Here is a 101,408-nt window from a genome sequence, read left to right on the forward strand (position 1 = left end):
AGAATCACGCCGATGGCTCCCTCACGTCCGGAGCCACTCCGCTACCTCGAAACCCCACCACTCCCAGGGACTCTCACCTCTGGCCGGGGTGGGGAGCCGACCCCCAGGGCATCAAGCCCGCGTCTATGTCAGTTCAGGTTTTGTGTGGGTATGTCCGCACTCCCAGAATCCACAGTCAGGGCGCCCGCCGACGAAGAAACACGCCGAGTAACTCGCGGTCGAAGTTACCCACATAAAGCCGATGAGCGGATTCGCTTGATGGGCACCCTGGTGCGTCTCATCTCTCGGTCCGGGGACATGGCGCCGAGGCGGGATGCGCCAGCGCTCGGACAGTGACTCCTCTCGCTACGGAATGCGGGTGTCACCTGAACGAGTCACAACGTTCTGATGTGGCCCACATCACACCGTGACAGCATGTGCCCGAGGGGGCATCACGGGGGGTCGTGGTGGACGGGGGGCGGCGCCTCCCAGGTGGGAGTGGAGGCGCCGCCAGCATCGACTCTCGTCGACGCGCGCCCGTGCCCTGGGGGAGGGGGTGGACACGGCAGCCATCACGTCCACGCTGGGGGCCGTGGACTTCACACACCCAATCGAACAACGGCGACCTGTCTAAGCGGTTTCAGGAATCTTAGCGGGCGCACGACGCGGAGCCCCGCCAGGCCGGTCGGTGCACGCGGGCGCGTCTATGTCGCGAGTCGAGCAGTCCGGTGTGTACTGGCCGCGCGACGGCGTCGTCTCTCGGTCCCAAGCCCATCCGGGCAACCGCCGAGTCGGCGCCGTCGTCGCGCCTCCGGGTCGCCGCGGCCTCGGCGTCGCGTGCGAGAGAGTCGAGCGGGCCACCCCACGCTCGATACCGTGATTGTGCCGGCGTCGCCTCTCAACCCCGCCCGGGCGGCGACGCCGTCGTCGACGGGTGTCTGGAGTCACGACAGGTCAGTTAGGAGTGCCCAGGCCGCGTGGGCATCCTGGTGTCTCCTCCGCTTGGGCGTCCCGTTGGCGCGAGCGGGGTGGGTCCTCAGGTCGCCGGGTGCGGTATCCGCCTAGACCTGAACGGGTATGTCCTCGGCTAGCGGTGCTCACCGACCACCCCGGGACTCCCTCGGAAAGGCGCGCCGGCCCACGCCTTCGGGAGTTCTGCTGTGCGACAGCAACTGATTGGGAGCCGAACCATGTCATCCCCACCCCGAGTCAGCGTCGGCCCGCCCGCGCCTGGCCGCGGTCCGGCGCGAAGCGGTCCAGGCACCAGCTCGTTCACCGCCCTCATCCAAGAGGTCCACGACCTGGGCCTGATGCGGCGACGGTATGGCTACTACTGGGCTAAGCTCGTGGGGTCTGTCGTCGCCCTCGGTGCCTGGGCGGTCCTCTTCGTCCGGCTCGGGGACAGCTGGTGGCAGCTGGCCATGGCGGCAACGCTGGCGGTGGTCATGACCCAGATCGCGTTCCTGGGCCATGACGCGGCGCACCGTCAGATGTTCGCCTCAGCGGCGTGGAACGACTGGGTCAGCCTGGTCGCGGCCAACCTCCTCGTCGGGATCAGCTACGGCTGGTGGCGCAGCAAGCACAACCGTCACCACGCCAACCCGAACAAGGACGGCACTGACCCGGACATCGCCCCCGGCGCTCTGGCCTTGACCCCCGCAGCCGCTGAGCGGGTCCGATCGCCGCTTGGGCGGTGGTTCGTCAGGCACCAAGGCTGGTTCTTCTTCCCACTGACCGCGTTCGAGGGCCTGTCGCTGCACTGGGACGGCGTCCGCCGGGTCGCCTCCCGAGGCGCCTTGAATCGCCGCTGGGTGGAGGCGGCCTTCCTCACCATGCGTCACGGCGGCCTGTGCACGTTGGTCCTTCTGGTCCTACCGCCGGGCAAGGCGCTCGCGTTCCTCGCCGTACAGGTGGGCCTCTTCGGCATCTACCTCGGGTGCGCATTCGCCCCGAACCACATCGGGATGCCCGTCGTCCCCGCCACCCTCAAGCTCGACTTCCTGCGCCGCCAGGTCCTGGTCAGCCGAAACATCACCGGCGGTCCGGCCGTCTCGGTGCTGATGGGCGGACTCAACTACCAGATCGAGCACCACCTCTTCCCCTCCCTGGCCCGACCACACCTGCGCAAGGTCCAACCCCTGGTCGCCGCCTACTGCGCCGCCGAAGGCATCCCCTACACCCAGACCAGCCTCGTGTCGGCCTACCGGCAGGTCATTGAACACCTCAACCGCGTCGGCCTCCGCGGCAACGACCCCTTCCTGTGCCCTCTGGTCGCTCAACGCCGAGCCATCGAACCAGCCACCTGACCCCGGCCGTGCCAGGGCCACCCCTGGTGTGATGCCGGGTCGATGGGCGCCGTGTCAGCGCGGGGCCGTCGCTCCTCCGCAGCGGTGGGTACGAGGGGTACGAGCGTTACCGTCTCGCTTCAACAGAGAGGCCCGACGGTGGCGTGCCGGTCCTGCCTCCCCGGCGGTCGCTCGCATCCCGGCCGGATCCGTTGCCCGTGCCCGCGCCTAATGCGTGCCGCGGGCGGCTACACCGAGGGGGTCTTTCACTGCTTCAAGTGCCCTGTCTGGGCGAGTTCCTCGGCGACGTCGAAGAGCTTGCGGTTGCTGTCCTGGCTGATCCGCACCAAGATACTGAACGCCTGAGCACCGGTGATCTTGAAGCGTTCCATCAGGATCCCCTTGGCCTGCCCGATCAGGTCGCGCCGGGCGAGAGCGATGTTCAGGTGGTGGACCTTGTCCGCCCCGGCGAACGCGACCGCGGCGTGACTAGCGAAGAGCAGGCCCACGTGCTCGGACTCGTCGGTGAAGCTGTCGGCGGTGTAGCTGTAGAGGTTCAGAGCCCCGAGGTTGTCATTCTCGACCCACAGCTGGATCGAGAGCATGCTCGCTGCCCCCAGCGCGGCCGCGCGAGCGGCGAACTTAGGCCAGCGCTCCTCGCTGGCCATGTCGGGCACACGCACCGTCTCGTGCTCGTACGCGGCGTCGATGCACGGTCCCTGCCCGGTCTCGGTCTGCACGGCGTCGACCTTCGCGGGCAGTTCCCCGGACGGGTGCTCGGAGGTGACGTCGCGCCGACCGATGGTGACGCTGATCGAGGCCTCGTCGACACCGGGAATCAGCTGCAATGCGGCCCTGACGACCTCATCGAGCATCAAGCCGCGATCGTCCTCGGACTGCGCGCGCCGGGCGAAGTCGCTCAGCTGTTTGGCGAGCTGGTCGTCGTCCACCGCGGTGCCGGTGTCAGCGGTCGACGGTTGGCCTCGCCCGGTCTCGAAGTCTTCAGGCACCATGATCGGACACCATAAGGCACTCGCAGTGACGACGAAAGCGCCGCGACGCTCAAGCGAGACCAGCGTCTGCTGGTGCATGGACCGGCCGCCCGCTCTAGTTTCGTGAAGCGGGACACGCGCCGGACGCCTCTGCTGTCCGGGCTGATGTTCTGCGCGTCGTGGGTAGGTGGTGCGCGGCGTCCCGGTCGCCGGGCTGACCTGGAGGGGCCTTCATGGCGGGCGCCGCCAGCAGCCACCACGCGGTCAGACCTCGACCGCGTGACCGCTTGAACTGCGTGCGGCAAGCCTCGCAGGCCTACGACGCTGTGTAGATCCGCGAACGCGCGCTCCCAGTTGCGGCAGTCGGCCGACGAAATGGGCCCGGGCCACAAGTGCAGGCTGAGGACCCGGGCGCCCCGCGGTCGGTTGAAGGTCGGTACGACTGCCACGGTGAGTGCCGCGTCGGCGACGTTGCGTGGCGCTGGTGGTGTCTCAGGGGCGAGGGCTGGGATCGTCGAGTTGGGCCTGGAGTCCTGTCAGGACGGCTTTGAGGCCATGGTCCAGCTCGGCGGCGCCGTCGAAGCGCGCGAGCTCGCTTGCAAGGCCGCGCAGGTGCGGAAAGTCCTGGGCGGGCAGGCGGTGAAGCGCGAGCCGGAGCATCGCCTCGGACTCCTCCGGGTCCATGCCGACCTCCTGGAGCTCGTTCAGGATGCTGCCGAAGAGGAAGCCAAAGTAGGTGCGGTAGACGTGCAGCGCGTCGGCCGGCGGGAACCCGGCATTGGTGAGCAGCTTCAGAATGCGCTCCAGGGGGCGCAGGGTCCCGAGCGGACGCAGCCCGAGCGGGGTCATCGGTGGCCGGGTGACCAGCAGAGGGACGACGTGCGGGTGGTTCATCGCCAGAGTGCGGAAGTCGTGCGCGATGCGGCGCAGCTCGAGCTGCCACTCTGTCCCGTCGGTGGGGATCTCGAGCTCGTCCAGCACGTGCTCGGCGACGCCGTCGAGCAGGGCTTCGCGGTTGGGGACGTAGCGGTAGAGAGCCATCGGGTCGCGGCCGAGCTCCTGGCCCAGGCGCCGCATCGTCAAACCATCCAGGCCCTCGACGTCGACGAGTCGTACCGCCGCAGCGAGGACCTGCTCGCGACTCAGGCTGCCGCGACGCGATCTCTTCGACCGGCCCGCTGATGAGGCAGCGGACTGATCGGCTGACGACGCCGACGCAGGGTCGGTGGACTTGGGTGTCATCGCTCAATCCTCCAACACGTGTCTGGGTCTCAGTTTGCTTATCTCGTAGTCTACCCGTACAGTCTACATCGTAGACAAGCGGATGTGGCAGTGACGCCCCCGCACCGCGACTGGGCCAGCCCCCCAGCGCCCCAACGCCAAAGCGACAACCGAAGGACACCTCATGAGCAACGCCACGAGCACCCACACCCACTCCGACCACACCGACAACAACCTCGACCGGACCCGCCGCCTGACCACCGAGACCAAGGCCTCGACCAAGACGACCGAGCTCTTCGTCTACCTCGCGGCCGTTCTCGCCGTGGCCATCACTGCCTTCATGGTCAACGACGACGGCGGCGTCCAGGGCGGCAACGGCATCGACCCGTTCAGCGCCTCCGACGCCATGCACCTGATCACCTACCTGACGATCGGCTACATGATCGCCCGTGGCCTCGCCAAGGCCGGCAGCCGCGACAGCTACGACGCCTGAGCAACGCTCCCGACCTCCGCTGGGACACACGTCCCAGCGGAGGCATGAGGGCCGTGCCCGTCCGCGAGGAACCACCTCTCGCGAACGGGCACGGCCCTTCGTCATGCCGTCACCGGCCTCAGAACCAACAGCGACGCCGTAGCGGCACAACCCGCACTCAAGCAACGACGGCGGCCCATCTCGAAGCCCCGGTGCGGACGGAACTGGTTCGAGTGCGATGCGCGCCCTTGCCGCGACCAGGGATTCGCGGGTAGGGGAGACGTCCCGGCTGAGCCCTGGGTGCGACGCCGCGTGGCGTGGGGCATGCTGCGCCCATGGGGCTTCTGACGCATCTCACCTGGGGCGACTCGTGGCGCCGCCAGAAGGAAGGGCTAGGCCGTGTTGTGGATGCGATCCAAGCAAAGTCCATCAACATGCCGAAGCCAATCGGCCCGGACGACCCCTCTGTTGACGTCTACATCTACGTCTCGGGCGCCGTATGGCAGCACGAGGATGAGGGGTTCAAGCTCGGCACGCTGAGCGCCCGTGGCCGCAACTGGCTGCGGGTGATGATCTACGTCCCCGACCACCTGACGGGTCAGTTGGAATCGGAGACCTACTTCTCGGCGACTCTCGAGGACGCGGCTGTCGCTGTCGAAGGACGACTACGAATGAAGCGGCCAGACTGGCCGATCGAGACCTTGGTAGAGCATGTCCGCCTGTTGAAGCCGGCAGCCTGACGTCCGGATCTCATGGGTTCTGCCGCGCGCAGGACGACCTCCCGACGCGCACGTTCGCGTTACTCCTGTGATCCGAGAGGATGGCGCGGTGCACGTTGTCGACATTGATCATCTGCCCGCTCGGAACATTTCCAGCTTCGGCAGCGTGGGCTTCGGGGTTGTCCCTTTCGGGGCCGATGCTCACGTCGTGGTCGCCAAGCTGGTTCCCGGTGGCATCATCGCGCGCCACCTGGCGGTCGTGGATCAAGTACTGGTCATGCTGAGTGGAAAAGCCCAGGTATCCGGCGAAGACGCGGTCAAGCACGTGCTTCGCCCTGGTTCGGCGGCCCTCCGTTGCCTGGAACCGATCATTGGTTGGGCGTGGAGAGCACCGCTACTTCGAGCAGAGCAATCCCTTCTTGAGCCTCTCCTGCCCGGCGGTGCCCGGGCGGCGCAACCCATGTGAGAGCCACACGACAAGGCATGGGCAGCCGCGTTTGCGAGCGACCAGCCCAGGCACCTAGACCAGAGCCTGCGCAGGCACCGGTCCTACCGTCAATGAAACAAGTAGCCGCCGGTGGATGGGAGGGTCAGGCGTGGCGTGAGGACTTTCTGTACTGGCTTAAACGCGCCTGCGGCGCGAAGGAGCGCGGGACCCCGCGATGGGGACCCCGCGCTCCGGCGCTGGCGCGCCTACGCGCACCCCACCGCACCCCGCGCTTCAACCTGGGGAGGTGCGCGCCCGGTCGAAGCCTTCTCGATGGCCGGCTCGACGATCAGTGGGCCTGGCTCAAGCGCCTGGACGAGGGCGGCCCCAGCCGTCGCCGCGCGGGCGCAGTCCCACGGAGGACCACTGCCCACCTCGAGCGACCGGCGCAGTCGACTACCCGCGTCGCTGGGTCCCCGAAGCGCTTTCTGCGCGGCACCACCCAGCCCCGTCCGTTCCGGTCCATGCGCAACCCCGCGGAGCTGAGTCGTGTCCCCCCGGCGTCCCCCGCGCCCCAAAACGCCCACCCGTCAAGGGCGCCGAGGAAACGCATGCACCGCACCAGGACGAGCACGGCAACGGCCCCGCACCTGTTCGCAATGAGAAGGTCAGGGGTTCGAATCCCCTCAGCTCCACAACATGAAGAAGGACCCGGCACGCTTTTCGCCGGGTCCTTCTTCATGTTCAGAGACGTGTACGGGGGGATTCGGGAGGAGGCGGAGCGAAGCGGAGCCGACGGCTCCCCTCAGCTCCACGACATGGAGAAGGACCCGGCACGCTATTCGCCGGGTCCTTCTCCATGTTCTACCCGCGGGACACGCCTCACCGGCGGGCCCGGGCGACTCAGGCAGCCGTGTCTTCTGCCGGTTGCCGCCCGCGTCGGCGCAGCTCGACGACGATGGCCTCCTCCAGCCGGCGCGTCCGGTCGCCGTCCACCTCGGAGAGCCACCGCTCCTCCTCGAGGCGAGCCAGCTCCCGGATGAGCTCTCGGATGCTGAGGCCGGTGAGGACGCCGTCGTCGAGCCCTGGCGCAGCCACGGACACGGTCAGTACCTCCTTCAGGGTGGGCCGGCGGCCCCGCGCGGACCTGCGGGGCCGCCCTGTCACGAGAACACGAGATCAACCACTCGGAGGGCTGCGCTGCCGGTTGCGGCGTCGGGCCGCGGTGAGCCTGGCAGCGGAGCGGGAACGGGGAGTGAGCGCGTCGCGGGGTCCCGGTCGCGGCCGCTCGTCTCCCGGGTCGTCGTGCGGGACGGCGCCCGACTCGGGCGGTTCGCCGAACTCGGCACTGACGAGGGCCTCGAACTCGAGGTCGACGAGGTCGACGTCGGCGAGCACGATGTCGGCGAAGACCGCGTCGACGTCCACGTCATCGAGCGTCTCGGGCCCGAGCGAGGGCTCCATCGGCATCGTCGTCACCTCCATCACGTCGTGAGCCGCCATGGATCCACCACCAGATCTGTGGTGGGTGCGATAGATTTGTTGTAGCACCAGCGACATGCCGATGCAAGACCCTGATTCGAGGATCGATGACCTCCGAAGCCACTGGCGAGAACGACCCCGAGCACGGCCTCTACGGCATCACCGTCGCTGCCGACCTCGTCGGCATGGGCGTGCAGAACCTGCGGCTCTACGAGGCCCGCGGCCTGCTGCGGCCGTCACGCACCGCCGGCGGCACGCGCCGCTACAGCGACAACGACCTGGTGCGGTTGCGCCGCATCGGCCAGCTCCTCGACGAGGGCCTCAACCTCGCGGGCATAGAGAAGGTGCTCGGGCTCGAGACCAAGGTCCGCAAGCTCGAGTCGGCGGCCCGGCGCCGGCCGCGCTGAGCGGTGCGCCCACCGGTGTGGAACGTCCACACCTGACCTGCGCTGCGGGGCTACACTCCCCGAGGCGACGGCACACGGGTGCGTCGCAGTGACAGCAGGAGGTGGGTCCCCATGTGTGGCGAGCCTCCCAGTCATACGACCGACGAGGGCTGACGGGTCGAGACCGCACGACGTGCGGCAGGGCTCGCGGCGGCTCTCGTGATGCTGTCCGCTGCCCCTTCGTCCCGTCACGGGAGGTCGTCATGTCCGAGCGCACCCGCAACCCGATCCGCACCCTCGCCGGCCGCGTCCGCCGGCCCGCCCCCGCAAGCCACACCTCGCACTCGTCGCACCCCGAAGCCCCGTCGAGCCCCCACCGCAACCGGCGGCAGGGGGCGAGCGTCGTCGACAGCGCGATCTACCTCGACGGCCGTCGGACGCTGTCGCCCGACAGCCTCGCCGACACGTTCCGCGCCCTGCGCGAGCTCGACGGGTCGGTGGGCTGGATCGGGCTCTACCGACCGACTCAGGACGAGCTCGCTGCTCTCGCAAGCGAGTTCGACCTCCACGAGCTCGCGGTCGAGGACGCGATCGTCGCCCACCAGCGGCCCAAGATCGAGCGCTACGGCGACACCCTCTTCGTCGTGCTGCGGGCCGCGCGCTACGTCGACGCCTCCGAGCAGGTCGAGTTCGGAGAGGTCCACCTCTTCGTCGGTCCCGACTTCGTCATCACCGTGCGCCACAGCGAGGCGCCGGACCTCTCCGCCGTGCGTCGGCGCCTCGAGAGCGACCCCGAGCTGCTCGCACGCGGGCCAGAAGCCGTCCTCTACGCCATCCTCGACCGGGTCGTCGACGGCTACCTTCCGGTCGTCCGCGGGCTGCACAACGACATCGACGAGATCGAGACCGAGGTCTTCCGCGGCGACCCCGCCGTGTCGCGACGCATCTACGAGCTGAGCCGCGAGGTCATCGAGTTCGAGCGCGCCGTGCGTCCGCTCGCGACCGTCATCCAGTCGCTGTCGGCCGGCTTCGAGAAGTACGGCACCCACGAGGAGCTGCGTCGCTACCTGCGCGACGTCGAGGACCACCTCACCGCGGTGCGGGAGCAGGTCGACGGCTTCCGTCACCTGCTGCGCGACATCCTCACGGTCAACGCCACCCTCGTCGCCCAGAAGCAGAACGAGGAGATGAAGACCCTCACCGAGGCGAGCATGGACCAGAACGAGGAGGTCAAGAAGATCTCGGCCTGGGCCGCCATCCTCTTCGCCCCGACCCTGATCGGCACGGTCTACGGGATGAACTTCGACGCCATGCCCGAGCTGCACTGGCGCCTGGGCTACCCGTTCGCGCTCGGCATGATGGGAGTCGTGAGCGCCGCGCTCTGGGGCGTCTTCAAAGGCCGCCGATGGATCTAGCCCCTCCCGTCGCCGGCCGGGTATGGGTGGTGCATGCCCCGTGCACTCGTCGGCGTCTCCGGGTGGCGCTACCCCTCCTGGAGGGGTGACTTCTACCCGAGAGGGCTGCCCCAGCGCCTCGAGCTGACGTACGCCGCAGAGCGCATGACGTCGATCGAGGTCAACGGCTCCTTCTACTCGCTCCAACGCCCGAGCTCGTATGCCGCCTGGCGGGCAGCCGCGCCCGCCGACGTCGTCTTCGCGGTCAAGGGAGGGCGCTACATCACGCACCTCAAGGCCCTGCGTGACGTCGAGACCCCGCTCGCCAACTTTTTCGCGAGCGGGGTCCTCGCGCTCGGTCGACAGGTCGGACCACTCCTGTGGCAGCTGCCCGAGCGGCTGCACTTCGACCACGAGCGGTTGGCGGCCTTCTTCGACCTCCTGCCACGCACCACCGGCGCGGCCGCCGCCCTCGCGGCGCAGCACGACGACAAGGTCAAGGAGGACCGCAGTCTGACGGAGACGGAGGTCGACGTGCCGTTGCGGCACGCCCTCGAGCCGCGCCACGAGAGCTTCGACTCGGACGAGGCGCGCGCCCTCTGCGCCGAGCACGGTGTCGCGGTGGTCGTCGCCGACAGTGCCGGCAAGTGGCCGGTGATGCACGACGCGACGAGCGACTTCCGCTACGTGCGCCTCCACGGAGAGACCGAGCTCTACGCCAGCGGCTACACCGACGAGTCGCTCGACCGATGGGCGCAGACGTGCAGCGGATGGCTCGACGAGGGCCACGACGTCCACGTCTACTTCGACAACGACGCGAAGGGTCACGCACCCCACGACGCCGTCCGCCTGCTGGCCCGGCTCGGCATCGAACGCGACCCGGCCGGCCCCTAGGGTCCTCCCGCGACGCGCGCGGTCCGCACTCCGGGCGCGGCGGCGGCCGACGGCATACGTTGGCAGGGCCCGCGTGCGTCGACCCCGGAGGCCCCCATGAACGACCACCCCCAGCACGCGCCACGCCCGAGGGCGCACCGGTGAACCGCGACGAGCTGCGCGCCGCGCAGACGCCTCTCAAGGAGCGCTACCGCCAGCACCCCGACAGCGCGCTGACCCCCGTCTCCGCGAGGGCGACGTTCGACGTGCCACCGGCCGTCGAGGTCGCCACGTGGGCAGGGCCGGTGCGCGCCGGGCTGCACCGCGCCACCGGTGGTGACGGCGCCGACGCCTGCTCGGGCGACATGCTCATGGAGGCGCTCGTCGCCTGCGCCGGGGTCACGCTCCACTCGGTCGCCGTCGCCTTCGGCGTCGACCTGCGCGACGTGACCGTGCGCGCCGAGTCGAGCTTCGACGCACGCGGAACGCTCGGGATCGACCGCGGCGTGCCGGTGGGCGTCGCCGAACCACGCGTCGTCGCAGAGGTGACGAGCGACGCCGACGACGCCACCCTCGAACGGCTGGCGACCGCGACCGAGAGGTACTGCGTCGTGGGTCAGTCGCTGCGCCAACCGCCCACCTTCACGGTGTCGCGGCGCGCTCCCGGTCCCGACCCGACCTCGACGACCGTTCGCTAGGTTCGTGTCGTGAGCCGAAGCGTCTACGTCACCTCCCCCGAGGGGCTGACGGGCAAGTCCGCCGTGGCCCTGGGCCTGCTCGACGCCCTCATCCGCGAAGTCGGCTCGGTCGGCGTCTTCAGGCCACTGACCACCCTCGGCGCCGGCGCCCCGGACGACGGCGTCGACCACATCGTCGAGATGCTCGTCAGCCAGCCCGGCATGGACCAGACCTACGAGGAGGCCATCGGCGTCACCTACGCCCAGGCCCACGACGACCCGGACGAGGCGCTGCACGTCATCGTCGAGAAGTTCGGGGCGCTGAGCGCCCGTTTCGCGGTCGTCGTGGTCGTCGGGTCCGACTACACCGACGTCTCGACCGGCACCGAGCTGTCGTTCAACGCCCGCGTCGCCGCGAACCTCGGCTCGGCCGTCGTCCTCGTGGTGCACGGCCGCGGCCGCACGCCCGACCAGATCCGGGTGGCCGCCGACGGCGCCGTCGCCGAGCTGCGCGCCCACCACGCCCAGACCGTGGCGGTCGTCGCCAACCGAGTCGAGCCCGACGACCTCGACGAGGTGCGGAACGCCTTGTCGTCGTTGCCCTTTCCCGTCACGGGCGCGATCCCCGAGAACGCGCTGCTGTCGGCACCGAGCTTCCGGGCCCTCGCCGAGGCCGTCGACGCCAGACTGGTCCTCGGCAGCGAGTCGTGGCTGGACCGCGACAGCCTCGGTCTCGTCGTCGCCGCGATGAGCCTGCCGAACGTGCTCGCGCGCCTCGGCCCCGACGTCACCGTGATCGCCCCGAGCGACCGCAGCGACCTCATCCCCGGCCTGGTCCTCGCGCACCAGTCGGGCACGTTCCCGACCCTGGCCGGCATCATCCTGACCGGCGGCTACCCCATTCCCGAGACCATCGCGCGACTCTCCGCCGGCGTGCAGCAGGACCTGCCCATCGCCCTCACCGACGACGGCACGTTCCGCACGGCGGAGCGCCTCATGCAGGTGCGGGGCCCGATGACCAAGACCTCGCGCAACAAGCTCGAGGCCGCGAGGCGCCTCTTCTCCGAGAGCATCGACGCGACGGCCGTGCTCGCGGCCATCGACGTGTCGGCCTCCGAGGTGCGCACCCCGCTGATGTTCGAGTTCCAGCTCATGGAGCGAGCCCGCTCCGACCGGCGGCACATCGTCCTGCCCGAGAGCCAGGACGACCGCATCCTCGAGGCGGCCGACATCCTGCTGCGGCGCGGCGTCGCCGACCTGACCCTGCTCGGCGACGAGACGAAGGTGCGGGCTCGCGGGTCGAGCCTCGGCCTCGACCTCGACGCAGCGGCCGTGGTCTCGCCCACCGACCCCGAGCTCGTCGAGCGCTTCGCCACCGAGTATGCCGCCGCGCGGGCGCACAAGGGCATGACCGTCGAGCGCGCCCGGGAGGTCGTCACGGACATCTCCTACTTCGGCACGATGATGGTCCACCTCGGGCTCGCCGACGGAATGGTGTCGGGCGCGGTCAACACAACAGCCCACACGATCCGGCCGGCTCTCGAGTTCGTGAAGACGGCCGACGGGGTCAAGACGGTGTCGAGCGTCTTCCTCATGTGCCTTGCCGACCGCGTGCTCGTCTACGGCGACTGCGCCGTCATCCCCGACCCGACCGCCGAGCAGCTGGCCGACATCGCGGTGTCCTCGGCGCAGACGGCTGAGCAGTTCGGCATCGAGCCGCGCGTCGCGATGCTGTCGTACTCCACGGGCGCCAGCGGGTCGGGTGCAGACGTCGAAAAGGTCAGGGCTGCAACGGAGCTCGTGACCCAGCGTGCACCAGGACTGGCGCTCGCCGGGCCCATCCAGTACGACGCCGCCATCGACCCCGCCGTGGGCCGGGCCAAGATGCCCGACTCCCCCGTCGCCGGCCACGCCACGGTGTTCGTCTTCCCCGACCTCAACACGGGCAACAACACCTACAAGGCGGTGCAGCGCAGCGCTCACGCCGTGGCCGTCGGCCCCGTGCTGCAGGGGTTGCGCAAGCCGGTCAACGACCTCTCGCGTGGCGCGCTCGTCGACGACATCGTCAACACCGTCGCCATCACGGCGGTCCAGGCCCAGCAGGGAGCAACCCGTTGACCCACAGGAACGCCCAGTCCTCGGACAGCGCCGACCGGGCGCAGCCGGTGCTCGTCCTCAACGCGGGGTCATCCTCGCTGAAGTACCAGGTCGTGGTGCCCGAGACCGGTGAGAGGCAGGCCGGCGGCACGATCGAGCGCATCGGCGAGCAGGGCAGCGATGTCGCCGACCACTCCGCCGCGCTGGAGCAGATGACCGACGACCTCCGCAGCGACGGCGTCGACCTCCACAGCGCCTCACTCCGCGCGGTCGGCCACCGTGTGGTCCACGGCGGCCCCGACTTCTCCGAGCCCGTGGTCATCGACGATGCTGTGCTGGACCGAGTGCGTGAGCTGAGCGCCCTTGCGCCCCTGCACAACCCGGCAGCCGTCATCGGCATCGAGGCGGCACGCGAGCGCTTCGACGTGCCGCACGTGGCCGTCTTCGACACGGCGTTCTTCTCCTCCCTGCCGCCCGAGGCGTCGACGTATGCCGTGCCCCGCGACCTCGCCCGACGTCACTCGATCCGCCGGTACGGGTTCCACGGCACCTCGCACCAGTGGGTCTCCCACGCAGCCGCCGAGCTCGTCGGGCGGCCGATCGGTGAGCTGCGGCAGGTCATTCTGCACCTCGGCAACGGGTGCTCGGCGTCGGCCGTGCGCGGTGGTGTCGCCGTCGACACCTCCATGGGCCTGACACCGTTGCAGGGGCTCGTCATGGGCACCCGATCCGGTGACGTCGACCCCGGGCTGCACGCGTACCTCGGCCGTGAAGCCGGCCTGTCGCTCGACGAGGTCGACACCCTCCTCAACAAGAAGTCGGGCGTGCTGGGACTCAGCGGTGTCAACGACTTCCGCGAGCTCGAGCAGCGGCTGTCCGGCGGCGACGTCGAGGCGCGGCTGGCCTTCGACGTCGCGGTGCACCGCCTCAAGCACTACGTCGGCGCGTATCTCGCGATCCTCGGCGGCATCGACGTGCTCGTCTTCACGGCCGGCATCGGCGAGAACAGCATCGCCTTGCGCGCGGCCGTGACGGAGGGGCTCGAGGACCTCGGCATCGTGATCGACCGGGCCCGCAACGGTGCCCGCTCGAAGCAGGCCCGCGTCATCTCGCCCGACGGCTCTCGCGTGGTCGTCGCCGTCGTGCCGACCAACGAGGAGCTCGCGATCGCCCGTCAGACGGCCGAGCTGGTCGGCTAACGCTGCGACTCGAGGTAGGCCCGCAACGACAGCGGCGGCCGGCCGGTGAGACGCTCGACGTCGTCGGTGACCCCGTCGAGCTCGCCCTTCGCCACGGCCGTGTAGGTCGAGACCCAGGCGTCGACCTGCCAGTCGGGTGCCCCGTAGACCGCGCGCGACGCGTACGCCTCCTCGACCGTCTCGTCGTGGAAGGTGACCTCTCGCCCCGTGACCTCACTGACGACCGCTGCCATCTCGGCGAAGGTGAGCGACTCGGGACCGGTGAGGCTGTAGGTCTCGCCGGCGTGCGCCGACGGGTCGAGCAGCACGGTCGACGCGACCCGCGCGATGTCCTCGTGGGCGACGACTGCTGCGCGGCCCTCGCCCGCCGGCCCCCGGATCACGCCGTCCTCGCCCATCATCTTGTCGACGAACTCGAGGTAGAGGTTGTCGCGCAGGAACGTCCACGCCATCCCGGAGTCCCGCAGGTGCTGCTCGGTCGCGGCGTGGTCGCGCGCCAAGGTGAAGGTCGCGTCAGGCGCTGCGCCGAAGAACGAGACGTAGACGACGTGCCGCACGCCCGCGGCCGCCGCCGCGTCGACGAAGGCCCGGTGCTCGGCGAGGCGGTGCTCGTTCTCGGCGGCGGACACCATGAACAGCGTCTCGACGCCGGCCAGCGCTGACTCGGCGGCGGGCCTGTCGGCGTACGCGGCTTGCACCGGCTCGGCTCCCGGGAGGTTCGGCGCGCGACCGACGTCACGCACCAGCAGCCGCTGGGGCACACCGAGGTCGGCGAGCGCGCGGGCCACGAGGCCGCCCAGCCAGCCGGTCGAGCCGGTGACGGCGAGAGTCGGTCGGTCGGCAGCCGCGGTGTCACTCATTCCCCGAGCGTACGCAGTGACTGCACGGAGCGGCTCATGCCGTGGGCGTGGGCGTGGGCCTACGACAGCCTTCTCGCCCACCTGAAGAGCGACCCGGTCCGACGTCGCGACCACGGCATCACGCACCGACGCCGTGACACCGTTGTGACCCCGACGAAGGGGTCGTTGCCCCTCAAGCCACGCGTGGCGGCATACGGTGTCACCGTGACCGACAAAGCGGCTGACGCCCCCTCCGTCCGGACGCCCGAGCCCGCGAGCCCCCAACCGGCCGGCGCCGTCGACGTGACCCCGCCCCTCGCGCCCGCCCTGCCGGGCATCGAGGCCGCGGAGGTGCCACCGGGCATGCGCGTCGCGGCCGACTGGGCGTGGCGCATCCTGCTCGTCGGCGCGGCCCTCTACCTGCTGTCGGTCGCCGTGCGCGCGGTCTCCGAGATCATCGTGCCTGTCGCCATCGCGATCCTCCTCACCGCGCTGCTGCGCCCCGTCGCCTTGTGGCTCCAGGCTCGGCGGATCAAGCCCGGCGGCGCCGCGGGCCTCACGGTCGTCGGCGTGCTGATCCTCGTCAGCGCGCTGTTCACACTGGTCGGGTCGCAGTTCAGCAGCGGCTTCTCCGACCTCACCTCCCAGGTCGCGACCGGCCTCGAGCGCATCCGTGACTGGGTGCGCACGACCTTCAAGATCACCGACGCGCAGTTCGACCAGTACTTCAACACGATCCGCGACAAGGTCAGCCAGTCGGGCAACCTCGGCGACACCGCGACGTCGGTCGGCCTCACGGCCACCCACTTCGTCGCCGGCCTGTTCATCGCCCTCTTCTCGCTCTTCTTCTTCCTCTACGAGGGCCCGCGCATCTGGGGCTGGGTCGTGCGGCTCTTCCCGCGCGCGACCCGCCCGCGCGTCGACTCGTCCGGCATCATCGCCTGGCACCAGCTGTCGGCGTTCGTGCGCGCGACGATGATCGTGGCGCTCGTCGACGCGGTGGGCATCTCCGTCGGGGCCGCGATCCTGAAGGTCCCGTTCGCGTTCGCCATCGGCATCCTCGTGTTCCTGCTGGCCTTCATCCCGATCGTCGGTGCGCTGCTCTCGGGCGCCGTCGCGGTGCTGCTCGCCCTCGTCGCCCACGGACCCGGCGTCGCGCTGATCATGCTGGCCGTCGTCATCGGCGTGCAGCAGCTGGAGTCGCACGTGCTCCAGCCGTTCCTGCTCGGCAAGGCCGTCAGCGTGCACCCGCTCGCCGTCATCCTCGCCATCGCGACCGGGTCGATCATCGCCGGCATCGTGGGCGCGCTCGTGGCCGTGCCCTTCGCGGCCGTGCTCAACGCCGTGGGCAAGCACCTGTTCAGCGACGAGAGCGCCCGGGAGCTCGACCGCGAGCTCTCCGACTCCGCCGACGAGGGCAGCTCCCCGGCCAACGCCTGACCGTCCCGCGGAGCAGGGCTGCCGCCCACAAGGCGTATGCCGTCGCGCCCGAATGCGCGCCACGGCCCCCGGTCCGACGCCCGGGTGCGCGTCGCGGCCCCCGGTCCGACGCCGAAACGCCCCCGGACCCGACGACTCAGGCGCCACGGGCCCTCAAACCGGCGCCGAAAACGCCCGCGAGCAGGCTGCCGGGCCGGACTCGGGGGGGCGTGCTGCGTGCGAGGGGCTACTGCGAGACGGCGCGGCGGGCGAAGAGGGCTCGGTCGTCGAGCTCCTCGGCCTCGTCGGCGAACTCCGGCGTGTCGAAGACGTCGGCCGGGATGCCACCCTCGGTGAAGCGCGGCTCGGCCTTCGCCTTGAGGGCGTAGGTCGGCCTCGGCACGGGGACCGGGCTCCAGCTGCCCTCGGGCGCGGCCTCCGGCTCGGCCCGCGCGACGGGAGCCTCGCCCGCCACCGGCGCCTGGACGTCGAAGACACCGGGCTCGGAGTGCGCCACGGCCTGGGCTGCCGGCTGGGCGTGCGCGGCACCCGTCGCAGCCGCCTGCACCGTGACCATCTGCTCGACGCCGACAGCGACCGCCGACGCGGAGCTGCGGATGACCTGGGTGTCCTCACTCGACAGCACGGGCACGTGGGTCGCCGTCCAGTCGTAGTCGTCGTGACGCCGGTCGCGGAGACGTCGCCCGTGCGCCTCGCGCCCTTCGTTCGTCGACGTGCGCAGCTTGTCGGCCTGCGCCTCTGCTCGCAGCCACACGAGGACGGCGCCGACGGTGAGGACGGCGAACGGGATCGAGATCCACATCAGGAGGCCGGTCACCGTGAGCACGATCGAGGCCGGGAGCCACAGGAGTGCCGTGAGCAGCAGCGCGGCACGGATTCGCCTCTGCGCCAAGGGAACCCGAGCAGGGGCCGGAGCAGAACCGGGCCGGCGACGGGCCCCGGTGCTGCTCGACTGGCGCGCTGACTCGTGCATGCGGTCCACCTCGGTGACGTAGGGGGCGATGTCGTGGTCGGTGCCGGGGCGGCCAGGGGTCGTCTCGGCCAGATCGGTGGCGCGCACCTGCGGGTCGGCGCGTCGTGCCACGAGGGGCGAGTGGCGGCGCGAGGTTCCGGCCGGGACGGCCCGCTTCACGTCGACCGTCGGACCGGCGACGCGGGCGGGCTTGACGGCATACGAGTGGGGACGCGGAGTGCTCAGCTCGGTTGTCGGCAGGGAGGGGCGCTTCTCGAGCACGCGCATCGCCTCGGAGAACCCGTCGACGGAACGGGTCGCGGCGGCATCCTCGCGGCGGCGAGCCCAGTGCTGCACGAGGTAGGCAGCCCAGATCGCCACGATGACGACGAAGATGAGGCTGCTGACTGGCACGGGACCCACGGTAGGACGCGCCTCGACGCCCGCCCCGCACATTCGAGGCGTGTCGCGCAAGAGGCTGGTGTTACACCTGTGACAGGCGTGCCATGAGGGTGGCCCCTTGGAGGTCCTCGCTCGTCACCGCGAACGACCGGTGGTCACGCCAGGCACCGTCGATGTGGAGGAACCGCTCTCGCACGCCTTCGTCGCGCAGCCCGAGCCGCTCCGCCACCCGCAGCGACCGCTCGTTGTCGAGCCGGATGTTGACCTCGACCCGATGCAGGCCGCCCTCCCCCAGGGCATGGTCGACGGCGAGCGCCAGTGCACGCGTGGCGATCCCGCGTCCGGTGACCGACTCGTCGAGCCAGTAGCCGGCTGCACCGGACTGCTGTGCGGCGCGGACGATCCCGAAGAGGTGCACCTGCCCGACGATGCGACCCCCGACCTCGATGCACCAGGGCAGCGCCCGGTCGGCGCGGGCCTCGGCATCGAGATCGCGCACGAACTGCCGGAAGGACACCGGGTGCCGCGCCGGCGCACCCGGCGGCAGCGTGGGCTCCCACGGCTGCACGTGGGCCGCGTTGTCGCGGCGCACCCGCTGCCAGTCGCGCTCGTCGTCCAGGCGCAGGGGACGCAGCACCAGGGGCGGGTCGACCGAGGAGTCCCTCAGCACGATCGGCCACCGCGCCTGTCCGTCGCGGTGCGGACGCCACGGCATCCTCATGGGACCACGACCGACAGTGCCGAGCCCAGCCGGATCGTGCTGCGTCGCAGCCTGGCCCACGCGGTCATCAGTGGTCGCTGCCCGGCACCTGGTCGAGCGCGTGCCCGAGCACCGGCTCGAGCACGTCGAGGGCGTCGGTCACCCCTCCGCGCGACCCCGGGAGGTTCGCCACGAACGTACGCCCCGCGAGACCGACGAGCCCTCGCGAGAGCATCGCCGTCGGGACACCCTTGGCGACACCGGCCGCGCGGATGGCCTCCGCGACACCGGGCACGAGCCGATCGAGGAGCGGAGCCGTCTGCTCGGGCGTGACGTCGGTGGGGGTGAGCCCGGTGCCCCCGCTGGTGAGGACGAGCTCCGGCTCGCCGGACAGGGCCACCCGCAGCGCGCGGCCGAACTCGTCGCCGTCGGGCACGACGACGGGGTCGGCGACCTCGAAGCCCCACGCCCTCAGCCGATCGACGATGACGGGACCGGACTTGTCCTCGTAGACGCCTGCCGCCGCGCGGGTCGACGCAGTGAGGACGACGGCGTGCCGCCCCGTGCCGAAACGCTCACTCACGCCAGTCCCCTGAGCGGCCGCCTGACTTCGCGGTGACTCGGACGTCGGTGATGCGAGCGTGCTTGTCGACCGCCTTGACCATGTCGATGAGGGCGAGCGCCGCGACGGACACCGCGGTGAGCGCCTCCATCTCGATGCCCGTGCGGTCGGCGGTGCGCACCGTCGCGGAGATGTCGGCGCCGTCGTCGGCGACCGTGACGTCGACCTCGACGCCGTGCACCGCGATCGGGTGGGCCAGCGGAATGAGCTCCGGAGTGCGCTTCACCGCCTGTATGCCGGCGATGCGGGCCACGGCGAGGGCGTCGCCCTTGGGCACGGTGCCCGACCGCAGGGCCGCGACGGCGTCGGCGCTGAGGAGGACGCGTCCGGCGGCGCTCGCCTCGCGCGCCGTGACCGCCTTGGCGGAGACGTCGACCATGTGGGCGCTCCCGTCGGCGCGCACGTGCGTCAGAGGCTGCTCGCCCATCACGCCTCCCGGTCGAGCACGAGCACGTCGACGACCTCGCCGGCGACGAGCTCGGTGACGTCCTCGGGAACGACGAAGAGGGCGTTGGCCTTCGCGAGGTCGGCCACGAAGTGCGACCCCTGCCCGGCCACCGGCACCGCGACGAGCGTGCCCTCCGCGGAACGAGACACCACCGCCCGACCGAACTGACGTCGACCGCCGTACGACTCGACGCCGGAGATCAGGGTGGCAGGCCGCAGGCGACGCTTCTCCGGGTTGAGCCGCATGAGCCGTCGCAGGGCGGGCCGCACGAAGACCTCGAACGAGACGAACGACGACACGGGGTTGCCGGGCAGCGCGAAGAGCGGCACCCGCCGACCGTTGGGGCCGGTGAGCAGGCCGAAGCCCTGCGGCTTGCCCGGCTGCATGGCCACCTTGACGAACTCGATGCCCTCGCTCCGCAGGGCGTTCTTGACGACGTCGTAGGCCCCCATCGACACGCCACCGCTCGTGATGACGACGTCGGCCTCGCCGACCACCTCGTCGAGGGCCCGGATCAGCTCCTCATCGGAGTCACCGACGGCCGCGCGGATCTCGGCCGACGCCCCGGCGCCGACCGCGGCCGCCCAGAGCATGGACGAGTTGGAGTCGTGGATCTGGCCCGGCTGCAAGGGCTTCCCGGGCTCGACGAGCTCAGCCCCGGTCGACAGCACGACGACGTGCGGACGACGGTGCACCTCGACCTCGGCATAGCCGCACGCGGCCAGCAGTGCGATGGTGCGTGCCCCGACGACCTCCCCGGCGGACACGACGACGGATCCGGAGGCGACGTCCTCGCCGCGCGGTCGCACGTAGCGACCGGGCTCGACCGGGACACGGCACTCGACCTCACCCTCCGCGGCACCGTCGGTGTCCTCGACCGCGATGACGGCGTCGGCCCCCTCGGGCATGGGTGCACCCGTCATGATGCGCGCAGCCTCGCCGGGGCCGACGGAGAAGCTCGGGTCGTCGCCGGCCGCGACCTCGCCGACGATGCGCAACCGGACCGGCGCGTCACCCGCGCCCGCGAGCGAGTCGGCACGGACGGCATACCCGTCCATGGACGAGTTGTCGAAGTGCGGGAGGTCGACCTTGGCGCGCACGTCGCGCGCCACCACGAGGCCGAGAGCGTCGGTGAGCCGCGTCCACTCGGTCGGGGACGGCTCGAGGGTGGCCAGGATCGCCTTGAGGTGCTCGTCGACCGTGCGCACGTCGCCGGGCGTGCCGACGGGCACCGTTGCGGGAACCGGCAGCTCACCGAGCACGGCGTCGTCGAGGACGCGCCGGTAGCCGTCGATGAGGACGTCGCCGACACACCTGACGTTGCGCCCGAACACGGGGTCGCCGATGACGCGCAGGCTCGTGCAGTCACGCATCGAGGGGACCCCCTTGGGGAACCTCTTCTCGAAGCCGGGCACGAAGCGGTAGGCGGAGTCGAGGTCGACGAAGGGCTCGGGCCCGTCGACGGCTGCGACGACGTGGTACTCCTCGTCGAGCGAGAAGAAGTCGGAGCGGATGACGAGCAGGTCGTTGGTCGTCTTCACCGGCCGGAACCGCGTGCGTGGCACGAGGATCGCCTCGGATCCCTCGAACACCTCGATCGCCGTGCCCATCGCCGACTCCATCTGGATGACCTCGGGCGAGGTCGTGTCGGCCGGGTCGACGTTCTTGCGGTTGACGATGATGGGCAGACCCAGCACGCCCTCCTTGGCGGTCATGCGCTCGCGCAGCACCTGCAGGTCGATCCACACGTTGTTGGCGTTGAAGGTGCTGTGCCGCTTGATGTCGCGGAAGTGGCGCTCGTCGCCCTCGGCCACTTGGGCCGTGTCGCGGAGCACGATGCGCCCGTCGGACCTGCGCACCGCCAGGTGCCCGCCCTTGCGGTCGCTCTTGGTGCGCTTGCAGACCTCGGCGACGTAGGGCAGCCCGTGCTCGACCATCCACGCGGCGACGTCGGGGTCGCAGGTGGCGCCGAGGTTGTCGGAGTTGGAGAGGAAGGCGTAGCGGATGCCCTTCTCCAGGAGCGCGTCGAGCACCCCGGAGGTGACGAGGGAGACGTAGACGTCACCGTGGCCCGGTGGGCACCACTCGAGCTCGGGGTCGGCGGGCCACTCGACGGGCATGAGGTCGTCGGGGCGCAGCTTGGGCTCGGCGTTCTGGATGAAGTCGAGCGGCAGGCCCTCGACGGGCAGGTCCGCATACTTCGACAGGATCTTGAGCGACTCCTCCGACGTGCGGAAGGAGTTCATCAGCACGAGCGGCAGCTCGACACCCCAGCGCTGCCGCAGGGCGAGCACCTGCAGGGCGATGATGTCGAGGAAGGTCAGGCCGTCCTTGACCTCGAGAGCCGACTTGGCCCCCGTCATGCCCATCCCGGTGCCGAGGCCTCCGTTGAGCTTGATCACCGCCGTGCGAGACAGCGCCTCACGCGCCTCCTCGTCGGAGACCTTGACCTCGCGCAGGGTCTGCACCTCGCCGAGGGGCTCGATGGAGTCCTCGGGGATCGTGCCCTGGGCACCGTCCTGCAGCTGCGCGTAGTAGTGCTCGAAGACCTTGATCGCCTCGGGACCGAGGCCCCGTTCGCGCATCATTGCCACGGACGCCTGGAGCCCCTGGTCACTCATGGCCATCACCTTACGATGGGCCGTATGTGCGACACCCCAGTGCGCGGAATGTGGGCCCCGTGAGCGCTCCTGACAAGCGTGACCTCCGTCACGCCGCACGGGCGAGGCGCCGCGAGCTGGCCGCCGCGATGGATCGTGGGGCGTCGTCGGAGGTGCTGGCCGAGGCGGTGCTCCGCTTCGTCCCCGACCCTTCCCGCGTCGCCGTCTACGAGTCGCTGCCGGACGAGCCACCCACGGGGCGGCTCGTCGAGGCCCTGCTCGCCGCCGGGCACGAGGTGATCGTGCCCGTGGTGCTCGACGACTGGTCGCTCGAGTGGAGGTATGCCGTCCCCGGCGCCGTCGGCGACCAGCAGACCGTGACCCGTCCCAGCAGGCTCGGCCGCCCCGGCGACGACGAGCGTGACGGCTGGCTCGGCACCGACGCCCTCGCCACGTGCGACCTCGTGGTCACCCCCGGCCTCTCGGTCGACGCGCACGGCACCCGCCTCGGCCAGGGCGGCGGCTGCTACGACCGCGCCCTGGTGCACCGCGACCCTGCCGCACCGGTCATCGTGCTCCTGCACGAGGGCGAGCAGAGCGACGCCGACCTGCCCGTCGACGAGCACGACGTGCCGGTCGACGGCTACGTGACGACGACCGGTCGCGTGGTGCGGCTGCGCTAGGGCGTCGTCGCCGCCTTCGGCGGGATGAGGGTCAGCTCGTCGGCGGAGGCGTCGCGTACGGCGTTCTGGCTGAACGGCCACGGGAACGTCTCGTTGGCCGCCCACGCGTCGACCTGGTCGGAGTAGTGGTCGTCGTAGGTGTGCCCGGACTGCCCGGTCGAGTTGACCCAGCGCGACGCGTCGAGGTTGGCGAGGTCGACGACCATGCGCATCGACGGTCCGTTGGTGACGTCGTAGCCGGGCTTGGAGGCGTTCCACGAGTTGGCGTTGACGATGGAGTTGCCGCCGCCGAGCTCGATGTCCTCGCGGTCGAACAGGCTCTGCACCACGGTCGGGACGCCGTCGGCGCCCATCACCTGGTGTTTGAGGTCGAGCTGGTGCAGCCGGCCCCAGCGCCACGTCGCCGGCACCTTGCCGAGCTCACGGGCCAGGTCGAGACGCGCCTCGACGAGGGCGCGCTTGAGGATCTCGCCCGACCCCTCGGTGACCCCGGGCGTCGTCTTGTCGTCCCACCAGTCGTTCTTGGGGTCCTTGAGCAGCTGCTCCATGACGACCATCCACCGGCTGCCGCCGTCGGGGGCGATGTCGGGCGGCAGCTCGTCGAAGGTGAGCTCGAGGAGGTACTTCCACACCGCGTTGTAGTACGCGGCCGAGGCGGAGTCGCGGGACTTGTCGTTGGGCTGGCTGCCGTCCCAGTCGCGCAGCAGCCGCTGGGCCTGGGCCGTGAAGTCGTCGACCTGGACGGCCAGCAGCCGCTCGACCAGGCCCGGGGCGTACGTGTTTCGGCTGTCGCCCTGGATCTGCGTCATCGTCTCGGGCGAGACCTTCGGCGTCGCCGCGAGCAGCGTGCGGATGCGCTGGGCCCGGAAGCCGTAGTCCCACTCCGAGGTGAGGAACGGGGTCTGGCTCGCGGAGACGGCCTGGTTGGCCGTGACGATGAACCCCTCGGCGGGGTCGAACGACTGCGGCAGGTCCTCGAAGGGCACGTAGCCCTTCCAGTCCCACTGCGAGTCCCAGCCCGGTGACGGCCAGAAGCCGGGGGGAGCGCCCGGCGTCGACGAGCGGCGTACCGGGATCTTGCCCGGCGCCTGGTAGCCGATGTGGCCGGCCGTATCGGCGTAGACGAGGTTCTGCGACGGCACGGAGAAGAGAGCGGCCGCCTTGCGGAAGTCGGACCAGTTGCCGGCCCTGTTGAGCGCGAAGATCGCGTCGGCCGTCGAACCCGGCGTCAGCGCTGTCCAGGCCAGCGAGACGGCATACCGGTTGGACTGGGCCGCGCCACGCACGACGCTGCGGTCTCCGGCTGTGTCGATCGCGGGCACGACGTCCGACACGATCGGGCCGTGCACCGTCGACCGCACGGTGATCGGGACGTCGGCCCCACCCGCGACCTTGATGACCTCCTTGCGCTGGACGAGCGGCGTGTTCGCCCCGTCGCGCAGGTAGGCGTCGCCGGTGACCTGCTCGAGGAAGAAGTCGCTGACGTCGGGCCCGAGGTTCGTCATGCCCCAGGCGATCTTGTCGTTGTGGCCGATGACGACGCCGGGCAGGCCCGAGAAGGTGAAGCCCGAGACACGGAACGGGCAGGCGGCGCTCACGGTGCGGCACTGCAGGTTGACCTGGCCCCAGATGCCGGGGATCGACAGCGCCAGGTGCGGGTCGTTGGCGAGCAGCGGTTTGCCGGTGGTCGTGCGGCTGCCCGAGACGACCCACGAGTTCGAGCCGATGCCGTCGCCGCGGCCGAGGCTGGAGGGCACCGCATCGACCGACGCGAGCGCCGAGTCGAGTGCGGCATGTCCCTCGGCCGACTGCATGGCCGAGAACGCGGCCGGCTCGGCGCTGGCGGCCTGGTCGGACTCCGCCGCCGGCTGCCAGTCCTGCGCCGAGAGGATAGGCAGGTTGCGGTCGACGGGGTAGGGCGGGTAGAGCAGGTTGATCTGCTTCAGTGAGCGGGTGGTCCGCGAGAGCCGCGCGCGGGCGAGCTCGTCGTTGTAGTCACCGCGCAGGTCCCACGCCATCGCCTTGAGCCAGGCGAGCGAGTCGACCGGCGTCCACGGCTCGACGCGGTAGTTCGGGTTGCGCCGCGAGAGCACGGTGTACTCGAGCGACATCTTCTCGGGAGAGCCCGCCTGCTTGATGTACGCGTTGACACCGTCGGCGTACGCCTGGAGGTACTGCCGTGTCTCGGGGGCGAGCCTGGGCAGCTCCTGCTCCGCGACCCGGCGCCATCCCATGGTGCGGATGACCTTGTCCTTGTCGACGCCGGAGTCGCCGACCAGCTCGGACAGGCGGCCGGCCGTCAGGTGCCGGCGCAGGTCCATCTCGAAGAAGCGGTCCTGGGCGCTGACGAAACCCTGCGCCCGGAAGAGGTCGCTGGCGCTGTCGGCGTAGATCGACGGGATGCCGCGGCCGTCGCGGTTGACGGTGACCGAGCTGGTGAGGCCCTCGATCTGCAGCTCGCCGCTGGTCTCGGGGAACGACTGCCGCACCACCGAGATCGCCACGATGCTCGTCCCGACCACCGCCATGACGAGCAGGACGACGACGAGCAGGACGATCTGACGAGCGCGCTTCAACCGTGACACGCGAACGAGCCTAGGCCACGGCCGAAGGCCCGAGTCGCCGCCCGCGGACTGCCGCGCCGCATCGTTGCCGAACCGTCTCGTCGGGTTCCGGCGAGCGCGGACACGCCGCCCGGAGAGGCGCATCGGGATGGTTGGATTGCCCCACACCGGAGGAGCCTCCTTTGCCCGCACTCGCGTCCGTCACGTCGTCGAGCATGACCCTCGACGACCTGACACGCGTGCTCCTCATCGGCTCGCTCGTGCTGCTCGTGGCGGTCGCGGCCGTCCGCCTCTCGGTCCGCTCCGGCCTGCCGTCACTCCTCATCTACCTCGGCATCGGCGTCGCCCTCGGCAACGCGGGCGCCGGCATCCAGTTCGACGACGCGTCGACGACCCGCGTGCTCGGCTACGCCGCCCTCGTGCTCATCCTCGCCGAGGGTGGCCTCACGACCTCGTGGAGCAACATCAGGCGCTCGGTCGCTCCGGCGGCGGTGCTCTCGACGGTCGGGGTCGTGGTGTCGGTGCTCGTCGTCGCCGTCGCCGCCCACGCCTTCCTCCCCCTGTCGTGGACGACCTCGCTGCTCATCGGCGCGATCGTCTCGTCGACGGATGCCGCCGCCGTCTTCGCGGTGCTGCGCAACGTCGCGCTCCCCCGCCGCATCTCCGGCATGCTCGAGGCCGAGTCCGGCTTCAACGACGCCCCCGTCGTCATCCTCGTCGTCGCGTTCGCCGCGCAGGGCATGCCCGGCGGCACGGCCGACCCGTGGTGGGTCCTGCTCTTCCACACCGCGGTCGAGCTCGCCGGCGGCGCGCTCGTCGGTGGGCTCGTGGGCTGGCTGGGCGGCCAGCTGCTGCGCCGCGTCGCGGGCGCGTCGTCCGCCCTCTTCTCCATCGGGGTCGTGTCGCTCACCGTCCTCGCGTATGCCGTCGGCGCCGCGGTCCACGTGTCCGGCTTCCTCGCGACGTACATCGCCGCCCTCGTGCTCGGCAACATGGGCCTGCCCAACCGGGTGGCCTTCCAGAGCTTCGCCAACGCGATGGGCTGGGTCGCGCAGATCGGCCTGTTCGTGCTGCTCGGCCTCCTCGCCGACCCCACGAGGCTCGACGAGATGTTCGTCAAGGCGCTCGTCATCGGGCTCGTGCTCCTCCTCGTGGCCCGCCCGCTCTCCGTCATCGTGTCGGTGTCGTGGTTCCGCGTGCCCTGGCGCGAGCAGGCGTTCCTGTCGTGGGCCGGTCTGCGAGGGGCCGTGCCCGTCGTGCTCGCCACCGTGCCCCGTGTGACGGGAACGCCCGACACCGAGTGGATCTTCGACCTCGTCTTCATGCTCGTCGTGGTGTTCACGGTCGTCCAGGGCCCGACCCTGCCCTGGGTCGCCAAACGGCTGGGGCTCACCGAGCAGGTGCACTCGGTCGACGTCGACCTCGAGTCGACCTCGCTCATGGAGATCAGCGCCGACGTCATCCAGGTGACGGTCGGCGACGAGTCGCGGCTGCACGGGGTCGCGGTGTTCGAGCTGCGCCTGCCCAAGGGGGCCAACGTCACCCTCGTCGTGCGCGGCGGCGAGGGCTTCGTGCCCGAGCCGCACACGACGATCCGTCACGGTGACCGGCTGCTCGTGGTGACGACCTCGAAGGTCAAGCAGCGCACCGAGCGGCGCATCCGCGAGATCAGCCGGGGCGGGCGCCTCGCCGGCTGGCCGTAGACTGGCCTGCGGTTCATCTCCCATTCGACGCCCGAGGTTCACCTGTGCCCACCTACTCCTACGCCTGCCAAGAGTGCGGCCACGCGTTCGACATCCGCCAGTCGTTCACCGACGACGCACTGACGGTGTGCCCGAACTGCGGTGAGCCCCGGCTGCGCAAGGTGATCCACCCGGTCGGCATCGCGTTCAAGGGCTCCGGCTTCTACAAGACCGACTCGCGGGCACCGTCCAAGGGCTCGGGTGCCTCGACATCGGCCACCGGTGGCGACACGAAGGACACCACGAGCCCCACCTCGTCGGGCTCGTCGGGGTCGTCCAGCTCGTCCAGCTCGTCCGGCTCCTCGGGTGGCGCGAGCACGTCTTCCGGCGGCTCGTCGAACGGCTCTTCCAGCGGCTCGTCCACGGGGTCCGGCAGCGCCAGCACGTCGTCCTCTTCGTCCACAGCCTCCTGACGTCGCGGGGCGTTGTCCCCACCCGTGGCGTGGGTTGCCCGGCCCGGTCGGTGACCGCCCTAGGCTCGCCGCATGATGACTGACCAGGTGCCTCTCCCGACGATGCCCGACCCCGCCGGCCCGCGCGCCGAGATCGGTGTCATCGGCGGCTCGGGCCTCTACGAGTTCCTCGACGACCACGAGACGGTCGACGTCGACACCCCGTTCGGGCGCCCCAGCGACCCGCTCGTCGTCGGCGAGGTCGAGGGCCGCACCGTCGCCTTCGTCGCCCGGCACGGCAAGGGCCACCGGTTCGCACCCCACAAGGTGAACTACCGCGCCAACCTCTGGGCCCTGCGCGCCGTCGGCGTGCGCCAGGTCCTGTCGCCCTGCGCCGTCGGGTCGCTGCGACCCGAGCACGGCCCGGGCACCATCGTCGTGCCCGACCAGGTCGTCGACCGCACGTGGGGGCGCCCGCACACGATCTACGAGCAGGAGGGCCCGGTCGTCCACGTCGGGTTCGCCGACCCCTACTGCCCCAACGGGCGCCAGGTCGCCATCGACGCCGCGCGGCTCTCCGACCTCCAGGTGGTGCCCGAGGGCACCCTCGTCGTCGTCAACGGCCCGCGCTTCTCGTCGCGCGCCGAGTCCGTCATGCACCAGCAGGCGGGCTTCGGCATCGTCGGCATGACGACCATGCCCGAGGCTGCCCTGGCCCGTGAGCTCGCGATGTGCTTCACCACCATCGCGATGGTCACCGACCACGACGCCGGTGTCGAGGGTGGTGAGGCGGTCACCCACGAGGAGGTGCTGCGCGTCTTCGCGTCCAACGTCGAGCGTCTTAGCTCCGTCCTCCACGACGCCATCGGGCAGATGCCGGCCTACGAGGCGGACGACGTGGCGACCTGTCCGTGCCGCCGCAGCCTCGACGGGCTGGAACTGCCGTTCACGCTGCCCTGATGTACGGCATGCACCGACCCCGCCCGGGGTCACGCTCCCAGTGGCCGGACGGTCCACGCCGACGCCGCGCCTGGCGTACGCGGTGGCGCCGATGGGTGGCCGCCGTCCTCGCCGGGGCCGCGCTGCTCGTCACGATGGCGGCCCTTCGGCCGGCGCCCGCCGGTGGGCTGGGGGCCCCGACGCTCGTCGTCGTTCGCGACGTCGCGGCCGGTCAGGTCGTCTCGCCCGACGACGTCGCACTGGTCCGGCGCCCGAGCGCCGAACGTCCAGCGACGGCGCTGACGACGCCCGGGTCGGCCGTGGGGCGCGCCGCCGCCGGACCGCTCGCCGAGCACGAGGTGCTCACCCCCGAACGGCTCGTCGGTGGTGACCTGCTCGTCGGCCAGCCGTCCGACCACGTGGCGCTGAGCGTCCCCGTGGTCGACGCCGGCTCGGTCGGGGTGCGTCCCGGCAACCACATCGACCTCTACGCCACCGGCAGCGGCACGCAGGTCGCGTCCGACGTCGTCGTCCTGGCCGTCCGCGACGCCGGGCCCACCAGCGGGCTCGGGGTCGCCGCGCCTCCGCTGCTCACGCTCGCCCTCAGCCCAACGCAGGCCGCCGAGGTCGCTCGCGGGCTCGGTGCCCTCGGGGCCGGGCAGAGCCTGGTCCTCGCCGTCAGGCAGGCCAGCCCCACCGGACGGTAGGGTTCGACGCGTCACGCACGACCACTCGGGGCGCATGCGACTCGGGTGCACCGCTCACCGACAGACTGGAACCCCTGGCATCGCCACGCACGGTCACGACCACGTCACGCCACAGCGACCGGTCCACTGCTGCCTTGATGGGCGACCTGCCTGCTCCTCGGGGGTCATGAGAGACAGGACACGCACGTGATCAAGGGATTCAAGGACTTCCTCATGCGAGGCAACGTCGTCGACCTCGCGGTGGCGGTTGTCATCGGCACAGCGTTCGGCAAGGTCGTCGACGCCTTCGTCAAGATCATCATGGACCTCATCGGCAAGGTCGGCGGCCAGCCGAACTTCTCCTCGTTCACCCCAGGAGGGGTCTCGGTGGGCGGCTTCCTCACCGCGCTGGTCAGCTTCCTCATCGTGGCTGCCGCCGTCTACTTCATGGTCGTCGTCCCGATGAACCTGCTTGCCGAGCGCCGCAAGCGCGGTGTCGAGCCGGAGCCCCAGGCCCCCTCCGAGGAGATCATCCTGCTGCAGGAGATCCGCGACGCCCTCCGGGTGCGCTGACCGACCGCGACGCCAGGCACGACATCGGCCGGATGCCTTCCGGCCGGAAAGCACAGTGCCCACCTCCCGACGCGTCGGGAGGTGGGCACTCGGCCGTCGAGGCCGGGTCCGGCCGTGGTCAGGTCGTGGCGGGAGCCGGGGTACCGGTTGCCTCGTCCGTGCCATAGGCCTTGGGCCGCTCGTAGCCGCCGAAGACCTCGGCCAGGGCCAGGGGACGAGCCGCGTCGGCGTGGCGACCGGCCCGCTGCAGGGTGCGACCGAGCAGCAGGTGGGCGTACGCGTCGGTCGGGGCGTCCTCGATGACGCGCACGAGCGTCGACTCCGCCCGGCCGAGCTGGGCCGACTTGAAGTAGGCCCGGGCCAGCAGGAGCCGCAGGTCGGTCACCGAGTGCAGCACGCCGTCGGACGCCGAGGCCGGCCCCGCGGAGTCGATCTCGTCGACGAGCTCGGCGAGCGCCGTGGCCGCGGCGAGGAAGTCGCCTCGCTCGAACAGACCCTCGGCCCACGAGAGTCGCAGCGTGAAGGGAGTCGTCGTGTTCATGCGGGCCACAACGCGGGCTGGCCGTTCAACATTCCACCACCCGCGGACCTGTCGGTCGGTTGCCCGCGAGTCGGCGCGGTTCACTCGTAGTGCGGGGGGCGCTGCTCCTCGAGCCAGCGGTCGCCGACGCCTGTGCCGGACGGTCCGTCACCCCAGCCGAGGTCGAGCTCGTCGCTGCTGCGCCGAAGGGCTGCGCCCGGCTCGTCACCGTCAGCGTTCTCGGTCGCAGTCTCGGTCGCGCTCTCTGCCGTTCCCTTGCGGAAGACACGGCGGCGCTTGCGCTTCGCGGGACGTGCCGGCGCCGTCGTCTCGTCGCCGGCGGTCGCCTCGCCCGGTTTCGGGTCGTGCGGCTCAGGGCCGGTGTCAGCCTGGGGGGCCGAGGACCCGCTCTGACCTTCACCGGGCCCGCTCGCCACGTCGGAGCCGTTCCGGTCGGCGTCGGCCGGATGCCCGGCCGCCGCCGGTTCCACCGTCTGAGGCGGCGGCGGTGACGCGGTGCGGGCCACGGTCAGCAGTCGTGCGATCTCGCGCGCGGGGTCGCGGAAGAGGTCTGTGCTCCAGACGCGCTCGTGCACCCAGCCCAGACGGGCGAGCTGCTCGGGGCGGAGCCGGTCACGGTCGCGCGTGCTGCGCAGCGCGGCGTACCGGGCGCCGTCCGTCTCGACGGCAACGAGCGCGCGACCGCGGTGGTAGGGGTCCTCGATCGCGATGTCGATGCGGTGGCTGGCCGTGCCGTAGTCCTCGTGGACGGTGAGTCCCTCGCGGCGCAGACGCTTGGCGAGGTCGCTGCGCAGGGGGTCGTTCGTCGTGGTGGCGGTCGCGAAGAGCGTCCCCTCGTCGGCCACGACGCCGCGGCCCTCGGCGTACGCCAGGAAGTCACGCAGCATGATCGCCCCGCGCGCCTTGAGGCGGTCCGGGTCGAGGTCGGCGGCCCGCAGCGCCGAGACGACGGTCATGCGTGCGCGGGCGCGGGTGATCGCGACGTTGAGGCGCCGCTCGCCACCCTCGTTGTTCAGGGGCCCGAAACGGTGCAGCACGCGACCGTGCGGGGTCTTGCCGTAGCCGATCGACAGGATGATCGCGTCGCGCTCGTCGCCCTGGACCCGCTCGAGGTTCTTGACGAAGAACCGCTCGTCGCGCGCCTCGTCGAAGAAGGCGGCGACGTCGGGCGCGCTGCGGAGGGCCTCGGTGATGGCGTCCTCGAGCCGGTCGGCGTGCTTGATGCCGAGGGCGATGACGCCGAGGGACTCCGCGGGACGACTGCGGGCGTGCTCGAGCACCAGCTCGACGACCCTGGCGACCTCGCTGTCGGTGGTCTCGATGGCGTCGACGCCCGGCTGCACCTCGGCCTGGCCGTCGACCGGCTCGAAGGTGACGGCCGAGTCGAGCGCGGTGCCCGGGAACGTGGTGAGCCGGCCGTCGTACATCGACTGGTTGGCGAAGGCGATGAGGCGCTCGTCGCGGCTGCGGTAGTGCCAGGTGAGGTTGCGCGTCGGCAATGCGGCGGCTAGCACGTCGAGGACCGACTCGAAGCCCTCGGTCAGGGTGTCGTCGACACCTGCCGGGGTGTCGGACTCGTTGTCGGAGACCACGGTGAAGAAGTTCGTCGGGGGCAGCTGGCGCTCGTCGCCGGCGACGACGACCTGGCGGGCCCGCGAGATCGCCGAGATCGCCTGGGCGGGCTGCACCTGGGAGGCCTCGTCGAAGATGACGACGTCGAACCAGCGACCCGGCGGCAGGGTCGAGGCGACGACGAGGGGGCTCATCGCCCAGCACGGCTTGATCGCCGTCAGGGTCGTCGAGGCCTGAGGCATGAGGTCGCGCAGCGCCTTGTGCCGGCGGGCCTTGCCGGCCTCGGCCCGCACGAGAGCCTCGTGGGCCGGGTTGTCGGCGAGCACCTCGCGCACGTTGCGGGCCACGGCCGACCGCACCCGCTCGACCGTGGCCTTCTGGTGCTCCCGGTCGGCCTCGGCGAACTCGGCGACGTCGCGGCGCAGGCCGGCGCCGTCGTGGGCGCCGTAGGCGGGGTCGCGCACCGTGATCTCCTGTGCCAGCGACGCCCACCAGACGTGCTCGACCTCGGCGGTGACCTGCTCCGTGGGTATGCCGCGACGCGCCAGGTCGTCGACCAGCGGTCCGAGGCCCGTGGCGCGCACCTCGTCGAGGACGGCCGTCACCTGCGGCAGCACCGCGATGCGGTCGGGGCGGGAGGCGAGGGCCGCCAGCCGGGCGCGCAGCTCGCCCAGCGGGAGCGAGACCAGCGTCTGCCCGTCGGGTCCGGGCTGGAGCCGCTCGTCGAGCCACTCGAGATCGGCGGTGAGGCCGCGCAGCAGCGCCAGTCCCTCGTCGAGCCGCGGTGAGATCTCGGGTCGGCCACCGCCCCCCACGAGCTCGAACCAGTGCTCGCGCTGCTCGCTCGCCGACACGAGCTCCTCGTGGAGGTTCGCCGGCGGACGCCCGGGCCGCAGCAGCCGTTTGGTCTGCTGGCGGATGCGCCACCGCTCGAGCCAGCCCATCTCGATCTCGCGGTTGTCGCGCCAGTCGCGCGTTGCGGTCGCGGCGATGTGCTCCTTGAGCGGGATGTCGAAGACCTCCGGGCGGAACACCTCGAGGGTCTCGCGGACGTTCGCCATGGTCGCGAAGGCGGCCTTCCGGTCCTCCAGCGAGTTCGCCTCTGGCACATGGGACTCCGACAGGATCGCGTTGAGCTGCCGGGCGGCGTCGTCGAGTCCGCTCGTGCTGTGTCGGCTCGTGATGTCGAGGGCCCGGGAGGCGTCGTCAGACGTGAGGATGCGGGCGGCATACCAAGGGTCGTCGCCGTCGCGCGTCCACGCGCCGAGGCCCGCGGCGTCGCGCAGGCGCCGGCCGAGCTCGACGGCGCGGGTGCGGCTGAGACCCGCGAGCTCACGCCCCCCGAGGCGTACGTGGCTCGTCGGTGCGGGCGTACGCGTGCCCAGCTCGACGAGGGCCTCCTGCGCGTCGTGCGCGGAGACGCCCCACGGGTCGCGGACGGTGTGCAGCGCCTGCACGTGCGACTGAAGGCGGGCGCGTCGCTCGCGCAGCGTCGCGGTGGTGTGGTCGCTGACGGACCGGTCGTTCTCGACCGCGGAGTCGAGGCTCTTCGCGAACTGCTGCGCCGTGGCGCGCTTGTTCGTCGGGCCGTCGTACGCGTCGAGGACGAGGTCACCGAGACCGAGCCGGTCGAGCCGGCTGAGAACGGCGTCGATGGCGGCGCGCTTCTCGGCGACGAACAGGGTCGACTTGCCCTCGGCGGCGAGCGAGGCGATGAGGTTGACGATCGTCTGCGACTTGCCGGTGCCGGGCGGCCCCTTGACGACGAGGTGGGCACCGGCGCGGACGGCGTCGATGGCCGCGTGCTGCGACGAGTCCGCGTCGAGGACCAGGTGCTCGTGCTCGGGGTCCGGGTCGGGCTCGCTCTCGGGGAGGCGGAGCCGGACGGCCGCGAGCGCCGACTCGTCGCCCGCGAGCGCCGCCACGACGTCGTGGTTCGCGAGGCTGTCGCCCTGCAGCGCGAGGTCGGCGACCATGGGCAGCTTGGCGTAGGAGAACGTGCCGAGCACGAGGCGCGGCGCGATCGAGAACTCGGGTACGCCGCCGCACTCGTGGTCGAGGGCGGCATACACGGGGTAGGGGTCGAAGCCGTTGCCGACGGTGGCAAGGTCGGCGAGCGCGTCGGCGTCGATCTCGATGCCCTGCTCGGAGCGGAGGTACTCGCGCAGCACCGGGTTGAGCTCGACCTCGGGCCCGAGGTCGATCTCGAAGTCCTCCTGCGCCGCTCCGGTGGGCCGCAGCACGCAGGAGCGGAGCAGCACGGGTGCGGCCGGCGGCCGGGCCGCGCGGGGCACCGACCACGTGGCCATCCCGATCGCGACGAAGCCGGCGGCGATGCCGCGCTCCTCGCGCAGCTCGAGCGCCTTCGACCGGATCGCCCGGGCCCGACGCCGGGCCTCGTCGAAGGCGACGGGCTCGCGCACGAGGTCGGACAGGCGCGTGCGGCGCCCGGCGAGAAGCATCGAGACGCCGCCGGGGTGGGCGGTCGTGAGGTCGAGGGTGCCGGAAGGGAGGTCGCGGTACCAGAGCAGGGTGTTGCGCCCGCCGAGGTCGACGAGCGTCCGCTGCCAGGTGCGCACCGCAGCCGCCACGCGGTCAGCCCGGGGATCGCCCGACGACTCGGCCTGGAGGGCAGGGTCGGTCCTGGGCGCGTCCGTCATTCCAGCAGGCTAACCAACGAAGCCCCTCCGGACTGCCACCGACAGACCAGCCGGCGCAGGAATCGCTGCTCACAGCTCCGCGAGCTCAGGCCACCGGCCGGGAGCGTGCGGGGCGCGCCCCGGTCGACGAGGCGCACGGCACGCGACAGGGGCGGACGGCAGAGTGACGCGCATGGTGGAGACACCCGCGGACGGGCTGGGCCGCCATCTTGCCGGCGACGAGCGCTGGTGGTTCCAGCAGAACTTCGAACGCCGAGACGTGCCGCTCCTGTTCTTCACCGAGGACCAGCCCGACCTCGACTTCAACACGCCAGCCGACGCCGACTTCGCCGCCGACGTGGCGACCTGGCACGCAGAGTGTGCGGTGTCGCGCGACATCGTGGCTGCCCACGGCCTCGACGACATCGCACGAGCGCTCGACTGGTACGAGGACGTCGACCTGCGCTGGCTGGTGCTGCGGATGGTCACCGGGTACGGGCAGCACTGCGGCCACGTCGACCTGCTCCGCGAGGGGGTCGACGTGAGGACCGGCGCCTGAGCCTGCGGGTCGTGCTGGCGTCGCCCTGGCCGGTCGAGTCCGCGAGCCCTTCCCGTACGCGCGTGGTGGGGAGTGCTCCCCATCGCGGGCTCGCCGTTCCCTCCGTAGGTTGCAATCGCCCGGCGGCACGCCGGAGACCCACAGCGACAACCCACAGGGGGAACACGATGAGAACCACAAAGAGAGTCCACACCTTGCTCGCAGCCCTGGGCATGGCCACCACTGTTGCGCTCGTCGGCGCGCAGCCGGCCAGCGCCGGCACGGAGATGAACGGCTACTTCCCCTGGATCAAGGGGTGCGACTCCGACCAGTCGCTCGTCGACTCGCAGCCGGTGTGGGACAGGTACGGCCGGTACGTCGGGCAGGTGGAGCTCTGGTGGTCGGGGCGCTGCGTGACGAACTGGGTCCGAGTCGCTCCCAACAACCCGAACGGCATGGGCCTGTCGGCGAACATCTCGAACGCGTACGGCCAGTACGGCGCAAGCGCGAAGGACTACTCGTTCGGCTACAGCGGGATGGTGTTCTCCCCCAGCTGGTCGCCGTGCGTCAACATCGATATCACGGTCAGCGCCGGTCCTTGGAGCGACACGTACAACGACCCGGCGCCGCGCTACACCATCTGCTGACGTCCACGGGCCGTCGTGCCCACCGGGCCGATCTGCAGCGGTGCGGCGCGGCCGCCCGGCTCGAGCACCTCAGGCGACACCGGCATGCGTGCGCGAGACGACCGGTTGCGTCCAGTAACCTGTCCCCGGTGGCCACCCAGTGAGCCAGACGTGGACGAGGCGCACCGCCCCGTTGCGTCTGGATCGCAGCCCGGGTCCGGCCGTGCCCGCCCTCGTAGCTCAGGGGATAGAGCACCGCTCTCCTAAAGCGGGTGTCGCAAGTTCGAATCTTGCCGGGGGCACCACACGTTTGCCTAGGTCAGCGCGTGTTTACGGCGCCGTCTCCTGCGATCCACGAGAGCCCGGACGCCGGTTGGGTGCCCGTGGGGTGCCCGAGGGCCTTGTTGACCCGATCGAGCGCCGCACGGTCGGCGTCCGTGCCCAGGAGGTGCCCGTACGTGTCGAGGGTGAGCTTCGCGGTCGAGTGACCGAGCCACGAGGACACCGTCTTGATATCGACACCCGCAGCAATCCACAGGCTCGCGGCGGTGTGCCGCAGGTCATGGGGCCGGCGGCCTAGGCCCGTGGTCGTCCAGTGGACGGCTCGGCGCCAGTTCTGAGCGGACAGGTACCCGCCCTCCGGCGCAGGGAAGAGCAGGCCGTCCGGCTCCCGGTTTTCGGCCCACGACTCGACGACCGGGCGGACCAAGTCACTGAGCGGAACCAGCCGTGACCGACCGCTCTTGGTCGTCGCTCGCTCGATGACAGCGCCGGTCCGACCCGACTGCGGGATCGATCGTTTGACGAGGACCCCGGGGTAGGGCATGTCGACGACGTCTCGAACCCGCAGGCCACGCAGCTCGCCGAACCTGACCCCAGTCAGCGCCAGCACGAGGGTGATCTCGGCGTAGCGCTTCGTGTGCTGTCGCTGGGCGTCCACGACCTCGAGGAGCAGGTTCAGAGTGAATGGGGCAACCTCGACCACATTGCCCGTCCGCGAGTCGGGCCGGGGCAGGGGCACGTCCTCGGCTGGCGACTTCGATATCCGCCGGGTCCGTACGGCGTAGCGGAAGAGGCCACGAAGCGTCGTGCGCACTCTCGCTGCTGTTCGCACCGACCGGGACACGGCGAGGTCGGTGAGGAAGCGCTCCACGTGGACCGGCGAGACTGCCGACACGGGCAGCTTGCCGAAGGCGGGCACGATGTGGACGCGTAGCGCGCTCTCGTCCGACTCCCACGCACGGACCGAGATCTGTCCGATGCGTGCGTCGCGGTACTCCTCGGCCAGTTCCGACACTGTGACGCGTCCTGCCGAGGGCGACACGAACTCGCCGGAGAGCAGTAGGCGCTTCTGCTCCATCTCCCAGCGCACGGCGTCGCCGCGTCGCTCGAAAGTGCGGTCGGCCACGACCCGGCCTCGGTGCTTGACCTGGACACGCCACTTCCCATTGGGCCTTTTGAGGATCACACCCGCTCCTTCTGAGCCTCCAGCCATGCGAGGAGGTCCTGCGGCATCCAGAAGCATCGCTTGCCGACTCGAACGGCTGGCGCGAACCTGCCGTGGATGCGCAGGTGGTTCAACGTCCCGACGCTGATCCTGCACCACTCCGCAGCCTCGTCCACATTCAGCAGGACTGGCGCCTGAACTCTCACAGTCTCATCCACGATGCGCTCCTTCTCGGCGCCTCGTCCAAGTGTGGCGCCTCGTCCCGGATACTTGCTAGGTGCCAACGGTTGCTTCGGGACACCATGTGCACGCATCGAGCGGACTCAAGATCACGCGAACAATGGGCGGGACCTCGTGCGCGCTTGACATTCTGCAACCGGACGCGCCAGTCACAACCGAAACGCCCTGAGACACGGCCCCGACGGCAGAGCCACAGAAGTCAACTCACCCGGTGCGCGAGGCCACAAACGAGTCAGGAGTCGAATTGTCGGCGACGGATTACAGTCCAGAGAATGCGATTCGCTGACGTGCGACGTTTACGGGTCTGAACAAACTTCCCCGCGGAAAGTCGTCGCCAACCCGCGCCAGTGGACGTCCCGGGTGTTCCGGATGCCCACACGGACACCTCGGCCACAGCTTGCGGCGCAGCGCGCCTGAAGCGGTCGACGGTCGCAGCCATGGTGCGCCTGCCAGCCACCGTCCGACATGAGCCCTTGATGGGCGATCGACGCGTCCTCGTCAGCGCTTGGCTGGGTCATCTTCGGCCGCTCCGGCCAGGCGCACCTTCTACGCGCCCGAGTCCGGCAACCGGGCTGCGATCACGGCCAAGGCAGCTTCATGGCGCTCTTGGGACGACTGCTCAGGCCACCGCGCCATGGTTGCCTGTGACCGGTCGGCCCAGTCGATCAGCATGCTCGACCAGCTGGCGAGGAAGTCGAACACCAGAGCGCGCATCTGCACGTGCTCCTGGAACGGCGCCCTCCGCTCCATGAACTCCATGCCGATGGCACGTCCAGCGGCTTGGATCCGCTCTCCGTCGTTGCGGATCCGACGAACGGCGAGTGCCGCCTGGTCGTCGGTGCCCAGATGACCGAACAGCAGCCGCAGCAGGGGTTCGCATTCCAAGACGGTTGGGCGTGGTGGACTTGCGAGCCACGCCTTCAGCCGGCGCCGCCCGGCGGGGGTGATTGCATAGCGGGTTCGGTTGCGCCGCGGGCCGATCGGCTCCGGTGAGGATGTGACCATTCCTTCGGACGCGAGCACGGTGAGGGCAGCGTAGATCCGACTCTCAGCTCTGGGCCAGAAGAAGCGCATGTTGCGCGCGATCTGCGCTGTGAGTTCGGAGCTCGACCAGGTATGACGCAGCCCTAACAGCCCGAGCAGCGCGTTCGTCGTCGTGGAGGTCCGTCGCATCCGTAGACGCTACTCCTAGTAGGAGTAAACTGGTGCTCCTACAAGGAGTACGAGGGCGTGCTATGGACCCGCTCGAGATCGACGGCTGCCGCGTCCAGGTCACCGATGCCGGTCAAGGCCCCCTTGTCCTGCTGATCCATGGCACTGCCGCCAACCTGTGGGGAGCGGTCCCCCAAATCCTGGCCCACAACCATCGGGTCCTTTCCTACGACCGGCGCTCGTTCGGCCTCTCCGCAGCTCCTCCTGTGACGAGCCTGCGACGACACACAGACGACGCGGCCAGCCTCCTCGAGCGTTTGGGCGGACGACCGGCCACGGTGGTGGGCTGGAGCGCCGGCGGTCTCATCGCCTTGGATCTCGCGGCCACCCGGCCCGACCTCGTGGGCGCCGTAGTCATCCTCGAAGCACCCCTGAGCGCCAAGACCCATCCCCGGCCTGAGTTACTGGCAGGCGTCTTCCGAGCGAAGTTTTCCGCCGCTCGAGGGCGCGATCGCCAAGGCGCCGAATACTTCTTACGGTGGGCATTGATCCGGCGCGGTGAAGGAAACGACCTCGACCGGCTTCCCGCCCCGTGGCGCGATGCCATGCTGGCCAACGCCTCCAGCATCCTGGGCGAGATCGAGGCCGGCACCGGGGAGCGAGAACTAGGTCGTCGCGCCATCGCCGGTATCACGTGCCCCGTGCTCTGGCTCACCGGCGATCGCAGCGCCAAGAGCTTCTCGGCGGCGGCGCGACGGACCAACCGCAAGCACCCGAACATCATCCTCGTCCCGGTCCAAGGATCCGGACACGTCATACAACACGACCGACCAGACGCCGTGGTCGAGGCCGTCCGCAGCGTGGAGGCGATGGCCGCCAGCTGAGCGCGCAGACCCCCTGTCCATGGCCATGAAAGTGCCCGCTGGTGACCAGGTGGAGGTCCCCGTTGATGCCCGAGTAGAAGTCCCCATCCCTCCCTCGTCGTGTCGACCCGGAGCGTGAAGCCCTGAGCGGTGAGGTGGCGGCGTCTAGCCAGTCACCGCACCGCCGCCCAGGAGGGCTCCATTGTGATGTCTGCGAGGGAACGAATGAACGTCATCTCCGCCTACCAGCAGGTGGGCACCTACGGTGGCGGCGCAGCGATCTGCGGGACCACTCACAAGACCGTGAAACGGGTCATCGAATGTCAGGGATCCGGCGATCCGCGCCGGCGCGTCGGCCGCGGCCGACGAACTACGAGGCGATGCGCAATCTGATCGCGCAGGCCGTGAAGGGCACTCGGGGCAAAACTAGCGCGAAGCGGCTGTTACACAAGGCCCGCCCCGTCGGGCACAGCGGGTCGAACCGCAACTTCCGGCGCCTGGTCGCGCCGGAGAAGCAGGCGTGGCGCCGTGAGCAGGCCCGGGCCGTCGTCCGGCCGTGTGGTCCCCGGGTGAGCACCTGGTCATCGACTGGGGCGTGATCGCCGGCGTCCACGTCTTCTGCACCGTGCTGGCGTGGTCACGGTGGTGGTTCGTGCGGCCCGCCTCGGATGAGAAGGCGGCCACGACGTTGGCGATGCTGGCCGAGTGTTTCGAGGCGCTGGGTGGGGTGCCGAAGGTCGTGCTCGCGGATCGGATGGGCTGCCTCAAGGTTGGCGTTCTCCCTAATCGTCTTGTCCCAAGGAGCGATTACGTCCGGTTCGTGAGCCGCTACCGGTTCCGGCCGGACTCTTGCGAGGCTGCGGATCCCGAGTCCACTGGCATCGTAGAGGCGCTCGTCGGGTAGGCAAGGACGACTTCCTCACCCCGCTGCTGCTCGAGGCTGGCGGCCTGGACGCGGCCGCGCGGGCGTTGGTGCTGGGCGACCTGCACGGCGCGAACGATCGGGCGCGGGCGTGGTGCGAGGATTGAACGCGGCGGTGCACAGCGAGGTCGCTGCAGTCCCGACTCGGCGGTGGGGCACCGAGCCGGACCGCTCACCAACCTGCCGTCACTGCGGCCCCCGATCGGGCCGGCGCCGACCGTGCGGAGGGTCGACAAGCTGGGCACGATCCGCCCGGGTCGGCCCGCTACTCCGTCCCGAACCCGCTCGCTGGGGCCAGCGTGGCGGATGCGGTGACCGAGGCGAGGGTGACAATCTTCGATACGTTTACCGGGCTCGTGAGCGTCTCGACAATGGCGACCGGCGGGCCCAGGAGCCGTCCGAGATGTGCACGTTTGAAGTCGGTGGACGTGAGCCGCACCGGGGCTCTAGCTGGCTCGTCCTGGCGTCTCCCTCAAGGGCGTGCAAGCGAACCCCACACAGCCGGCAGTAGCTTCCGATAGAGCGCGCGCTCTCTCCGCAATCGCCGCCGGTCGCGGTAATGATTTCGCGGTACGTCTTCAAAGGGGTCGGCTGCGGTGCGCTCGTGGCCGCGATGGTGAACGTGAACCGTGGCAGTGGGCGCAATGTCTGGACGCTCGGCTTAATGCTCATCCCGCCTGCGCGCGCAGCTCAGCATGCTTTCCTTGGAATGGAGTGACCCAACCTAGCAGCCGCTTGGGGACCTTGCACACTACCGAGTAGACGGTGTCACAGACGTTCGCAATGGGACTCAGGGCGGCCTGGGAAACCAATTGGTAGGAATCCATGACAGACAGGGAAAGGAGTTGGGCGATCCAATGAACCATCTCCGTGTGCGCTATGCGGAACGCATCTTCCAACGGCTTAGCCGAGCCCACCGTCATAATATGCTCGTCAGTTTCCAGCCGAGGCCAGGGCGTCATGGTCCGCTTGACCAGATCAACTAGGACGGTCGAGTCCATTGCGCACTCGACGGCAACGCCGCACGTCTCTCCCTCGCCCTGCCTTGCATGCCCGTCCCCGAAGCTGAGCATTGCCCCTTCCACATTCACGCCGAGGTAGCAGGTGGTGCCGACCTTCATCTCGGGTGTGTCCATGTTGCCGCCCCAAGAGCCAGGCGTGAGTGAGGACCGGACCTCCTGGAGAGGTGGGGCAACGCCCACCGTGCCATGCATTGGCGCCATCGGTAGCGGTAGATGCAACTTACTGTCAAGCGCCTGGTAGTGGACCAAGCGTTCTTCACGATCGATCTCGTAGATCCAGGTGAGTTCCGGCAAGGCTGCATTGAGAAGGGCGGTTTCCCGGCTTCCTGTCAGTGCCCCGAAGAATGGCACCGTCGTGCTCACTCCCCAATCGTTCCTCGGTTCGATGCTTACGAAATGCACAGCGACCGTGTCGCCCGGCTGTGCTCCCTCGATGAAAAAGGGCCCCGTCTGAGGGTTGAGGAAGCGCGGGTCACACACCTGTGATGGGCGTTGGTCGACCGAGGTAAGACGGCCGGCGAAAGCGTCGAGCGTAGATGTGGACAGCAGCGTCCCCGGTTTCAGGGACGCGATCGGCTCCGCACCGCCGAAGGTGTACACCAACTCCTCCAGTGGACGGTCCTCGTCCACCTCATGGTGCTTGACTTCCGTTGCCTCCATGTTGCTGTCCTTCCAGTCTGGCGTGATCGCTCCCTTGGCGTTATGCACGTAGCTTCGTCTCGGGTTGTCAATCTCACCAGATTCAGCGGCGCAGGTGGGCGGTCAGCGCCCGCTTCGCTAGCAGAAGATGCTCGGTTACCGCGGCGCCGGCCGCCTCGGGGTCTGCCGTCTGTAGCGCGGCGAGGATCCGCCGGTGCTCCTCGATGATCTGGGTGGGGCGAATCAGGTCATGCGTCTGGACCTGCGCCATGCACAGCCGTGTCTCGGACAGCAGCAACCCGTGAGCGCGGCTAAGCCGCGCGCTCCCCAATGCATCAATGAAGCTGCGGTGGAACTGGATATCTCCATCAACGAAGGTCAAGGTGTCTCGGGCCGCGAGCGCGTCCTCCATGTCGGCCGCGGCCTTGAGCGCTTCGTCGGGCACGGCGGCCCTTGTGAGAGCGAGCCTGCGCATCGCTGACTCCTCCAGGCACCCCCGGGCGAAGTACAGGTCCTCGACCTCATCGGCGTCCAGCAGGAGCACCCGCGCGCTGCGGTGCTGCTCCCGGACCAGCAGTCCCTCCCCAACGAGTCGCTCGATTGCGGTCTTGGCAGTGGGCCGCGCGACGTCGTACTCCGCGGCGACCTCAAGCTCGGTGACGGCGGCACCGCCCGGGAGTTGCTCAGAGAAGATGCGCTCGCGCAGGGAGTCGACCAACGCGTCAACGACGCTGCGCACATCCAATCGAAGGGCCATCGCGATCCCCACCTGCCTCAGCTCGGCTCCGGTATGTCAACCGCATCCTACCCATAGTCCTACCGACTTGGCGTACGTGAACGCTTGACATCTATGGATACTTGTCAGACATACTTCGGCTCATGTTCTCCGCCGACCACGCCGCTCAGGCCGCGCACGGGCCGCCTCTCTGCCGCGCCCGTGTTGTCATCGCGGCGGATAAGTACAAGGGCTCGCTGAGCAGCGGCGAAGTCGCCGAGGCACTCACGGAGGGGCTCGCGGCGGAGCTGCCGGGCGCGCACGTCGACGCCGTTCCGGTTGCAGACGGCGGCGACGGCAGTCTGGCGGTGGCCTTGGCATGCGGCGCCAGCCCGATAGCCGTGACAGTTGCGAACGTCGATGGCGTGACGCGGCAGACCCACATTGGTGTTGAAGGGTCGCGCGCCATCATCGAAGCGGCGCTGGTGTGCGGGCTCGGCGCCGGCACTCCTGACGGCGCGGCGGCCCTTCGTGCGACGAGCCGCGGCGTCGGCGAGGCAATCCTGGCCGCGCTCGACGCGGGCGCCACTCAGATCGTCCTCGCGACCGGCGGAACCGCCACGAGCGACGGGGGAGCCGGCATGCTCAGCGCGCTCGGCCTGCGGCTCCTGGACGAAGCCGGGCGCCCGGTCACGCCTGGTGGAGCCGGCCTTGACCAGCTCGCGACGATCGACGCGAGAGGCCTCGACGACCGGCTCCGAGGCATCGACCTCATCCTCGCCTCGGACGTCGACAACCCCCTTCTGGGCCCGCTCGGCGCTGCGTCCGTCTACGGGCCGCAGAAAGGTGCCGGACCGGCGGAGGTCGCAGCGCTAGAACGCGGCATCGCCCGTTGGGTCGCACTTGCAACCAACTCCGGCCTGAGCCCCGCCGGCCCCGCCTCCGCACCGGGAGCAGGCGCAGGTGGAGGGCTAGGCTTCGCAGCCCTCCTCCTGGGCGCGCAATGGGTCTCCGGCGCGGACTACTTCCTCGACCTCGCCGGCTTCGACAAGAAACTTCGCGGGGCGGACCTCGTCATCACCGGCGAGGGCCGGCTGGACGAGCAGTCGCTGCGCGGGAAAGCACCCTCCATTGTCGCCCGGCGCGCCCAGTCTGCGCGTGTCCCCGTTCGCGCTGTGGCGGGGAGTTGCCTACTCACACCGGCCCAGTGGCGCGCCGCCGGCCTTGTCGCCGTCGACACCTTGACCAGCCTGGATCCCCGCTGCGAGCACGACGCCGAGCTCTCCCGAAAGCTGCTACGCGAGGTCGGCCGGCGCATCGGTCTCGAGCTAGCAGCGGGCGAAGCTGTCGGCGCCCTCAACGGCAACAACCCATCGACCCTAGCGTCCAACTGAAAGGACAACGATGTCATTCAAAAGCAAGTTCCGAGGTCCTGCCACCTCGATCGACGAACAGATCGAATCCTTCGCCACCGAACGGGTCCCCGCGAACCGGCGCTGGCCCATCCCGGCCATCTCCATCGTGCTGCTGGGCAACTCGACGGCCATGTTCTTCTTCTCCTTCGGAGCGCAGCAGGCCTTTGCCGTCGGCTTCCCCAAGATGCTGGTGCCCATCGGCTACTTCTTCGTCGGGGCCGTCTTCATCGGTGCGCTCACCATGCGGATGGCCAGCCGCGAAGGTCTGTCGCAGGGACTGATCTCCCGCGGCCTCGGGTTCGGCTCCCGCGGCGCCGCCGTCACGTCGTTCATCTACGCCGTGAACTTCATCTTCTACTTCCTGTACGAGGGTTCGATCGTCTCGCACGCCATCGCTCGGTACTTCGACATCCCTGTCAGCTCCGTCGGCGGCACGGTCATCTTCGCAGTCCTGGGGCTGCTTACGATCCTGCTGGTTTGGCGCGGCATGAATGCGATGTCCCACCTGCAGACCTGGGGCTTCCCCATCTTCGTGGTCCTCCTCACGGCCGCGATCATCCGACTCCAGTCCGTGCCTGGCGCCCACCCCGTTGGCCCAAGCGGCTGGGCCGCCGCTACGACCGGCGCGAGCGGCATGCTCGCCGCAATGAGCATGGCCAACGGCCAGATGATCTTCCAGGGCCTCATGGCCACCGATTACGGCCGATTCGCTGCCAAGAGCATCCGTTACCGGGGCACGGCCACGATCATGCTGCTCGAACTCATCCCGATGTTCACCGTCATCTTCCTAGGCGCCTACTTCGGCTCCTCGCTCGTCGGGAAGATCGGGCACGACGCCGCCATGGACCCCGGCCTCTACTTCGTAGATATTCTCGGGCTGCTCGGCGTGCTGTTCGTCGTCATCACCCAGATCCGCATCAATGTCATGAACCTTTACGGCGGATCCGTCACCCTGGCCTCCGGCTTCGACGTCATTGCTCACTTCCGGCCTGGGCGCCCGTGGTGGATGTTCCTCGTGTGGGGCTTCGGAGTGGTCTTCTACGCGTTCAACGTCATCAACCACCTCGGCACGTTCCTCCAGGTTGCCGGTGTGCTGACCAACACCTGGGTCCTCATCATCCTGGCCGACTACTTCATCTGCCGGCGCCTGCTCAAGCTCGGTCGCACCGAGGACGTCGAGTTCAAGGAGGCCGAGGTGCGACCCTGGAACCCGTGCGGTCTCATCTCACTCGTGGTATCGGTGGCGGTCGGCGGCGTCTGCATCGTGGCCGGCGGTGGCCTGGCAGACCTCGCGTCCTTCATCGCCATGTTCCTGGGGCCGATCCTGCACGTGGCGCTGACCGTGGCGACCAAGGGCAGGTACTACACGCCGGCGGCGATTCCGGAGCGGGCTGGAGTCCCGGTCGCATGAGCTCGCCGGCAACCTTGAACCGCCCGTGGAGTTGCGACACCTTCCTCGTCGCGGCCGACCGCGCCGCAGCAGGAGCCACCCTTCTGGCCAAGAACTCCGACCGACCGGCCGGTGAGTGCCAGCCGCTCCGGTTCCACCCGGCACGTACCGGTGGCGGAACACTCGAGTTGGCCTACCGCTCCATCCCCGACGCCGAGGCGACGTACGCGCACTTGGGTGCCTCCCCCTATTGGTGCTGGGGGCACGAGCTGGGCCTCAACGAGCGCGGCGTGGCCATCGGCAACGAAGCCCTCTTCACACGGCCGCTGGCAGAGGCGATCACCCGTGCCCGGGCCGGGACGCCAGACGAGCCCGGGATCCTCGGGATGGAACTGCTGCGGTTAGGGCTCGAACGCGGCGGTACCGCCGACGAGGCGCTCGAGGTGATGATCGCCCTGCTGGAGCAGTACGGCCAATGGGGCAGCGGAGTGGGTGGCCGGGCGCCCGAAGGGGGCGCCTATGACAACTCCTTCATGGTGGCCGACGCCACCGGCGGCTGGGTCCTGGAGACCGCCGGGCGACACTGGGCTGCCCGCAAGATCAGCAGCGGAACGTGGTCGATCTCGAACCAGCCAACCCTCCGCAGGCACACCGACCGAATGAGCGAGGGACTGCCCGACCTGGCAGTGCGCTCCGGTTGGCACCCCAAGGGCCCCGATTTCGACTTCGCCCGGGCCGTCACCGATCCCATGACCCCACTGCAGGCCTCGCAGCCACGGCTGCAACGTTCGCGCCAGCTCCTAGCCGATGCGGGCGCAGTCGACGAGCGGCGGGCCATGGGCGTGCTGCGCGACCACTACGAGGGCTCCTTCCTGGACGGCCCGTTCTTCTCGGCCGCGCTGCCGGACCTACTCACCATCTGCATGCATGAGCACCCTGCCGGCTTCACCTGGGGCAACACGGCATCCTCAACCGTATGCGTCCTGCCAGGCGCGGACCGCCTCGCCCGCATGTGGTGGGCGGCCGGCACCCCGTGCACCGGCGTTTACGTGCCACTGTGGGTCGAAGCCCAGGCAGTACCGGCGCCTCTAGCCGCCGCAGGCTCGCATGCCGGACAAGTGCAGCCGCCCGAGGTCGCCGAACGGGATCACTTTGACCCGCAGTCCTATTGGTGGCGGTTTCTTCAGCTTCTTGAGGCCACCAAGGGAGGCCAGCTCGCCTGGGACTTCGCCGCGCGCCAGCCCGTGGTCCGAGCAGCCTTCGACGCGCTCGAGCAACGATGGCTGGCCGAGGTCCCCGCGGTGGAGGAGGAGGCTATCGCCGCCCGAACGTCGGATCCGGCCCGCTGTGCCTCGATCCTCGGAAGATTCACCGAAAGCTGCGTGGCAGAGGCCACCGGCGTCCTCGAGAAGCTTCTCGTGGACTTCACCGGCTCTCTGGACGATGTCGATGCCAGATGGTCGACCGCCGAGGTAGCCGCACTGTCCTAAGACTCCGTGCATCCCCGATGGGCGCCCGATCTGTAGGTCGGGCGCCCATAACGGCCCCCGAAGGCGGCACGCTGCGGAGGGCACGCCGGGCAAGCGAGCTTGTCAATGGTTTGCCAAGCTTGCGCCGTGGGTCATGTCGGCAACGCGCCGCTGATTCAGCGCGGCGGTGAAGTCCGGTGGACAAGGGTCTCCCGCGATGCGGTTCACGACGCCGTACGACCGTATCGCTGGAGGGTCAGGACTTTGGGCCCGCAGGTTGGGCGCACTGGAGCCAGCAAACTAATATCGTCTCATGAGGCGAAGTGCGTGAGATGAACCGCGTAGCGAATGCCCGATCGGCTCTCTTCGTGCCCGGTGACCGGCCCGAGCGGTTCGCTAAGGCGAGCTCATCCGGCGCCGACGTCGTCGTGATCGACCTCGAGGATGGGGTGGCACCGGATCGAAAAATTCCTGCCCGCGAGCATGTCTTGTCTTGGCTGCAGCAGGGAGGCCGAGCACTTGTCCGCGTCAACGGCGTGGGAACTGACTACTTTTCAGCCGACCACCAGGCCCTGGCCGGAATGCCAGGCGTGGTCGGCGTCGTTGTGCCCATGGCCGACGACCCGGACGCACTGAGACACCTCGGCGCGACGCTCGGTGCTGACGTCCCGATCCTTCCCCAGATCGAGACTGCTCGTGGTCTTGACCGGGCCTCCGAGCTGGCCGCCGTGAGCGGCGTCGCAAGGTTGACTTTGGGCCATCTCGATTTGGCCGCCGACCTAGGGTGTGAACCGGGTCGGGAGGCGCTTCTGTTCGCCCGATCCACCATCGTTGTGGCTTCGCGCTTGGCGGGCCTACCAGGACCTGTTGAGAGCGTGACGACGACGCTCGACAACCCGACCACGTGCGCCGACGACGCCGCCTACGCCAAGCGCCTTGGCTTCACCGGAAAATTCGCCATACACCCATCTCAGATCTCCCCGATCAACACCACGTTCGGTCCGACCGAAGATGAGCTCGCTTGGGCTGTCAAGGTTTTGAAGGTCGGCGCGGGTGGTGGTGCTGTCCGGCATGACGGCGAGATGATCGACGGCCCGGTGATCAGCCGCGCGCGGGCGATTCTTTCCCGTGCCGGCGGCAGCGACTAACTATCGCCCTCACGACCAGTGGCCCAGGGCCACAGCGCTGCGGTGGCCGTCCGCGGTAAGCCCCCCACGCTATCGTCGGCGACACCGCTGACCGACGGCGGTAGGCCAACCGCCGGCAGACCTTCGCCTAGTGACGAAGGGGCCACCAGGGGTCCCAGCGTGCTGGCTGCTGTGACCCTTCCTGAAACGTCCCTGATCTGCGCGCCTGCGCCAAGACCCTGTTCCCCCGCTGTCGCAACAATGGTCTGCGGCCCCACCAAGGGAGCAACCAAGCGGAACGCAAACTCGCGCCCCACCTGCTGCACTCCGTTGCGGCGCAGCAGCTCGCCCATCATGAGCGCCTGCAGGGGGCCGTGGACGACCAGGTCCTCGTAGCCTTCCCTCTGTGCCCACCTGTGGTCATAGTGAATGCGATGGGCGTTGTAGGTCAGGGCTGAGAACCGGAAGAGCAGCGACTCGGTGACCGCAAGGCTGAGCTTCGGTTCTCCGGCCAGCGGCGCAACCTGAGCACCAGGACCGGTCGGCAGTGAGCCGGTGTCCGCTGCCCGGTACACGATGTCCTGTTCTTCGATGATCGCTGTCTCCTCGTCCTGGCTGATCTCGTGACGGACGGTCACGAACGTCAAGGGACCGGATCGCCCTTGCCTGGTCGAGGTTTTGGCGACACGGACAGTTCTCGTGGCCGGCCGCCCGATCTCGAGGAGGCGGTAGGTCTGGATCCGTCCGCCGGCGAACATCCGGCGCAGCCCGGGGCCGGGCGGCGCGGGGATACCGGAGCTGGGGTGGCCGTCGGGGCCGAGGTGGCCTTGCGGGCGCCGATCGAGGAGATAGAGCCAGTGCCACAGAGGGGGGACCCAACCGCGAGGGTCCGGGAGACCAACATCGAGCAGCCCGGCCAGCGCCTCGACCGGTTCGTGCGCGATGAGCTCGGTCCGGCTCTGTGTGTCAGCCGCCGCCGGCCGTGATGCGTGGGGCATGTGCTCTCTTTCGAACGACATTGGTCGCCAGGGGATACCCGGCGAGTCACCGTGGTCCCGCACTGGAGGCGATCCCCAGCTCGGCCAAGATCTTCTCGGTGTGCTCCCCGGGCGCCGGTATGGGGCCCATGACCGGTTCTTCTCCCGACAGAGTTGCGGGCGGGAGCATCGCCTTCAGTGGGCCCACCGGTGAGTCCACCTCCCGCCATCTATGCCGCGCCGCGAGCTGTTCGTGGTTGACCAGACCGGTCAGGTCACGAAGCCGCGCGTTTGCGATGCCAGCCTTCTCCAGACGACGAACGGCGCTCTCTGCCGTCTGGGAACCGAATACCTGCTCGATCTGCGCGGACAACGCGTCCCGGTTCTGGACCCGCGCGCTGTTTGTCACAAAGCGTGGGTCGTCGACCAGTCCGGGGACACCTAGCACCGAACGGCAGAAGGAGGCCCATTCACGCTCGTTCTGGACCGCCAAGAAGATTCGTTCTCCATCTCCGCAGAGAAACGGCCCGTACGGGGCAATGGCAGCATGGGAGGCACCACTCCGCGGAGGTGGCGTTCCGCCGTAGTGAGAGAAGTACATAGGGAAGCCCATCCACTCCGCGAGGGCCTCCAACATCGAAACCTCGAGGGTTGCCCCCTCCCCCGTCCGGTGGCGGCGCAGGAGAGCGGTCAGCACTCCGGTGTATGCGTACATTCCCGCGGCGATATCCGCCACCGGGATACCCGCCTTGGCTGGCTCGGCACGGGAGCCGGTGATCGACAGGAGGCCCGCCTCACACTGCACCAGGAGGTCATAGGCCTTCTTGTGTGTGTAGGGGCCGTCAGTTCCATATCCGGAGATCGACACGTGCACCAGCTGCGGATGCCGCGCCCTTAGTGCCGTTGCGCCAAGCCCCAGCCGTTCTGCCGCACCAGGCGCCAGGTTGTGGATGAAGACGTCCGCCTTCTGTAGCAGCGCGTGTATGGCGTGGCGCCCGAGCTCCGACTTCAGGTCGAGGGCCAGTGACTCCTTCGAGCGGTTAAGCCAGACGAAGTGGGAGGACATTCCACGAACGGTTTCGTCATAGTCCCGGGCGAAGTCACCGGTTCCGGGACGTTCGATTTTGATCACTCGCGCTCCAAGGTCCGCCAGCTGTCGCGTGGCGAACGGCGCGGCAACCGCTTGCTCGATCGATACGATCGTGGTGCCTTCAAGAGGGCGCACCATACTCCTTGGCTCGTGCTCGTGGTGAAGCGACGGGCGTAGCCCGTGGCGCTAGGAAGGGCAGTCGACGGACGTTCGTGGATTGCCTTGCCGAGTGTCGAAGGCGCCCGGTCGACACGGATCGGCCGCCGGCAAGGACGGCGCCGCCTCTTGCCGCTACGTCGGCCAAGCGACGGTGAGACCCCCGTCGACCGTGACGGACTGACCGGTGACGTACCTCGCTTGATCGGAGAGCAGGAACGTCACCACCTCCGCGACGTCGTCCGGCTTGCCGACACGGCCCAGCGGAATTCTCTGTGCGGACCTGGTCAGGCCCTCTGGGCCCGCTGAGTTGCGGGAATCTAGCGACTGGGGCGACTCGATGACTCCGGGAAGAACTGCGTTGACGCGGATTCGTCGGGGCGCGAGTTCAAGTGCGGCAGTGCGGACGAAGCCCAAAACCCCCGCCTTCGCAGCGGTGTACGGGGTGTGGCCGGCCCAGCCGACCGTTCCCCCTGCGATGCTGGATACGCAGACAACCGCGCTGTCAGGCTGGAGGTAACGGCACGCGGATCGCACCGTACGCATCACTCCGCTGAGGTCCACGTCGATGACGCTGTCCCATAGATCGTCGGTGAGTTCCGCTAGCGGGGCGAGCTGCAGCCATCCTGCGTTGGCCACGACGCCGTCAAGCCCTCCGAAGTGCTCGACAGCGACCCGGCACGCATCATCCAGTTCCGAGCTGCTGCGGGCATCGGCCTCGACGACCAGGGCGTGACCACCGGCCCGCTCGACGTCTGCGACGGTGCCAGCCGGGTCATGGGGGTCGCCAGCGAAGGTGCCGATCACGACGTTCCCACCTTGTCGGGCGTGGGATGCGGCGACGGCACGACCGATTCCGCTGGAAGCACCTGTAATGAATAGCGTCTTGGTCATCAAAGCATCACGTCCCCGCTGTTGGGTCCGAGCGTTTGCCCGGTGTAGATGTTGCCTGCCGGGTCGCTCGCCAGGAGCACGGCGGTTGGGGCGACCTCGTGCGGTGCCCCAAACCTCCCCAGCGGAAGGCTCGCGGTGAGGGTTCGGATCCACTCGTCCGACAAGCCGTCAGCCAAGGGCGTGTCGATGGGACCCGGCGCGATGCAGTTGGCCGTGATGCCGTGCTTGCCGACCTCGCGCGCCAGTGCTCGTGTGAAGCCGATGACGCCGGCTTTTGCCGCGCTGTAGTGCGCCAGGCCCACGCCCCCCTTTTGTCCGAGCTGGGAGGCGACGTTGATGATGCGTCCGAACCCTTGGCGTTGCATGTGGGGCAGCGCCGCACGTGAGCAGAGAAAGACGCTGCGTAGGTCCACCGCGATCATCTCGTCCCACATCGCCGTGGACATCTGCTCCACGCGGCATTCCGTCAGGATGCCTGCGTTGTTCACTACGACGTCCACCCCGCCGAACTCCTGCTCGGCGCGGCCAAACATGGCGACCACGTCGGCCTCGTCCGAGACGTCGGCGGTGAGCCGGAGCGTCTGGACGCCCAGAGCCTCACACCGCCGTGACACCTCCGCGATGCCGCCATCGGCATCACGATCGGCCAGGCAGAGCGACGCGCCCTCGCGAGCGTATGCCTCCGCGATGGCGGCGCCGATGCCTCGACCGGCACCGGTGACGAGGGCGACGCGGCCGCTCAGTGCCCCGCTCACGCGTTCACCCGCTCATCCAGACGGAAGACCCGCTGCGCGTTGCCGGCGAAGATCTGCGCTCGCTCCTCCTCGGCGACGTGCAGGAGTCCGACCCTCATCCGCTCATAGTCGAGGTCGAAGTAGGGCGCCGCACTTGCGAACATCACCCGCTCGACCCCGAAGGTACGAACGACCTTCTGGAGAAAGTCCTCCCGGTACACCCCGCTCGTCTGGATGTGGACGTTGTCCAGACGCAGCGCGGCTTCGGCGTCGATCTGGGAGAGGCCGGAGATGTTGAACTGGCCCCCATTGGTCATGACGACCGGCACCCCTGGACACCACCCGGCGAACTGCGCCACCTGTGACGGTTCGGACAGCCACGGATAGCCAGCGGCGACGAGCACGGGGATTCCCAGATTTTCGGCGAGCTGCGCAAGGGGGATCAGTCGCGCGTCGTTGATGCGGAAGTGCTCCTCGGCCGGGTGCAACAGGAGCCCTCGGTGGCCGTGCTCGTTCACAGAGCGCTCCAAGAGGGCCAGGGCGTCTTCACCGTCCCAGGGGTCGACGCGGCAGAGCCCGACGAGACGGCCACTGGCCGCGTCCACCGCGTCGGCCAGCTCTCGGTTCGCCCGGTCGAAGTCGTGGTCGACGGGGTGCGGTGCAGTCGCAACAGCCATGTCGATCCCGCCTGCCCTGCAACGTTCCAGTGCCGTTTCAGGTTGGAGCTGCATCCCGAACCTCGAGGTTCCCAGCGTGACGAGGGCATCGACGATCATGACGGGAGCCTCAGCAGCCTCATGGCGTTCAGACCGAGTACGCGTTCTTCCTGCGCGGCTGTGAGTCCCGCGATCTCGATCTTCCGCCGCTCGAGCACCGGCGAGCACACCGGGCCGTCGCTTCCGAAGACGACGCGCTCATCACCGATCCTCGCCACGGCCTCCTTGATCTTCTCCGGGTATGGCATGGCTGACGTCTCGAGGACGATATTCGGCAGACGGTCCGCCACCTCGATGGCTTCATCGACGTGGAAGTAACCGCCCATGTGTCCAAGGATGACTGTCGCTTCTGGGCACGCCTCGGCTGCCGGCGCGATGGACAGTGGAGTCGTCATAGGCTCGTCCCCACAGTGGAAGAGCGTGGGAACGCCAAGCTCGCCGGCGGTGCGGATCAGGCGGATGGTGTCCTCCCCGCTGGGATGCGCGATGCTCGTGACGGGGTGGAGCTTGAGGCCACGGAAGCCGTACTCCGTGATCGCCAGCTTGAGCAGTCGCACCGCCTCGTCCTGGTACCACGGGTGTATCCGCGCCAGCGGAAAGAGTCGGCCCGGGTACTGGGCGCATGCTTCGCCGATCATCTCCAGGGCATCTGGGTTCACCTCCGGCAGGTCGGTGATGGTCATGACGACGGCGGCGTCGATCCCTGCCTCGTCCATGCTTTCGATGCACTGCCCTGCGGACATGTGCCAGCCCAGCGCGGGAATGTCGTCGACGTGCATGTGCATGTCAATGATCACGCGTATCTCCTTCGCATCTCGGGTATCTCACGGTTTGGTGGCTTCGCTGAGCTGCCGCAGCGCCTCTTGCACCCACGGCATCGGGACGAGCCGGCCCCGCGACACCACGTACGCGGGTTCGCGTAGTGCGTCGAGGTCTCTGCGGGGATCGCGTTTCACGATGACCATGTCGGCTGGGCTGCCCAGGTCCAGCACGCCTAGTCCGTCGCCGAGGACGGCACCGGCGCGCGACGTGGCGCTCTGCAACGCCTCTACGGGCGTCATCCCGGCATCGCAGTACATCGCGAGCTCGTCAACCAGGCCGCCGATGGGGTTGAGGGCAGTACCGGCGTCCGTGCCTGCCGCGATGCGGACTCCGGCCCTGATGGCACGCTGGGTGCTCTGTCGATAGGTTCCCCGCGCCGAAAGGCTCTTCTCGACGGTCGCCTCGGGGATACCGAGACCGCCTCCGATGTTGTTCAGGGCGCTGACGGTCGGCACCAGCGTCGCGCGGCTCCGACTCAGCGCCTCCAGGGCAGCATCGTCGATGAAGGCCGCGTGCTCGATGGTGTCGACCCCGGCAGCGAGGGCGTTGCGGACCCCGGCGGGGCTGTGCGCGTGTGCGGCCACTGGGACCCCCCGCTGGTGAGCCTCCTCGACCGCCGCCGTCATCTCGTCGACGGTGAGCTGGCTCGCATGCGGGTCACCGGGAGTGGATATGCCACCGGTCGCCATCAGCTTGATCACCTTGGCACCGGCGCCCACTTGCTCACGCACCGCTTTGCGCACCTCGGTGGCGCCGTCGGCGACGCGGGCATACCGGCAGAAATGGCCCCCGGTCACCGTGATGGGACGGCCTGCCGCCACTACTCGCGGACCGAGCAGGACTCCGCTGTCGACCTGGGCGGCATACTCCAGCACCAAGTGGTCGGCGCAGCCGAGGTCGCGGACCGCCGTGATGCCGCGGCTGAGGGCCAGCAGACCGTTGTGCAGGCACGTCAGCGAGCGAACGAGCGGGCCCTTGGTCCAATGGTCGTACGCCGCCGGGGCCGCTGCGAGATCGAAGTGGACGTGGCAGTCGATCAGTCCGGGCAGGACGAACTGCCCCTGCAGGTCCAGTGTCGGCGCAGACGAGTCACCGCCTTCGCCATCGAAGGTGGCGACCCGTCCGTCGCGGACCAGCATGCGCTGGAAGGGCCTGGCGTCGAGTGCCTCACCCACAAGCGCGACACCGTTGCTGAGAACGAGGTCGTCGCTGTACTGCGGCGTGGTCAGGCGGTCACTCACGTGCGCCGTCCACATCCGCCGGGTGGGCGGTTGCCTCGGCAGCAAGAGTCCCGGCGCTTGCCACGCTGGTGGACATGAGGCACTTCTCGCTGATGTTGTGCCGGCTCACCTGGCTGCCGGTCAGCTCCTCCCGCAAAACACCGTTCGCGAGCACGAGGACCCGGTCCGCCGCATCCTCGAGGTGCTCGTAGTCGGACGTCGCCACGATGACCGCCGTCCCGGCCTTTGCGGCCGACCGGATCTCCTTGACGATCTGTGCCCGCGCCCCGACGTCAACGCCTTGGGTCGGCTCGTGCAGGATGAGCAGCCGCGGCTCCAGTTGCAGCCACTTCGCGATGACCGCCTTCTGCTGGTTTCCGCCGCTCAGGGACGAGATCGGGGCTTCCGGGGCAAGCGGCCGCACGTCGACGCGCCGCATCAAGCCCAACGCGTGGTCGACGAGGTTTCGCCTCCGCAGGCGCCCACCCCGGAAGAACCGCGGCAGGACGGGCAAGGTCATGTTCTCGGAGACGGTGAAGTCGGCGACGACGCCGTCGGCAAGGCGGTTGCCGGGCACCAATACGACCCCGGCGGCGACCGCGTCGCTGGCGCGCAGACTCGTCAGGTCATGCTCCCAGGCGCCAACTCTCAGCCGGCCCGTGTCGGCCTTCTTGCCACCGAGCAGCAGATACGGGAGCTGCTCGAAGCCAGAGCCGACCAGCCCGGTCACGCCGAGGACCTCTCCCTCGTGAACCGAGAGGGAAATGTCATGCAGCCCACCGCCGCTCAGGCCGCTGACCTGGACGAGCTCAGCACCTGCTCGCCTGTCCTGGCGGTCTTGGAGCGCGTGAGCCTGGGCCCAGGTGTGCCCGAGGATGAGCTCGATCAGCTCACGCTCGCTGGTAGCCCCGGTCTCGCGCGTTCCCCGCAGGCGACCGTCGCGCAGAACGGTGACCCGGTCGGTCACTTCCAGCACCTCACCCATGTCGTGGGTGACGAAGAGCACGCCGGCGCCCTCTGCAGCGACACGTCGCATGAGTGAGAAGAGCATCCCGACCTCTTTGGCCGGGAGGAACACGGTCGGCTCGTCAAGGATGAGCAGGCGAAGTGGGTGATCATCCTCACGGCGGCCCACCGCGCGCACGACGGCGACGAGGGCCTGCTGCAAGGGGGACAACTGCTCAACGACGGCGGCGGGGTCCACGTCGACGCCGTACGAGCGCAATGCTTCCGCCACCCGTCGGCGCTGTCGTGACCAAGAGATCCGCAGCGGGGACAGCTCGTCCTGCTCGACGAGCATGAAGTTGTCCGTGACTGTCAGCGACGGAATCAGGCCAAGGTCTTGATGCACGAAGCTGAGACCCAGTCGGCGAAGCTGCTTCTGGTCGAGTGTGCCGTCCACCGGCACGTCGCCGACGGAGATCAGGGCGCCAGGTTCGGGCGTGTGATACCCGGCCAGCACCTTGATGAGCGTCGACTTTCCGGAACCGTTCTCGCCGAGGAGCCCATGGATCTCGCCGGCACGGATCTCGAGGGCCACGTCGTCCAGTGCGTGTGCACCGCCGAACCGCTTGGAGAGCCGCTCGATGCGCAGGGCGCTCGTGCCCTCGTGAGTCACTGCAGTCATGCCGTCTCCGCCTTCGTCAGAGTCTGCCGCCGTAGCGGCACGCGAGGCTCGAGCCTCGCGTGCCGTCCACGGGCGGGTCGTACTTTCCTTCGTGTCACAACACCGGCCTCACCGGTGAACGACCGTCACTGACCGGTGCCGGACCACAGCTTCTTGAAGCCGTCCGCGGCAGCGGTGCCATAGCCGTTGGTGAACTTGGGCGGGCTGCCGGCCTCCATGGCGTTGCTCTTGTCGAAGATGCGCAGAGCGGCATACGACTGCTTGCTCGGGGGCAGACCGGCCAGGACGCGGGCGTCCTGGTCGAAGATGGCACGGGCGAGCCCGTTGGAGTCCTCGCCCACATCGAAGGTGACCACGTCACCCTCCTGGATCATCTTGACGACCGAAGGAGAGGCGTTGAAGGTGGCGATCTTGACCCGATCGGTGGCGCCGGCCGAGGTCAGCGGCGCGAGGATGTACTTCACCATGTCGTCGTAGACGCCGATGACGTAGTTGAGATCCGGGTTGCGGCTCAGCTCGGCCGCCACGACGGGCGAGATCGCCGTTGACCAGTTGGGGATCGGCACGGAGACGTGCCTCACCTTGCAGGTCTGCGGACAGTACTTGGCGAACTCCTGCTTGATACCGGAAACGAGTTCGGGAGTGGCGATATCGCTGCCGATGTCGTCGATCGCCAAGACGTTCGCGCGTCCCTTCGTCCGCAGAATGACCCAGTCGGCCTGCAGTTCCCCGACGGTCTTGTACTGCGCGTTGACGATGCCGGCGAGGTTGGGCGCGAGCTCCTTCTTCGTCGGGTCGTAGTTGTGCGCGGCGACGACGGGAATGCCCGCGGCCTTCAGCTGCGCGGTCTGCGGTGAGAGCACCGAGGGATCCGTGCCGCACGCGATGTTGACCACGTTGGCCCCGCTGTTTTCGGCGGCGTTCATGCCGGCGACCCATTGGTTCGGCTGTCCCTGGTTCTCGTACTCCACCGCCTTGACGCCGTACTCGGAGGCGACCCTTGCCAGCTCGAGGTCCACCTGGTGGCAGAACTCGAGGGCGCTGGAGGACGGGATCGTCATGATGGTCTTGCCGGCCGCCTTCTTGGCATCGAAGGGCTCGCCGTGCGGAGGAAGCTCGGGCAGCTTCTTGTACTTGTCGATCTTGGCCTGTAGCTCGGCCGTCTGGGCGCTGGTGAGGGCGGACTTCTCGTCGCTGCCCCCTGACGCGCTCGAGCTGCCTCCCTGTCCGCACCCGGCCAACGCCAGTGCGAGGAGGAGGAACGAACCGGTCATCATGCGTGTTGTTTTCACACTGGCTCCATTAGTGGTGAAGGGGTTGAGAAAGTGGCGTACCGGGAACAGCACTTACGCCTTGGCTCGCCTGCGACCAGCGATGACGGCGATGGCTACGGCGACCACGAGGGCGGCGCCGTAGAAGAGGTTCTGCACGTAGACCCCGATGCCGAGCAGGGCCAGGCCGTTGATCCCCGTCGCGAGGAAGTAGGCGCCGATCAGCGCGCCCCACGAGTTGAACGTCCCAGGAAAGATGGCCGTCGATCCAAGGAAAACCGCCGCCATGGCAGGCAGCAGGAGCGTCAGCCCCGACGTGGGATCGGCCGAGCCGCTGGTGCCCACGTAGATGACGCCGGCGAGGCCGCCCATCAGGCCACCGAAGACGAACGAGCCCGCTCGTAGCCGTGAGACGTGCAGCCCGCTGAGGCGTGACACGTTCCGGTTGCGGCCCACGAAGAGCAGGCGGCGGCCCAGGGGCGTGTACTGGGCGATGTACCACAGCAGGATGCAAAGGCCCAGAGCGTAGAAAAACCCCAGTGGCAACTGGCCAACCTTGGGCGTGTTCACCAGTTCGACCAGCCCTGACGGCACTCCCGAGATCGTCTCGCCGTTGCTGATCTTGAGGATCACACCAGCCAGGAATGTCTGTGTTCCGAGGGTGGCGATGAGCGAGTCGATGCCGATCCCCACGACGAGTACCGCGTTGACGACGCCCACCAGGCCGGCCGCAACGATGGCGGTCACCACCGCGAGCGGCGTGCTCCATCCCTGCTGAACGGTCAGTATCGCAACCAGCATGGCCGACAGCGCCAGGCTTGCGGCAACGGACAGGTCGTACTCGCCTGCCGTCAGCGTGGGGATGAGCGAGAAGGCCAGGACGACCAAGACGGCCTGCGAGCGAAGGATCGAGGCCCAGTTGCCGCTGGTCATGAAGACGTCGCTCATGAGCATGAAGCTGACGATGACGACGGCCCAAGCGACGAGCAGGCCGAACCGGACAAGGAACGTGCCCGAAGGCCTGGTCGGCCGCCGCTGTGCGGTGGCTGGCGCATCATGCGGAGGCTGTGGCTCTGCGGGGGCCCGTGACGGGGTCGTGCTCATGGGTTCCTCCTGTGCGGAACTGGTGGTGTACCAGTGATACATCAGTTGTTGCGCAGTGCGCAAGGGCTCTGTATAACAGTCTTAGGAAACGTTGATGTGCTGCATCCGGCGGTGGCAGGCGGATCATTCCCCAAGAACTGGAGGCTGACGTGATCGAGGTCGACGGCAAGCGCGTTCTCACCGAGCTGGACGAACTCGTCGCTCCGCAGCACACCGCGCTCGTCCTGGTGGACATGCAGCGTGACTTCGTCGAGCCAGACGGCGCGTTCGCTCGCCTGGGCGTCGACGTGAGCATGTACGAGGCGATGCGGCCGCGGCTCAGGCAGCTGCTCGAGGAGGCTCGTCGAGCAGGAGTGCTGGTGGTCCATGTCCAGATGAGCAGCCTGCCCGGAAGACGCAGCGACTCCCCCGCCCAGATCCGGTTCAACCTACGGATGCACGAGTCGGCACACGGGCGCGCCGCGCCGCTGCACTACACGCAGGTCGGCAGTCGAGGACAGGAGTTCGTCGACGACCTAGCTCCTCGGGCGGACGAGATGGTGGTGCCGAAGTGGAGGTCCAGTGCCTTCTGGGGCACGAGCCTCGACCTGCTGCTGCGCAGCAATGGCATTGAGACCGTCGTCGTGACGGGATGCACCACGGAGGGGTGCGTGGAGTCCACGGCCCGCGACGCGATGTTCAGCGACTACTACGTCGTCGTGGCAGAGGACTGCGTAGCGAGCGACGACGCTGCCCAGCACGACGCCTCGCTGTTCCTCATGCGTCATCGCTTCGATCTGGCCCTCGGTGCAGAGATAGCCTCCACGTGGACCCAGAAAGGCGAGTCGCGCAGCATCGGGGGTCACACTCGTTCGGAGACTCTTGCCCGTGCGGGGGCATACGACGGACGAGGGCACCCGCGAGCGGCACTAGCCGACCTTCAAGATGGAGAAACTCGTGGCAGCCAAAAGAGCGAGTGACATCGCCTACCAGATGCTTCAGGAACGCATCGTCGACCTGCGTCTCCCACCGGGCACGTTCCTGAACGAACAACGTCTGGCTGACGAGCTCGAGTTGGGTAGGGTTCCGGTTCGCGAGGCGCTGGCGCGCCTGGCGGGTGACCGGTTCATCACCGTCCTACCGCGTCGCGGCACCGTGGTCACCCAGTTGGCGCTCGACGACATTCTGGACATGTTCGAGGCCCGTGAGGCAGTCGAGTGTGGCATCGCGTACATCGCGGCAGCCCGCGCGAGCGACGAGGACATAGCGCAGCTGAGGGAGCTGGTGAAGGCTGCGGACGGAGCGCGCCTTGGCGGCGACCACGAGCAGTTCCTGCGCGACGACCATGCTGTGCACATTTTCCTCGTCCACATGATCCGCAACCCGCTGCTGCAGGACGCCGGAGACAGGCTGCTCCTGCACAGCCTCCGGTTCTGGCGCAGCTACTGGGCCAACCGACCCGCCAACCTGGAGTCGATGCTGACCCACGCCGACCTCATCGCCGCTCTGGAGAGCCGGGACCCGGAACTCGCCGAGAAGGCGATGCGCGAGCATCTCAACTCCTCGCGGCGCTTGGTCAAGTCGCTCTTCTGAACCACCTCGCGCGGTCTCCAACCGGTGACCGGCGTCCCCCACTCCCGGAGAACCTCTGTGCTCATCGTCGACCTCGTCTGCGTCCCTGTGCGCTCCGGCTTTTTCACCGACGACCAGGCGGCCATCCGCGCGGACGCCGGCCAAGACGGCTTCAGCTACCTCGCAGCCCCCCTGACACCGGGATTCTCCCGGGTACGTATGCCGGGTGAGGCGCTGTCAGTCCTCCTCGTCCTCTCGGACGGCCAGATCGCCCATGGTGACTGCGCCACCGTGCAGTACGCTGGCGCCGGCGGACGCGACCCGGCACTCGACGCGGACGCCATGGCTGACGTCGTCATCGGACAGGTTCGGCCCAGACTGCTCGGTCGGAGAGTGACCGACTTCCGGTCGCTGGCCACCGAGATCGACCAGATGACATTGGACGGGCGTCCGCTGCACAGTGCCGCGAGGTACGGCGTCACCCAGGCCATCCTTGATGCCGCTGCCAAGGCGCGAGGCATCACCATGGCTGAGCTCGTCCGGGACGAGTACGGCACGGGGGCGCAGCTCTCTCCAGTGCCCGTGTTCGCCCAGTGCGGTGATGACCGGTACACCAACGTCGACAAGATGATCCTCAAGGGCGTGGACGCGCTGCCACACGGTCTCGTCAACAACGTGGAGACGAAGTTTGGTCATTCGGGAGAGCTGTTCGCGGACTACGTCGAATGGGTTCGCGCTCGGGTGCTGAAGCTGCGTCCGAGCGAGAGCTACCACCCGGTCCTGCACTTCGACCTCTACGGCACCGTCGGCCTCGCGTTCGATGCCGAGACCACGACCATGGCGGCCTACCTCGCCCGCGTCGGCGACCTCGCCGCGCCCTTCCAGCTCCGCATCGAGCACCCGGTCGACGCGGGGAGCCGCGACGGCCAGGTGGAGGCCTTCACCGCCTTGCGCGCGGAACTGAGACGCCTTGGTTCCAGCGTCCAACTCGCCGCCGACGAATGGTGCAACACCCTCGACGACATCAAAGTCTTCGCGGCTGCCGGCGCTGCGGACATGATCCACGTCAAGACGCCAGACCTCGGCGGCGTCAACAACACCGTCGAGGCCCTGCTGCTTGTGCGTGACCATGGGCTTCTCGCCTACTGCGGCGGCACCTGCAACGAGACCGACAGATCCGCTCAGGTCTGTGCCCACATAGCCATGGCGTGCGACGCCCAGCAGGTTCTCGCTCGACCCGGGATGGGAGTCGACGAAGGACTCATGATCGTCGGGAACGAGATGGCGCGGACGGCCGCCTTGGTTGCGGCCCGTGCGACAAGTAACGGGCGGCCCGCATGAGGCCACTCGAGGACGTCCGCATCCTTGCCGTCGAGCAGTACGGGGCCGGGCCGTTCGGCAGCATGCACCTCGCCGACCTTGGCGCCGAGGTGATCAAGATCGAAGACCCCTCAACTGGAGGAGACGTCGCTCGGTACGTTCCGCCGTTCCAAGAAGGCGAAGACAGCCTGTTTTTCGAGGCGTTCAACCGCAACAAGCGCAGCATCGCTCTGGACATCGCCAACCCAGCCGGCCGGTCCTTGTTCGAGGATCTCGTTCGCCACAGCGACGTCGTCTATTCCAACCTGCGGGGGGACGTGCCGCCGAAGCTGCGACTGATGTACGACGACCTCAAGGAACTTAATCCCGCCATCGTCTGCTGCTCTTTGACCGGGTACGGGATGAGCGGTCCCCGCTCTGCAGAGCCCGGATACGACTATGTCCTTCAGGGGCTCACCGGTTGGATGGACTTGACCGGCGAACCGGACGGCCCACCCACCAAGTCGGGGCTCTCCCTAGTGGACTACTCGGGCGGGCTCGTGGCTGCGATCTCAGTCCTGGCGGCAGTGCACGCCGCCCGTCGCGACGGCATCGGGACTGACTGCGATGTAAGCCTCTTCGATACAGCAGTGGCCATGCTCTCGTATCCCGCGATCTGGCAGCTCAACGGTGACTTCCAGCCCGCCCGTACCCATCACTCCGCCCACCCGTCGATCGTCCCGTTCCAAGCCTTCCCGACCCGCGACGGCTGGATCGTCGTCGCCTGCCCGAAGGAGAAGTTCTGGCGGCGCCTCACCGGGGTGATGGGTCATCCGGAGCTCGCCGACGACGAGCGCTTCGCGACGTTTGCCGCGCGCCGGGCAAACGCGGCCACGCTCGTTCCGCTTCTCGAAAGCATCTTTCAATCGCAGACCGTGGCGCACTGGCTCAATGAGCTGCGCCTCGCAGGCATCCCGAGCGGGCCGGTGAACAGCGTCGCCCAGGCGCTTGCCGACCCTCACACGCTTGCCCGCGACATGATCATGGAGACGACCCATACGCGGTTCGGAACCGTAAGACAGGTGGCGAGCCCCGTGCGCGTCGGAAACGGTGCCGGGGACTTCCGTCGTGCCCCTGCCCGTAACGAGGATGCCTCCCATGTGCTGCGGGACATCTTGGGATACGACGATGAGCGCATCAGGTCCCTCACGCGCCAGCAGGCGTTCGGCGCCTACGATGAGTGACGTTGAGCATCTGGGCCCCATGGATCCAACGTCGCGCCTGTCCCCCGGATGATCCGGCAGCTCCCGAAGTCTTGGGCAGCTCCAGACTGGCGAAGATCTCGTCCCCTCGGGTGAAACCGACCAGCTCCGATCTGACGTCGACAACAACTCCGTGAGTCCAGCCGCGGACCGTGTGACAGGCGGCGCAATGACTCATCCGCGCCCCGTCCTAGGATCGCGGGATCCCGGGCCGCTGGCGGCTCAGCGCTACACCGGCCGATCGGTTGCCGTCGAGGTCATCACGAGGATCGCCTTGTTGGCCGTCCCGAGTAAGGGCTTCGATCCTCAACCCGGTGCCTCACCGCGGAACCGCGGTGCGCACGCACTCCAATTCACGCCCGAACAGCGTGATGCGCGCCGTCCGGTCGAGACCCGCAGCCAATAGATCCGTCGATGCTCAGACGCCGAGGAGCTCGTGCTGGAGCGACACGTCTGAGAGCAGGTGGTCGGTCTTGAGCTTCTGGGCAATCCGGCCCTTGTCCATGACGTAGGCGGTGTCGGCGACCGATGCGGCGAACTCGAGGTTCTGCTCGACGATGACGACGGTGATGTTCCGGCGCTGGTTGATGTCTTTGATCTCGTGGGCGATCTGCTGGACGATCGAGGGCTGGATCCCTTCTGACGGCTCGTCCAACAGCAGCAGATCGGGGGCCGTGACGAGGGCTCGGGCCAGTGCGAGGATCTGCTGCTGCCCACCGGAGAGGGACCCGCCGGTGAGGGTCCTCTTCTCGGCCAGGATCGGGAACTGCTCGAGCATCTCGTCGACGATGGACTGCCATCCGGGCTTCTGCGCGGCGTAACCGGCGACGCGGAGGTTGTCCAGGACGCTCAGGTCGCTGAAGATCTGTCTGCCCTGTGGCACGTACGCGATGCCTGCTCTGGCCCGCTCGTGGGGCTTCATCTTGGTGATGGGCTTCTCGGCCAGTCGGACCTCCCCGCGGCTGGCGGGGATCTCGCCGGTGATGGTACGCAGCAGCGTGGTCTTGCCCACGCCGTTGCGCCCCAGCAGGGCTACGAGCTCCCCTGGCCCGACCTCGAGGCTGATGCCGTGCAGTACGGGTGTCGGTCCGTATCCGGCGGAGACATCATGTAGCTGGAGCATCGGCGGTGGCCCTTCCGAGGTAGATGTCGAGGACTTGTTCGTCCTTGCGGAGTTCTTCGATCGAGCCGGTGCGGAAGACCTCGCCCTGATGGAGCATCACCACGTCGGAGCCGAGCTGGCGGACGAAGTCCATGTCGTGCTCGACGACGACCACGGTGGCACCCTCGGCGAGCTGGAGGACCAGTTGCGCGGTTCGGCTGGTCTCCTCGCGGGTCATTCCGGCTGTTGGCTCGTCGAGGAGCACCACCTCGGGGTGGCCTGCGACCACCATGGCGATCTCCAGCCATTGTCGTTGACCGTGCGCCAGGTCCCCCACGAGCGTTTCCTGCCGCTGTGTGAGGCCGAAGTCCTCCAACACGTGGTCGGTGACGCCTTCGGCCTGCTCGACTGAGCGCTTCTTGGCGTAGGCGGCGAGCCAGATGTTCTCTCGGATGGTCAGCTCGTTGTAGACGCTGGGGACCTGGGTCTTGATGCCAAGGCCGAGCTGAGCTCGTCGGTAGGTGGGGGTCTTGGTGATGTCGCGCCCATCGAGGGTGATCCGTCCTGCGGTTGCGGGGTAGCGGCCGACCAAGAGGTTGAAGAAGGTGCTCTTGCCGGCGCCGTTGGGTCCTAGCAGGGACGTGACGGTGCGGGGCCGGAAGGCCGCGGACACGTCGCGGACCGCCTTGACGCCACCGAACGTCTTGGACGCGTTCTCGGCGACCAGTTCGCCGGCGCTGGCAGGACGGTGCTCGGCGATGTCCTGTGCGCTGCGCCGGGGCGTCGTGGGGCGCCGACCGACGTTGACGCCAAGGCGGCGAAGGGCTGCCCATACCGCGGCCATCAGGCCCTCGGGGGCCAGCAGCACCACGAGGATCATGATGGCGCCGAGGACGATCGGTGTGAGGCCACCGCCCTGGCCGCCCATGACCGTCTGGATCTCCTGGATCACCACGGCGCCCAGGAACGCGCCGAACAGGGAGCGCCGTCCTCCGACGAGCACCCAGATGATGACCAGTGCCGCCTGCGGAAGGCTGAACACGGACGGGTTGGTGAACTGGCCCCACGCGGCGAACTCGCCTCCAGCCAGCCCGGCCACGACTCCACCGATGACGAACGCCGCGAGCCGGACCTTCCTCACGTCGTAGCCGAGCAGCTGTGAGCGCAGCTCGTTGTCCCTGACGGCGATCAGGGACCGGCCGAAGGGCCTGCGCAGCAGCTGGTCCAGGAGAAGCACGACGACGGAGGCGATGGCGACCACGACGATCAGCTGAAGGCCCGGGTTGAGCGGCGCGGTCGCCGAACCGAGGGCCGGGATGCCGCTCATGCCGTTGTAGCCGCCGAACAGGGCGTCCCCGATGTGCCACTCGGGCGAGCCGGTGCTCGACATGAAGGTCAGCAGCACCAGCGTCACCGCGAGGGTGATGATGCCGACATACAGCTCCCCGACGTTGCCGTAGAAGATGAAGTAGCCCAACAGGAGCGCGAAGAGACCCGCGACGGCGGCGGCCACGATCAGTGACGAGTAAGTCTCTCCGGTGCTCGGGGAGAGGTTGATGGCCGAGACGCCGTAGGCGTAGGAGCCGATCCCGAACAGCGCGCCCTGGCCGAAGCTGAAGATGCCGCCGTACCCCCACACGAAGGTGAGACTCACCGCGAGCTGGCCGAAGATGACCCATAGGGCCCACTGCTGCGCGAGGAAGGCGTTGGAGCCGGCGGCCGCGGCAGCCGACGCGGCGATGCACAGCACCGTCAGACCGATGCGCCCGGGCAGCGACCTCGCCAGGCGGAGGATGGTGTTCATGGTGCCTCTCAAGGGTGGGAGCTGCGACCAGCTAGAAGCGCCGGCCCCATTTGCCGCTGATGCCGTTGGGCATGAAGCGCAGGAGAACGATGGCCACGACGAGCAGCGCGATGGAGCCCAGGAACGCCGTGGAGAGGTTGGCGACCGCCCCTTGGACTCCGCCCAGGAGCACGGACGCGGACGCGGTTCCCGTCAGGACTGCGCCTCCGCCGGAGATGACAGTCATGAACGCGTTCCCGACGTACTGCTGGCCGAACGTGGGGACCACGCCCGCCAAGGCCGAGAGCAGGGCACCGCCCAAGCCGGAGAGAGCCGCGCCGAAACCGAAGGTCAGCATGTTGACCCGACGGACGTCGATGCCGATCGCGGCAGCCATCTTGGGGTCGAGTGTGGAGGCGCGCGCCATGGCCCCGTACCGCGTCCTCGTGAAGACCACGAAGACGAGGGCGAGCATGGCGATGGCGGCGACATCGACGACGATCGAGTACTGGGAGAACGAGTAGCTGCCGATCCGGAAGGAGCCGAGCGGTGTGGGCAGGGAGTGCGTGCTGGTCCCGAAGACGATCGTGACGCCCTGGATGATGATCAGGCTCAGGCCCCAGGTCGCGAGCATCATGGCGGCCAACCGCCCATAGAGGAAGCGCACCAGGCAGCGCTCGATGATGACCCCGAAGAGGCCGACCGAGAGGGCCCCGAGCAGGCACGCGACCCAGAAGCCCAGTCCTAGGCGATAGAAGGTGACCGTCATGTAGGCCCCGAGCATCAGGAACTCGCCGTGGGCCAGGTTGATCAGGCCCATCATCCCGAAGATCACGGCCAGACCCACCGAGATGATGATCAGCATGGCGATGCTGTTGATGACGGACAGGCCGATGGCGGCCACTTGAGATGCGTCCATGGGGGCTCCTAGCGGAGCCGACCCGAGGGCCGGCTCCGCAACCGAAGAGTCAGTCGAGGCTGAACTGCTTGTTGACGTCGGGCTTTGCCTGCAGGTCACATACCTGCTGCTCCCAGGCCGGTTGCACCTGCGGCGTGGTCTTCACGATGTCGAAGCTGTGCTTGTCGTTCGTCGAGGCGATGTGCACGTCGTAGACGCTGTGGTGGGTTTTGGGGTCCACGCTGACCTGCCCGCCTGGTCCGTCGAAGCTGGTTCCGCCTTCCAAGGCGGCGGTGACCTTCACACGGTCGGTGCTCCCGGCCTTCTTGGCGGCCTCCGCGTACATGTGGATCCCGTTCCACACATCGATGTCCTGAGCGGTCGGCTCCTGGTAGGAGGCGCCGTTCGTCTGGTGCCACGCCTTCTTGAAGGCCACGTTCTCCGGGCGATCGAGCGCCGCGTAGTACGAGGCAGCGACGAAGATGTTGCTGGCCTCCTTGGGGTCCAGCACGACCTGCTCGCCGCTGAGGCCGAAAGTCTCGGACAGGATGGGCGTGCTGCGGTTCAGTCCTGCGGCGGCGTAGGCCCGGTAGAACGCGACGTGGTTCGTGCCCACGAGCATCGAGGCGATGAGGTCAGGTTTCGCCGCCTGGATGTGGTTGATGATGGAGTTGAAGTCGGAGACGTTAAGCGGCACGAACTCCGTGTTGACGACCGTGCCGCCCGCCTGGGTGGTGAGCTTCTGGACCCACTTGGCGGCGTTGTGCCCGAAGTTGTAGTCGGCAGCGACGACGTAGACCTTGGGCCCGTATTTGTTGATCCCCCACGGCATCAGCGGCGCAATCGTCTGGTCAAGGGTGGCGCCGTTGAGGAACGTGTTCTTGTCGCAGACGCCGCCCTCGTAGGGCTCGTTGTACATGTAGAGCGTCTTCGTGCGGTCGGCCACCGGGCGCACCGCTTCACGCGAGGCGCTGGTGATGCCGCCCATGATCACGTCGACCTTGTCCTGCTCCGCGAGCTGGCTCGCGTACTGGGCGTACTTGGCGTTGTCCGACTGCGGGTCGTAGCTCTTCAGCTCCAGCGTGCGCCCGAGGACCCCGCCGTGACTGTTGACATCGGCCACGGCCATTTCAGCCGCCTTCTGCATCGGCTTGCCCGCGAGGTTGAGCTCGCCGGTCTGGTCCAGCAGCATGCCGATCTTGATCGGGCCGCTCGTGTTGGCCTGTGAGCCTCCGCTGCTGAAGGCTCCGCCGCTGCACGCGGCGAGGGACCCGCTGGCCAGCAGCGCGAGGGTGACCGGAAGCAGACGGGCGTGCTGGGAGCGTCGGGTCGTGTGCGACATCGAGCCGCCTTTCGTGGGGGAAGCGGTTGCCCGGCGTGCACAGCGAATCAGCACGCGGCTTCACTTCAGACTGGGGATGATCATTATTATGAACAGGCACAGGTCACCGGTCAAGAGATGAGATGAGGATTCTTCACTTTGTTGATGACGTGGAGTTTCGCCTGGTTCCCGCGTCAGCGCGCCTCAGGAGCGCAGAGCCCGTTCTTCGGGGGAGAGCAGGATGAACCTCTCGACCTCCGCGTCGTGGCCCCCGATGGGGTCCTCCCGCGTCGGCATCATCTCCACGAAGGGAAGCAGCTGCCGCCGAGCAACCTCGTACACCCGGCGCAGCTCCAGGACCGGCTGCGCGTGCTCGTCGACACGAAGATCCAGGTACGGGTACTGCTCGGACTTCCAGATCTTGACGGCCGCGGACTGGCGTCCCCGCTTGTCGCCCCCAGCCGCTTGGCCGGCCTCGAGCGCGCTGACTAGCCGCTCCGGCAGTTCCGCGTCTTCGGTGGCGGTGAACCGTTCCTGCATGACTTGCAAGGTGTCGGCGCCGACCAACATGTTGCCTTGGATGCTGTAGCCGTGCCCGGTCATGTGGCCGAACCATGAGGTGCACTGCGTTCCGCTGTAGGCGGCCGAGCGGCCCTGGGCATCGACGACGCCCAACTGTCGCACGTCGCGCCCGGGGTCCTGACCGACCAGGCGCTCAACCACTTCCGCGGCAGCCAGCCCCTGCTTGAGCAACTCGACGCCGTCGATGCCGAGATAAGGGTTGACCCAGGACTGCGTGGCAATGGCACCGATCCCTGGGCCGCCGAAGCAACAGATCGCCCCGACGGCTGGCACCGCGGTAGAGACCGCCACACCGAACATGCCGGTGCGAGGGCAGCGGGCAGTGATGGAAAACGTCATTGTGAGCCTTTCGTCGAGCCGGGGAACCGGCAAAAGGGACTAGAAGGACGGCGGCGTCATGGCGCCGATCAGAACTGCATCGGTGGTCTCGGGGTTGCGATACCAGTGCGGCAGTGACGAGTCGTAGGTGAGCGAGTCGCCCTCGGCCAAGTGGTAGCCGGTGCCGTTGACAGTGACCAACAACCTGCCCGCAGTGACGATCACGCACTCCTCGCCGGCATGGACAAACGGCGCGTCCTCGTTGTCCCATCCCGCAGCGATCTGGGCCCGGACCATGCCGAGCTGACCATGCATGTGAGGAGTGAGCATCTCGTAGACCAGGTTGTCCTCCGCCACCTGCAACCGCATGCGCTGATCGCGGCGCACCACCGCTCCGGCCTCGTCACCCCCGCCGAAGAAGCGCCCGACAGGCACCCGGAGCGCTTGGGAGAGCTTGATCAACGTGGTCAGTGACGGGTTCCCACGGCCACGCTCGATCTGGCTCAACAACCCCGGGCTCATGTCCGCCATCGCCGCCAAGGTCGCAATGCTGTAGCCCGCGTCCCGCCGCAGTTGCAGGACCAGCGCCCCGGCTGCCGTGATCGCACGCTTGGCCTGCTGCTGCGTCGCTTCGCCGGCGGCCCCGTTGAGTTCCGCTTGGTCGGGCTTGAGATCCATGAGGAAATCGTCCACTATGGCGACACGATCGTCAACATAGTGAATTCGCTGCGCGCAGGGCTCTACCCCGCAGCCCCGCGGCCCCTTGCCGGGAGGCCGCCGAAAGAAGAGGACCATGACCACCCCCGTGCCATTGCCCCCCGACGCTCTCCAATCCGCTGAGCGCAGCGGTGATCCCAGCGACAGCCCGGTGTCGCTGCTGTGTTCCGAGCTCGTTCGCTTCGACTCGTCGGCACTGGGAGAGTTCGAGCGGGGAACTGCGGAACGGGTGGCACTCGAACTGTCCGACCTGTCGCTGTCGCCCCAGATTCTGGAGTCGGCACCCAGACGAACGAACGTGGTGGCCAGGATCGCCGGCACCGACCCACACCAGGACGCTCTGCTCGTTCACATTCATCTGGACGTGGTGCCAGCCGACCCCAGCGCCTGGACCGTCCCACCGCACGCCGGGGAGATCCGCGACGGCTACGTCTGGGGCCGAGGCACCGTGGACATGAAGAACATGGCCGCGATGACCCTGACCGCGCTGCGTCGTCTGCTGTCCACCGGTTGGCAGCCCCGCCGCGACATCGTCCTGGCCTTCGTGGCCGACGAGGAGCTGGGCGGCGGACTGGGAGCACGCTGGCTGGTCGAGAATCACCGTGAGCTGTTCGAGGACTGCACCGAGGCAATCGGGGAAGCCGGCGGGTTCAGCCACGAGTACGACGCAGGCCGGCGCGCCTACCTCGTGCAGACCGCGGAGAAGGGCATCGGCTGGCTACGGCTGATCGCTCGCGGGACTGGAGGCCATGGTTCCATGAGCCACACCGACAACCCCGTCGTCAAGCTCAGTGAGGCCATCCACAGGCTCGAGCACCACGACTTCGGACTGCGGCTGTGCCGCACGTCCGAGGGCCTCGTCACCACGGCACGCCAGTGGCACCACGCCGACACCCCAGAGGCCGCCCTGCAGGCCACGGGCCCGCTGGCCAAGCTGCTGGTGCCCACCCTGCGCAACACCTACAACGCCACCCAGCTCACGGCCGGCCTGCAGCACAACGTCGTCCCCTCCTCCGCCGAAGCACGCGTGGACGGACGTTTCGTCCCCGGCTACGAGAAGGAGTTCTACGAGGAGCTGGAAGCACTCGTCGGTGACCTCGTCCACGTCGAGCGGACCCTGCACAGCGACGCGCTCGAGACCCCGTTCACCGGCCCGGTGCCCGCGGCGATCTCCGCCGCCATCTCCGCGGAGGACCCCCAAGGCGTCGCCGTGCCCGCCTGCCTCCCCATCGGAACCGACGCCAAGCACTTCGCACGACTGGGCATCAACTGCTACGGGTTCGTTCCGCTTCAACTGCCCGCCGGATTCGACTTCCCAGCGATGTTCCACGGAGCTGACGAGAGAGTGCCGACCTCTGCCCTCACCTTCGGCGAGCGGGTCCTCACCCACTTCTTCTCCGCATGTTGAGCTGCAGCGGGACGCACTGAGTCCGAGCCCCTTGGGGGGCGTGTACGCCGCGGTGTTCACTGACGGGTTCATGGTCAAGGTCCGAGACGGTCAGGTCCGGAACCGTCCGGTGTACGCCGCGATCGCGTCACCAGCGCCTGGCTGACGGTGACAGTAGAGGTGGTCGGTGCCGCGGCGCGGGAGATGAAGTAAGGACGCCTCGTCGGCGCCCAGGACCTTGATGGGGACTCCCGTCTCCGGGAGTCCCAGACTAGACGCCGGGAACGTCCCTGCCGACAGGCGTAGGGGTCAGGAGTCCGACTACATGGTGCGTTGCGTCGTGACTCGTCTCGAGCCCTCGTTTCCGGCGATTGACGGCTCGGGGTCGACGGCCATGGCCCGAATCAGGAGCACCTCGATCGACAGGAGCCGATCCCGCGCGTGGAGGCCCTCGGTAGCGGCTCTCCACGACATGATGGCTCCGGGCACGTTGACGCCGAGCCGCTCGGCGTGGTGCATGCGGGCGAGGAGGGGTCGCCACCGGTCCGACCGTTTAGCTGCCTCGATGTCCGTGGCCGGGATGCCGGCCGAGAGGAGCAGATCGGCGTACCGCTGTGCGCCGCCGACGGCGTATATTGCCGCGCCTTCGGCGTCGAGCCGGGCCGGACCTTCGGCAGTTTGCGCCTCCTGGTGGCGTGTTTCGGTGGCGGACTGGTCCGCGCCCGAATGCGCCAAGACCTGCTCGAGTACGTCGACGGCTTGAGCCTCGACGGGCTCCTCGTGGGCGGTGGCGACGTCCGGGTCGTACATCGTGTCGACGTAGAGCCGGTTGCTCTCCCGGCCGCGGGTGGCCATGACGTAAAGCGGCTCGCGCACGGTGGTCGCGGTGACGTACGCGTGCGCGGTGTCGACGGTTCGCCCTTGGGCCCGGTGCGCGGTGCACGCGTATCCGAGCTCGACGTGCTCGCGGACATACGCGGCCGGCAAGACGGCCACTCCTCCGCCACTCGGGCGCCGGACCCGGACCGATCCGTCTCCGCGGATGGCGGTCACCGTCCAAATGTCGCCGTTCTTCACCCACGCACCGGAAGTGGCGAGGTCGCGCTGGTTCAGGCGGGTGACGACCACGTCCCCGACGCTTATCGTGGCGCCGCCGCCGATCGCCACCCCGCCATGGCTGACCTCACCCGCGGCGACGCGGTCGGCGCGGGTCCGGGCGTTGAGATCGGCCACGGTCTGCGCGTCGGCCGCGACCATGATCGATCGTTTCCCTGCCTTCGTGTCTGCCTGCCACGCCTCGTAGAGCATGTCGAGCATCGACTCGCGGTCGCCGCCCTCGACGCGACCCTGCTTTGCGTACTTCCCGGCCGCCGTCACGCGCCCGGCGCGCAAGCCGAGGGAGGCGTCGCGCTCCCACTCGTGCCGGAATCGGCGCACGTCCGATAGGTGTGGGGCGTCGTCGCGGTCCGTCGCGACGAGCTTGAACGCGCCTCCGGCCGACACCGGCGACAACTGGGCCCAGTCCCCCACGAGCAGCACCTTGGCGCCCGCCGCCCGGGCGTGCGCGGTGAGGGTGTCGAGCTCGAACGTGCCGGCCATCGACGCCTCGTCGACGATCACCAGCTGCCCCGCCTTCAGTCGCCACCGGTCGACCTCCGCGGCCACCGCACTCGCCCGCCCGATCAGGGCACGGGTGCGCAGTGAAGGGCTGGCCCGGTCCAGCCGCACCGACAGCCGCTCCAGCTCCTGCAGCCGGGCGGGCTGCCGAGCGGCCTCGGTCAGCCACTTTGTCGTGTTCTCGGTCGGCACCCCGACGGCCTCCGCCAACACCTCCGCAGCAGCCGCGGACGGCGCCAACCCGACGACCGACCCGGGACCGAACCTGGCCTCCCAGCCGGCGCGGGCCCCGGCCATCGCGGTCGACTTCCCGGTCCCAGCCGGCCCGACGAGCACGTCCAGGACCCGCCCGGAGCCGAGCACCTGGCACACCGCCGCGGCCTGCTCCGGTGAGAGCGGATGCCCGCGCCCGGGAAGATCCTGAGCCGTGACCGACCCGGCCACGGCCTCGTCGACAAAAGGCCCGTCGAGTGCGCGCCCCGCTGCGAGGAGCCGCTCCTCCGCGTCGATGAGCTCGACCGTGGTGAACTGCTCCGAGTTGCGGGGACGGAACCGGGAGGACCCGTCCGGCCGACGCAAGCCTTCGGGCACGACGCCGCTTTCAGCGGGTGTAAGCGCCACCGACCGCTCGAGGGCCAGGTCCGCGACCCGGTCCGCGACGGCGACCCGCTCCGTTGGCTCGGTGAACCGAATACCGGCGATCTGCCGCAGAACCTCGGCCAGCACGTTCGCCCGGGTGAACGTCGCCCGCTTCCCGGACACCACCTCGACCGCGACCCGCGCCGCCTCATCGAGCATCCCCGCAGACAGGTCCGACGCCCTCAGCAGCGGCAGGTCGTTGCGCCCGGCGAGGCTCGCGACCCATGCCTGCGGGTCGTCGCCGACGAACGGCTCCGCGCGGCGTCGCCAGCCGTGGATGAGCTCCCCGAGCGGCTTCAGGTGCTTTTCAGGGCGGGTCTCCAGCGTCGCCTGCTGCCGCATCTGGAGCACCTCACGCGCCGTCGGCTGCCGACCATGGCTGGCGACGAACCACTCGACGAGGACGTCCTTGGCCTGCTCGATCTCCGTGGTGCGCTGGGAGAACTCCGCCCGAAGCGCCGCACCGACGCCGCTGACCTCCCACTTCTCCACGGCCGAGTGCCGGCGCCCCTCCGGGGTCCACCCCACGCCGAGGTCGCCGGTGACCAGGTCGGCCAGGACCCCGTTGTACAGCTCGGACAGCCCAACCGCGGAACGGAACAGCGCCTTGCTGTCGAGGGTGCGCCAGCCGCCGTCCGAGACCGCCTGCACCCGGTTCAACACGACGACGTGCGTGTGCAGCTGCGGGTCGCCCGCGCGGGAGTCCCAGTGCTCGAACGCCGCCCCGATGACCCCGCGCACGTCGTCCGACACCACGCCGCCGCGGCCGGTCCGGGTCGCGAACACCTGCTCCTCCGCGTACCCGAGCACAAACGACAGTGCCGCCTCGTGCGCGACCCGGATCCGCTCCCGGGTCGCCTCATCCGCGAGCGCCCAGATCGTCGAGACCGACTTCGGCGCGCTGAACGTCAGGTCGAATCCGGCCACCGTCTTGGGCGCCCTCCGCGCCCGGCCGAGACCGTCGACGGATGCCGCGTGCCCCGGCGCCGGGGCCCGGCCGAGGGGCTGCCCGGTGACCGGGTCCTGCAGCATGCCGAGCATTCGCCACAGGTGCTCCTCGGTCACCACCGACCCCGTTTCGACGCCTCGCCCCGCGTCGAGCCCGGCCAGACCGCTGCCGAGGAACCGGCCCGGCGGCGTGCCCGCCTGGGTGTAATAGCCGCTCAACGGGGAGGCCGTCGGGCCACCGGAGTCGCCGCGCGCGACGGACGCCATCAGGTACCGGTAGCCCGACCCCAGGGTCATCCGCCTGATCGACATCGTCACCCCCGAACCACCCCGCGCCCGGGTCACCATCCGCGGGAGCGGGCACCTTTGGTGCCAGACGTGTAAAACGGTTGGGGCCCTTCGGGTCGCGATCTGGGGGGATGAGAATGGGGTGTCGCTCGGTGACGTCGAGCCACACTGGTGCGGGTGAGCCCGTAGACGTGTATGACGCGGGGTGTCTCGGGAGAGCTGGATTGTTGCCGTGAGCACGTGGGTCTGTGTCCTGGATTAGAGAGCCCTCCGGGCGGCGCCGCAGTTGACGATGGCCGATCGGAGGTAGCAGGCATGGACGTTCTCTTCGACCGCGCAGCGGGACTGGACATCGGCAAGAGGTCGGTCACCGTGTGCGTGCGCACCCCGGGCTCGGGCGGTAAACGCCGCAGCGAGATCCGGACCTTTCCCACGATGACCCGCACGCTGCAGGAGATGACGGCGTGGGTGATCGACTCCGGAGTCACCGTGGCTGGGATGGAGTCGACCAGCACCTACTGGAAGCCGGTGTTCTACGCGCTCGAGGAGCACCTGGAGTGCTGGCTGATCAACGCCGCCCACATCAAAGCCCTGCCCGGGCGCAAGACCGACGTGCGCGACGCCGAGTGGATCGCGCAGCTGGTCGAGCACGGCCTGGTCCGGCCCTCCTTCGTGCCGCCGCCACCGATCCGGCGGCTACGGCTGCTGACCCGGTACCGCACCCAGCTCAGCGGGGACCGGGTTCGTGACGCCGGCCGGCTCGAGCAGATGCTCGAGGACGCCTCCATGAAGGTGTCCGCCGTCGCGTCCTCGGTCACCACCGTGTCGGTGCGTCGGATGCTGCAAGCGCTGATCGACGGCGAGGCAGACCCGGCGGTGCTGGCCGACCTGGCCAAGGGGAAGATGCGCGTCAAGATCCCCGACCTCATCGAAGCCCTCACGGGCAGCTTCGACGCCCACCACGCCCGGCTCGGGTCGGCGATGCTGCGTCGGCTCGACTCGGTCGAGCTGGCCCAGAGCCTGCTCGGGGAGGTCATCGACGCCGCCTTCGACCCGTGGCAGCACCAGCTCGAGCTGCTGACCACGATCCCGGGCGTCGGGCTCCACACGGCCCAGGTCATCGTCGCGGAGACCGGTGCCGACATGTCCCGCTTCCCGTCCGCGCAGCACCTGGCCGCGTGGGCCGGCGTCGCCCCCGGCGTGCACGAGTCCGCCGGGTATCGCCGCCCCTCCGCGACCCGGCACGGCAACAAGTGGCTCACCTCGGCGCTGGTCGAGGCCGCCAGCTCCGCATCCCGCACCAAAGACACCTACCTGGCCTCGCAGTACGCCAGGCTGGCCGGACGTCGCGGGCCCAAGCGCGCCCAGGTCGCCGTCGCCCACTCCATCCTCGTCGCGGCTTACCACATGCTGCTCACCGATCAGAGCTACCGCGACCTCGGCCCGGACTGGCTCCAGCGGCGCAATGACGAGGCCCATGCTCGAAGGCTCGTAGCGCAGCTCGAGCGACTCGGCCACACCGTCGTGCTCGACCCGGCCGCCTGATCAGGACAACCACAGGCCCGCTGACCGCCGGTCACGGGTCGACTCAGTCACGCTGTCCCGCAAAGGTATTCACGGGTCTGTGGAGCGAAGGATTGCCTATCTGGGCGGGATGACCGGGACAAGGGTCGGGGCCGGCGGCGAAGATGCCGCGGGCGTGATGACGGGGTTCCTGCGGGAGCGGGGTTCTGGTAGGTCGGTTCGGGAAGAGGCGTGGGAGTGGGCGAGTCAGGTGGGGTGGGCGCAGGTACCGGGCGTCGACCCAGGCCTGCACCGTGACGGCAGGCCCTCGTCCGTGACCACATAGACGACGAGAGCCGACAACGGAGCGGGTGCGGGATCGCGTCGCCACTCGCCCGGCCACGGACCGCCGCCAGGCATCGTCCCCTCCACCAATCAGTGGCGGCTCGGGCGAGGTGCTGACTGTGGTGCCACCACGTGCCGGTCACGCAGGGGATCCCGCGCCCACGCCCCGTGCCTCCTGCCATCAGCCCGTTGTCGCGCAACATCGAATTGGTGTTCGGCGCCAAACGATGTGCCCCCGTCGCGGGACCACCGCGCCGTGTCGGGCGAAGCATGCTGTCCCGGCGGGGACGTTGGACTCAGGTCAAACTCGATGCTTGAAGGAGCCGCCATGTCCGATGCACTCCCCGTGAACGAGACCGCCCGCGCACGGCTGCGTGCAGCGCAGAAGTCCGAGTCCGACGCACTTCGCGCCGTCACCGCCGCTGAGAAACTTCGCGACAAGGCCCGCGATCGTCTCGAACTCGCCGAGGCCGCCCTGTCGCGCGCTCAGGTGGCACTCGTGAAGGTCTCCGGTGTCGGACGGACCGAGCGCCTCATCGGCGAACCGGCGACTGCCCTGCGACAGAAAGCCCGGGAGGTCGGCCTCAAGCCATCACAGCTCGAGTGAACAGCCGGTCTGCCTCGCGGCGGCGGGGCCGCGTCCCGAACTCGGGCAGGCCGCTGCGGTCATAGGCTGGAGTTCGACTGAGCGGCAAACGGACGCGAGCACGTCGGCCATCGGAGCCGCAGGAAGAGTGAGCACCTCATGAGCGATTCGGTCGAGGCGGACGCATGGCAGGTCCTGGGTGAGCGGGCGATCTACGAAAGCAAGTGGGTAACACTTGGCGCGGCCGACGTCGTACTCCCCTCCGGACAACACTTCGAGCACCACACCGTGACGATGCCAGAAGCCGCCATGGCCGTCGTGATCGACGACGACGAGGAGCACGTCCTGCTCAGCTGGCGGCATCGCTTTGTCCCGGACGTCTGGAACTACGAACTGCCCGGCGGCTTGGTCGAGCAGGGCGAGGACCCGGAGGCGACCGCGATCCGGGAAATCATCGAGGAGACCGGCTACCGGGCAAGGACGATCCGTCGGGCGGTGACCTTCGAGCCGATGATCGGCATGGTTCGCAGCCGTCACCACGTCTTCGTCGCCCGCGGTGCCGAGCGCGTCGGAGAGCCGACGGAGCTCGACGAGGGGCGCTTCGAATGGATGCCCCTGGCCGAGGTCCCTCGCCTCATCGACGAGGGCAAGGTCGTCAACTCAGGGACCCTGATCGGGTTGCTGCACTACCTCGCGTTGACAGCGGGAGAGGATCGCGACTGATCGCTTGCGCTGCCTCGCTGAGCCATACCGCTCGGCCATCCGCAGGGCTACCCCTGCCTCGACCGCGGCGGCCTCGAGGTCACCGGCGTTGAGGTAGGCCGACGCCAAATCTGTGTGCAGCGCGGTAGCGGCACGTACCGAGTCACCTTCGGCCGGACTCGCAGCGGCCGCGGCATCGACTGCCTCGAGGTCACCGAGCTCGGCCATGCAGTGGGCTCGCCACCGGTGGAGGTGTTCCTCGGAGAGCATGAGATATGGCAGCTCGCTTCCGTCGACAACCGCGGCCGCCAGATGGCTGTCGGCCTCGTCGAGGCGCCGTCGAGCGTCGTCGGCATCTCCGAGCGCTGCGTGGCACTCAGCCAGAGCTGCGGCAAGCCAAGCCCGCATGACGGGCGGTGCGGCTCCGGCGCGTGTCGCAGCCGTCTTCACGGAATCCATTGCCAGCGTCGGCTGTTCGGCGTCGAGCAGCACCAGTCCCTGCTGTGCGAACACGTGGGCGGCGATCGACTCGTCCTCTCCCTCAAGCGCGGCCGATTTCGCCGACTCATGCAGTTCCCAGGCACTCGTCACATCCGCCCTGTCGAGTGCCTGCCACCCAGCGAGGGCGGCCGCCTCGGCGAACGCTCGAGCCAAGGCAGCTCGCTTGCTACCGACGCTGCGCCTTAGCACCGCCTCGATCTGACGCACGTGGGCCTCGGCCTGCGCCGCCTGGACAGCAGACCCGAGCCGTCGGTCGAGCAAACGCAGCGACTGTGTCTGCGCCTCGAAGATGTCGACGAGCCCTTGGTCGACCGCCACGATCTCGAGCGGACGCTCGCGCAGGTCGGCGACTCGCCCGGACTCATCCGCCGGCACGAATCCCAACGCCTCCGGGGGCGCGGCGTAGAGGCTGATGAAGGCCTGCTGGTAGACCGGCACCGTGACGGCCCGCGCGCCGGACTCCCAGTAGGCGAACATCCGTTTCAGCGATGTGCCCTCGGGTGCGACCCCACCATTGCGCACTACCTCGGCCGCGAAGCGGCGCATCGCTGCAGCCTGACTCCAGCCCTTCCTCAGCCGACAGGCCCGCAGGGGCGACGACTCGGTGGTCATCGCCGAGTCACCCGGCGTCACCTGGCGTCATCTGTTGGCGGAGCCGGCTGTCGGCAAACGTGATTCGGGCAAGCACTCGATTCGTCTCGGAGGCCAACATGCGATCCCTTTCGTCGCCGTCTGATTCCTCAGCCGTCGAAGCCAACGCCCATCGGCCCTGGCGTCGCCGCTGCACTAAGCCGTCCCGATTTGGCGTGCTTCATGATCATTCTCGGTCATGCCCCAGACAGCGCCACCGGAGACAAGCCCCGCCTGTGGATAACTCGGGGGCTCCCCTCAAGCGCACCAGTCGGTCCACCGATCTCGTCCCAGCCGCCGACAAGAGCCGTCCCCACGCCGTTCCATGGGCGAACCAACTCACCGAGGGGACGAAGCCATGACCCACAGCGCCACGAACGGCGACCGGAACTCAGGCAACCAGGAGGATCAGTTGTGGGCCGCGCTGAGACGCTGCCCCCGGCTGACGAGCATCTCGGACGCGAGGGACGAGCTCTGGTTCGTGGTGCAGCGGGTGGTCTGCACCCAGGGTGCCCGAGGCGTGACGCCGTTCGGCTCCACTGCTCAGGTCCGCGTGGTGGGCCGGGAACACGCAAGCCATGAGCTGCTCGCCGTCATGGACTGGCTCCACTTGCACGAAGAAGAGGCGCGAGACCTCGACGCCGGGGAGCTCTTCAAGAAGCTCCGAGGCGTCGCAACCAAGGGCGCGAACGGATCGGCACGTCTTGCGCAGTCAGACCTCTTGCATGGCATGACCGGCGTGCCGGGTGACTCCCTGATCCGTTGGTACAGCCTCGACCGGGAGGAAGGTGCCTGATGGCTCAAACGTCCCGGCCCAGCTTCGGCCAGTGGGTCCTCGAAAACATCGGTATCAGCGCGGCGGAGACGACCTCCCTTCAGCTCGACGCGGTCCTCGACATCTTCATCTCCAGATGCGAGGACGCGCGGCTCCGGGGCTCGACCGATCCGCTGAAGACTGTCTCGCCGAAGGGGTCCGGCGGAAACTCTCGGATGTGCACCCGCCGCATGCTGAGGAAGCTCGGTTTCACGGACACACAGCTGCGAGTCATCCACCGCCTCGTCGCGGGATCAACCAGCGGATGGCCAGGACTGCTTCGCATGTTCGTCGAGGAGCAGTCGGTAACGGCAGAACAACGCGCCTACGTCCGCCGGCAGATCCGCGCCTTCCACGGAGGCTCCGAGCATGCCGGACCCCATCCGGTCGCTCGGCGGCTCACGGCTCGAAGGCTGGCAGAGGGTGTCGAAGCGGCGACAGACCGGGATGCGTGGCCAGGGCGTCGAGCCCGTAAACCTGGGCCACGGCCATCACGGCGACCGACTCCACACCGGGACCGAGGAGCACTCGGGGACGAGCGTCCCCATAGTCAAGAGTCACCCGGTGGTTGACGAGATCAACGTCCAGGCCCACCAGCCCACCCCACCAGAGCGAGGCCATCTCGCCATGCGGCAGGGTGAGCAGCATCCGCCGGTCCGTGACCAGAACCGAGCACGCTGCCTCGTCAGTCCAGGTGCCACCCTCACGCACCCGAAGTCGGATCGCGAGTACGCGACTCGCACGCTCGCCGGGCTCGAGCACGACCCCGAGCGCCATCACATCCACCTCGTTGGACGGGGCAAGCCCGGCAACCTCGAGAGCAAGCCGCCGCGCATCAGCCAACACCAGCGCGACATCAGCCTCACGGCGCGGTTGACGACGCAGCATGGGCAGACACCTCCTCACTTCCATGGTGCCGAGGATCTCCGACAGTGCAAGGCGACATCCCCGCCCCTGACCGTGTCCGGCCGATGATGTCCCGACCGAACCGTCTTGCCCAGCATGTCGATCCAGAAGGCCGCGCTAGCCGTCCTCGGCTCCTTGCTCGCGGCGGGTGGCGTCCTCTTCCTGCTGCTCCTGCTGCCGAGCGGCACGGCTGCAGCACCCAGCCCGCCACCCGTCTGCGTCACCACGGGCAGCGTCCCTGAGCTCTCGAACGCGCAAGCCCAGAACGCTCGAACGGTCTACGCGACCGCGCTCGCACGCGGAGGACGCCCAGCGGCATACGTCGCCCTCATGACCGGCCTGACCGAGTCGAACCTCTTGGTGCTCAGAAACCCGAACGACCCGTCTGGCAATGGGATTCCGGCGCAAGGCATCGGCTATGACCACGACTCTCTGGGCATCTTCCAGCAACGTCCGGGTTGGGGAACGGCCGCCCAACGAATGGACCCCCGGTCCGCCACGAACCTGTTCCTCGACGCCCTGCTGGCAGTTCCTGGTTGGTCATCGATGGAGCCGTGGCGTGCGGCGCAGACCGTGCAGCGTTCCGCCTTCACAGGGAACCCCACGGCCGCCAACGGGCAGTCCCTGGTCTACGGCGGCAACTACCTCCGCCAGGGCGAACGCGCCAGTCGGATCCTGATGGCGATCGGCGGGTCGAACGCGTTCGGCGAACTGGACTGCGGAGCCGCCGCCATCTCGGACAGCCACCCCGGCACCTCCGACACCAATCAGAAGGACATCTCAGGTGTCACGCCGCGAGCAGCGGCAGCGGTCACGTTCGCTCTCGCGCAACGAGGCAAGCCCTACCAATGGGGCGGCGAGGGGCCCGCCACGTACGACTGCTCCGGCCTCATGCAGACCGCATGGCGGCAGGCCGGTGTCTCGATCGGCAGGGTGACCGGACAGCAGCTCCGCAACGGCAGCCCGGTCATCGCGGCAGCACTGCGCCCAGGAGACCTCATCCTGATCCCCGGCGCTCTGGGCACCCTTGCTCACCCGGGACACGTCGGCATGTACGTCGGGCACGGGCAGGTGCTGCACGCGCCGCGGACAGGCGACGTCGTCAAGGTGGTGCGGCTCACCTCCTTCATCGCCGACGGGGTCTCCGGTTACCGCCACATCGCCTGACTCGCATCCGATGCTGCCCCACCACGCGAGTAGAGCCAACCGTGTGCGGGACCTGCCCGCCTCATCGAAGGGACTCGACCATGCACCTCCCGTCCGTTGACGTCACGCCCAACACAAACGGCCTCCCGGGTCTCGCCGCGCTCGAGAGGATCGTGGGCGCCCTTCTCACGTTTGGCCTGGTGGCCGCCGTCGCCGGTGTCGTGATCTCAGCCGTGGCGTGGGCCATCGGCTCGACCTCCTCGAACCCGCACATCGCCGGCCGCGGCAAGAACGGCGTCCTGATCGCCGGGGCCGCAGCCATGCTCATCGGAGCGGCCAACACGCTGGTCACCTTCTTCTCGACCGCGGGCGCGGCGATCCGATGAGGTTTCCGCTGCGTCTCCCGCGCCGCCGGTGGTCTCCGTTCGCGATCACGATGCTGGCTGTGGCCGTTGCCGTGGCCTGCGGTGTGGTGCTTTTCTCGCGAGGAGACACGCCTGATCAACCGACCGCGTCTTCGGGACAGACCAATTCGGCAACACCGTTGCCGGTGCCCCCGACACCAGACGCCGCTCGTCAGGCCACCGGACCGGGCTCGGCTCTCGAGCGGGAGCTCCAGGCCCTGCGCGCCATGCCGCCCGTTCGGGCCGTGCTGCCCAACACTCGGGCGCCGCGCATCCCCGAGGCGGCGAAGAAGCAGCCGGACCTGTACGCCGCCGAGTTCGTCCGCGTGCTCCTGACCCAGGACTACCGGCGTGCTCGCGACGAACACATCGCCTGGGTCGCCTCGGAGAGCGCCCCGACGAGCGAGCCGCTCGTTGTCGGACTCGTGCCCCAGGATCTGCGCGACAAGCTGGCCGTGTTCTCGGTGACCGACCCGTCCTCTGGAGCTGCGCCGATCCCGGCAGCAGCGGAATGGGCCCGGCTAGCCGCCCTCGGGGGCCACACCACCGTGAGCGACATCCGCGTCAGCCAACCCGAAGGATGGACCAACGCTGTCGATGCCGGGCGGGTCACGGATCCGGGAATCACTGCACGCACCGTGGCTGCCACCGTCACTACGTACACGACCATCGACGGCCAGCCGCAGACAAGTGCCGCCAGCGTCGAGATCACCGCGAACATCGAGGGGCCTCCATCGCGGCCTCACTGGGGCGTCGTGACTGTTGTGACGTACACGCGCATCGCGATCGGCCAGACATGAGCTGCGACGGGATGCAGGCCTTCAACCCGGCTTGCCAGGCCGCAGCGGCCGCGTCCTCGATCGTCAACGACGCGTTCACCCGCACCGCCAGCTTTTTCGGCGACGCCGCCGTCACCGCAACGAACTGGCTGTGGCAGCAGATCGACGTGGCGACCTCCATCGACCTGAACTCGTCCGCGCTGCGAAAAGAGATGGCCATGACCGGTGCCATCGCGGGCGTGGTCTGTCTGGGACTGTTCGTCATCCAGCTGATCACCGCCGCCCTCCGGCGAGAACCTGGGGCATTCGCGCGAGCGGTCAAGGGCCTCTTCATCAGCGCGCTCGGGACGGGCTTCGCGCTCGCGGCCACCCGCATGCTCCTCGGGGCGATCGACGCGCTCAGCGAGGGCGTAGTCCAACACGCAATCGGCACGAATGTGCAGGGCATCGGCAGCAAACTGGCCCTCGGGAGCGTGACCACCATGTCGAACCCCGCCGTGACGTTGGCGCTGTCGTTGGCCGTGCTCTGCTCGGCCGTCATCGTGTGGTTCGCGATGATGATCCGAAAGATGCTGCTGATCATCTCCGCAGTCATGGCCCCCATCGCATTCGCAGGGGCAACTGCCGAGATCACGCGCTCCTGGGTCCGCAAGTGGATCGAGTTCGTCTGCGCCATGGCCGTGTCCAAGCTCATCCTCGTCCTGGTCCTCAGCACCGGCGTCGCGGTGATCGAAGGCGCAGGCCTCGCCGGGGCCCGAACGACTCAGGTCGGAACCCAGCTGGCCATCGGCGTCCTGATCCTGCTGCTCGGCGGCCTCTCGCCCTGGCTGGCCATGCGCATGTGCACCTTCGTCGGTGACGCCATGTACGCCGCTCACAGCTCTGCCGGTCACGCCGCGACCGGCGCCAGAACCGCGATCGCGGCCCCCCAGAAGGCGGCCATGCTCTACTCGCAGGGACGCGCCCTGAGCGCCTCGAGCGCAGGATCGCGGTCGAGGGCCGCGAGCGGCGGTACGCCGCAGAGCGTGTCAAGCACCCGGCCGCCGGACGGCCCGACCACAGGGTCGGGAACGGGCTCTGGCGACGGATCGACCCCCATCGGCGGCAGCGTGGCCAGTGCGCTCCCGTCCGAGGCAAAGAGCGCTGCACCCTCGACCGCACCACCCGGGCCTAGCGCACCGGCGAGGGACCCCCGTTCGGGCGCAGAGCCGATCTCCCACGGTGGAGGGCCCGCGGGGTCCTCGCCGGCGTCCGTGACCGGACCCCGACAACTGGCTGCAGGCATTCCTGCGCTCAGGGCCACTCCGGCGAAAGTCCCGCAGGCACCGCCGTCGTCCGCGTCTCGCCCGCTCGATCACAACCACTGAGCACACGTGCTCGTCCCCATAGCCCAGGAGAAATGCCATGAGTGACAGCTCGACCGTCGTCCGGGTGAGGTTTGGCCGCCGCTCGCAACGGGGCATGCTCCTTGGGCTCTCCCCCGCCCGCGTGTGTTGCATCGGCGTGGCCGTCCTCACGGTGACCCTCGGCGTCTTCATCGGCGGGGCGTCCGGGCTGGTGATGAGCGCCCCGGTCTGGGCATCCGCCATCGGGATGGGATTCGTGCGCCTCAACGGATCGCCGCTCGTCGAGACCTTGCCGACGGCTGCTCATTTTCTAGCGCGACGCGTCGCAATGCAGACCCAGTTCCGCGTCAGCCCAGACCGCCCGAGCCTCCTCGGGACGATGGCCCTTCCCGGTGACGCCGCATCGCTGCGGTTCCTGCTCGACGAACCCTCCGGCGCAGTGGTCGTGCACGACCCCCACGCTGCCACCCTGACAGTGGTCGCCCACGTCGAGCACACGGCGTACGTCCTGTTGTCGCCCGACCAGCAGGCCCGGCGGGTCGCGGGCTGGGGCCGCGTCCTCGCTGCGCTCGCGATGTCGGATCGGTGCGCCCGAGTACAGGTGCTCGAGACCGCCGCCCCTGACTCCGGGGACGGCATCGTGGGCTGGTGGAAGGCCAACGGCGTCGACGGGTCGTCATGGCCCGCAACCGAATACGCCCGACTCATGGAGTCCTATGCGCCGGCAGCGGCGACGCACCGGAGTTTGATCGCGTTCTCAGTCAAGGGACCGACGTTGGGCAGCTGGAAGCCCGGACCCCTCAAGGGGCTCGAGGAGCTCCGGCGCGAGATGGCGGCCTTCCACTCCGGGCTGCGCGCGGCCGAGCTGCGCCTCGTCGGATGGCTGAGTGACGTGCAGCTGGCGGCCGTGATCCGTGGTGCCTACGACCCGGGCACGTCCCCACGCTCCCGACGTCACGCGCTGCAAACCGCGGGTCCCATGGCCGTGGAGGAGCACTGGACTCACCTTCACCATGACACCGGCGTCTCGGCAGTTCTATGGATCACTGAGTGGCCGCGCATCGACGTGCCGGCTGACTTCCTGCACGCGCTCGTCTTTCAGCCGGGCGTGCGGAAGTCGTTCTCGATCACGGCCACCCCGCTCGCCCCGCGGCAGGCGATGCGCGAGATCCGCCGCGCCAAGGTCGAACACGTCACCGATGCCGAGCAGCGGGCGCGGATCGGGGCGATCGCTGACCTTTCTGACGCTGCCGAGCTCGAGGACGTCCTCGACCGGGAACGTGCGCTGCTCTCCGGGCACGCGGACCTCCGGTTCACCGGACTTGTCACCATCACCGCTGGCACGGTCGCCGAGCTCGATGCGGCCGTCGCGCAGGTTGAGCGCGCCGCCGTTCAGTGTGGCTGTGAGACCAGGCGACTCTTCGGGAGGCAGGCGCGGGCATTCACTGCCGCCGCCCTCCCCCTGGCCAGGAAGGTGGACTGACATGCCTGACATCCGTGCGCACACCTCGACGTTCTACAGCCCGGCCGACGAGAGCCGGGCCGCGAGGAATGCCAAGCGCGGCGCTGCACGGCGCCTCGACCGAACGGCACGGCTCAGACAGGCGGGCTTGCACGACGACGCTCAGGCGTTCGCGGATGGGCATGAGCCGAAGTCACTCCGTGCCTCCAGCGAACGGCGAGGGCAGTCCCTCAGGGCGCTTCGCCGACTGCGGCTCCCCAGCCACCGAGCCACCTCAGACGTGCTGTCCGGCGCCTACCCGTTCCTGGCGGAAGCTGGACTCGGCGAAGAAGGCGTCTTCGTCGGGCAGGACGCCTGGTCCGGTGGCGGCTTCTGCTTCGATCCCTGGGTCCTCTACCAGCGCGGTGTCCTCACCAACCCGAACTGCGTCCTTGCCGGCGCAGTGGGCAAGGGCAAGTCGTGCCTGGCCAAATCGCTGGCAACCAGGTCGATCGCGTTCGGTCGACGCGTCTACGTGCCAGGAGACCCCAAGGGCGAATGGAGTGTCGTCGCGCGCGCCGTCGGTGGCGCCTCCATCCAGCTCGGCGGGGGCAGCCCCAACCGGCTCAACCCGCTTGACCCCGGCCCACGCAACCCGTCGCTGCCGGCGGAGCAGTGGAGGACCGTAGTGGCGACCAGACGCCGAACACTCCTGGGATCTCTCGCCCAGTCAGCGCTCGGCCGCGCCCTGACGGCAGTAGAACACACGGCGTTGGACGTCGCCCTGGACACAGTCGTTCGCTGCGACGACCAGCCAACCTTGCCACGCGTGGTACAGGCGTTGTTCGAGCCCGCCGCTGGCCAAGGCGGCGCGAGCCGCGAGGAGCTGGTCAGCGACGGACGGGAGGTGGCCCACGCGGTGCGCCGTCTCGTCTCCGGTGACCTGGCCGGGCTCTTCGACGGTCCTTCGACCGTCTCATTCGAGCCGTCCCTGCCCATGGTGAGTCTCGATCTCTCGCAGATCCAGGGCTCAGATCAGCTCACCGCCATGGTCATGACGTGCACGAGTGCCTGGATGGAAGCGGCGCTGACCAACACCGATGGGGGCCAGCGGTGGGTCATCTACGACGAAGCCTGGCGCCTCATCAGACAGCCTGCCTTGCTGGCCAGGATGCAGTCGGAGTGGAAGCTGTCACGCGGCTTCGGCATCGCCAACCTCCTGATCGTTCACCGGCTGTCCGACCTCGATGCCGTCGGGGACGCCGATTCCGGTGCTCGCGCCCTCGCGCAAGGGCTCCTCGCGGACTGCTCGACAAAGGTCATCTACCAGCAAGAGGCCTCCGAAACCCCCCATGCCGCCCGGCAGCTTGGTCTGTCGGTCACCGAGGCCGCCCAGCTGCCAGAACTCCAACAAGGTGAAGGGCTGTGGCGCGTCGGGCAGCGGGCCTTCGTCGTCCGGCACCTGGCGACTGACGGCGAACTCGACCTCTTCGATACCAGCGCCCGCATGACCTCAAGACCCAACGGAATGCCCGTTAGTTCAGCAGAAGTCAGGGGGAACCTGTCATGACTGAACCCGCCAACTTCGTTTCACCCGCGGTCATCGACGACCCCGCACCCGCAGACTCCTACGAGGCGGCAGCATGGCTGCGTGAGCGACACCCATGGCTCGACGAGCTCCTCACCCGAGTCGTCGGCCCCACAGACCTGCGCATCGGGCGCAGCGCTTGGCTAGACGAGCTCGTCGATGCGTTCACCGAACTGGTCGAGCATGGCAGCGATTGGCGAGCGTACAAGGCCGCTAACCCCGAACCGCGTGAGTCAGACGACTGGGAAGAGTCCGAGCGCACCTACGCCGCGTGGTCACACGCAGGTCCGCAGCTGCGCACAGGGATCGCCCAGAGCATCGCACCTATGTCCAGCGGCGAGGTCCGGATCCTGCGGCTCCTAACAACCTTGGGCACTGGCAATCGGGTCGCCGCCGGATGGCGCGTCGACGACATCGCCTATGACGACCGCGGGGCCGCTGTCGTCGAGGACTGGATAGCGGTGGTCCGCGCCCAGCTACCCGCCCTGAGGGTCGATCCACCGGTGCGGCGACGGAGTTGGTCGCCTACGGAGTGAGGAGATCGCGTCAAGGAAACGCTACGCCGCTCGATGTGTCGATCAGTCGATGAGTGGCGGGAGGGCCATTGCCGATCTGGGAATGCGCCGCTCGGCATTCATCGATGTCGATCGGGCTGGATTCCGTTGCAGAGCAATGGCACCCGCCGCAGCTGTGGCGTGTCTGCCGCGAGTAGCGACTGTGAGCGGGGCCGCGGTTCTGTTCCCATGGTGTCCCGCCTCCGCCGTAGGGCTGGCCATGCAATCGAAGACGAGCGTTGGGTGGAACCCGGACAGGCAGGCCCTTGTCGTAGTCGTGACGGGCGCGGTGGCAGTGGCCCTGTGGGGCGCGGCAGTCGTCTCGGCATGGCTCAGTGGCAACCGTGCGCCCCGGTTCTCGGTACTCGCCCCGTGGGTCGCGCTCACACAGCCTCTCGATCCCAGCGCGGCATGGGATGCGCCGGTCGGTCCTGCTGCTCTTTACTGGACCACGGCGGCCCTCGCCCTGACTCTCGTGGCGGGAGCCGGGTTCGCAATCCACACCGGACGACTCGGGCGTCCGCCCGGCGCCGACGGGCCCGCCGAGCACTTGGAGGGCGTGGCCTCTCGCGCTGAGACCCGGCGTGCCGCCGGCCGGCACCGGTTGATGACCCGGGCTTCATCGCTGCGTCCATCCCTGGAGCACCCCACGCCGACTGACGTGGGTCATCGACTTGGCCACAGCCGGGGTGTCGAATGCTTCAGCACCGTCGAGGACTCCACCGTCGTCCTGGGCCCCCCGCGTTCCGGCAAGGGGCTCCACCTCGTGATCCCCGCCATCCTCGATGCGCCAGGAGCAGTCATCACGACAAGCACCCGACCAGACAACCTGACGGCCACCCTCCGCGCGCGTCAGGCGCGTGGCCCGGTGGCCGTGTTTGACCCCCAGGGCCTCGCGCCTGGGATCCCTTCGGCCGCGCGGTGGTCTCCCATCCGGGGGTGCGAGGACCCTCACGTGGCCATGGTCCGGGCGAAGGCCCTCACCGCCGGAGCTGCGCGGGGAACGACGGACGCGAACTTCTGGCAGGCGTCCGCCGAGCAAGCCGTGCGGGCGCTGCTGCATGCGGCCGCCCTCGGCGGTCGCTCCTCGACCGACCTGTACCGCTGGTCTCTGTCCGCCGTGCACGCACGGGAAGCCGTCACCATCCTGAGCACGGAACCGGCGGCCGCGGCCGCCTGGCATCAAGGGCTTGACTCGCTGCTCGAGGCCGATCCTCGGCAGCGCGACTCGGTCTGGGCGATGGTCTCGATCGCGTTCGCGGCGCTTGCCGATCCACGGGTGCTCGACGCGGTGTCCCCAGGCGAGGGCGAGCAGTTCGACCCCGCAAAGTTCCTCACCGGCAACGGCACGATCTACCTGCTCGGCACGTCCACGGGTGCCGCCGCCACCGCCGGCTTGGTCGGCGCGTTCCTCGAGGACGTGCTGGAGGTCGCCCGTCGAATGGCCGCTGCGTCTCCGGGGTCGCGGCTCGACCCGCCCCTGTCCATGGTCCTGGACGAGGCGGCGAACTATCCCTTGCCGTCGCTGGCATCCCTGATGTCCGACGGCGGCGGCTCCGGCATCGCCACAACCGTCGTCCTGCAGTCCCTGGCCCAGGCCCGTGCGGTGTGGGGTGAGCACGCCGCGTCGGCGATCTGGGACGCCGCGATCGTCAAGATCGTCCTCGGTGGCGGCTCGAACGCCCGGGACCTCGAGGATCTTTCGAAGCTCATTGGCACGCGAGAGCGTGAAGTGATCAGTCGCAGCACTGGTGGCGATGGTCGGTGGTCGACGTCGAGCTCAACCAGTGAGGTTCCGATCCTCGAACCGGCCCGGCTGCGCACCCTCCCTTTCGGCACGTCAATCCTGCTGCTGCGCTCCGCTCGGCCCATCGAGTTGACGATGCAGCCCTGGTCCGAGCGCCCAGACGCCACGACGCTCCACTGCAACCGGGCCGCACTCGAGGAGGCGATCAGGCGTGCCAGCGCACTCCAGCCGTGACCCGAGAGACCCCGCCCCCGAGCTCCACCGCCCGAGACGCGGCGCGCGCGGTCGCGCCTACGACGCCTATCTGGCGTCCAAGGCGTGGAAGACGAAACGCCGGCAGTGGTACGCCGCTTGGCTCACTGCCGCAGGCACGCCCCCCACGTGCGTGGTGTGCGGACAGATCTGGACGCTCAAAACCGGCCACCTGCACCACGTCACCTACATCCGCATCGGCGCCGAGGAACCTGAGGACCTGGTGCCCCTCTGCGCACGGCATCACCGCCAACTCCACGCCATCTTCGACTCCTCGGTGATGTGGCGCCGGCTCGGCCGCGCCGCGGCGACCGCAGGGATCCTCGCCCAGCTCCGCGCCCGCGCAGGCGAGCCCCACAGGCGCCCTGTCGCCGAGGCGCTCGCGGGACCGTGACCGACGATGACAGCCGACTGGTCAGCAGCGCCCCTCGCCTACGGGGACGACCCCTTGGACCGGGCCTTGACGCAGCTCCGAGGGCCGGTGCACTGGCCCTCGCTGACGCGTGCCGAGGCCGCCTCTCACATGGACGAGCTCGAGGCGTGGGTCAGGTCCCTCGTGACCCGGTTCCCTATCGAACCCCGAACGTTGCCACCGTGCTGGGGCCGTCACCCCGCTATGGTCGAAGTCCTGGCGGCGCTGCGGGATCACGAACGCGCCTGCTATGCCGACACGGCATCTCCGACCTCCGCGATGGACTGGCTTCGAGCCCTGCGTGACGCGCAGCTGTTCCTGGTCGAGACGGCAGCCCGCACCCAATGCTCGATTCACGAACACCGAGACCAGACCATCCCGCCGTGGGCAACGGATCAGCCTGCGGCCATTACCGGTTCGTGACTCGCAAGCCGCTTTCCAGGCACGGAGCGTCGCGGCACTCATGGTGTCCCGCGGTCACCGTGGCCCCGACATGGGCGAGACGGCCTCGCCGGGAAGGCCCAATCATGACCCCCACTCCAGCAGACCAGGAACGCCTAGCCACCGACCTCATCGCCTTGGCCCGCAATGCCACCGCGAACGTCGACCGGTCCGACCAGGTCGACTACTGGTATCGGCTGTGTCAGCGCAACGCCTACGCCCACGCCACCGGCATGCTCCTGTCCAACCACGTCGCCGACGACCCGTTCAGGATCGCGGAGCGCATCACGAGCGCCCTCGAAGCGAACGTCAGGACCACCGCCGAGCTGCGCTCGGCGGCATACGGCCTGAGTCCCGACAACCTCACGGCGAGAACCCTTCACTGGATCGGCCCGCGGGAGTTCAACGCACGCTTCGGTCACACAGCCGGGATTGACCACGACTACGGGTTCCTATGGGGGTCCCGGCGCGATGAGCGAATCTCGTTGCGGATCAGCAGCGGCCAGGACGAGGGGCTCCTGTACGTGTACGACCGGACGTGGGACGAGTACGCCGTCCTGTCCGAGAGCGCCAACAGATCCGCTGTCGAGGCGGCCTACGCTCGAGCCGTTCGGGGCGACCTCCACCTCGACCCCTGCCTCTTCGCAAGCCTCGTCGCCGCCGCGGCCCCTGCCGCCGGGCTCACTAACGGGGCGCCTACGGCCGAGGCGCCGGGAGTCGAGCTGTGAACGCCGCAGGCACCGGCCGCGTCGATGTCGCCGACATCCGTGCCCGATTTCCGCTCGCGGACGTCGTGGCGGCGGCAGGCGTGGAGCTGCACGCCCGTGGGCACGGCTGGGTCGGCTGCTGTCCCTTCCACGACGACAACACCCCATCCCTCTCGGTCGATGGCGTACCGGACCGCTTTCACTGCTTCGGCTGCGGCGAGACCGGTGACGTCATCGACTTCGTCCAGCGCATCCACGGCCTCGACTTCCGCGAGGCGGTCGCGTTGCTCGAGTCCAGCGCCGGACATCCGTCGAACCCCGCCGCTCAGGGTCGACCTCAGCTGCGACTCGTTCATGACCCGCCCACCGGCGCTCCCTGGGGCGGAGGTGCCCAGGCGTGGCGCGGAGTCAGCGCCGAGCGCGGATTTGAGGTCAACGCCATGGCCTGGCGGCACCTTGCCGGCCCAGTCCACTCCGGTTTTGCCAGTCACTACCTCAGCTCCGAGCGAGGCGTCGACCTCAACCCACTGCTCGACGAACAACCCGGCATTGAGCTCCTCGGGTACGCGAGCGGCCACTGGACCAGCCTCACCGACCAGCTGCGCTCCGAGGGCGTGACCGACGACGAACTCGTCGCCATGGACCTGTCCCAGCGCAGCCGGACCGGAGGGCTTGTCGACACGCTCCGGTACCGCCTCGTCATCCCGATTCGCAACGACCGCAATCAGATCGAAGGATTCGTCGGTCGTGACATCAGCGGCCGCCCAGCCGCGCCGAAGTATCGCAACCCGACCCAGACGCCGACCTTCGAGAAGAGCCGCGCCCTCTACCGGCCAACCTTTGCACCGTTGGCGTCCGACGGCCGCGTTGTCGTCGTCGAGGGAGTGCTCGACGCGCTCGCCCTGGCCTCCGCCGCCGCAGCAACCGGAGCCGGCGCCCGGATCGCTGCCTGCGCCGCCTCCGGGGTGACCGTCTCAGCCGAACAGGCAGACCGAGTCCTGGCCATCTCGCCCAACCCGCCCGTCATCGCCCTCGACGCTGACACCGCGGGCCGTGAGGGGACAGACCGCTGGCTCACCGAGATCTGTCTCGAACGTCACCGGCCCGCGCTGGTCCTGCAACTCCCAGGCGGCCACGACCCGGCGAGCTGGATCGCCGAGGAGGGTCCATCCGGGATCGAGGCGTTCCTCTCAGATGTGGGTCTCGGCCGGTCCAAAGAGATGTGCGGCCCTCCCTGTTGTGTGCTTCCCGGACGAGATCTGACTCGTCTATCGCTGACGGCAGCCGATGACCCCCTCCGCGACACCGTCGCGGCAATCGCGCCCGTCGCCAGAGACCTCAGCCCCGGGATGCGCACCGTCCTCGTCGCACAAGCCACCGCCGAGATGACGCGCAGCGGCTGGAACCACCACAACGCGTTCACCCACGCGATCGAACGCGAACTCGCAGCCGACAAACGCCCGGTCAATGACCGGCGGCCCGCGTCGCCAAATGCCGCAACCGCTCTGCCCGATCTCCTCTGACACCCCACGGAAGGAGCCAGCCGTGACTCACTCCCGAAGCCCCTTCGTGCCCCAGCTCGAGGCCGCAGCCGCGGAGCTGCACCGAGCAGCGGACCTTGCCGCGCTGCGCAGCGACGACAACCCCTTCAGCCACTGGGCGGCCCTCGCCGGCCAGCTGCGACTCGTCGCCGCCGGGCTCTCCAACCGCGGCCAGCCTTTGGAGTCGTCTGTCGGCGGTCCCGCGCCAGGCGAGGGCGACCTCGCGGCCCACCTTTCGGCGGCGTCCGCGGCCCTTGAAGGGATCAGCTCTGCGGATGCCCCGGCGGACCTCGCGTTCTGGGTCGGGCACATAGACGACCTCAACGCACTGATCGCCGATCTCGGCTTGGCTGGCGACGAGTACAGAAGCCGCTCGTGACCGCCACGACCGTCGCAGACGTCGTGGCACGCGTCGAGCATCTAGTCCAAGAGCTTCATGACAGCGCCGAACCAGTCGACCGCCACCAATGGGAGTCGTTCGACCAGACGATCTACCGGTTCCTCGTCACCCTCGCGCGCACTCGACCACTCGGACCGGGCCACGTCGACCTCGAGGCGCTGCCGCTGCTTGCCCTGCAAAAGGACTACCCAGCGCCCCTCGTTCCCGCCGACGATGCAACCGAGTACTCCCCAAGAGGAGCGGCGCGGATGCTGAGCAATCCGAGACGTACGTTCGCAATCGGCTCAAGAGTGGCACGCTGTCAGGCCGCCGGGAAGGTGGGCGCTGGCTCATAGCGCGGACCTCTCTCGGTTTGCGCGACGACATTCACCCGGCGACGCACGGGGACACGCATCCCCTGACGCGGACTGCTTGCGCCATCGGCGCCCTCACCGACATGCTCGTCACGCGCGATCTCGACGTTCACCGTCCGAGGATCGAGACCCCCTCCGCCATGGCGCTGGCCGAGACAGTCCTTCGCGTCGCGTTCGAGGCCGCCCATCACGCCGTTGCCCGAAGTGACACCTCGGACGCCTTCAGACCGCTGCAGATCGCAGTGTTCACGCGGCGCGCCCTCGATCGACTGTCCCCCGCGGTCTGGGAAGGACCTCTGCCACACATAGCCATCCCGCCACCACAAGAATGCGGGCTGGGGCTGAATGACCGCCTTGATCTTGCCCTTCACACGTGGACCCGCACCGCATATGGGGACCTGAGCCTGAGGGCCCGAGCATTGAGGTCGTCAAGAACGTGACCGGCCAAAGCGTGCACGTGCTGGCAGCCATCGACGCTCTCGTTGCTGTGAATTCGCATGAGCCCCCAAGCAGCACGCTTGAACGGGAGCGCCTCCGAGCCTGCGCAATCGCAATCCGGGGAACCGAGCATGCGTGGGGTCCAGCGACCACCGGCACTCCGCCGTCGCACGAGTACGTCAACGCAGCACGGGACCTCCACCGCGTACTGCACGAGCTCATGAAGGGCGCGGTGGCTAAAGGTGGCACTCCCGCGTTCGACAGAGGCCGCGCACTCGCGACCCTGCTCGACGCCACCGACGATGTCGCCGCGCTGGCTCGTCGATCAACAGGGATCTCGCAGCAACTGCTCACCGCCGGGCTCCTCTTCGCGCCTGCCAAGGCAACCAACGCAGCACCCGACCGTCTGCGCGCTCGAGCAGTCGGACGCTTCATCGAGCTCGGGCCCGGCGACTTGCCGGACCTTGGCCCCAAGTCCACGGCGGCCGACCTCGCCGCAGCGCGGCTCGCCGCCGACGCACGACGAGCGGCCATCGACGCTGGGAGGGTCGCGGATCCGCGGCAGCCGGCAATGCCCCTCCTGTGAGCCAGTCGGCAGGTGGCTCGGGCGACAACCCCTCGGCAATCCCTGGCGAGCTTTGTCCGTCCGATGAGCGCGTCCCACTTCGCCCACAAAGGGCGCGGCACGGCGCCCTCTATGGGCCCTACTTCTGCCCACTGAGGATCCGCCTCTACTTGGCTGGAGGGATCGACGACGCGTTCCGGTGACGCTCGGCAGTCGAAAGCCGGTTTGAAGCACATACAGGCTGGTCGCTTGCTCCGTCAACCAACCAAACAGTGTCATCTCCGAGGCGATGGTCCTGGTCGTGTCCAGCCGAACCACATTGCCTCGGCTGGAACGAATGCAATCGTGGCGGATGGATCGCGCGAATTCCGAGTGATGCAAACTGCTGTCATTTCCTGCTCGGAGATCGTCGAGCGTTTGGGTAACCTCGATCCCCCGAGACAGCGCGTCGACTGTCGAACAGGATATGTACCCGCTCTCATGGCGGACGTGAGGTATCGAAGACTCGCCAACCGACAACGCCAGTCTCGGTTGATCCAACTGTTGATCTATAAAGCTTCCAGAAACGCAAGGACAATCGAATTACTTAAGGGCAACGTACAGGCCCCGACTAAGGAAATCGGGGCCAGAATCCGAATCAGGTTGGCCAGAGGGCGATGCTGCTGACCCCTATTGGCGCACCTCCCCGGAGGGACTCAGGCCGCCTTGCCGCCCACGAGACCCAATATCGTGCCGAAGCCAAGCTGGAAGCCGGCGCTCAAGACCTTCATGACGTCCTTCACCTGCTCATTGGGCGCGTCTACGAAGAGCGCGATGGCGATGTTCGAGAGTAGGCAAACTCCCGTGATGATGAGTACGCAAATGACGACGAACTTGAACCTTGGCGGGATCTGCGTGATGGGCAGTTGGTCCTGCGCGGCGTCGGTGCTCACTTCTCATCGCCTTCGTCGGTAGCCGCATCATCGGGACGCTGGGAGGGGAAGACGTCCTCCTCCTGGTTCATCACAGCGCCGTGCTTTCCTCTGATGACCACTCTGAAGTTTGGCGAATCACTCGCATTGACGATGACGATGTGGCCCGCCGCATCCTCCTTAAGCGTCGAGGCCTCGGTCGGCCTGCGGAAGACCGCCTTGATGATTGCACGGAACTTTTCGTTAAAGTACCCGACTCCGAGCCCGAGGATCGCGACGACGACTTGAATGACGATAGCTTTATCCACACATCCCCCTACGCCTAAAATTGCACCAACCATAGCACTTCGGGTTCAAGCGCTCGTCTTGAACCCGAAGCTGCAACGACCCCCGACGGCACGATCGCAACGTCTCATCACCGGCTCGAGTCATCGAGGTTGCGGACGAAAGCGAGGTCTTGTCGACCTCTCCCGAGGTCCAGCATGGGCACGCCTCCAGACGTCTCTAGTACCTACAATTTGGCGAATGAGGCACTGGGACCACCAGGCGGAGTCCTCGAACTAGAGGAGACCATCGAGAAGGGGCTTCGCCCAGAGGTGCCCGAAAGAGACTAGGCCGAGATCACTGCCATCCCTCACAACGGATGCCCTAGGCAAAGCGCTTACTCGATTGGGCTGCCCTTAGTGACCCGGACCGCCTCTGGATCAAAACCGAGCCATCGCGCGATTCCATGACTCGCAATTGTCCAACCTGAGGATGTGTCGTCATTTACCTTGAGACCGAAGTACTCTTGGACGAGTGCCCCCAGCTCAGGAGAGCTCTTCGGATCATTCTCAACTGCAACTCCGTAGACAAATTCGGGCGCCTCAGACGGCTGCCGCACATACGCTATTACGTCGCTGACGAATCGGGGCTCGCCAGGCTTCTTCTGTAACAGAAGCGCATAGGTCTTCCAAGCAATCGGCTCATGGCGACGCCCAAGTACCGAGAGCCCCGAATCATACAATGCTCGGACCTCCGCGTGTGCCGCCAGGAATGCTGCCTTGACGGTCCTTGACACAAGATCAACATCGAGCAAATCCACGACGCGCTCACACTGAAGACGGTTGAAACTCCGCATCCTTTCTCGGTAATCCATGACGACCTCAACTACGGGGTCTCGTCTCGCAGCTCGACTCCAGGACTCAGACACATGGTTCAATGCGGCACTCGGTGGCAGATCTAGATTCTGCAGTGCCTTGATTCCGAAGAGAGGATCGTCAAATGTAAGATCCCAGTCTTCCACAATCATCACCCGTGGGGTAGGAGAAGAGAACTCAATCCTCATTTCCCCTCCATTTGGGTGGACGCGAACAGCGATTACCCGAGGCTCATCCAGATCGACGGCGACCAATTCGGCAGCACTTGCCCGCGAGCGAATATGTTCAATGATGCCCAGCCTGAGCTCGGCCGCTTCCAAAGGGTCTAGGGCGCGAGGGCTGCTGGGCGCAAATGTCGAGCGCCAGGGCGCCTCCGCTGCCAAGGAGGCTGCGGCATCCAGGAAGCGGGCATCAGGGTGAGGCTGTCCGGGGGCCGAGTGGAGCGTTTTCAACGCAAGAGGCTCTCCCCATAGGAGACTTGGGATGGATTTGAGTTCCCTCAGCGCGGCATCCCTCGAAGCCTCTCGTTCGAATTCAGCCGCCAGATAGAAATCTCTTGAACCCCACTTGGCGCGGACCAGCAGACTAGGTTGTCGCCCAATAGCATACTCCTCACGGGGAATGCCCTTGAGATCACCGTGCATCTTCGCAAGTGAAGGTTTGCCAATTCCGTAAACGGTGAACGTGAAAGCACTAAGAGCGGGTCTAAAAGCAAAATCGAAGATCGCGCTCGCTATCCTAGCGGTGGGCGCGTGGCCAAATTCGGCGACATGTCGCCCTAGGAGCAAGACGTACGCCTCATGAGAGGGCAGCGTCAGAGCGGCTATTGATGCCCGATCATTAGAGGCCACGTAGATGAGTGAAGCCTCCATGAGGCGCTCAAGGTCCGCAATCAAGTCTCCACTGCGGGGGGCAAATGCGCGGGCCTCCTCAAGGATGGCTTCTGTCGCGATGAACGCCGGGCCCCCATCCTCGACGTCGGAGCCATGGTCACTCAATTCAATCAATGAGTACAGCATCGCCAGCTGTGCAGTTCCTAAGCCCAGAACCGCGGGAACGCCGGGATGGTTTTTGAAATGAAGGGAGTGAGGGGCAAGCTCGGCCGCGGCCGTTACTTCGAAGAACGAGATGAATTTAGAGTCGTCTCCGGACGCTGGCAACGCGGTCAGGATGATGTCCGCTAACTCGCTGCGCTCCTCGCTCGTAAGAAGTGAATCCCACAACACTCTTCGACGGCGTTCATGAAACCATCGATTGCCGCCGTAGGGGCCAGATAGGAGTCGGGCATCGACAAGTTCCTCTTCGACCGTGCGCCACGAGCTTCCGTCAATTTCAAGCACGGCAAGGATCAGGTCCGTCGGCGGGCGGTCTGGGAAACCAAGAAGCACCCGAGCGCGCTTGCGCGCCTCGAAACTCAAACCTAGCCACGCCGATTGAGTTAGACTCGCAAATCGGTCCTCGACCGGCAAGTGGCCCAGTTCCCGACCTTGCTGTATGTGTTGGATCGCCGACTCAACAAAGATCGGATAGCCGCCAGCTAGCCTCACGATTCGTTTGGCATCAAAAGAATTTAACCCAGCATCTTTGGCCCATTCTTCTACCAGCCGATCTTCGATCGGCTCGATCACCAGTTCGCGGGCACCGCGTGACACCGCAAGGCGGATCCGTTCCGCATCGGTCGCGCTCGCCGTACGATGTCCGAGAATCACTGAGACTTCTGCCGGCAAAAGTTCCGGAAGCTCCATCAGGAGGCCAAAATCCGACGACGTGAGCCTCTCTCCACGGTCGATTAGTAGCGTGAGAGCGCCAGTAAATGCGACGACTTCGTCCGCCAACCGACAGAGGCTTCGGATCGAATCCAGATCAGAGAGCTGCGAGACCTGACCGACCAGATCCTGCCCGACTGGTTTAGAGAGGTCCCCCCATACGCGCGAAGCACTGTCCACGATGGCGTCGCCAAAACGCGCCCGGATGAGACCGATTAACTGCTTCGACAGGGCTCGACCAATCTCACGTCCTGACGCTCGAGCGATGCGCTCGCCAGCCTCCTTCAACAAAGTGATGAGACGCTCCCGGCCAGACGGTTCCTCAACCTGAGCGCACGCGTCTGCAAATTGGTTCAGCAACGCGTACTGCAAGGCACCGTCGTGGCCTAGCGCCAGTGCAATACTTGGGCTTCTGCGGCCATGCATCTGAGCCATGCTTGCTTCTAGGACCGTACTTTTGCCGATCCCGGAGTCCCCGGCGACCACCAGGAGCCCAGAACCATGCGAGGCGATCCGGGATGTCTCGACGTCCCGTCCGACAATGCGGTTCATGCTGCCCCCTGTTGTCTCGGCCTCGCACGCAGAGTAGCCCGATGTGAAGACTTTCTGCACTGGCTTGAGGGCGTCCGGCGCGAAGAGGCGCGGGACCCCGCGATGAGGACCAGGCGCTGACGATCCCGCGATCGACCGCGGCGGTAACGCTACATCTCACCGAGCACCGGCGGGAACGTCATCCCCAGCATCCAGTCGGCCGACGCGCTCGGAACCATCGTCGGTCCCAGCCACAACGACAGCCATGCAACTCCACCCAGAATCACGAGCCGGAAGACCCAGTGGAATGCGACATCGCCGATACACGCTCGGACGGGCGGGCGCTCGGGCATGCCCCTTAAGACAGGGCCACGCGCAGTCGGTGTGTGGGCAGCCTGCGAGCCGCTGGCCCGACGCTTCAATGTCCGCATGCCTGCCGGGCATGCGCCGCAGCTCGCCGTCAGTGCCGGCGCGCCAAATGGTGCGTCAGTACTTCGATCACGGCGCGCGCGTCTGAGGTGCCATGTCTTAGGCGCCAGAACTGCCTTTGCGTGCCGCGATGCGGCTGAGCTCTTCGGCGTTCTCCTCGCGCCAGAGTGTTTGCTCGATCGCTCGGTCCTGACCGAGGTGGTGGTAATAAAGCTCTTCAAACTCAGCCTCCGCGCGCTCGGCCGCGAGAACAAACTCGCACCATTCAGAGCTCCGGGGCGCCACGCCCTCGCCCCTCAGCCACTTGGCGATAAGTCGGTGCGATTCCCGACCCACGACCCCTGTGCTCCAATTCACCGCCTCGATGTCGAAGTGGTACCGCGCCAGCTCGTCAGAGTGCCTCAGGATGAGGGTTGCTTCCTGGACACGTTCTTGGAGATCTGTCGGTAGGTACACGGTCTCGGCAGCGAGCTCACGAAGGGGCTGCCCCATCGGAATCCCAGTCATCTCGGTGGGCCGGTTGGCCTCATCCCACTGCTGGACGAGTTCGGCGAGTCGGCCGATGAGTGAGTCGCACAGGACAGCCGCCGCACGAGCTCGCGTCTCGGCCAGATCGCGCGTCCTGCGGGCATCGGCCCTCTGCTCTCGCTCCAGTTCTGCGTTCTGTTCACGCCGGAACTGGAGCGAGGTTGCCCAGATCGACGCCGTACCACCTACCACAGCGCCGAGAAGACCGGCTCCGGCAGTGATGAGGTTATTCGTCGTCTCCGAATCCACGGCCGCAGCATAAGACCGGGGGCACTGTGATGCAGGGACCCCGGAGCCTTGGCAGCCTGTCGCCACGACGCGTCATATCGGCACCCTTCTGTCTAGGTGGCCCATCCGGACTAGGTGTGTGCGGGGCGCAGCAGAGAAGCGCGGGCAGTCACGCGCTCGATCCTTAACCCTTGGCTTCGTCCGATCACGCCACTTGCGATCTAGGCTGCGTGCATGACCCCCTCGTCTCCCATGTCGCTAGATCTGCGCGCCGTGCACGACGAATTGCTGGCTAAATGGGACGAATTCGCCAGCAACCCGCAGACCCTTCGAGGACGTCGCCGGGATGTTGTGCCCGTCGCTCGCTTTACCGTCGTCTTCGGCTTAGCTAGTCATGTACACGAGACCAGTCGGATTCTTCGTCACGCCGCGGCCGAAAGAGTTCCTCCAGCGGCACTTTCGCTGGTCCGCGTCATGTACGAATGCGGATTAACGGCAGCGTGGGCGGCCAACGTCGAGGATGCCGACGACGCCATGGTGCACGAACACTCACGCAACGCCGGAAACTTGAAAAGGACCTTGGCGAAGTCACAGGACCCGCGGTGGCGTGACCTGGCCGAGACCGTCGCCGACGCCGACGAAGCGAGTCCAACGTCGCCGGAAAGCGCCGCACAGGCCCGGTACTTCGAGCGACTATGTGAGGACCTCGACGATGACGTGGTCGGTTACGGCATGTATCGGCAACTGAGCCAGTACAGCCATGCCTCGGTACGGCTCGTCGACGAGTATGTGGACCTGCCGGACGACTCCAACGTCGCGTCGCCAGGATCGGACAGGCGTCCCGCGCTGCAACCATCGGGCAAATCTCAGGCAGAGGCCTACTACCGCTTGGCGCTTACGACGATGGTGTGGTCTGCGCGGGCGGTAACTCTCCTGGCCCCCGATCCCGACTTTGCTCGAAATCTGCGCCGCATAGCTAGGAAACTTGAGGTCAAGGACGTTCTCGGCCTATCGCACGGCTACGCCGCGCGACGGGTCCGCGCGGCCCGCGCAGCGCGAGTGGCCGAGCGTTCGGCAGCCGCTACTCGACCAACACGGGGCTCCCGCCGCTAATACGAGAGTTCCCTGGCGACGTGCACCGCCTAGGCAGCTGCCTCGTAGCGCGTCTAACCGCCGCGTAGGCCAAAGCCGCCGGCTTGGACATCCGCGGCCTTCCCGCATGATGCAGGCTCCAACGTGGCGTGGGTCCGCCGCCCGCGAGGAGGTGGTTGGGGGCTCTTCCCAGATGAGTGTGGGGTCAGGGCGACACGCGGGGTCTGCGGCCTGAGCTGAGAAGGGGTCGAGGTCCCG

91 protein-coding genes, 1 tRNA gene and 2 pseudogenes are annotated in these 101,408 nt (G+C 68.3%); 50 read left to right on the top strand and 44 right to left on the bottom strand.

The genetic code is table 11. The annotated features are described in order from the left end of the window. Positions 1-1,289 precede the first annotated feature (1,289 nt). Positions 1,290-2,285: a fatty acid desaturase family protein gene (locus tag ACFQ2V_RS16105; RefSeq protein WP_386053870.1), complete on the top strand. Its 996-nt coding sequence runs from the start codon at positions 1,290-1,292 to the stop codon at positions 2,283-2,285. Positions 2,286-2,530: 245 nt separating this feature from the next. Here the strand turns inward: ACFQ2V_RS16105 and ACFQ2V_RS16110 are convergent, their stop codons facing one another. Both ACFQ2V_RS16110 and ACFQ2V_RS16115 read right to left on the bottom strand, forming a co-directional pair. Then, positions 2,531-3,355: a GAF and ANTAR domain-containing protein gene (locus tag ACFQ2V_RS16110; protein ID WP_386053871.1), complete on the bottom strand. Its 825-nt coding sequence runs from the start codon at positions 3,353-3,355 to the stop codon at positions 2,531-2,533. Positions 3,356-3,748: 393 nt separating this feature from the next. Beyond that, positions 3,749-4,498 carry a TetR/AcrR family transcriptional regulator C-terminal domain-containing protein gene (locus ACFQ2V_RS16115; protein WP_386053872.1) on the bottom strand — a complete coding sequence of 250 codons (750 nt, stop codon included), beginning with the start codon at positions 4,496-4,498 and terminating at the stop codon, positions 3,749-3,751. A 163-nt stretch (positions 4,499-4,661) separates the two neighbouring features. Here ACFQ2V_RS16115 and ACFQ2V_RS16120 point away from each other — a divergent pair, with 163 nt between their 5' ends. Both ACFQ2V_RS16120 and ACFQ2V_RS16125 read left to right on the top strand, forming a co-directional pair. Then, entirely contained in the window at positions 4,662-4,970 is a 309-nt protein-coding gene (locus tag ACFQ2V_RS16120; RefSeq protein ID WP_386053873.1) for a hypothetical protein, read from the top strand. 314 nt (positions 4,971-5,284) lie between these two features. After that, positions 5,285-5,689, top strand: a complete 405-nt coding sequence (locus tag ACFQ2V_RS16125; protein WP_386053874.1) for a hypothetical protein — start codon at positions 5,285-5,287, stop codon at positions 5,687-5,689. A 10-nt stretch (positions 5,690-5,699) separates the two neighbouring features. Here ACFQ2V_RS16125 and ACFQ2V_RS16130 read toward each other — a convergent pair whose 3' ends face one another. The 3 genes from ACFQ2V_RS16130 to ACFQ2V_RS16140 form a co-directional block, all read right to left on the bottom strand. Then, positions 5,700-5,993 (bottom strand): hypothetical protein, encoded by a 294-nt coding sequence (locus tag ACFQ2V_RS16130; RefSeq protein WP_386053875.1) that lies wholly within the window; start codon positions 5,991-5,993, stop codon positions 5,700-5,702. Between the two features lie 1,005 nt (positions 5,994-6,998). After that, complete coding sequence (locus ACFQ2V_RS16135; RefSeq protein WP_386053876.1) at positions 6,999-7,199, bottom strand: hypothetical protein; 201 nt, start codon at positions 7,197-7,199, stop codon at positions 6,999-7,001. A 75-nt stretch (positions 7,200-7,274) separates the two neighbouring features. Next, positions 7,275-7,598: a hypothetical protein gene (locus ACFQ2V_RS16140; protein WP_386053877.1), complete on the bottom strand. Its 324-nt coding sequence runs from the start codon at positions 7,596-7,598 to the stop codon at positions 7,275-7,277. Between the two features lie 86 nt (positions 7,599-7,684). Here ACFQ2V_RS16140 and ACFQ2V_RS16145 point away from each other — a divergent pair, with 86 nt between their 5' ends. From ACFQ2V_RS16145 to ACFQ2V_RS16170, 6 genes are all read left to right on the top strand, one after another. Beyond that, positions 7,685-7,984: a MerR family transcriptional regulator gene (locus ACFQ2V_RS16145; RefSeq protein ID WP_386053878.1), complete on the top strand. Its 300-nt coding sequence runs from the start codon at positions 7,685-7,687 to the stop codon at positions 7,982-7,984. Positions 7,985-8,226: 242 nt separating this feature from the next. Further along, the gene (locus ACFQ2V_RS16150) at positions 8,227-9,378 is read left to right on the top strand and encodes a magnesium and cobalt transport protein CorA (protein WP_386053879.1); all 1,152 of its coding nucleotides are present in this window, start codon (positions 8,227-8,229) and stop codon (positions 9,376-9,378) included. 33 nt (positions 9,379-9,411) lie between these two features. Next, on the top strand, positions 9,412-10,251 hold the full coding sequence (locus tag ACFQ2V_RS16155) for a DUF72 domain-containing protein (protein WP_386053880.1): 840 nt from the start codon (positions 9,412-9,414) through the stop codon (positions 10,249-10,251). A 140-nt stretch (positions 10,252-10,391) separates the two neighbouring features. Beyond that, positions 10,392-10,928: an OsmC family protein gene (locus ACFQ2V_RS16160; protein WP_386053881.1), complete on the top strand. Its 537-nt coding sequence runs from the start codon at positions 10,392-10,394 to the stop codon at positions 10,926-10,928. Between the two features lie 9 nt (positions 10,929-10,937). Further along, complete coding sequence (pta, locus tag ACFQ2V_RS16165) at positions 10,938-13,025, top strand: phosphate acetyltransferase (RefSeq protein WP_386053882.1); 2,088 nt, start codon at positions 10,938-10,940, stop codon at positions 13,023-13,025. Further along, on the top strand, positions 13,022-14,203 hold the full coding sequence (locus ACFQ2V_RS16170) for an acetate/propionate family kinase (RefSeq protein WP_386053883.1): 1,182 nt from the start codon (positions 13,022-13,024) through the stop codon (positions 14,201-14,203). Before pta ends, ACFQ2V_RS16170 begins: the two co-directional genes overlap by 4 nt. On the opposite strand, the gene ACFQ2V_RS16175 is transcribed toward ACFQ2V_RS16170, so the two are convergent. Then, positions 14,200-15,063, bottom strand: coding sequence for an SDR family oxidoreductase (locus tag ACFQ2V_RS16175; RefSeq protein WP_386053884.1), 864 nt, complete (start codon positions 15,061-15,063; stop codon positions 14,200-14,202). The two genes, ACFQ2V_RS16170 and ACFQ2V_RS16175, sit on opposite strands and share 4 nt — an antisense overlap. 204 nt (positions 15,064-15,267) lie before the next feature. Between ACFQ2V_RS16175 and ACFQ2V_RS16180 the strand changes: the two genes are divergently transcribed. Next, positions 15,268-16,482, top strand: a complete 1,215-nt coding sequence (locus tag ACFQ2V_RS16180) for an AI-2E family transporter (protein WP_386053885.1) — start codon at positions 15,268-15,270, stop codon at positions 16,480-16,482. Between the two features lie 226 nt (positions 16,483-16,708). Here ACFQ2V_RS16180 and ACFQ2V_RS16185 read toward each other — a convergent pair whose 3' ends face one another. From ACFQ2V_RS16185 to ACFQ2V_RS16205, 5 genes are all read right to left on the bottom strand, one after another. After that, the gene (locus ACFQ2V_RS16185; protein WP_386053886.1) at positions 16,709-17,848 is read right to left on the bottom strand and encodes a hypothetical protein; all 1,140 of its coding nucleotides are present in this window, start codon (positions 17,846-17,848) and stop codon (positions 16,709-16,711) included. 70 nt (positions 17,849-17,918) lie between these two features. Next, positions 17,919-18,551, bottom strand: a complete 633-nt coding sequence (locus ACFQ2V_RS16190) for a GNAT family N-acetyltransferase (RefSeq protein WP_386053887.1) — start codon at positions 18,549-18,551, stop codon at positions 17,919-17,921. A 73-nt stretch (positions 18,552-18,624) separates the two neighbouring features. Next, positions 18,625-19,119: a MogA/MoaB family molybdenum cofactor biosynthesis protein gene (locus tag ACFQ2V_RS16195; RefSeq protein ID WP_386053888.1), complete on the bottom strand. Its 495-nt coding sequence runs from the start codon at positions 19,117-19,119 to the stop codon at positions 18,625-18,627. Continuing rightward, entirely contained in the window at positions 19,112-19,585 is a 474-nt protein-coding gene (gene moaC, locus ACFQ2V_RS16200) for a cyclic pyranopterin monophosphate synthase MoaC (RefSeq protein WP_386053889.1), read from the bottom strand. The genes ACFQ2V_RS16195 and moaC overlap by 8 nt, the downstream gene beginning before the upstream one ends. After that, entirely contained in the window at positions 19,585-22,227 is a 2,643-nt protein-coding gene (locus tag ACFQ2V_RS16205) for a UTP--glucose-1-phosphate uridylyltransferase (protein WP_386053890.1), read from the bottom strand. Before ACFQ2V_RS16205 ends, moaC begins: the two co-directional genes overlap by 1 nt. 59 nt (positions 22,228-22,286) lie before the next feature. Between ACFQ2V_RS16205 and ACFQ2V_RS16210 the strand changes: the two genes are divergently transcribed. Next, on the top strand, positions 22,287-22,889 hold the full coding sequence (locus tag ACFQ2V_RS16210; RefSeq protein WP_386053891.1) for a 5-formyltetrahydrofolate cyclo-ligase: 603 nt from the start codon (positions 22,287-22,289) through the stop codon (positions 22,887-22,889). On the opposite strand, the gene ACFQ2V_RS16215 is transcribed toward ACFQ2V_RS16210, so the two are convergent. Next, on the bottom strand, positions 22,886-25,417 hold the full coding sequence (locus ACFQ2V_RS16215; protein WP_386053957.1) for a penicillin acylase family protein: 2,532 nt from the start codon (positions 25,415-25,417) through the stop codon (positions 22,886-22,888). The genes ACFQ2V_RS16210 and ACFQ2V_RS16215 overlap by 4 nt on opposite strands. Positions 25,418-25,635: 218 nt before the next feature. Here ACFQ2V_RS16215 and ACFQ2V_RS16220 point away from each other — a divergent pair, with 218 nt between their 5' ends. After that, the gene (locus ACFQ2V_RS16220) at positions 25,636-27,156 is read left to right on the top strand and encodes a potassium/proton antiporter (RefSeq protein ID WP_386053892.1); all 1,521 of its coding nucleotides are present in this window, start codon (positions 25,636-25,638) and stop codon (positions 27,154-27,156) included. 44 nt (positions 27,157-27,200) lie between these two features. Then, positions 27,201-27,296: pseudogene (locus ACFQ2V_RS16225) on the top strand (FmdB family zinc ribbon protein); the annotation flags it as partial. A 62-nt stretch (positions 27,297-27,358) separates the two neighbouring features. Here the strand turns inward: ACFQ2V_RS16225 and ACFQ2V_RS16230 are convergent. Then, positions 27,359-27,598 carry a hypothetical protein gene (locus ACFQ2V_RS16230; RefSeq protein ID WP_386053960.1) on the bottom strand — a complete coding sequence of 80 codons (240 nt, stop codon included), beginning with the start codon at positions 27,596-27,598 and terminating at the stop codon, positions 27,359-27,361. A gap of 82 nt (positions 27,599-27,680) precedes the next feature. On the opposite strand from ACFQ2V_RS16230, the gene ACFQ2V_RS16235 reads away from it, so the two are divergent. From ACFQ2V_RS16235 to mscL, 3 genes are all read left to right on the top strand, one after another. Continuing rightward, positions 27,681-28,547 (top strand): S-methyl-5'-thioadenosine phosphorylase, encoded by an 867-nt coding sequence (locus ACFQ2V_RS16235; RefSeq protein WP_386053893.1) that lies wholly within the window; start codon positions 27,681-27,683, stop codon positions 28,545-28,547. A 95-nt stretch (positions 28,548-28,642) separates the two neighbouring features. After that, on the top strand, positions 28,643-29,233 hold the full coding sequence (locus tag ACFQ2V_RS16240; protein WP_386053894.1) for an SAF domain-containing protein: 591 nt from the start codon (positions 28,643-28,645) through the stop codon (positions 29,231-29,233). A gap of 186 nt (positions 29,234-29,419) precedes the next feature. Further along, the gene (gene mscL, locus ACFQ2V_RS16245) at positions 29,420-29,785 is read left to right on the top strand and encodes a large conductance mechanosensitive channel protein MscL (RefSeq protein ID WP_386053895.1); all 366 of its coding nucleotides are present in this window, start codon (positions 29,420-29,422) and stop codon (positions 29,783-29,785) included. Between the two features lie 118 nt (positions 29,786-29,903). Here mscL and ACFQ2V_RS16250 read toward each other — a convergent pair whose 3' ends face one another. Together ACFQ2V_RS16250 and ACFQ2V_RS16255 are read right to left on the bottom strand one after the other, a co-directional pair. Then, on the bottom strand, positions 29,904-30,326 hold the full coding sequence (locus ACFQ2V_RS16250; RefSeq protein ID WP_386053896.1) for a tetratricopeptide repeat protein: 423 nt from the start codon (positions 30,324-30,326) through the stop codon (positions 29,904-29,906). Between the two features lie 80 nt (positions 30,327-30,406). After that, positions 30,407-34,558: an AAA domain-containing protein gene (locus ACFQ2V_RS16255; RefSeq protein WP_386053897.1), complete on the bottom strand. Its 4,152-nt coding sequence runs from the start codon at positions 34,556-34,558 to the stop codon at positions 30,407-30,409. A 172-nt stretch (positions 34,559-34,730) separates the two neighbouring features. On the opposite strand from ACFQ2V_RS16255, the gene ACFQ2V_RS16260 reads away from it, so the two are divergent. The 3 genes from ACFQ2V_RS16260 to ACFQ2V_RS16270 all read left to right on the top strand — a co-directional run bounded on the left by ACFQ2V_RS16260 (position 34,731) and on the right by ACFQ2V_RS16270 (position 36,006). Then, positions 34,731-35,096: a mycothiol transferase gene (locus tag ACFQ2V_RS16260; RefSeq protein ID WP_386053898.1), complete on the top strand. Its 366-nt coding sequence runs from the start codon at positions 34,731-34,733 to the stop codon at positions 35,094-35,096. A 194-nt stretch (positions 35,097-35,290) separates the two neighbouring features. Next, positions 35,291-35,722, top strand: a complete 432-nt coding sequence (locus tag ACFQ2V_RS16265; protein ID WP_386053899.1) for a hypothetical protein — start codon at positions 35,291-35,293, stop codon at positions 35,720-35,722. 208 nt (positions 35,723-35,930) lie between these two features. Beyond that, a tRNA-Arg gene (locus tag ACFQ2V_RS16270) sits at positions 35,931-36,006 on the top strand. Between the two features lie 14 nt (positions 36,007-36,020). On the opposite strand, the gene ACFQ2V_RS16275 is transcribed toward ACFQ2V_RS16270, so the two are convergent. The 3 genes from ACFQ2V_RS16275 to ACFQ2V_RS16285 form a co-directional block, all read right to left on the bottom strand. Further along, positions 36,021-37,109: a tyrosine-type recombinase/integrase gene (locus ACFQ2V_RS16275; RefSeq protein WP_386053900.1), complete on the bottom strand. Its 1,089-nt coding sequence runs from the start codon at positions 37,107-37,109 to the stop codon at positions 36,021-36,023. 56 nt (positions 37,110-37,165) lie between these two features. Further along, positions 37,166-37,366, bottom strand: coding sequence for a helix-turn-helix transcriptional regulator (locus ACFQ2V_RS16280; protein WP_386053901.1), 201 nt, complete (start codon positions 37,364-37,366; stop codon positions 37,166-37,168). 568 nt (positions 37,367-37,934) lie between these two features. Continuing rightward, complete coding sequence (locus tag ACFQ2V_RS16285; RefSeq protein WP_386053902.1) at positions 37,935-38,561, bottom strand: PadR family transcriptional regulator; 627 nt, start codon at positions 38,559-38,561, stop codon at positions 37,935-37,937. A 62-nt stretch (positions 38,562-38,623) separates the two neighbouring features. On the opposite strand from ACFQ2V_RS16285, the gene ACFQ2V_RS16290 reads away from it, so the two are divergent. Together ACFQ2V_RS16290 and ACFQ2V_RS16295 are read left to right on the top strand one after the other, a co-directional pair. Beyond that, a complete protein-coding gene (locus tag ACFQ2V_RS16290) occupies positions 38,624-39,424 on the top strand; it encodes an alpha/beta fold hydrolase (RefSeq protein WP_386053903.1) in 801 nt (266 codons plus the stop codon). A 574-nt stretch (positions 39,425-39,998) separates the two neighbouring features. After that, positions 39,999-40,307, top strand: a complete 309-nt coding sequence (locus tag ACFQ2V_RS16295; RefSeq protein WP_386053904.1) for a hypothetical protein — start codon at positions 39,999-40,001, stop codon at positions 40,305-40,307. A 686-nt stretch (positions 40,308-40,993) separates the two neighbouring features. Here the strand turns inward: ACFQ2V_RS16295 and ACFQ2V_RS16300 are convergent. Together ACFQ2V_RS16300 and ACFQ2V_RS16305 are read right to left on the bottom strand one after the other, a co-directional pair. Continuing rightward, positions 40,994-42,055 carry an acetamidase/formamidase family protein gene (locus ACFQ2V_RS16300; protein WP_386053905.1) on the bottom strand — a complete coding sequence of 354 codons (1,062 nt, stop codon included), beginning with the start codon at positions 42,053-42,055 and terminating at the stop codon, positions 40,994-40,996. Positions 42,056-42,089: 34 nt separating this feature from the next. Beyond that, positions 42,090-42,755 carry a GntR family transcriptional regulator gene (locus ACFQ2V_RS16305; protein ID WP_386053906.1) on the bottom strand — a complete coding sequence of 222 codons (666 nt, stop codon included), beginning with the start codon at positions 42,753-42,755 and terminating at the stop codon, positions 42,090-42,092. A 110-nt stretch (positions 42,756-42,865) separates the two neighbouring features. On the opposite strand from ACFQ2V_RS16305, the gene ACFQ2V_RS16310 reads away from it, so the two are divergent. The 4 genes from ACFQ2V_RS16310 (at position 42,866) to ACFQ2V_RS16325 (ending at position 48,123) form a co-directional block, all read left to right on the top strand. After that, positions 42,866-44,095 (top strand): glycerate kinase, encoded by a 1,230-nt coding sequence (locus ACFQ2V_RS16310; protein ID WP_386053907.1) that lies wholly within the window; start codon positions 42,866-42,868, stop codon positions 44,093-44,095. 10 nt (positions 44,096-44,105) lie between these two features. Next, positions 44,106-45,527, top strand: a complete 1,422-nt coding sequence (locus ACFQ2V_RS16315) for a purine-cytosine permease family protein (RefSeq protein WP_386053908.1) — start codon at positions 44,106-44,108, stop codon at positions 45,525-45,527. Further along, positions 45,524-46,996, top strand: a complete 1,473-nt coding sequence (locus ACFQ2V_RS16320) for a C69 family dipeptidase (RefSeq protein WP_386053909.1) — start codon at positions 45,524-45,526, stop codon at positions 46,994-46,996. The genes ACFQ2V_RS16315 and ACFQ2V_RS16320 overlap by 4 nt, the downstream gene beginning before the upstream one ends. Positions 46,997-47,307: 311 nt before the next feature. Beyond that, positions 47,308-48,123, top strand: coding sequence for an HpcH/HpaI aldolase/citrate lyase family protein (locus ACFQ2V_RS16325; protein WP_386053958.1), 816 nt, complete (start codon positions 47,308-47,310; stop codon positions 48,121-48,123). Here ACFQ2V_RS16325 and ACFQ2V_RS16330 read toward each other — a convergent pair. The 10 genes from ACFQ2V_RS16330 to ACFQ2V_RS16375 all read right to left on the bottom strand — a co-directional run bounded on the left by ACFQ2V_RS16330 (position 48,120) and on the right by ACFQ2V_RS16375 (position 58,713). Then, positions 48,120-49,100 (bottom strand): mesaconyl-C4 CoA hydratase, encoded by a 981-nt coding sequence (locus tag ACFQ2V_RS16330; protein WP_386053910.1) that lies wholly within the window; start codon positions 49,098-49,100, stop codon positions 48,120-48,122. The two genes, ACFQ2V_RS16325 and ACFQ2V_RS16330, sit on opposite strands and share 4 nt — an antisense overlap. A 46-nt stretch (positions 49,101-49,146) precedes the next feature. Next, complete coding sequence (locus ACFQ2V_RS16335; protein WP_386053911.1) at positions 49,147-50,307, bottom strand: CaiB/BaiF CoA transferase family protein; 1,161 nt, start codon at positions 50,305-50,307, stop codon at positions 49,147-49,149. Positions 50,308-50,460: 153 nt separating this feature from the next. Continuing rightward, positions 50,461-51,219: an SDR family NAD(P)-dependent oxidoreductase gene (locus ACFQ2V_RS16340; RefSeq protein WP_386053912.1), complete on the bottom strand. Its 759-nt coding sequence runs from the start codon at positions 51,217-51,219 to the stop codon at positions 50,461-50,463. Next, positions 51,219-51,974: an SDR family NAD(P)-dependent oxidoreductase gene (locus tag ACFQ2V_RS16345; RefSeq protein WP_386053913.1), complete on the bottom strand. Its 756-nt coding sequence runs from the start codon at positions 51,972-51,974 to the stop codon at positions 51,219-51,221. Before ACFQ2V_RS16345 ends, ACFQ2V_RS16340 begins: the two co-directional genes overlap by 1 nt. Next, complete coding sequence (locus ACFQ2V_RS16350) at positions 51,971-52,729, bottom strand: amidohydrolase family protein (protein WP_386053914.1); 759 nt, start codon at positions 52,727-52,729, stop codon at positions 51,971-51,973. The genes ACFQ2V_RS16345 and ACFQ2V_RS16350 overlap by 4 nt, the downstream gene beginning before the upstream one ends. Further along, positions 52,726-53,466, bottom strand: a complete 741-nt coding sequence (locus ACFQ2V_RS16355; protein WP_386053915.1) for an amidohydrolase family protein — start codon at positions 53,464-53,466, stop codon at positions 52,726-52,728. Before ACFQ2V_RS16355 ends, ACFQ2V_RS16350 begins: the two co-directional genes overlap by 4 nt. 27 nt (positions 53,467-53,493) lie before the next feature. Beyond that, on the bottom strand, positions 53,494-54,732 hold the full coding sequence (locus ACFQ2V_RS16360) for a metal-dependent hydrolase family protein (protein WP_386053916.1): 1,239 nt from the start codon (positions 54,730-54,732) through the stop codon (positions 53,494-53,496). Beyond that, a complete protein-coding gene (locus ACFQ2V_RS16365) occupies positions 54,725-56,338 on the bottom strand; it encodes a sugar ABC transporter ATP-binding protein (protein WP_386053917.1) in 1,614 nt (537 codons plus the stop codon). Before ACFQ2V_RS16365 ends, ACFQ2V_RS16360 begins: the two co-directional genes overlap by 8 nt. A 125-nt stretch (positions 56,339-56,463) precedes the next feature. Next, positions 56,464-57,684, bottom strand: coding sequence for a sugar ABC transporter substrate-binding protein (locus ACFQ2V_RS16370; RefSeq protein WP_386053918.1), 1,221 nt, complete (start codon positions 57,682-57,684; stop codon positions 56,464-56,466). After that, complete coding sequence (locus tag ACFQ2V_RS16375) at positions 57,685-58,713, bottom strand: ABC transporter permease (protein ID WP_386053919.1); 1,029 nt, start codon at positions 58,711-58,713, stop codon at positions 57,685-57,687. 149 nt (positions 58,714-58,862) lie between these two features. On the opposite strand from ACFQ2V_RS16375, the gene ACFQ2V_RS16380 reads away from it, so the two are divergent. The 4 genes from ACFQ2V_RS16380 to ACFQ2V_RS16395 are packed head-to-tail and all read left to right on the top strand — an operon-like array spanning position 58,863 to position 62,807. After that, entirely contained in the window at positions 58,863-59,672 is an 810-nt protein-coding gene (locus tag ACFQ2V_RS16380; protein ID WP_386053920.1) for a cysteine hydrolase family protein, read from the top strand. Then, a complete protein-coding gene (locus tag ACFQ2V_RS16385; RefSeq protein ID WP_386053921.1) occupies positions 59,650-60,285 on the top strand; it encodes a GntR family transcriptional regulator in 636 nt (211 codons plus the stop codon). Before ACFQ2V_RS16380 ends, ACFQ2V_RS16385 begins: the two co-directional genes overlap by 23 nt. Before the next feature lie 57 nt (positions 60,286-60,342). Further along, a complete protein-coding gene (locus ACFQ2V_RS16390) occupies positions 60,343-61,605 on the top strand; it encodes a methylaspartate ammonia-lyase (RefSeq protein ID WP_386053922.1) in 1,263 nt (420 codons plus the stop codon). Then, positions 61,602-62,807, top strand: coding sequence for a CaiB/BaiF CoA transferase family protein (locus ACFQ2V_RS16395; protein WP_386053923.1), 1,206 nt, complete (start codon positions 61,602-61,604; stop codon positions 62,805-62,807). Before ACFQ2V_RS16390 ends, ACFQ2V_RS16395 begins: the two co-directional genes overlap by 4 nt. Before the next feature lie 436 nt (positions 62,808-63,243). Here ACFQ2V_RS16395 and ACFQ2V_RS16400 read toward each other — a convergent pair whose 3' ends face one another. The 6 genes from ACFQ2V_RS16400 to ACFQ2V_RS16425 form a co-directional block, all read right to left on the bottom strand. Next, complete coding sequence (locus ACFQ2V_RS16400) at positions 63,244-63,948, bottom strand: ABC transporter ATP-binding protein (RefSeq protein WP_386053924.1); 705 nt, start codon at positions 63,946-63,948, stop codon at positions 63,244-63,246. After that, positions 63,932-65,731, bottom strand: coding sequence for an ABC transporter permease subunit (locus ACFQ2V_RS16405; protein ID WP_386053925.1), 1,800 nt, complete (start codon positions 65,729-65,731; stop codon positions 63,932-63,934). The genes ACFQ2V_RS16400 and ACFQ2V_RS16405 overlap by 17 nt, the downstream gene beginning before the upstream one ends. 31 nt (positions 65,732-65,762) lie before the next feature. Further along, positions 65,763-66,629, bottom strand: a complete 867-nt coding sequence (locus ACFQ2V_RS16410) for an ABC transporter permease subunit (protein ID WP_386053926.1) — start codon at positions 66,627-66,629, stop codon at positions 65,763-65,765. 49 nt (positions 66,630-66,678) lie between these two features. After that, positions 66,679-67,950, bottom strand: coding sequence for a transporter substrate-binding protein (locus tag ACFQ2V_RS16415; protein ID WP_386053927.1), 1,272 nt, complete (start codon positions 67,948-67,950; stop codon positions 66,679-66,681). A gap of 183 nt (positions 67,951-68,133) precedes the next feature. Then, complete coding sequence (locus ACFQ2V_RS16420) at positions 68,134-68,850, bottom strand: DUF1028 domain-containing protein (RefSeq protein ID WP_386053928.1); 717 nt, start codon at positions 68,848-68,850, stop codon at positions 68,134-68,136. Between the two features lie 39 nt (positions 68,851-68,889). Then, positions 68,890-69,507 carry a helix-turn-helix domain-containing protein gene (locus tag ACFQ2V_RS16425; RefSeq protein WP_386053929.1) on the bottom strand — a complete coding sequence of 206 codons (618 nt, stop codon included), beginning with the start codon at positions 69,505-69,507 and terminating at the stop codon, positions 68,890-68,892. Positions 69,508-69,622: 115 nt separating this feature from the next. Between ACFQ2V_RS16425 and ACFQ2V_RS16430 the strand changes: the two genes are divergently transcribed. Both ACFQ2V_RS16430 and ACFQ2V_RS16435 read left to right on the top strand, forming a co-directional pair. Continuing rightward, positions 69,623-70,954: a M20/M25/M40 family metallo-hydrolase gene (locus ACFQ2V_RS16430; protein ID WP_386053930.1), complete on the top strand. Its 1,332-nt coding sequence runs from the start codon at positions 69,623-69,625 to the stop codon at positions 70,952-70,954. Positions 70,955-70,982: 28 nt separating this feature from the next. After that, positions 70,983-71,096: pseudogene (locus ACFQ2V_RS16435) on the top strand (transposase); the annotation flags it as partial. 158 nt (positions 71,097-71,254) lie between these two features. Here the strand turns inward: ACFQ2V_RS16435 and mobF are convergent. Next, on the bottom strand, positions 71,255-74,449 hold the full coding sequence (gene mobF / locus ACFQ2V_RS16440) for a MobF family relaxase (protein ID WP_386053931.1): 3,195 nt from the start codon (positions 74,447-74,449) through the stop codon (positions 71,255-71,257). Between the two features lie 291 nt (positions 74,450-74,740). Here mobF and ACFQ2V_RS16445 point away from each other — a divergent pair, with 291 nt between their 5' ends. From ACFQ2V_RS16445 to ACFQ2V_RS16455, 3 genes are all read left to right on the top strand, one after another. Further along, positions 74,741-75,970 carry an IS110 family transposase gene (locus ACFQ2V_RS16445; RefSeq protein ID WP_386053932.1) on the top strand — a complete coding sequence of 410 codons (1,230 nt, stop codon included), beginning with the start codon at positions 74,741-74,743 and terminating at the stop codon, positions 75,968-75,970. A gap of 649 nt (positions 75,971-76,619) precedes the next feature. Next, complete coding sequence (locus ACFQ2V_RS16450; RefSeq protein WP_386053933.1) at positions 76,620-76,880, top strand: hypothetical protein; 261 nt, start codon at positions 76,620-76,622, stop codon at positions 76,878-76,880. 138 nt (positions 76,881-77,018) lie between these two features. After that, positions 77,019-77,582 carry an NUDIX hydrolase gene (locus tag ACFQ2V_RS16455; RefSeq protein WP_386053934.1) on the top strand — a complete coding sequence of 188 codons (564 nt, stop codon included), beginning with the start codon at positions 77,019-77,021 and terminating at the stop codon, positions 77,580-77,582. On the opposite strand, the gene ACFQ2V_RS16460 is transcribed toward ACFQ2V_RS16455, so the two are convergent. After that, positions 77,520-78,608, bottom strand: a complete 1,089-nt coding sequence (locus ACFQ2V_RS16460; protein WP_386053935.1) for a hypothetical protein — start codon at positions 78,606-78,608, stop codon at positions 77,520-77,522. The genes ACFQ2V_RS16455 and ACFQ2V_RS16460 overlap by 63 nt on opposite strands. Before the next feature lie 442 nt (positions 78,609-79,050). Between ACFQ2V_RS16460 and ACFQ2V_RS16465 the strand changes: the two genes are divergently transcribed. Next, complete coding sequence (locus tag ACFQ2V_RS16465) at positions 79,051-79,488, top strand: hypothetical protein (protein WP_386053936.1); 438 nt, start codon at positions 79,051-79,053, stop codon at positions 79,486-79,488. A 417-nt stretch (positions 79,489-79,905) separates the two neighbouring features. Here the strand turns inward: ACFQ2V_RS16465 and ACFQ2V_RS16470 are convergent, their stop codons facing one another. Continuing rightward, on the bottom strand, positions 79,906-80,394 hold the full coding sequence (locus tag ACFQ2V_RS16470) for a hypothetical protein (RefSeq protein ID WP_386053937.1): 489 nt from the start codon (positions 80,392-80,394) through the stop codon (positions 79,906-79,908). A 348-nt stretch (positions 80,395-80,742) separates the two neighbouring features. Between ACFQ2V_RS16470 and ACFQ2V_RS16475 the strand changes: the two genes are divergently transcribed. From ACFQ2V_RS16475 to ACFQ2V_RS16535, 13 genes are all read left to right on the top strand, one after another. Next, complete coding sequence (locus tag ACFQ2V_RS16475) at positions 80,743-81,579, top strand: C40 family peptidase (RefSeq protein WP_386053938.1); 837 nt, start codon at positions 80,743-80,745, stop codon at positions 81,577-81,579. Positions 81,580-81,659: 80 nt separating this feature from the next. Further along, complete coding sequence (locus ACFQ2V_RS16480) at positions 81,660-81,944, top strand: DUF6112 family protein (protein ID WP_386053939.1); 285 nt, start codon at positions 81,660-81,662, stop codon at positions 81,942-81,944. Positions 81,945-82,003: 59 nt separating this feature from the next. Continuing rightward, positions 82,004-82,762 carry a hypothetical protein gene (locus ACFQ2V_RS16485; protein ID WP_386053940.1) on the top strand — a complete coding sequence of 253 codons (759 nt, stop codon included), beginning with the start codon at positions 82,004-82,006 and terminating at the stop codon, positions 82,760-82,762. An 11-nt stretch (positions 82,763-82,773) separates the two neighbouring features. Further along, entirely contained in the window at positions 82,774-84,108 is a 1,335-nt protein-coding gene (locus ACFQ2V_RS16490; RefSeq protein WP_386053941.1) for a hypothetical protein, read from the top strand. 37 nt (positions 84,109-84,145) lie between these two features. Next, the gene (locus ACFQ2V_RS16495; RefSeq protein WP_386053942.1) at positions 84,146-85,570 is read left to right on the top strand and encodes an SCO6880 family protein; all 1,425 of its coding nucleotides are present in this window, start codon (positions 84,146-84,148) and stop codon (positions 85,568-85,570) included. Between the two features lies 1 nt (position 85,571). Beyond that, positions 85,572-87,098, top strand: coding sequence for an ATP-binding protein (locus ACFQ2V_RS16500; protein ID WP_386053943.1), 1,527 nt, complete (start codon positions 85,572-85,574; stop codon positions 87,096-87,098). Further along, a complete protein-coding gene (locus tag ACFQ2V_RS16505; RefSeq protein WP_386053944.1) occupies positions 87,095-87,652 on the top strand; it encodes a hypothetical protein in 558 nt (185 codons plus the stop codon). The genes ACFQ2V_RS16500 and ACFQ2V_RS16505 overlap by 4 nt, the downstream gene beginning before the upstream one ends. A gap of 625 nt (positions 87,653-88,277) precedes the next feature. Then, positions 88,278-89,651 (top strand): type IV secretory system conjugative DNA transfer family protein, encoded by a 1,374-nt coding sequence (locus tag ACFQ2V_RS16510; RefSeq protein WP_386053959.1) that lies wholly within the window; start codon positions 88,278-88,280, stop codon positions 89,649-89,651. Continuing rightward, positions 89,629-90,063 (top strand): hypothetical protein, encoded by a 435-nt coding sequence (locus tag ACFQ2V_RS16515; RefSeq protein ID WP_386053945.1) that lies wholly within the window; start codon positions 89,629-89,631, stop codon positions 90,061-90,063. Before ACFQ2V_RS16510 ends, ACFQ2V_RS16515 begins: the two co-directional genes overlap by 23 nt. Before the next feature lie 222 nt (positions 90,064-90,285). Continuing rightward, entirely contained in the window at positions 90,286-90,504 is a 219-nt protein-coding gene (locus tag ACFQ2V_RS16520; protein ID WP_386053946.1) for a hypothetical protein, read from the top strand. 104 nt (positions 90,505-90,608) lie between these two features. Next, on the top strand, positions 90,609-91,250 hold the full coding sequence (locus tag ACFQ2V_RS16525; protein WP_386053947.1) for a hypothetical protein: 642 nt from the start codon (positions 90,609-90,611) through the stop codon (positions 91,248-91,250). Next, entirely contained in the window at positions 91,247-92,752 is a 1,506-nt protein-coding gene (locus ACFQ2V_RS16530) for a CHC2 zinc finger domain-containing protein (protein ID WP_386053948.1), read from the top strand. The genes ACFQ2V_RS16525 and ACFQ2V_RS16530 overlap by 4 nt, the downstream gene beginning before the upstream one ends. A 22-nt stretch (positions 92,753-92,774) precedes the next feature. Continuing rightward, positions 92,775-93,149, top strand: a complete 375-nt coding sequence (locus tag ACFQ2V_RS16535) for a hypothetical protein (protein WP_386053949.1) — start codon at positions 92,775-92,777, stop codon at positions 93,147-93,149. A 322-nt stretch (positions 93,150-93,471) separates the two neighbouring features. On the opposite strand, the gene ACFQ2V_RS16540 is transcribed toward ACFQ2V_RS16535, so the two are convergent. After that, positions 93,472-93,894, bottom strand: coding sequence for a hypothetical protein (locus tag ACFQ2V_RS16540; RefSeq protein ID WP_386053950.1), 423 nt, complete (start codon positions 93,892-93,894; stop codon positions 93,472-93,474). Positions 93,895-94,181: 287 nt separating this feature from the next. Here ACFQ2V_RS16540 and ACFQ2V_RS16545 point away from each other — a divergent pair, with 287 nt between their 5' ends. Further along, complete coding sequence (locus tag ACFQ2V_RS16545) at positions 94,182-94,547, top strand: hypothetical protein (protein ID WP_386053951.1); 366 nt, start codon at positions 94,182-94,184, stop codon at positions 94,545-94,547. Between the two features lie 674 nt (positions 94,548-95,221). Here the strand turns inward: ACFQ2V_RS16545 and ACFQ2V_RS16550 are convergent. The 4 genes from ACFQ2V_RS16550 to ACFQ2V_RS16565 all read right to left on the bottom strand — a co-directional run bounded on the left by ACFQ2V_RS16550 (position 95,222) and on the right by ACFQ2V_RS16565 (position 100,079). Next, complete coding sequence (locus ACFQ2V_RS16550) at positions 95,222-95,458, bottom strand: hypothetical protein (RefSeq protein ID WP_386053952.1); 237 nt, start codon at positions 95,456-95,458, stop codon at positions 95,222-95,224. After that, positions 95,455-95,745, bottom strand: a complete 291-nt coding sequence (locus ACFQ2V_RS16555; RefSeq protein ID WP_386053953.1) for a hypothetical protein — start codon at positions 95,743-95,745, stop codon at positions 95,455-95,457. Before ACFQ2V_RS16555 ends, ACFQ2V_RS16550 begins: the two co-directional genes overlap by 4 nt. 353 nt (positions 95,746-96,098) lie before the next feature. Then, positions 96,099-98,894: a hypothetical protein gene (locus ACFQ2V_RS16560; protein WP_386053954.1), complete on the bottom strand. Its 2,796-nt coding sequence runs from the start codon at positions 98,892-98,894 to the stop codon at positions 96,099-96,101. A gap of 507 nt (positions 98,895-99,401) precedes the next feature. Further along, a complete protein-coding gene (locus ACFQ2V_RS16565) occupies positions 99,402-100,079 on the bottom strand; it encodes a hypothetical protein (RefSeq protein WP_386053955.1) in 678 nt (225 codons plus the stop codon). A gap of 213 nt (positions 100,080-100,292) precedes the next feature. On the opposite strand from ACFQ2V_RS16565, the gene ACFQ2V_RS16570 reads away from it, so the two are divergent. Beyond that, a complete protein-coding gene (locus ACFQ2V_RS16570) occupies positions 100,293-101,171 on the top strand; it encodes a DUF5677 domain-containing protein (protein ID WP_386053956.1) in 879 nt (292 codons plus the stop codon). Positions 101,172-101,408 lie beyond the last annotated feature (237 nt).

Source organism: Terrabacter terrigena (genome assembly GCF_042676085.1).
Taxonomy (GTDB): Bacteria; Actinomycetota; Actinomycetes; order Actinomycetales; family Dermatophilaceae; genus Terrabacter; species Terrabacter terrigena.

What these genes read in the sequence shown, in the direction of transcription:
- mobF (WP_386053931.1), bottom strand. Translation starts at nt 74,449, where the DNA reads ATGTCGATCAGGCGGATGACCCTGGGGTCGGGCTACCGGTACCTGATG.
- ACFQ2V_RS16505 (WP_386053944.1), top strand. Translation starts at nt 87,095, where the DNA reads ATGACTGAACCCGCCAACTTCGTTTCACCCGCGGTCATCGACGACCCC.
- ACFQ2V_RS16145 (WP_386053878.1), top strand. Translation starts at nt 7,685, where the DNA reads ATGACCTCCGAAGCCACTGGCGAGAACGACCCCGAGCACGGCCTCTAC.
- ACFQ2V_RS16545 (WP_386053951.1), top strand. Translation starts at nt 94,182, where the DNA reads ATGAAGGGCGCGGTGGCTAAAGGTGGCACTCCCGCGTTCGACAGAGGC.
- ACFQ2V_RS16500 (WP_386053943.1), top strand. Translation starts at nt 85,572, where the DNA reads ATGCCTGACATCCGTGCGCACACCTCGACGTTCTACAGCCCGGCCGAC.
- ACFQ2V_RS16325 (WP_386053958.1), top strand. Translation starts at nt 47,308, where the DNA reads ATGAACCGCGTAGCGAATGCCCGATCGGCTCTCTTCGTGCCCGGTGAC.
- ACFQ2V_RS16410 (WP_386053926.1), bottom strand. Translation starts at nt 66,629, where the DNA reads ATGGACGCATCTCAAGTGGCCGCCATCGGCCTGTCCGTCATCAACAGC.
- ACFQ2V_RS16495 (WP_386053942.1), top strand. Translation starts at nt 84,146, where the DNA reads ATGAGTGACAGCTCGACCGTCGTCCGGGTGAGGTTTGGCCGCCGCTCG.
- ACFQ2V_RS16120 (WP_386053873.1), top strand. Translation starts at nt 4,662, where the DNA reads ATGAGCAACGCCACGAGCACCCACACCCACTCCGACCACACCGACAAC.
- ACFQ2V_RS16475 (WP_386053938.1), top strand. Translation starts at nt 80,743, where the DNA reads ATGACCGGCCTGACCGAGTCGAACCTCTTGGTGCTCAGAAACCCGAAC.
- ACFQ2V_RS16415 (WP_386053927.1), bottom strand. Translation starts at nt 67,950, where the DNA reads ATGTCGCACACGACCCGACGCTCCCAGCACGCCCGTCTGCTTCCGGTC.
- ACFQ2V_RS16260 (WP_386053898.1), top strand. Translation starts at nt 34,731, where the DNA reads ATGGTGGAGACACCCGCGGACGGGCTGGGCCGCCATCTTGCCGGCGAC.
- ACFQ2V_RS16510 (WP_386053959.1), top strand. Translation starts at nt 88,278, where the DNA reads ATGACCCGGGCTTCATCGCTGCGTCCATCCCTGGAGCACCCCACGCCG.
- ACFQ2V_RS16175 (WP_386053884.1), bottom strand. Translation starts at nt 15,063, where the DNA reads ATGAGTGACACCGCGGCTGCCGACCGACCGACTCTCGCCGTCACCGGC.
- moaC (WP_386053889.1), bottom strand. Translation starts at nt 19,585, where the DNA reads ATGGGCGAGCAGCCTCTGACGCACGTGCGCGCCGACGGGAGCGCCCAC.
- ACFQ2V_RS16290 (WP_386053903.1), top strand. Translation starts at nt 38,624, where the DNA reads ATGGACCCGCTCGAGATCGACGGCTGCCGCGTCCAGGTCACCGATGCC.
- ACFQ2V_RS16255 (WP_386053897.1), bottom strand. Translation starts at nt 34,558, where the DNA reads ATGACGGACGCGCCCAGGACCGACCCTGCCCTCCAGGCCGAGTCGTCG.
- ACFQ2V_RS16330 (WP_386053910.1), bottom strand. Translation starts at nt 49,100, where the DNA reads ATGCCCCACGCATCACGGCCGGCGGCGGCTGACACACAGAGCCGGACC.
- ACFQ2V_RS16335 (WP_386053911.1), bottom strand. Translation starts at nt 50,307, where the DNA reads ATGGTGCGCCCTCTTGAAGGCACCACGATCGTATCGATCGAGCAAGCG.
- ACFQ2V_RS16310 (WP_386053907.1), top strand. Translation starts at nt 42,866, where the DNA reads ATGTTCTCCGCCGACCACGCCGCTCAGGCCGCGCACGGGCCGCCTCTC.
- ACFQ2V_RS16365 (WP_386053917.1), bottom strand. Translation starts at nt 56,338, where the DNA reads ATGACTGCAGTGACTCACGAGGGCACGAGCGCCCTGCGCATCGAGCGG.
- ACFQ2V_RS16445 (WP_386053932.1), top strand. Translation starts at nt 74,741, where the DNA reads ATGGACGTTCTCTTCGACCGCGCAGCGGGACTGGACATCGGCAAGAGG.
- ACFQ2V_RS16320 (WP_386053909.1), top strand. Translation starts at nt 45,524, where the DNA reads ATGAGCTCGCCGGCAACCTTGAACCGCCCGTGGAGTTGCGACACCTTC.
- ACFQ2V_RS16430 (WP_386053930.1), top strand. Translation starts at nt 69,623, where the DNA reads ATGACCACCCCCGTGCCATTGCCCCCCGACGCTCTCCAATCCGCTGAG.
- ACFQ2V_RS16470 (WP_386053937.1), bottom strand. Translation starts at nt 80,394, where the DNA reads ATGCTGCGTCGTCAACCGCGCCGTGAGGCTGATGTCGCGCTGGTGTTG.
- ACFQ2V_RS16155 (WP_386053880.1), top strand. Translation starts at nt 9,412, where the DNA reads ATGCCCCGTGCACTCGTCGGCGTCTCCGGGTGGCGCTACCCCTCCTGG.
- ACFQ2V_RS16490 (WP_386053941.1), top strand. Translation starts at nt 82,774, where the DNA reads ATGCAGGCCTTCAACCCGGCTTGCCAGGCCGCAGCGGCCGCGTCCTCG.
- ACFQ2V_RS16235 (WP_386053893.1), top strand. Translation starts at nt 27,681, where the DNA reads ATGATGACTGACCAGGTGCCTCTCCCGACGATGCCCGACCCCGCCGGC.
- ACFQ2V_RS16405 (WP_386053925.1), bottom strand. Translation starts at nt 65,731, where the DNA reads ATGAACACCATCCTCCGCCTGGCGAGGTCGCTGCCCGGGCGCATCGGT.
- ACFQ2V_RS16525 (WP_386053947.1), top strand. Translation starts at nt 90,609, where the DNA reads ATGACCCCCACTCCAGCAGACCAGGAACGCCTAGCCACCGACCTCATC.
- ACFQ2V_RS16460 (WP_386053935.1), bottom strand. Translation starts at nt 78,608, where the DNA reads ATGCGCCGCTTCGCGGCCGAGGTAGTGCGCAATGGTGGGGTCGCACCC.
- ACFQ2V_RS16425 (WP_386053929.1), bottom strand. Translation starts at nt 69,507, where the DNA reads ATGGATCTCAAGCCCGACCAAGCGGAACTCAACGGGGCCGCCGGCGAA.
- ACFQ2V_RS16115 (WP_386053872.1), bottom strand. Translation starts at nt 4,498, where the DNA reads ATGACACCCAAGTCCACCGACCCTGCGTCGGCGTCGTCAGCCGATCAG.
- ACFQ2V_RS16250 (WP_386053896.1), bottom strand. Translation starts at nt 30,326, where the DNA reads ATGAACACGACGACTCCCTTCACGCTGCGACTCTCGTGGGCCGAGGGT.
- ACFQ2V_RS16190 (WP_386053887.1), bottom strand. Translation starts at nt 18,551, where the DNA reads ATGCCGTGGCGTCCGCACCGCGACGGACAGGCGCGGTGGCCGATCGTG.
- ACFQ2V_RS16455 (WP_386053934.1), top strand. Translation starts at nt 77,019, where the DNA reads ATGAGCGATTCGGTCGAGGCGGACGCATGGCAGGTCCTGGGTGAGCGG.
- ACFQ2V_RS16215 (WP_386053957.1), bottom strand. Translation starts at nt 25,417, where the DNA reads ATGGCGGTGGTCGGGACGAGCATCGTGGCGATCTCGGTGGTGCGGCAG.
- ACFQ2V_RS16570 (WP_386053956.1), top strand. Translation starts at nt 100,293, where the DNA reads ATGACCCCCTCGTCTCCCATGTCGCTAGATCTGCGCGCCGTGCACGAC.
- ACFQ2V_RS16125 (WP_386053874.1), top strand. Translation starts at nt 5,285, where the DNA reads ATGGGGCTTCTGACGCATCTCACCTGGGGCGACTCGTGGCGCCGCCAG.
- ACFQ2V_RS16375 (WP_386053919.1), bottom strand. Translation starts at nt 58,713, where the DNA reads ATGAGCACGACCCCGTCACGGGCCCCCGCAGAGCCACAGCCTCCGCAT.
- ACFQ2V_RS16285 (WP_386053902.1), bottom strand. Translation starts at nt 38,561, where the DNA reads ATGCGACGGACCTCCACGACGACGAACGCGCTGCTCGGGCTGTTAGGG.
- ACFQ2V_RS16140 (WP_386053877.1), bottom strand. Translation starts at nt 7,598, where the DNA reads ATGGCGGCTCACGACGTGATGGAGGTGACGACGATGCCGATGGAGCCC.
- ACFQ2V_RS16560 (WP_386053954.1), bottom strand. Translation starts at nt 98,894, where the DNA reads ATGAACCGCATTGTCGGACGGGACGTCGAGACATCCCGGATCGCCTCG.
- ACFQ2V_RS16350 (WP_386053914.1), bottom strand. Translation starts at nt 52,729, where the DNA reads ATGATCGTCGATGCCCTCGTCACGCTGGGAACCTCGAGGTTCGGGATG.
- ACFQ2V_RS16340 (WP_386053912.1), bottom strand. Translation starts at nt 51,219, where the DNA reads ATGACCAAGACGCTATTCATTACAGGTGCTTCCAGCGGAATCGGTCGT.
- ACFQ2V_RS16520 (WP_386053946.1), top strand. Translation starts at nt 90,286, where the DNA reads ATGGTCGAAGTCCTGGCGGCGCTGCGGGATCACGAACGCGCCTGCTAT.
- ACFQ2V_RS16105 (WP_386053870.1), top strand. Translation starts at nt 1,290, where the DNA reads ATGCGGCGACGGTATGGCTACTACTGGGCTAAGCTCGTGGGGTCTGTC.
- ACFQ2V_RS16420 (WP_386053928.1), bottom strand. Translation starts at nt 68,850, where the DNA reads ATGACGTTTTCCATCACTGCCCGCTGCCCTCGCACCGGCATGTTCGGT.
- ACFQ2V_RS16315 (WP_386053908.1), top strand. Translation starts at nt 44,106, where the DNA reads ATGTCATTCAAAAGCAAGTTCCGAGGTCCTGCCACCTCGATCGACGAA.
- ACFQ2V_RS16205 (WP_386053890.1), bottom strand. Translation starts at nt 22,227, where the DNA reads ATGAGTGACCAGGGGCTCCAGGCGTCCGTGGCAATGATGCGCGAACGG.
- ACFQ2V_RS16400 (WP_386053924.1), bottom strand. Translation starts at nt 63,948, where the DNA reads ATGCTCCAGCTACATGATGTCTCCGCCGGATACGGACCGACACCCGTA.
- ACFQ2V_RS16150 (WP_386053879.1), top strand. Translation starts at nt 8,227, where the DNA reads ATGTCCGAGCGCACCCGCAACCCGATCCGCACCCTCGCCGGCCGCGTC.
- ACFQ2V_RS16395 (WP_386053923.1), top strand. Translation starts at nt 61,602, where the DNA reads ATGAGGCCACTCGAGGACGTCCGCATCCTTGCCGTCGAGCAGTACGGG.
- ACFQ2V_RS16480 (WP_386053939.1), top strand. Translation starts at nt 81,660, where the DNA reads ATGCACCTCCCGTCCGTTGACGTCACGCCCAACACAAACGGCCTCCCG.
- ACFQ2V_RS16110 (WP_386053871.1), bottom strand. Translation starts at nt 3,355, where the DNA reads ATGCACCAGCAGACGCTGGTCTCGCTTGAGCGTCGCGGCGCTTTCGTC.
- ACFQ2V_RS16465 (WP_386053936.1), top strand. Translation starts at nt 79,051, where the DNA reads ATGACCCACAGCGCCACGAACGGCGACCGGAACTCAGGCAACCAGGAG.